The sequence below is a fragment of the Mesorhizobium sp. M1403 genome, from assembly GCF_040317695.1.
GTDB lineage: Bacteria > Pseudomonadota > Alphaproteobacteria > Rhizobiales > Rhizobiaceae > Mesorhizobium.
This window is the reverse complement of sequence record NZ_JAMYKY010000001.1, coordinates 731,605-844,006: the sequence shown is the minus strand read 5'-3', so window position 1 is coordinate 844,006 and position 112,402 is coordinate 731,605. Positions and strand designations below refer to the sequence as shown.

The following is a 112,402-nucleotide window of genomic DNA, read 5'->3' as shown; positions in this document are numbered from 1 at the left end:
GATGCGGATCGCTTTGGACATTTTCCAGCTCTCTTGGGATCAGGCTTTCTTGTCCGGCTTGGCGCCGAGATTTGGAAAGAACTGCATGATAGCGCCGATGCAAGCTAGGTAAAGCCCGGTGACCGTAATTCCGATCTTGATGAAATCGCTGACCTGCTCGCCCAGCACGCCGATCTTGTCATAGAAGGAGGCAAGCGCGGCCTGCGCCAGCGCCAGCGCGCCGAAAGCACACCAAAGCAGCGTCATGCCGAGATTGACTGGCCGCAGCCGCTTCACCCGCACCGGATGGATGAAATGGATCGGCACGAAGGTGAGAATGCCGGCCACCACGACCACGGCGAAGGAAACCCATTGTCCGGGTTCGATGACGAACAGCGTGAACACCACCATGTTCCAGACGACTGGAAAGCCCTTGAAGAAATTCTCCTTCGTCTTCATGCCGGTATCGGCATAGTAGATTGCGCTCGACACCACGATGATCGCCGCCGACAGGAACGACAGGCGCTCGCCCATGAAGCCGCGCTGATAGAGCGCGAAGGCTGGAATCAGCACGTAGGTCACGTAGTCGATGATGTTGTCGAGGAGTTCGCCCGACCATGTCGGCAGGATTTCCTTGACGTCGAGCTTCCTGGCGATCGGCCCGTCGATGCCGTCGACGAACAGCGCCAGCCCTAGCCACCAGAACATCGCCGTCCAGCGCTGCTCGCTTGCTGCGACCAGCGACAGAAACGCCAGGAATGAGCCCGACGCGGTCAAGAGATGGACCGAGAACGCCCGCGCCTGCGGCCATGTGACTTTCTTCTTCGGCCGCGGAATCCGGTCGGCGATTTTCCTGGCCGTCGTCTTCTTGCTCACGGTCCCCGCCAGTCCAGCTTGCAGATTTCGGCCGAGCGGCCGGCAAAGTTCCAGTTGCGGCCAAAGGCCCGCATTTTGCTCCTGTCGGATTTGGCGACGATGATCTCCGGCGCGATCCAGTATTCCGAATTGGTGATGACCGTATCCTTGTCGCGATCCTTGCCGGTGATCGGCGTCACCGCGCCATCGATGATCTTCGGTATCTGAAAGATGCGCGTTTTCTCACGCGTCTCGTAGGTGATCGGCACCTGCTCGGCGCCGAGGAACTGTCCGACCAGGATCGAGAGCAGCGATGTGGTTCCGCCAGCCTTGCCGGTGAATATCTTCGTCAGTGCCTTCACAGCGTAGACCGAGGCGCGCTTGTCGATGAACAGGCCGGCAGTCCAATTGCCGCGGCTCATATAGCAGGGGATTTCCATGACCAGCCCAAGATTGAGACCAGACAGGTCGACCTCGCCGAAATGGCCGGCATCGATGCGGAATCCGGCCCAGGTCTGGCAATAGCCTTCTGTCGGCGGATGATTGCCGAGCGACAGCACGCAAGGGCAAAAAACCGTGCAATTGCAGGAGAGGACGAGCTCTCCCTTCATTGCCCAGTTTTGGTCTGTCATCGAATTCTCCCCCTCATGTCGAGACTACTAGCAGCGTGGCTGCCCAGACAAGCAGTATCGCGCCGGCCAGCCGCGTCGGCAGATTGCCTGCCGTCTGTTTTTCGACCAGGCTAAACAGGCCGATGAGCGCCATCCAGAACACGTTCATCACGCCGACGGCAAACATTACCAGCATCAGCGCCCAGCAGCATCCAAGGCACCACAGGCCCTGCTCCATGCCGAGCCGGAAAATGCGAATGGGCCTGGCGCTCCAGTTGGCGAACAGGACCGAGAACGGATTTCTGCACTTCTCCAGACAGGCTTCCTTCAGCCAGCTGAACTGATAGAGACCAGCGATCGACAGCGCGGCTGCTCCGGCAATTCCAACCGCCGGATCGAGCATCTGCCCGGGTGACGCGAATGCATCGACTGCTAGCGTCAGGGCTGCGAACATTGCCGAGACGGCAAGCCAGACGCTTAAATATCCAGCGACGAGGACCAACGGATGGGCGACCGGCTCCCTCTTGATCCTGGCGGTATCTGCGATCTCGCAATAGGTCCGGATCATCGGCGCCGCGGAGGGCAGCATGGTCGCGATGGCCATCAACAGCCACATCGCGGTGAGTGCCCCGCCTTGCGCGCCTAGGCTTGCGTGAAGCGGCGCCGGCGCAAGGCAGAGGGCGAAGAAACGCGCAAGGAAATCCGGCAGCGGCAGTTGCGGCAGATATCTCAGCATAGTGTCACCGGGTGCATCGGTGCCCGGGAGCCGGCTTTACGGCACCACGAACTGCAATTGCGCCGAGAAGGAGCCATGCAAGGGCGATGCCCATGCCAGCAACAACGCTCACCGTCAGTCGAGGGCTGCGCGCAACGCTCGCCATCGCACGGCCGATACCGTCCAGGTGGCTGGAATCGTCTTGTTGGCCGGTCATGGCAACCGAATGGGCCGAATCGCCGCGTTGATCAAGCGACATCACCTGACCTATATGGACCGGCAGGTCGGATAGGCCTCACCTCGCAATCGGGAAGCCGAATTTGGATCATCGGGAAACAGCACGGATACTCGTTGCCGGCAGCGGCCCCGCAGGGCTGATCGCGGCGCTTGGCTTTGCCGAGACCGGCTTTCCGGTGACGCTCGTCGGACCCGAGGCAGCCGGCCCCGATGCCCGGACGACAGCCTTGATGAACCCTGCCCTGAAGATGTTAGAACGGCTCGGGATCCTGGATAGAATCAGGCCGCACGCAGCGCCGCTCAAGGTGATGCGCATCGTCGATGCAACAAGCCGGCTGATCCGCGGCCCGACAGTGACCTTTCGCGCCAGCGAGATCGACGAAGAGCAATTCGGACTGAACGTGCCCAACAGCGTTCTCAACCGCGCGCTAGCCGAGGCTGTCGGCGCGCATGCGGGCATCGAGTGGCGAAAGTCGATGGTGGAGGCATGGCGCCTCGATGCCGACCATGCCCATGCCGTTCTCGCCGACGGCAGCGAGATTGAGGCGTCGTTGGCGGTTGCCGCCGATGGCCGTCAGTCGCCGGCCCGCGAGGCAGCCGGCATCCGGACATCGGTCCGATCCTATCCGCAGGCGGCGCTGGTGCTCAATTTCGGTCACCGCAGCGACCATGCCTTTACTTCGACCGAATTCCACACCGAGACCGGTCCGTTCACACAGGTTCCCCTGCCCGGCAACCGGTCCAGCCTTGTCTGGGTGCTCGAGCCCGATACCGCCAGGGACCTTGCAGCACTTGACGACGCCGAGCTTTCGACGCGGGTCGAACAGCGGATGCAATCGATGCTGGGCCGCGTGTCGGTTGAGCCCGGCCGACAGGTCTACCCCCTTTCAGCGGTGAGCCCGTGGCGGTTTGCGCAGCACCGCGTGGCGCTTGTCGGCGAAGCCGCCCATGTGTTTCCCCCAATCGGCGCGCAAGGCCTTAATCTCGGCATCAGGGACATCGACGACCTGATTGGTACCGCAAGCAGAAATCGCTCGGACCCGGGCGCCGCCAAGGCGCTTGCGACCTATGATTTCAAGCGGCGGCCGGACATCCTGGCGCGCAGCAGCGCGGTCAACCTGCTCAACATGTCGTTGCTTTCCGACATGCTGCCGGCCCAGTTGGCGCGCAGCGCTGGTCTTGGCGTGCTTGAAGGGTTTGCGCCGTTGCGGGCGTTTTTTATGCGCGAGGGTCTGCGACCCGGCAGCGGTTTTGCGGCATTTTTTGGTGGATTGCGAAAACCGGCTGAGCGATAGCGATGTGGGCACCGCCCTTGCTCCGCATCTTGCGAACTCAACCCGGCATCACGCGCATCGGGATTGAATTGACGCAGAGTCTGCGCCAAATAACGAACATGTCGACGGCAAGGTCTGGGCCAATCTTTGCCGGACCGATGCGTAAGAGTCTAAAGTCTTGGAGCGTTCCTTGCGTGTTCCAGGATGCGTGGCGTCCAAGAAGTTCAAGTGGTGAGTGCGATGAAGACAGCCAAATTCTCGATCGGACAGGTGGTTCGCCACCGGCTGTTTCCGTTCCGTGGCGTCATTTTCGATGTCGACCCGCAATTCGCCAATACCGATGAATGGTACGAGGCGATCCCCGCTGACGTGCGGCCGCGCAAGGACCAGCCCTTTTATCATCTGCTCGCCGAGAATTCGGAAACGGAATACATCGCCTACGTGTCCGAGCAGAATTTGCTCGAGGACCGGTCGGGCGAACCGGTCCGGCATCCACAGATAGGTGAGATGTTCGAGAAGAGGCCGGACGGGCGCTACGAACCGAAGCACCAATCGAGACATTGATGACTTAGCTAGGACTTGGCCGGCTTGAGACATGGCTGGACCCGACAATCAGCCGGTTCAGCAAAAAAAAGCGGGGCATGAACCCCGCTTTTTGTTTGTTCGAAAACCCGTCGATCAGTTGGCGGCAGTCGATCAGTTGGCGGCCTTCGCCTTTTCCTGCTCTTCCTTGAGCTTCTTGGCAAAATCCTGGTTGTTCTTGGCGACGAACTCCTGGAGCTTCTTCTGCCGGTCCTCGATGTCCGACTGCTGCAGCGGCGGGCCGTCGAAGGCGCCGCTGAAGCCGGTCAGCGCAATCTTGATCGGATTCGGCTGGTTCTGGAAATTGATCGAGGTCAGTGTCAGCGCCGATCCCTTCTTGAAGGATGCGACGAGCTGATCGGTCAGCGGCACTTCCGCCACGCAGCGGTCCGGGAAGCAGATCACATAGTCGAGCTTCTGCGCCTTGCCGCCGTCGATCTGGAGGCCGATGCCGGGAGGAACCAGCCGGCCGGTCGGAACCGTCACCTGGAACACCTTGCGGTTCACCTTGCCCTTCAATTCGATCAGGCTGACGCCGGTGATGAGCTGGCCGTTGCCGGCGGTGGTGATGTTCTGGACATTGCAGATGTCGACGTCTTCCTGCTTGGTGCAGGCCTTGAACCAGCCTTGCGGAATCTGCTGTTGCTGCTGCGCGGAAGCAGCGGGAATCCCGGCGCCGAGAATGCCGACCACGCCAGCGGCCATGACCGACAGGCGGTACGCGTTGCTGTTCAGGCTGGTCATGTCGTGCATTCCTCTCAAATGATCCCGGAACCGGCTTTTTCGCGCCGTGTGGTCCAGCTACCTGTTGCCGAAATGAGGCAACAGAATGACTTCGGACGGCGTGTTACACTGCAAGCGATGCCGAATCCAGCCCGAGCCTCGCGAATCTTGGCCGAAGGATTGGCTCAGGGGGTTGGCCGGTGCACGACCGGCTCATGTATGCTGCGCATCGAATCGGGAAGGAGACGGTCATGGGCCGCGTTGTCATTTGGCTGATCGCCACAATGTTGTTTGTCGGCCTTTCCCTGCAACCGACCCTGTCGGAACCGAAGCACGCGCTTGCCATGCAGGGCGAGCCGGCGCTGCCGGCCGACTACAAGCATTTCAACTACGTCAACCCCGACGCGCCGAAGGGCGGCAGCATTACCTTTTGCGTCGTCGGCAGCTTCGACAATCTGAATCCATTCATCCTGAAAAGCCTGCGCACGACGGCGCGCGGCATGATGGATCAAGCCTTTGGCAATCTCGTCTTCGAGCCGTTGATGCAGCGCAACTACGACGAGGCCTTCAGTCTCTACGGCCTGCTAGCCGATACCGCCGACATGGATCCCGAGCGCAAGGGCATCGAATTCCACCTCGATCCCAGGGCCAAATGGTCGGACGGCGAACCGGTGACGCCGGAAGACGTGTTGTTCACCTATGACGTCTTCACCGAGAAGGGCCGGCCACCTTACAGCCAGCGGATGAAAGCGATTGCCAAGCTCGAAAAGACCGGCGACCGCAGCGTGCGCTTCACCTTCAACGACAAGGCCGACCGCGAATTTCCGCTGATCATTGCGCTGACGCCGATCATCCCGAAACACGCTTTCAACAAGGACACATTCGACAGGACCACGCTGAAGCCGGTGGTCGGCAGCGGCCCTTACACGGTGGCGCAAGTCGTGCCTGGCCAGCGCATCGTGTTCAAGCGCAATCCGAACTATTGGGGCAAGGACGTTTCGTCCAAGCGCGGCTTCGACAATTACGACCAGATCACCATCGAATATTTCCTCAACGCCAACGCCAAGCAGGAAGCGTTCAAGAAAGGCATCTGCGCCATCGACGACGACAGCGACCCGGTCAAACGCGAGCGCGATCTCGACTTTCCGGCCTTCCACCGGGGCGAGGTCATCGCCGAAACTTTCGACACCGGCATTCCGCCGGTGGTCAACGGTTTTCTGTTCAACACGCGGCTGCCGAAATTTTCCAATCCGGTCGTGCGGCGTGCGCTCGGCATGCTCTACGATTTCGAATGGGCCAACAAGAATCTATTCGGCGGCAAATACACGCGAACGATGAGCTTTTGGCAGAATTCCGAACTCTCCGCGCTCGGCCACCCGGCCAGCGAAAAGGAAAAGGCCCTGCTGGCCCCCTACCCCGGCCGCGTGCCTGCAGATGTCATGGACGGCACCTACAGGCCGTCTGTCACCGACGGCTCTGGCCAGGACCGCAAGGTGCTGAAGGCCGCATTCGAGCTGCTGAAGAGCGCAGGCTATACGGTGCAGGACGGCGCGATGCTCGATCCCGAGGGAAAGCCGTTCGGTTTCGAGATCCTGACCGCCTCGCAGGACGAAGAGCGACTTGCCGCTATCTATCAGCGCACGCTTGAGAAGCTCGGCATCGATGTCGGTATCCGCAGCCTCGACGGTGATCAGATCCAGTCGCGCAAGCAGCGTTTCGATTTCGAGGTGCTGGTCGGCTCGACCGGTTTCAACAACTCGCTGTCGCCCGGTATCGAGCAAACCGGGCGCTGGGGATCCGCTGCCGCCAAGGCCGAAGGCTCGTTCAACCTCGCCGGCGTCGCCGATCCGGCGGTGGACGCGGCGATCGAGGCGATGTTGAGAGCTCGCTCGAAGGAGGACTATGTCGCCGCCGTCCGCGTCCTCGACCGGCTGTTGATCTCCGGTAACTACATGGTGCCGACGCAGCACAACAACCGGCAATGGCTCGCTTATTGGAACTATCTGGAACATCCGCAAAAGACGCCCATATACGGTTATCAGTTGCCGACCTGGTGGCGCAAACCGAAGTGACCTCTTCAGAACAGGAGATCAAGATGAACGACGAGAACTCGATTACCGTCGATGTGGTCTCCGACGTCGTCTGCCCCTGGTGCTTTATCGGCCAGAAACGGCTCGACAAGGCGATTGCCGCCGTCGATATCGACGTTCACATACGCTGGCGGCCCTTCCAGCTCGACCCGACGATTCCGCCCGAAGGCAAGAACCGCCGCGACTACATGGTGGCGAAATTCGGCAGCGAGCAACGCATCCGCGAAATCCATGCCCGGATCGAGCCGTTGGGCGAGGCTGAAGGGATTTCCTTTGCCTTCGACGCCATCAAGGTCGCGCCCAATACGCTGGATGCGCACCGGCTCATTCGCTGGGCTGGGACTGCCGGCGAGGCCGTTCAGAACCGGCTGGTGCGCCGGCTGTTCCAGCTGAATTTCGAGGAAGGCGCCAATCTCGGCGATCATGCCGTGCTGATCGAAGCCGCCCGCGAGGCCGGCATGGATGCCTCCGTGGTCGAAACGCTGCTGCCGACCGACGCTGATGTCGAGGCGGTGCGCACCGAAATCGCCACCGCTTCGCGCATGGGCATATCGGGCGTGCCGTGCTTTCTGCTTGAGGGCAAATATGCCGTAATGGGAGCCCAGGACGCCGATACGCTTGCCGATGCGATCCGCCAGGTTGCAGCGGCCAAGGCACGCGGCGAGCTGGAAACGGCCAACTGAGCCGGACTATTTCACCGTCACCTTGGCCTTGCTGACGAAAAAGCCATGGCCATGCTTGCCGGTGCAGGTCAATCCCTTGGTGGATGACTGGCAGGAAAACGGCCCCTTGCTCCAGCTATTGCCGTAGGCCAGCTTGGTGACGTCGCCGCAGCAGCCTTGCTCGCCCGGATACTTGATCAGCGTCGCCGGGCCTTTCGGCCCGAGGATGATGGTGACGTAGCTGGGCTCGACACGCGAACAGCTCAGCTCCGGTCCGCCATCCTGCGGCTCGTAGGTGCTGGTGCCGCCCTTCGGCGTATAGATGCAGCCGATATTGCCGGACGGAGTGTTGAACTCGACCTGCCCCTCGGCGTTTGCAGGAACGGTCTGGCTGCCGGCATATGTTTGCGGCAGCCAGGCAAATGTTGCGAGCATCGCGGCAAAAAAAGTCCGTGCAAGCATGAAGTACTCCCCCCGGTTCAAACGTGGATGCGCCCCGGCAGGTTCGATCCGTAGCGCATCATTGTCAAACGCAGTTTTGTTCGCGCTCTAAAAAAGCATGGTCTAATGGATGTTGGTCCGCATCCTAGACTGTGCCGGAGAAGTCATTGCTTGGCTGATTACGGGTTCGTGACAAGGCGGCTTCAACCACGAATCATACGGTCACGTTCTGGCCACCGACGAGGTCGGACCTGACCGTAAAGGCGGGCTGAAGATCGGTTCAGCTTGTGAAAATCGACTGCTGGACGGCGCTTCTATGTTCACAAAGCTGTGTGAAGACCTTCCCTAGGGGAAGGTGTCTACCTGCTCTGGGGCGGGCAAGTAACTGTTTGAAATTGCGTTGATATTCCGCCCCTCGAAACGTGACAGCTTAGCGCCGTGAGCATTCATTCTGTTGCTCCACTGCAACGGCCGGCCAGCCAATCCACCTGCGGTTGGAGAAAAGCTAATGGAAAATGATCAATTGGTGTTACTGTCCGTAACAAAAGAAAAACCGTTTGGGCGGGATTAGTGATTCGGGTCGATAGACCAACGCGACATTCAATATCGGAAAAATGGCTCCGCGGTGCCGCAAGGCAGTCGCCCCTGACGCCCGTATCGTCGATGCGCAGCTTCTGGGGACTGATGCGGGCCTACTGGTTCTCAGACCGCTGGGTGGAGGCCTGGACGCTGACACTGGTGATCGCCCTGCTCACCGCGCTCTCCAGCAAGGCAGGCGTATGGTTTGCCGTGGCATCCGGAGAGCTGGTCAACTCGATCGCCTTTTTCCACGATGCCGCAAACACCACTCCGCTTCAGACACTGCTGACCAATGCCGGGATACTTGTCCTCCTGGTCGTGCTCAAAGATGCGGGTTTTACCGGTATCCGCAGCCTGGTATCCGCAACGTTGCATCGCAAATGGCGAGGCTGGCTCGACAGCCAGTTCAACGAAGCCCTGCTTGATTCCAATCACACGCATTTCCACGCTCAGCATGGTTCGTCAGGCGCCGCCGCTCCCGACAATATCGACCAGCGCATCCAGGAATCGATCAAGGATATGACGGGCGGAGCCATCGGCCTCGCCATGGGGGTCCTGGCCGTTGCTACTTCATTGTATTTCGTCGGCCAGCAACTGCTTGCACACTCGGCGGAGGTCAAAGGGTTGGAGTTCCTCGGCAGCTATGGCAGCGCCGTCCTCGCGTTTCTGGCAGTCGCCACCTACGTGCCGTTGAACACCTGGATCGCGGTCAAGCTGGGCAGGCTGCTGGAACGGCTCAATGTCAGAATGCAGCAGGCCGAAGGCAGCTATCGCGGCGAGCTGATCACGTTCCTACGCCGCAGTTTTCATGTCGCCGCATCGCAAGGCGAGAACGTGCAGAAGACGGTGCACAGCCAGCGCTATGTCGACATCGACCGCACCTGGGCGCGGCTGAACATCGTCAACACAGGCTACAATTCGTTCGAGCTGATCTACAATTTCATCGGCGCCCGCATTGTGGCCTACGGGCCTGGGCTAGTGCCGTTCATCCACAACGGGTTCGATCTCAAGGGTTACATAACTGGCTCTGAAATGGTCAATTCACTGATCAGCCAGTGTTCATGGTTCATCCACGTCATGCCTGCCATCGCCGCGGTGCGGGCCAACAGCCAGCGAGTCACCGAACTCGCAAATGCGATCGAAAACGTCCAGCACCCGCAGGAATTCTACGGGCTGACCGGCCGCTCCGATTTTCGTTACGACCGCCAGAACCCGGTGTTCGGCCTGACCATCCAGAAGCTCGAATTGGCGCATCAGGGCGAGGACGCCACCCCGTTCCTGAGCGCTGCAAACTTGCGCTTCCGGCGTGGCGAGTGGACGTTCCTGAAGGGCGAATCCGGATGCGGCAAAACCTCGCTGATCAAGGCGATCAACGGCCTGTGGCCTTATGGCCGCGGCACCATTGTCTTCCCTGAAGGGGTCAGGAGTTTCTACGCCGCCCAGGAGGTGAAGCTGCAGCAGGTCTCGCTGAAGCAGCTTGTCTGCCTGCCCGGTTCCGAGCATGATTACGCCGACCGGCAGGTCGCATCCGCCCTGCACAAGGCCGGCCTCGGCGACTTCATCGAGCATCTGGCCGATGAGAGCCGTGAAGGAAAGATCTGGGATCAGGTTCTTTCGGGTGGGCAGAAACAGAAGCTGGTCGTCGCCCGCATCGTGCTGCAGCAGCCCGGACTGCTGTTCCTCGATGAAGCCACCGGCGCGCTCGATCCTGAAGGACGGATTGCCTTCCATCAGGCGATCAAGGACAATTGCCCCGACGCAACGGTGATCTCGATCATGCATGAGGCGACGCCGCCGAGATCGGTCGCGGGAACCGAATTCTACCACAGCGTGGTTGCGATCGCCGACGGCGTCGCGACCAAGAAGCCGCTGGTTCCGAGCTTGCCGGTCGAGCTCACCACCATCCTCACGCAGCCGACGCGGCCGGCCGAGGACAAATGGCTGCGCTTTCCCCGCCGGCTGAAGCAGAGATAGCCGCGGCACCACTGCCGGCATCCAGCCAGCCTGCCACGCAGCCCGATCACAGTCTCGCGATCCAGTCGGTTTGCCGCCGTTTTGACCCGCTCTCGCGATTGACTCGGCAAGGCGCGCTCCTATGTTGCGCCGGCTCGCAGAGATCCCAACCCGAACCCGCGAGCAGAAAGGTCACCGCGCCATGCCTGGCGACAGTCACAGTCGAACGCAACCGCCGTCCGCTTGACGTGACCTGACCGGCTCACGTCCTGCCGGACGGCAAGGAGTGAGCCATGAACGAGTTTTCCCCTGTCGCGGGCGGCGATGCTATCGCCATCGCCCGCGTGCTTGCCAACGAACACATCGCCGATATCGTCGAGGCCTTGAATCAGGAGCCCCGCGAGACAGCATCGGATCTGCTCTGCGAAGTGCCGTTCGAGCGGCTGGTCGAGATCTTCGACCAGCCTGAACTCGACGGCGCGTCCGAACTGGTCGAGGCGCTGCCCCGCAGCAGGGCAGGCAGGCTGCTTGCGGCCATGTCGGTCGACCGCGCCGCCGACATACTGCGCGATCTGAACGAACCGGCTCGTTCCGAACTGCTCGGCGGCCTGGCGCCGCCGCTGCGCGCGACGCTGCTTGCCATTCTAGGCTACCCCGAGGGCAGCGCCGCCTCGCTCATGACGACCGAATATGTCAGCGTGCCGCCGGACTGGAGCGTGGCCCGCACGCTGGATTACATCCGCAAGGTGGAGCGGACACGCGAAACCGTCTACGCGATCTACATCGTCGATCCGAAAACGCATGTCCTGTTGCGCTCGACCAGCTTGCGCCGGCTGATTGCCGGTGAGCCGGATGAGCTGATCATGGCGGTTGCGCCGGATCGCGCGCCTATTACCGTGTCGCCGCTGACCGATAGCGAGAAGGTCGCACAGCTGATCTCGAAATACGATCTGCTCGCCGTCCCGGTCGTGGACAACGGCAAACTCCTCGGCATTGTCACCATCGACGACATCATCGACACGATGATCGAGGAAACGACCGAGGACGTGCATCGCTTCGGCGGCATGGAAGCTCTGGATGAGCCCTACATGAAGATGAGCTTTCTGGCGATGATCCAGAAGCGCGCCGGTTGGCTATGCGCGCTGTTCGTCAGTGAGATGCTGACAGCCAACGCGATGCAGAGCTACGAGGGCGAGCTGGAAAAGGCGATCGTGCTGACGCTATTCATTCCATTGATCATGAGCTCCGGCGGCAATTCCGGCTCGCAGGCGACCTCGCTGGTCATCCGGGCGCTGGCGCTGCGCGAAATCGGCCTTGGCGACTGGTGGCGGGTGGCCCTGCGCGAGCTGCCGACTGGTCTGGTGCTTGGCTCGATCCTTGGCGTAGTCGGCGTTTGCCGCATCGCGCTCTGGCAGTATCTCGGCTTCTACGACTACGGCCCCCACTGGCCGCTGATCGCAATGACGATCGGCGCCACGCTGGTTGGCATCGTCACCTTCGGCTCGCTGTCTGGATCGATGCTGCCGTTCGCCCTGAAGCGCATCGGCTTCGATCCGGCCAGCGCATCGGCTCCGTTCGTCGCCACGCTGGTCGACGTCACCGGGTTGGTGATTTATTTTTCTGTGGCGCTGGTGATCCTGCGCGGAACGCTGCTGTAAAAAAACTCACGCACTTCCATCGCGGCAATCCCGTTGCCGCGATGGGTTCTTGTCGCGTCAGACGCGCTCACCATCTCTCACCCGGTAAGTCGGCTTGTACATGGTGACGAGTTCTTCCGCCGCGGTCGGATGCACCGCCATGGTACGATCGAAATCATCCTTGGTCAGCCCGGCCTTCAGCGGTATGCCGAGAAGCTGCGCCATTTCGCCGGCATCCGGCCCGAGGATGTGGGCGCCGAGGACTCTTTTCGAGGCGCCGTCGACGACCAGCTTCATCAGCATCTTTTCATCGCGGCCGGAAAGCGTGTGCCGCATTGGCCGGAAGGTGGCGCGGTAGATTTCGAGATCCGAAAAGCGTTTTGCCGCCTCATCCTCCGACAGGCCGACCGTGCCGATCTCGGGCTGGGAAAAGACCGCGGTCGCGATCGTGTCGTGGTCGGGCGCCGTCGGCTTGTCCTTGAAGGCGGTCTCGACGAAGCACATCGCCTCGTGGATTGCCACCGGCGTCAATTGCACGCGGTGGGTGACGTCACCGATCGCCCAGATGTTGTCGATATTGGTGCGGGAGTATCCGTCGACCTGGATTGCCCCGGTCTTGGTCATCTCGATGCCGACGCCTTCCAGGCCCATGTTCTCGGTATTGGGAATGCGGCCGATGGCGAGCATGACCTGATCGACCGTCAGCACCGTGCCGCCGGTGACAAGCGCGTCGAGCCGGCCGTCAGGCCGCTTCCTGACCCACTCTGACACGGCGTGGCAGAGAATTCTTACCCCCTTCTTTTCCATCGTCTCGTGCAGCATGCGTCGGAGGTCCATGTCGAAACGGCTGAGGATCTCCTTGCCGCGGTAGACCAGCGTCGTGTCGACGCCAAGGCCGTGAAAGATATTGGCGAATTCGACGGCGATATAGCCGCCGCCCTCGATCATGATTGCCTTCGGCAGCTCCTTGAGGTCGAAGGCCTCGTTGGAGAAGATGCAGTGCTCATGGCCGGGCAATGCCGGGTGCGGTGCCGGACGCCCGCCGGTAGCGATCAGGATCTGGTCGGCGGTAACGGTGCGATCCTCACCGAGAAGATGCACCACATGCGGATCGACCAGCACGGCGCGTGAGTGAAAGACTTCGCCGCCGGCACCCTGCACATTGTTCTGGTAGATGGCCTCCAGCCGGCTGATTTCGCGGTCCTTGTTGGCGACCAGCGTCGGCCAGTCGAAATGCGCCTCAGGCACCGTCCAGCCATAGCCGGCGGCGTCGGCGAAATGTTCGGGGAACTGCGAGGCATAGACATAGAGCTTTTTCGGCACACAGCCGCGGATCACGCAGGTGCCGCCATAGCGGTATTCCTCGGCGATGCCGACCCGCTTGCCGAGTGCTGCCGCGACGCGCGCCGCCCTCACCCCGCCGGAGCCGCCGCCGATGACGAAAAGATCGTAGTCGTAACCGGCCATGGCTGAACTCCTTGCCCCTCAAACACCGAGACAGGTAGGCTGCCGACCATCAAAAGAAAAGCCCGGACTTGCCGGGCTTTCTGGTCCAGTGGCGGTCAGGCCGCTCGGAAGTCCGCGATCAATTCGGTGTGGCGTCCGCGGGAGCAGCGCCATCGGCCGGGGCGGCACCGTCGGCAGGTGCGGCACCGTCGGCAGGTGCGGCCGGCGCCTTGGCATTCGCCGCTGCACCCAGGGTCTCGCCTACCTGCTGGGCGAGATCGCGAGCCAGGCCGTTCTGCCAGATGTCGGCAGCCTTCACCAGCTCGCGCGTCACGATCGAGCCGTTGTCGAGCAGCTTCTTGCCGGTATCGGAATTGTAGAAGGCGGCGATTTCAGTGAGTTCCTTTTCCGAGAACACTTTTGCATAGGCAAGCGCTGCTTCCTTTTCCAGGTCGGCGCGGCGCGATGCCAGGGCCATCGCCTTCTCGTTGATCGTCTTGGCGATCAGTTCCTGCATGTCCGGGTTCTTCTGGATCAGCTGCTGCTCGAGCGCCGCGGCAGCTTGCGGCAGGATGTTGTCGAACGTATCCGTCGCATGGATCGCCGCGACCGCGGCGCGCGCCGCCTTCAAATGCGCATCAGTGACATCCTGCGAAAACGCCGGCGACGAAAACGCGAAAACGGCCGAGGCCGCCAGAATGGCAAAAAAGCGGCCAACCCGGTTATGCAACATCATGATCGGTAAAACTCCCTGGTTTTCGGGCGGCATGGACGGTTTGGATGCCGTCGCCACCGGCTATGATGGCCGTTGATGCCAGCCCGATGAAAAGACCATGCTCGACCACGCCCGGAATGGCGTGGAGAGCATTCGAAAGCGCTCTTGTATCCGGAATGCGGCCAAAAGATGCATCGAGGATAAAATGGCCGCCGTCCGTAACAAATGGCTGGCTCCCCGTCATCCTCAGTGTAACAGGGCCGGAAAGGCCAAGGTTTGCAGCCACTGCGCCAACTGCAATTTCGGTGGCGCGCAGGCCAAATCGGTTGACTTCGATGGGCAGCGGAAAACGGCCGATCATCTCGACCATCTTGGAGCTGTCGGCGATGACGATCATGCGGGCGGAGGCCGCCGCGACGATCTTTTCGCGCAGCAGCGCGCCGCCGCCGCCCTTGACCAGTGTCAGCGCCGGATCGATCTCGTCGGCGCCGTCGATGGTGAGGTCGAGCTCGGGCGTTTCCTCGAGGGTCGACAGCGGCACACCAAGCTCGGTGCAAAGGACGGCGGTGCGCTCCGAGGTCGGCACGCCGATGACAGTCAGGCCGGTGGCGACCTTGTCGGCGAGCAGCCGCACGAACTCATCCGCTGTCGTGCCGGTGCCGATGCCGAGCCGCATGCCGTCCGTGACATGGGCAAGCGCTGCCCGCGCAGCCTCAACCTTCAATTGCCTCGCATCCATGCCGGGTCCCGAGATTTGTTTCGGCGCTCGTAGCATTTTTGCCGGGCTGGTCAAAGGACCTTGCCCGCGATGCATAAGCCGGCTTGCCTGAACGGGCCGCAGCGGTTATCGCCTGCCGGCAATCAAATCGTCACAGGACAGGCCATGACCCGACCGATCATCGTGTTCGACCTCGACGGGACGCTGATCGACACGGCGCCGGATCTGCTCGACAGCCTCAACCACAGCCTTGCCGCCAGCCAGCTCACGGCCGTCGACGAAGCCGGCTTCAAGCGCTTCGTCGGCCATGGCGGCCGGGTGATGATAGAGCGCGCCCATGCAGCGCAGCACAGGTCGCTGGCAGTGGAGGAGCACGACCGCCTGCTAAAGCTGTTTCTGGACCATTACACCGTTAACATTCCCGGCAAATCGCGCCCCTACCCGGGCGTACCGGAGGCGATCGCGCGGTTCGAGGCGGCCGGGTACCTGCTGGCCATCTGCACCAACAAATACGAGGCCAATTCGGTGGCACTGATCGAGGCGCTCGGCATGACCAGGCATTTCGCGGCGATCTGCGGCCAGGACAGTTTTCCGTTCCGCAAGCCAGACCCGCGCCATCTCACGCAGACCATCGCGCGTGCCGGCGGCGACCCGCACCGTGCACTGATGGTCGGTGATTCGCAGACCGACATCGACACGGCAAAGGCCGCCGGCATTCCGGTGGTGGCAGTCGATTTCGGCTACACCGACCGTCATGTGCGGGAGTTTGAACCGTCGGCGGTGATCTCGCATTTCGATTCGCTGACGCTCGATATGGTACAAGGGCTGATGGCCGCGGCAGAGGGCTGAAGCCGGCCATAGTCCGGACCGCCAGATGCCGACCGACAAGTGGTTGACTTCGCGGGCCGGCCTCCCTTATATCGCGGCGCGCTTGGCCTTCGGGCAACGAGCGGGCGATTAGCTCAGCGGGAGAGCACACCCTTCACACGGGTGGGGTCGCAGGTTCAATCCCTGCATCGCCCACCATCTGCTTTCCTGAATCAATTCCAAGTCAGAGCGGCTAGTTGTCAAAATCTGACGCTTGGTGCCGAAGCAGTAGGCCCGCTCTGGGTAAACCTGCCTTTCGCTCCGGCTGCTGAAGCGGCTTTATCGCGCCCACTGCAAGCATATCGCCCATTCGGCAAACTCGCGCGTCGAGGCCTTTTTCAGCGGCGCGAAGCAATCCCCGCCGCCTGGGAGCGGCTGGAGCGCCCGTCGCGGTCATCAAGCGGGTCGCTCGCTACGCTCCCGCTACGGACTCGATGTCACCCATTGTGAGGCCGCAGCCCGATCACGGTCCGCGCTAAACCCAACCCGAACCAAAGTGTCCACAGGGACATCACCAGTGATGCCACGACCCAGACGAAGCTGCCCAGGGTGACTCCGAGCCACATGCCCAGGGGCCAACCGAGGAAGGCTCCAATTCCGGCCACGACTGCGATGTACGATGCCCAGACCGGCGTGGCTCGGTGAGTGGTCTGCGCCTCGTTGCCAGCGATCACGGCAACGGCCAACGCCAAAAACATGAAGCCGTTGGCCTTTCCTTCGGAAAATGCCCACCAGGCCTCGAAAGTTGCCGTGTCCCCGGCGGCAGCAGCGGCGGAGACCACGGTGGCCTCGGCCACCGCGGTCGTCATGGTCCAGAGGGCGCCGACAGTCAGCACACCCCAGGCAGACAACGTCCACCACGCCTCGGTGAGGCGCGATCTGGCCGCCAGCACGATCAGACCTGTCAGGACGAACAGTGATAGCGCTACCGTGGAAACCCAATGGATGATCGCCCATCGGACAGGGTCGTCGGTGATGACTCCCATCTGGCGACCCATATCGGGATCGATCGGCCCATGGCCGACCAGCGCGCCTGCCAGCAGGATAGAGGCGATCGCAAGCCAAACTCCTGCTACGCGCGTTCCTTCTTCTGTGTTTGCCATAGAGACCTCGCGCAGTAATGGTCCCATGTCCCATCTAGCGCCAGATTTCAAAGGGTTGCAAGATGGCCAATGATCGGAACGGGTCAACTGACGCCGTAACATTGCCACATCTGTACGACCGGAAAGGGTCGGAACAGATAATCCGCATTGGGCACCAAGCGTCAGATTTTTACCACTAGCAGCTGCAGGTCGCCCCCTCGCCCCCAAAATTCTTTTGGGCGAAATTCAAGGCGCTGCTGTAGCTCGTGTAGCTCTGGAACTGGCAAACGTTGGAGCCGGCCCGCACCTTCATCTGCTCGATATCCCAGAACGAAACTTCGATACGGTCGTCGGCGCAATAGACCGTATAGCGTTCAGGTTCCAGCGCCTCGGCTTTCTGCACAGGCATCGAAACGGACGGGATGGAAAGTATGGAAAGTACAAATATGATGGCATGACGCATTTGCATGTAGACCCCCGAGTGACCGTCGGCACTGTTATGGCCGCGATGTTGAGGCGACGCATCATGATTTTAAGCAGTCGCCTTGTTCTTTCGGCGGCCATAGATCAGGTACGGACGGCGCCTCGTTGTAGCGCAACGCTCCGCGATCCCGGAACAAACCTGTATGGAAACGAGTTTCTGCTGATCGAGATGTGAGGGAAAGCCATGTCCAGACTTGTTTTGGCGGCCGCCGTGCTGCTTGTCGGCGGATCGGCCTTTGCCGCTGACGAAAATCCGGTGCCGGCGCAGAATGCCAAGAAGCTGTCGGAAATCATTGCCAAAGTCGAGCAGCGCGACGACTTCCGCTACATCAAGGAAATCGATTGGGACAGCGGCGCCTACACCGTCATTTATTACACGAACGACAAGGCCAAAGTCGAAATCACCTATGATCCGGTGACAGCCGCGCCGAAATGAAGCTGTCCGCCAACGGTCCAGATTCCAAAAAATAGCGCGCCTCGAAGGTCCCGGGCCTTCGGCACACCCTTGCGCAGATATGACTTTGATGGCTGACTGGGTGCTATCATTGCGCGCGGGGGTGGGCATGGCGACGGTAAAGCACGTATTGAAACGCTTTCTGATGATGCTCGCGGGTTATTTCATAGCGGTACTGGTTGGGCTGATCGCGGTGGCGGCGATCTATGGCGGGCTGAGCTCGCTGCCAAATGCGCCGAATTATTTCGACGTCATGGGTGTCAGCCCCGTTGCGGTGCTGCTGTTGCCGCCGCTCGGCATGTTCATCTATTTTCTGACGATCGTGCTGACTGCCCTGCAGACGCTGATCTTCGCACTGATTGCCGAGTTTTTCTCGCTGCGCAGTTTTTGGCTGCATATGATCTTCGGCGCCGCGGCTGCGGTTGGCGGCTTCGCCCTGATCTGGCCCAGTGTACCAGACGATACGAACCCGGAGCGCTGGGCCGATGTCGGTATTATTGCAGCCGCAGGCGTTGTCGCCGGCCTGGTTTATTGGCTGATCGCCGGGCGCGAGGCCGGCTTCCGGCGTCCGCTCTTTCAGCGCTAGACCCGCATTCCTCAGCTTGCCGGCGAACGCACCGCTTCCGTGCTGTCGAGCGCCTGCTGCAGCCTTGTGTCGCGGCCGTAGACGTCGTTGAAATATTCGACCTTGCCGGACAGGTCCGGCCATGCGGTGAAATAGGCGACATAGACCGGGATCTTGCGTGTCACGTCTTCGGTCGAATGTCCGTGCTTCAGTCTGTCCTCGATATAGTCGACCGAGGTGCCGAGCACAGCAGCCGCCATGCCGCGCGGATCCTGCAAGCGCACGCAGCCATGGCTGAGCGCGCGCATGTCGCGCTGGAAAAACGACTTCTGCGGCGTGTCGTGCATGTAGATGGCGTGCTTGTTGGGGAACAATATCTTCAACTCGCCCAGCGCATTGGCCTCGCTCGGCAGCTGGCGCACGCCGTAGGGTATCTTCGCGCCATAGGCGCCCCAATTGACCGAGGAGGAGGGAATGCGCTTGCCGCGCGCATTGACCACCTCATAGCCGGCGCGGTCGAGATAGCCCGGATCCCGGCGCAGCCGCGGCAGCATCTCATTGACCAGGATCGACTGCGGCACGCCCCAATAAGGGTGGAAGTCGACCTGCTCGATCTGGTCATAGAAGAAAGCAGTCTGGTTGGTGGGCCTGCCGACGACGGCGCGGGTCTTCAGCTTCTCCTCGCCATCGTCGATATAACTCGCGGTGAAAGCCGGCTGGTTGATGAAGACGCGCGGGCTGCCGAGGTCGGAAGGCAGCCAGCGCAACTCTTCGAGCGCAACCCGAACCTTCTGAACCTTATCGGCCTTGGACGTTCCGGCCAACGACGCAACGGTACGTGGGCCGATGACGCCGTCGCCTTTCATGCCGGCCCGTTTCTGCACCGCCTTGATCACCGGCACCAGCTCCGGATCGTAGACCTCGCTGGTGGCGAGCCTCGCCAGGACCTCGCCATAGGCGCCACCCATCTCGTCATCGAGATTGCGCGCGATCTTTGTCAAAAGCTTCGGCAGCTCGGGGCTGCTCTGCCCCGGCTTCAACAGCAGATTGGGATCGACGGTGATTTCGTCTTCGGCGCTGGCCTGGAGCGCTTCCAGTTCGACGCGCAGCGCCTGATACTCGGCGTTCTGTGGATGCCGCGATTCGAGATAGGTGCGCACTTGCTGGGTATGGGCCAGCGTCTTCAGCACCCCTTCCATGTCGAGTGGCTTCGGCGGAAAATCGTAGTAGCCGGTCATGCGGTTGGGATCGACGCGGCCGCTTTGTGCGTCACGTGCGTAGCGCAGGACGCGGGCCGACAGCGCCATCTCGAAGCGGACCAGCTCTTTCAGGCGTTCATCGGCATTCCCCGCCGATGTGCCTGCTGTCGGAATTTCGACGCTGTAGTCGGCGGGCGTCAGGCCGTAGCTCGCGGCCTCGCCCAGCACCCGCACCGCATCCTCGGCACGGCTGTTGGGACTGGTTCCCGTCACCCAGATGAAATCCGGATTGGCCGAGTAATAGGCGATCAGCGCCTTGGCGATGTCCTTCTCGGCGTAGAGGTCATAGCCGTCGAGCCCGGCAATGGCTTCGCGGAATGCAGCCCCGGTGGCCGCCGGCTCGAACGCAGCATCCTGCGGCATTGCCGGTTCAGGCGCTGCCGACAGTGCCGAAAAATCGACGCGCACCAGCGGATCGCTCTTGTAGGTGTAATAGGACGGGCTGCTGATTTGCGCACCACCGCCGCCCCCACCACCGGAAGCGGCCGGCGCCTTGGGCCTCGGCTTGTATTTTGACGGTGGCGGCGGAAAGTTACCTTTCGGCGGTGCGTGTTTGACGCCGCCGCCGAAAAGCATGTCGAAGAACCCTTGTGCTTCAGCCTGCGGCGCGCCGAAGGCCAGCATTGCCGCGGCCACCGCAAACGGCAGCACCGTGGCCTTGTTTCCAAGGAGTTTCATGGATCACCCGCTCCGGTTGAACCCGGATCCCGTTCCGCACCGCTTTCACGGTCTCGCCCACCGCATGGCGGATGTAAGGCGTGACTATACTGATTCATACTGATTTCGTTAAGCTTCGATAAATTTCGGAACGTCTGTTGCAGAACGGTTTCACAACATCGTGACGGGTCAAGCCAATCCGCCTTCGCCCCCGACCAATGGTAGTGCCCGCGAGCCAAGCCTCAAGCGTTGGCGCCGCCGTCGATGGTCAATGCCGCGCCTGTCACGAAGCGCCCTTCGGGGCCGGCAAGCCAGGCGACCATGCCGGCGATCTCGTCGGCCGTGCCGAAGCGAGGCGTCGCCATCTTCTGGCGCTGATGCTCGGCGTGCGGGCCGCCTGCTGGATTCATGTCGGTATCCGTCGACCCCGGATGGACGACATTGGCGGTGATGCCGCGCGGACCGAGATCGCGTGCAAAGGCCTTGGTCAGGCCAACCAAGGCAGCCTTGCTGGCCGAATAGGCGCTCAGGCCGGCATCGGTGGCACGCTCGGCCAGGTTGCTGCCGATCGAGATGATCCGGCCACCCTCGCCCATATGCGCTGCTGCCGCCTTGGCGGCGACGAACGGGGCTCTGAGGTTGACCTCCATTGTCTCATCGAAGTCGGCAAGCGACAGGGCATGGATCGGCGCAGCGCGCCAGATGCCGGCACTGTTGACGAGGATGTCGAGCCGTCCGAAGGCTTTTACCGCCTCATCGACTGCCGCCTCGATCGCGGCAGCATCGCGATTGTCGGCCTTGATGGCGAAGGCCCGACCGCCGGCCGCCTCGATTGCCCCGACCACCGAACGCGCCCGTTCCTCGCCATTCACATAGGTGATCGCCACGCCCGCGCCGTCGGCCGCGAGCCTTCGTGCGATCGCCGCACCGATGCCGCGGCTGCCGCCGGTGACGAGGGCGGCCTTGCCGTGCAAGCTCCTGGATGACATTTGCTTCTCCATTTTGTAGTGATTGATACATAAGTATCTGCCAGCCTTGCTGAACCGCGTCAACTGAATTATGTATCGATCAACACAGAAAGCGCACCATGCCGGAACGAGGCCGCCCCCGCACCTTCGATCGAACCGCCGCCTTGCGGCGGGCAATGGAGGTGTTTTGGGCCAAGGGTTATGCGGGCGCGTCGATAAGCGACCTGACGGCTGCAATGGGCATCAACTCACCCAGCCTCTACGCAGCCTTCGGCAGCAAGGAAGCGCTGTTTCTCGAGGCGACCGAGCTTTACACGCAGGTGGAAGGCACCGAGATCTGGTCTGCGCTGGAAAAGGCGCCGACCGCACGCCAGGCGGTCGAGCGATTCCTGCGCCAGACGGCCAGGGCCTATTCGCAGACCGGCCGTCCGCAAGGCTGCCTTATCGCGCTCGGCGCATTGCACCAGGACTCGAGCCGCGGCGCCATCTGCGATGATCTGCGCCGTCGCCGTGCCGAAAACCGCGAAGCCTTGCTGAGACGCCTCGAGCGTGGCGTGGCCGAGGGGGAGTTGCCGGCCGATTTCGACTGCGGTACGGCCGCGACCTTCTATGCGACCGTACAGCACGGCATGTCGATCCAGGCGCGCGACGGCGCGTCGCGCTCGGCTCTTCTGGAGACGGTGGCCGGGGCAATGGCGGCTTGGATAGCGATGGCCAGCACCGGGGCGGCGTGACGGTCGAACCCGGCAGACAAGAACAGACATTCAGGTCACTGCAGAGACGGCTCCAGCCTGCCGGCAACGAAGCCAACGGCGCGCTCCACCACACCCTTGTCCGCGAGAATGCGGCGGTGGCCGAGCCCGTCGGCCCAGTACAGCCGCACATGGTCGCCGGCACGCGCGTAGAGCCTTGCATGATCGGCGGACACTTCGGGGTCGTCCGGCGCGTGGATCACCAGCGTCGGCAGCGGCGCGCTTGCCAGTTGGCGGTCACCGGTGAATTCGTGCAGCGGCCGGCCGGCGATGCGCTCGACCCGGTCGGCCATGGCGACCTGCGAGCGCGAGCCGACATTCAGCATGCGGCTGAAATCGGCAAAGATCGCAGGAAGCGAGCTCGGCGCAGCGATTAGCACCAGCCGCCCGGCCGTCAACGGCGGGATATTTCTGATTGAACCGGCGACGGCATTGGCGGCGACGGCACCACCAAAGGAATGGCCGGCGATGGCGGCAAATGGGCCGAACCATTCGCCGGCAACCCGTGCTGCATCGACCGCACTGACTAGGGTCAGCCGGCGGCCCTGCGACTGGCCGTGGCCCGGCAAATCGAGCGAGACCACCTTGTAGCCGGCATCGCGATAGGCTTCGATCAATGTGCGCATGTACTCGGTGCGCGAACGCCAACCATGGATGATGAGCACGGTGCCGGCAGCCGCCCTGCCCGGCTCGGGCCGGAATTCATGCACCATGACGCAGCCGGTTCTGGTCTTCAGCCAGTGATGGCGTGCTTCGGTCATGAAATCGGCGGCGCGATCGATTGCGCGGCGCTCACCATGGCTCAAGCTCTTTTCGTGCGGCGTGCGGCAGAACAGCTCGAATGCAGCGCGCCCGGTGAGTCGCGGCGCCACATGCTCGGCCACGCCGAACGTGCCGCGGATGACCTTCAGTCCAAATGATGCCATAGTGGCGATCCATCCATTGGTTCAAGCATGAACATAATAGTTCAAACATGAACATTAAGCAAGACCTGCCCTGGGACAACCCGCGTTTTCGCAACTGGGTTGCGGTGGCGCGCGCCTGCCACGTGGTGGAACGCACCTTGGCGGTGAAGCTGGCGCCGCTCGACCTGAAGCCGGCGCAGCTGGACGTGCTGATGAACCTCTACCGCCATCCCGGCATGTCGCAGCACGACCTCGCTCGCCGCCTGCTGGTCGGCCGCTCCAACATCACCATGCTTTTGCCGCAGTTGGAGACCCGCGGCCTACTGCGCCGCGAGGGCGACGAGAAGGACAAGCGCGTGCTGCGGCTGACGTTGACTGAGGCAGGCGAGGCACTGCTTATGCAGGCGCTGAAGGTCCACATGACGCTGATCGAAAAGGCGATGAGCCAGTCGACGCCGGAACAATGCGACATGATCGGCGAACAGATGCGCAAGGTTGCCGAGGTGTTGAAGACCGCCTGACGGCCCAGTGCCTCACCACCAAATTCCCTCACCACCAAATTTCTTCACCACATGGATTTTTTCGCGCGCTCCGGCCATTCCCTGTCGTAGACCTCGCCGTCGATGTTCTAGCGGCTGGTGATCTCCAGGATCTGTCCGGGGGTCGGCAGCGATCTTGGGTCGACATGCCTTGCCGGATTCCACAGATCCGACCGGTGGATGGCGCGGGCGCACTGGAAATAGACCGCATCGACCTCGACGACCGTCACCGAGCGCGCCGGCTTGCCCTCGACTGCGAACGAGGCGCAGAGCGCGGGATCGGTGGTGATGTGGGCGCGTCCATTGACGCGCAGCGTCGTGCCGGAACCCGGCACCAGGAACAGAAGCGCGACGCGCGGATCGCGAAGGATGTTCCTTAGCGAATCGGCACGGTTGTTACCGCGCCGGTCCGGCATCATCAGCGTTTTCGGATCGTGGATGCGGACGAAGCCGGCGAGATCGCCGCGCGGCGAGCAGTCCAGCCCTTCAGGCCCGCAGGTTGCGAGCGCAGCAAACGGCGAAGCTTCGATGAAAGCAGCGTATTCAGGAATCAGCTGGTCGAGTTCCTTGACCACCGACGCCTCGCCGGGCAGGCCATAGAGCGCTTCGAGCTGTTCGACGCTGGTGATCATGGACATGTTTTCGTCTCCAACCTTTGCCGGCGCTACTCCAGACGCATGACATTTTCACGACACGATGCCCGTTTGTCCGTCATCAGGAAACGGGTGTCGAGGGACCGCGAACAAGCGCAAACCGCTTTCGTGCTGACAGAAACGGAGGTCAAAAATGGAGAAACCGCTCGGCCGGCGACGCACCGCCATGGAACTTATTGAAAACATGTTCAATGTTGAAATGCGTTTCCTGCAATCAGGCTCGGAGAGCCTCGATATGCTTGCCAGCGCATTTCATGTCGAGATTGTCGTGCATGAGCCTCGCTCCCTGCCCTATGCCGGTGACTGGAACGGCCTCGACGGCGTTGGCGCCCTTTTCCGCAAGATGCGGGAAATCTGGAGCGACGTGGCGGTGGAGGACCTCCAGGTCGCCCAAAACGATGACATGGTGTTCATGAGCTGCACGCTTTCGCTGACATCGCGGGCCAATGGTGCAACCATCAAGCAGCCGTTTGCCGAAGTCTTGCGCTTCAAGGATGACCGGCTGATCGAAGGCACGCCGTTTTATCACGACACCAGCGAGATACTGGCGATGCTGCGTTGACCGGAGCGTCCCGCGAAATCAGTCAGCGGTCGCGGCTCAGCCCCTTCTCTTCCAGCTCGGCGAGATAGGCGGCCCAGCGTGCATCCTTCTCATGACCCAGCGTATGCAGGTAATTCCAGGTGAAGATGCCGGTGTCGTGGAAATCGTCGAAGGTGATGCGCACGGCATAGTTGCCGACCGGCTCGATCTTAAGGATCGCTACATTGCGCTTGCCGGGAACGGTGACGCGCTGTTCGGGCGAATGGCCCTGCACCTCGGCCGACGGCGAGGCAACACGCAGCAGCTCGGCTGGCAATTCGAACGGCTGATGGCCCGGAAAGGTGACGGAAAGCAGCTTGCGGTCCTTCGAGACCCTGAGTTCCTTTGGCGCTGTCATGCTGGTGGATCCTGCGGAAGACAGCCTTCCCTACGCCGCTTCGCGTTGAGGGAAAAGGCCGTTTCAGAACTTCCGACATGATCTGTCGGCGTCGGGATGTTACCGCAGATCGCGAGCTTCTATCTTGAATGGCAAGTTGGCTCGCATCACATAGCCATATATAACGAAGCCGTTCACGGCCACGGGAAGCGCATAAGCATGGATATGATCGATCCTTTCGGTCGCACGATCACCTACCTGCGCGTGTCGGTCACCGACCGCTGCGATTTCCGCTGCACCTATTGCATGGCCGAGGACATGACGTTCCTGCCCAAGAAGGACCTGCTGTCGCTGGAAGAGCTCGACCGGCTTTGCACGGTCTTCATCGAAAAGGGCGTGCGCAAGCTCCGCCTCACCGGCGGTGAGCCGCTGGTGCGCAAGAACATCATGCATCTGGTGCGCCAGCTTTCGCGGCATCTCGAGAGCGGTGCGCTGGAAGAGCTGACGCTGACCACCAACGGATCGCAGCTTTCACGCTTTGCCGCCGAGCTCGCCGACTGCGGCGTCAAACGCATCAACGTCTCGCTCGACACCCTCGATGCCGACAAATTCCGCCAGATCACCCGCTGGGGCAATCTGGATAAGGTCATGGACGGCATCGACGCGGCGCAGGCGGCGGGGCTGAAGGTAAAACTCAATGCGGTGGCCTTGAAGGACTTCAATGATGCCGAATTGCCGGAAATGCTGCGCTGGGCGCATGGCCGCGGCATGGATCTGACGGTCATCGAAACAATGCCGATGGGCGAGATCGACGCCGACCGCACCGACCAGTATTTGCCGCTGTCGCTGCTGCGCGCAGCACTCGAGCGCCAGTTCACGCTGAGCGATATTCCCTATAAGACCGGTGGCCCGGCCCGCTATGTCCACGTCGCCGAGACCGGCGGGCGGCTCGGCTTCATCACGCCGATGACGCATAATTTCTGCGAAAGCTGCAACCGGGTCCGGCTGACCTGCACCGGCACGCTTTACATGTGCCTCGGCCAGGAAGATGCAGCCGACCTGCGCGCACCACTGCGTGCGTCCGAAGGCAACGAGCTGGTCGCCGACGCCATCGACGAAGCAATCGGCCGCAAGCCGAAAGGCCACGACTTCATCATTGATCGCCGCACCAACCGCCCATCGGTGTCGCGGCATATGAGCGTCACCGGCGGCTGATTTTTCACCGATTTCGTGCAAGAATAATCGCCTTGGCATCGGCTTCGAGGCAAGGCTCATGCAGCGGCTTTTTGCAATCCCGACGTTTTTCGGAGTGATGGCGGGGACCATGGCAGTTGCCGCGCCACTCACCTATACGAACGAGCGCTTCGGTACCGTCTGCACCTTTCCGGATGAGATCTTCACTCTTCGCCAGCCTGAGCCGGACAATGGCGATGGACAACAATGGCTCACCGCTGATGGCGCCAGCCTGATCTGTTCAGGCATCCTCAATATCGATGATGAAACTCCGACAGCCTTCGTCTCCGCCCAGAGGGGCAGCAAGGAACCTGGCTACAAGATTACCTACAGCAAGACCGGCAAGGACTGGGCGGTGCTGTCGGGCATCAAAGGCGAGAACATCTTCTACGAACGCCGCCTGTTCGGAAAAGACGGTGTCATCCGTACGGTCTGGATCGACTATCCGCCAGCCTTGAAATCGAAATACGACCCGCTTATCGGAGCGATCGCCGGCAGCCTCAGGGGACCGTGAGCATCCGGCGACCTCGGAACATATTCGCAACCCGTTGTTTTTGCTAACGAGTCACGGTTGACGCGTGTAGTCGTATCGTACGGCAAGCCATTTCTTGCCGCTGCCATTGGCCTGGAGGAAACGCTGCTCGGCCACTTCGTGATTGTCGCCGTCCCTGGAAATGACGAAATCGGAGGCAGTGAATCGCCCTTCGACCTCGGGCCCGAAGCCGACGAAACCAAGCGGCTCGAAAAGCAGCGAAATCTTGCCGTCCTCCTCGCCACCAAAACTCCAGGCGGGCATGATCCCTGCCGGGAAACGGGTATCCATCGAGACATACTTCCAGCGGCCCTCCACCCGGTCATAGCTCAAATAGGCTATCCGCTGGAAGTCTGGGATTTTCGACCCGGGCGCCGGTCGCATCACCTCCTGCATGAAGGGGCCGATCATCGTACGCTCGGCCACCAGCCCGGTCATCACAATCGGCTGGGCGCCGGGCGTTGGCCAGATCGTGTTGACGACGGACCATTTCCCGACGCGGCGAGCGAGTTCATCCGCTTCGTGACCCGGCGTGGACATCCGTTCGACTGCCGACGCCGAAGCGCCGTTCTCGGCGAAGGCAGGCGCCATCGCCATGAGGATAACCGCCAGTGCAGAAGAGAACCGGGAAGCCGACGAAACGTGCCGCCTGCTGCCTGTGCCAAGCATGTCCGCATTGCCTCGTGCATTCATCATGGACCACCTCCCCAGACAAGATCAGAAGCCTACAATGACCAATTTGGTGAATCTTGCCGAGCAAATTTGATCTCGTCGAAAAATTTTCCTCGAGCCGCAGTGTGATCGATTTGCCCTCCGAACCCATCCTTTGGAACGGCACATTTCGGGATCACACCCAGAAAAGGTCTTGTCCGCAAACGGTTACCGGATTTACCGCAAGCCCGTTCGGGCCTAGCCTCTGCTCTGGAGCGGTTCTTCGCCCAGTGGGGGAATACGATATGCACAAACTCATTCTTTCTGTTGCATTGCTCAGCTTCGCGGCCCTGCCCGCGGCGGCCCAGTCGATCGGCGGCACCTATGCCGTGGCCGGCACCAACTTCGATGGATCGTCCTATGGTGGCGACGCGACGATCACGCTGACCAGCGAGACTACCTGCACGATCCATTGGGAGACAGGCGGCTCGTCCTCGGACGGCATCTGCATGCGCAACGACGATGCCTTCTCCGCCGGCTATGTCATGGGCAAGGCGGTTGGCCTTGTCGTCTACAAGGTGCAGGAAGACGGCTCGCTGCATGGCCTGTGGACGATTGCCGGCAAGGAAGGCAACGGCACCGAGGTGCTGACGCGCAAATAAGCCTGCCGCTCTTGCGAGGTAGATGTCACGGGCCACAGAAAGGCTGTGGCCCAGCCCTTTGACGTTGCTGTTTTGCGGGTGCCTGCTAGACGCTTGCTGCAGGACTCACCCGGTAATCGCCTTGCCTCTTTCGCCAAATCTGCGCGGCGCGTTGTTCATGATGGTGGCCATGATTGGTTTCACCCTCAACGATGCAATCACCAAATTCTCGTCGGAATCGATGAACATGGCGCAGGTCATGCTGATCCGCGGCGCCTTCGCTTCGCTTTTCGTTGCCCTGCTTGCGTGGCAACGCGGCGCGCTTGCCCGGCCTGGCTCGATGCTGCAGCCGACAGTTGCGCTGCGCGTCGCCAGCGAGGCCGGCGCCACGGTGTCGTTCCTGGTTGCTCTGGCACATCTTCCGATCGCCAATGTGTCCGCCGTGCTGCAGGCGCTGCCGCTGGCTGTGACGATGGGCGCCGCGCTTGTGTTCAACGAGGGCGTCGGCTGGCGGCGCTGGCTGGCCATTGCCGTCGGTTTTGCCGGCGTGCTGATCATTGTGCGGCCGGGCTTCGAAGGGTTCAGCATGTTTTCTCTGCTGGCACTGGCTAGCGTGGCATGCTGCGCGGTGCGCGACCTCGCCACCAAGCGGATTCCGCAGGCAATTCCGACATTGCTGGTGTCGACCGCCACCGCTCTTGCCATGACCGTTCTGGGCGCAGCATTGCTTTCGCCGATGGGCGGTTGGACGCCGATGACGGGAAAAAGCACGGCATTCCTGGCGCTGGCGGCGGTGCTCGTGCTCATTGGCTACCAGTTCATCATCATGGCGATGCGGGTGGGCGATATCTCCTTCATCGCGCCGTTCCGCTACACCGCCCTGCTCTGGTCGATCCTGCTTGGCTTCACGATCTTCGGCGATGTCCCCGATCTGCCGATGATCGTCGGTGCCACGATCATCATCGCCTCAGGCCTCTATGCGCTCTACCGCGAACGGATCGTCGGCCGGCGAAAGACAGCTGCCGAAAGCGCTGGACCGGACATGGCGCCGGACGGCATATAGGCGCGACCGTTGACGACCGTCTGATTTGAAAACTTGATTTTGGTCATAGGGTCTAGCAGCAAACGATGGGCCGAGATATCGCAGGGATCATTCTGGCCGGCGGCCGGTCGAGCCGGATGGGCGGCGGCGACAAGACGCTGCTTGCGCTTGGCGATGGGACCCTGCTCGACCGTGTCGTTTCGCGCCTTGGCCCGCAGGTCGGCCCGCTGGCGCTCAACGCCAATGGCGATCCGGCACGGTTTGCCGCGACGGGGCTTCCCGTGCTTGCCGACACCGTCAAGGGTTATGCCGGGCCGCTTGCCGGGATCCTGACCGGCCTCGAATGGGCTTCCGACACCACTTGCCAGGCGCTGGTCACGGCTGCAGGCGATACGCCTTTCCTGCCCAAGGATATGGTCGAGCGGCTGCTCGCGGCAGCCTATGCACGCCCGGGCTCGATCGCCGTTGCCTGTTCCGGCGGCAAACGGCATCCGACGTTTGCGCTCTGGCCGCTGGGGCTCGACCAGGCCTTGCGCCAATTTCTCGTCGAGGAAGACAACCGGCGCGTTTCGGCGTTCATCGACCGGCACGGTTTTGTCGAGGTGGATTTTCCCATCCTGAAATCCAGAGGGGCCGAGATCGATCCCTTCTTCAACATCAACACTCCCGACGACCTTGCCCGGGCCGCGCATCTGTTGCAGAGCATCGAGCCATGAACAGACGTATCTTCGGCATCACTGGCTGGAAGAACTCCGGCAAGACGACATTGACCGAAAAGCTGGTAGCCGAACTCGTCCGGCGCAGCTGGAAAGTGTCGACTGTAAAACACGCCCATCATGATTTCGACATCGACAAACCTGGAGCGGATAGCTTTCGCCACCGCCAGGCGGGAGCGATGGAGGTGGCGATCGTGTCGGGCAGGCGCTGGGCGCTGATGCACGAATTGCGTGGCGAGGACGAGCCGACGCTGGAGGCGATCCTGTCACGGCTGGCACCCTCCGACATCGTGCTGGTCGAGGGCTACAAGCGCGAGGCGCACAAGAAAATCGAGACGCGACGGCTCGAGGCCAAGGACCGGACACCGCTCTCGGCAGGCGATCCACACATTATCGCCGTCGCCTCCGACTTTCCCATTGTCGGCGAAGACTTGCCGGTCTTCGATCTCGACGACACGAATTCGATAGCCGACTTCATCGAACGCGCCACCGGCCTGACGCGCTGAGATTGCGGCCGCGGGGAGCTTCCCGCCACTTTCTCTCCATTTAGGCGTTTGACCCAGCGTCACCGTTTTCTGAACATGACCTTCCCTCAAGCGGCGGTTTTGCAGTTGCTTTTTCTTGGGAAAGAATGGGAGTATCGCGCCAGCGGGCGGTCAAAAGCACCGCCCACAGAGCCCTTCGGGAACGACGGCCGGGACCAACAGAGAGGACCATTATGCGTATTGCACTGCGTATCGCGCTCGCCGCATCGGCTGCGCTGCTGACGCTTGGCGTTGCCCAGGCCCAGGAAAAAACCTTGAGGATCGGCACCGAAGGAGCGTATCCGCCATTCAACAACCTCACCGCCGACGGCCAGCTCGTGGGCTTCGATATCGATATCGCCAAGGCACTGTGCGACGAGATGAAGGTGAAGTGCACTTTTGTCGCGCAGGACTGGGACGGCATCATTCCAGCCCTTCAGGCAGGCAAGTTCGACGCCATTGTCGCGTCTATGTCGATCACCCCGGAACGCGCCGAGAAGGTCGACTTCACCCACAAATATTACAATACGCCGCCGGCAATCGCCGCGCCTAAGGACACTGATATCAAGGGTGTCACCAAGGAAGATTTGGCCGGCAAGACGATCGGCGTGCAGGCATCCACCACGCATTTCAACTATTCGACCAAGACTTACACCGACAGCACCGTCAAGCCGTATCCGACCGCGCAGGAATACCAGCTCGATCTGGCCAATGGCCGGCTCGATGCCGCCAATGACGACATCGTCGTGCTGCAGCAATGGCTGGATTCGCCGGACGGCGCCTGCTGCAAGCTGGTCGGCACAATCAAGCCCGTCATCGAAATCCACGGTCCGGGCGCCGGCATTGCCGTGCGCAAAGGCGAGACCGACCTGGTCGACCAGTTCAATGCGGCGATCGACGCGATCCGCGCAAACGGAAAGTACAAGGAAATCAACGACAAATACTTCAAATATGACGTTTACGGCGGCGAGTCCTGATCGACCGACATAGGACAACGTGAACGGCGGGAGATTCCCGCCGTTCTTATAAGGATGCCGCGCACGAGGGGTGATGCGGTACGGGTCTCAACGAGCCTTAAGGAGAACAGGCAGGCGGATGCAGAGCGCACTGACGCTTCTCAGTTGGGGACCCGAAGGCTGGCTCGACGACATCGCCGCGGGTGTGTTTGTCACAGTATGTCTTGCGCTGGCCACGCTGCCCTTCGGGCTGACGCTCGGCTTTTTCGTGGCGCTGGCCAAACAGTCGGAAGAGCCGTCGCTGAGACTGGCCGGGAACATCTACACCACGATCTTTCGCGGAATACCCGAACTGCTCACGCTGTTTCTGATCTTCTTCGGCATCCCATTAATCCTGCAATACATTGTCCGGCTGGTGAGCCCCGGGACATCGGCCGACGTCAACAGCTTCGTCGCCGGGATGATCGCGCTGTGCTTCATCTTCTCCTCTTATTCCAGCGAGGTGTTTTTATCCGCCTTCCGCGCGATTCCAAAAGGGCAATATGAGGGAGGCTATTCGGTTGGCCTGTCCAGCGGCCAGACGATGCGGCTGATCGTACTGCCGCAGTTAATCCGCATCGCATTGCCCGGACTTGCCAATCTTTGGCTGATCCTGCTCAAGGACACCGCGCTCGTCTCGGCCGTCGGCCTCAACGAGATCCTCCGGCAGAGCGGGGTTGCCGCTCGCGTCACCAAGCACGCCTTCCTGTTTTACGGTTTTGCCGGCCTGATCTATCTCCTGCTAGCGATCGTCTCCTCCTTCGGCATCAATGCGATCGAACGAGCGGTTGGCGGCAGCGAGGTCAAGAGATGAGCCTGGCCACCGACACGCTGAAGGTTGACCGGCCGCCGCCGCCCGCACGCGGCTGGTCGCGCCAACGCATCCTCGGCCATGTCCTGGTCGGCCTGTGGATCGCTCTCGGCATTGGCGTGGTCGTCTACCTGGTCACTGCGTGGAACCCGGAGTTCTTCCAGAAATATGCACCCGGCTACATATCCGGCCTTGGCATCACCCTGCTGCTGGTTGCCATCTCGATTGTGCTTGGTGCGATCCTGTCGGTGCCGATCGCCTATGCACGTATGTCGAACAATCCGATCCTTTCGGGGTTCGCCTATGCCTATGTCTATTTCTTTCGCGGCACGCCGCTGTTGGCGCAGACCTTCCTGGTCTACTACGGGGTCGGCTCCTTCCGACCGGAGCTCGAGATGGTCGGCCTGTGGGGCTTCTTCCGCGAAGCGTTCAACTGCGCGATCTTCGCCTTTTCGCTGAATACGGCCGCCTACCAGGCCGAGATTTTGCGTGGCGCGATCGAGAGCGTGCCAAGGGGCCAATGGGAAGGTGCCGCCTCGCTCGGCCTGCACAAACTGCAGACGATGTGGAAAATCATCCTGCCGCAGGCGCTGATTGTGGCGCTGCGCCCTTATGGCAACGAGATCATCCTGATGATCAAGGGCTCGGCAATCGTCGCCATCATCACGGTCTACGATTTGATGGGCATCACCCGGCTCACTTATGCGCGCACCTTCGACTTTCAGTCGTATATCTGGGCGGCGATCATCTATCTGGTCATCGTCGAAACATTGCGCCACGGCGTCGAGTGGATCGAACGGCGTATCACCATCCATCTGCACCGCTGACTCCCATCCCCTTGCCTGATCCGATAAGAAGGCCGCAAAGCAGGTTTCTAAGGGATTCGAAAACATGGCTTCGGTGGCATTTCTCGGTCTTGGCGTCATGGGTTATCCGATGGCCGGGCATCTCAAGAACAAGGGCGGTCACGACGTCACTGTCTACAACCGCACCAGGGCCAAGGCCGAGCAGTGGGTTGCCCAGCATGGCGGCAGCTTCGCCGTGACGCCGGCAGAGGCGGCCGAGGGCAAGGACTTCGTTTTTTCCTGCGTCGGCAATGACGACGATCTGCGCTCGGTGACGACCGGCGCCGGAGGCGCCTTCAATTCAGTGAAGAAGGGCGCCATCTTCGTCGACAACACCACGGCATCGGCCGAGGTCGCGCGCGAACTGGCGCAGCAGGCGCAAGCGCTCGGGTTTTCGTCCCTCGACGCTCCGGTCTCCGGCGGTCAGGCAGGCGCTGAGAACGGCGTGCTGACCGTGATGGTCGGCGGCGAGCCAGACGCCTTCGACAGGGCCAAGCCGGTCATAGATGCTTATGCCCGCATGGTCGGGTTGATGGGACCGGCAGGGGCTGGCCAGCTCACCAAGATGATCAACCAGATCTGCATCGCCGGCCTCGTTCAGGGACTGGCCGAAGGTATCCATTTCGGCAAGCAGGCCGGGCTGGACATCGAAAAGGTGATCGAGGTGATTTCCAAGGGCGCGGCCGGTTCCTGACAGATGGAGAACCGCCACAAGACGATGAATGCCGGCAAATATGATTTCGGCTTCGCCGTCGACTGGATGCGCAAGGATCTTGGCATCTGCCTCGCCGAGGCCGACCGCAACGGCGCCAAACTGCCGGTGACGGCACTTGTCGACCAGTTTTACAAGGACGTGCAGGCGATGGGCGGCAAGCGCTGGGACACGTCCTCGCTGCTGGCGCGGCTGGAGAAATAGGATTTCACCGTGGCCGAGCTTTCGCCTCAATCCAGCGCCGACGAAATCGTCGCTCATCTGCGCTCGATCGCCTCGGAGGAAAATCGACTTGGCATGCTGCGCTACGGCATCAAGATCGAACGTGCGCTCGGTATCTCGCATGGCGTGCAGCGGCAGATTGCCAAGAAGATCAAGCGCAACCATGACCGTGCCTTCGAGCTTTGGCAGACAGGCATCATGGAGGCGCAGTTCATCGCCTCCGTGACCGCCGATCCAGAGCGGTTCTCCGCCGCGGATGCAAGACGATGGGCGGCGACTTTCGACTCGTGGGATATCGTCGACGGGGTCTCCGATCTCTTTGTCGATACGGATTGCTGGAGGGAACTGATCGCCGAATTCGCGGTCGACGAACGGGAATTCGTTCGGCGCACGGCGTTTGCGATGATGGCTTGGTCGGTGGTCCACCGGAAGAAGGAACCCGAGGCGACCTTCCTCGAATTCCTGTCGATCATCGAAGCGCATGCGACCGACGGCCGCAATTTTGTGAAGAAGGCGGTGAACTGGGCGCTTCGTTCGATCGGCAAACGATCGATGAATTTGCACGGCCCTGCCCTTGCCCTGGCGCAAAAACTAGCGGCCTCGACAGACAGGACTGCGCGCTGGATCGGCAAGGACGCTGTGAAGGAACTTTCCGATGCCAAGACGCTCGAACGGCTCGCCGCCAGAAAAGCTTGACCTGAGCAAAGTGCGCTTCACGGAGGTGACGCAATCGACGCGCGCTGATTTCGAAAACCTGTTCGAGCAACCCGGCGGGCCGAAATATTGCTGGTGCATGGCCTGGCGCAACCTCGACCGCCGCGAGCATGTCGAGAACGACGAGAAGAAACGCGCGATGATGGCGCTGATCGAGGCTGGCACGCCGGTCGGCATTGTCGCCCAGATCGATGGCCGGACCGTCGGCTGGTGCTCGGTCGCGCCGCGCGAGACCTACCGCAGGCTGTCGCGGCAGCAGGACGATAGCGAGATGGGCATCTGGTCGATCGTCTGCTTCTATGTACCGAGAGCGCTGCGCGGTGGCGGGCTGGCAAGCGCATTGCTCGACGCGGCCATCGATCACGCCGTTGCCAAAGGCGCCAGGATGATCGAAGCCTATCCGGTCGACGATGCTTCGCCGAGCTACAGCTTCATGGGGTTTCGCGGCATGTTCGTCGCCCGTGGCTTTCGCGAGATTGGCATAGCCGGCTCGCGCCGGCATGTGATGCGGCTTGAGCGTTGACCAGTGGACAGCGGCAGCTTTACTTGATGTCCGCAGATCAAGGCTCAACAGCGGAGCAGCGATGAGCAACCGTTTTAAATCAGGCGCGGTCTTGGCGACTGCCTTGTTGGCGTCCGCCATCGCGGCAAGCGCTTCCGCTGGGACCATGCACATTTTCTGGAAGGATCTGCGCCCAGCGACCCAGGCAGCCGCCGAAAGCGTCGGACTGCCAATGATCGCGGCCAAAATGCCGGATCATGGCGAAACGCTCTCTCACGATTTGCAGGACCAGACCGTGCAGCTCGCGGGCTACGCACTGCCGGTCGATCGCGACGGTGATCTCGTCTATCAATTCCTGCTGGTGCCCTGGACAGGGGCCTGCAGCCATATGCCGACGCCGCCGCCCAACCAGATCGTCCTCGTTACGCCTGCGCAACCCTACCGGATGTCCGAGGCCTACCAGCCGGTTTCGATAACTGGCGCACTAGAGCCAGGCATGGAGAAGAGCCAGCTTTTCATCCTTGACGGCGTCAGTGTCATCCAGTCGGGCTACACTGTGCGCAAGGCCGAGGTGGTCAACGTCGACACCGTGCCGGACACGATCACGCTGCCGGTCAACTCGCCCTGGACTTTCCTCAACAAAAAGAAGAACTAAGCAGAAGAATCTCAAGCGGCGTTGGCGCCGGACTCCTTGTCGAGCACCATGTAATCCAGCGGCATCTCGGTGGTGTATTTGATCTGCTCCATGGCGAAGGAAGACGACACGTCGCGGATCTCGATCTTGGCGATCAGCCGCTTGTAGAAGGCGTCGTAGGCGGCGATGTCGGGCACCACGACGCGCAAGAGATAGTCGACATCGCCGCTCATGCGGTAGAATTCGACCACTTCGGGAAATTCCTGGATGACCTCCGAAAAGCGCCGCAGCCATTCATGGCTGTGCGAATTGGTGCGGATCGACACAAACACCGTGACCCGCACATTGACCTTTTCATGGTCGAGGATGGCGACGCGCCGCTTGATGACGCCCTCTTCCTCGAGCTTCTGGATGCGCCGCCAGCACGGCGTCGTCGACAGGCCGACCTTCTTGGCGACGTCGGCGACCGCAAGCGTCGCATCCTCCTGCAGGAGGCGGAGGATTTTTCTATCGAGGCGGTCCATTGGGTGCTCCCCCTGATGCAAGTCATCCAAAGTGCGCAGCGGCTTTGGCACAACGATATGCATAAAAACAAGAATTTAAAGCGCGTCCCCTCATGCGCTGCGCGCTTCGAGGAATAGATTACCATATTCCCTCTTGTCATGGCCTTTTACAAGAAAGAAATTCTGTCGGATAGCGCGAAAGCGAGTGATTTCTTGCTGAATGCCTAGCCGATGCGATAGCGGATTTCCGATCTTAGAAATGGCAGCAAATCCATTTCAAACCATGGATTGCGCTTCAGCCAGCCGGTGTTGCGCCAGGACGGGTGCGGCAGCGGCAGGACTTTCGGGTCAGTCGGTGCCGCCCAGATGGCGCGCCAGTCCAAGACCGTTTCTGTCAGCGAGGGACGGCGCGCCGCGCCCATATGCCAGCTTTGCGCGTAGATGCCGATCGTCAGCACCAGATCGACTTGCGGCATCAGCGCCATCAGCGATACGCGCCAGGCCGGCGCACATTCGCGGCGCGGCGGCAGGTCGGCGCCCTTGGCGTCCTGACCCGGAAAGCAAAAGCCCATCGGCACAATGGCAAACTTGTCCGTGTCATAGAATTCCTCGCTGCCGACGCCGAGCCAGCTTCGCAGCCGGTCGCCGGAGGCGTCGGTGAACGGCATGCCTGACACGTGGACCTTGGTACCCGGCGCCTGGCTGGCGATCAGGATGCGGGCGCTCGAAGATGGCCTGAGCACCGGACGCGGCTGGTGCGGCAATGGCCTGCCGGCCGGCTTATCGACGCAGATGCGGCAGGCGCGTACCCTCGCTGCCAAGGCTTCCAACTCTTCGCTCATTCGGAACTCATTGTCAGGCGGCGGCACTCGGCCGGCTTGAGATTGCCCGATACCAGCGCAGCACGTTGGTGCACTCTTCGGGTACCTTGATGCGAGCCGGCTTCATGAAGTCGATGGCGACCAGCCCGGTGATGTCGGCGATCGAATAGGTATCGCCGGCGACGAATTCCCTGCCGGCGAGCTCAGTGTCCAGAAATCTCAGGAATTCGATCGCCTTCGGCTTGTTGGCCTCGCCCCATTCGGGGATTTGCGGGATCTCCCATTCCCTCATTGCGGGATGGATATGCCGGAACGCCGCGGAGACGCAGCCGAACAGATTGAACTCCACGCGCCTTTGCCACATCTCGACGATTGCCTTGCCCAGCGCACCACGCCCGAACAAAGCCGGCTCGGGGTGCAGTTCCTCGAAGTAACGGCAGATTGCGACGGACTCGGTGATGATGGTGCCATCGTCGAGTTCGAGCACCGGCAGACGCTTCAGCGGATTGCGCGAGCTGACCGGCTGCTCTTTGTGCTCCAGCGCACCCATGTCGACCGGCACCAGCGGAACTTCAACTCCCTTTTCAGCCAGGAAAATCCGAACCCGACGTGGATTGGGCGCGCGCCCGCCGTCGAACAGCTTCATCTCTATCCTCCTCGTCCGTACGACGAATTATAGGCGCAGCTCACCAGAAGCGAAAAATCTCCCGCAGGGCGTCGCCGATCGACGCCAAGGTCCCGTGTTTTCTTTCGACCAGCTCGTGCCCGTGGCTCTCGCGCCAGTTCTTCGGCTCGTCGAAAGTTCCGGCCCAGATGCCGGCCTTGCCTGCGCGCGCAGCGGCTTCCTCGGTCTCGAAGTCGCCAAAGGCGACCGCCCAGCCGGCCTCGACCTGAGCGCGGTTGAGATCCTTGCCGCCAGCCTTGCAATCGCCGAGCAGCCTGCCGTAGCGGTCGCGCTGCCAGCCGCTGCAGGAAACCGCTTTGCCGGCAATCAACCGCACCAGGGACTGCCGCGCGAGCTTGCCGCAGGGATAGTCGGCACCGTCCTTGCGACAGATCTGCGAATATTCCGGCGCATCGATGCCACGCATGCGGACACGCTCGCTGCCGAGGGTGATGCTATTGCCGTCATTGACAATCGCCGCGCCCTCCGTCTTGCGCGTCTCCACCCGGTCGAGGCGCGCCGCCAGGAGCATCAGCAGCCCAAGCACGATGAGCGTCAGCCCATAGTCCATCAGCCTGCGCCACGGGCTTCGCGGACGCGGCGCATAGTATCGCTGGCGCGGCCATCGCGACCACGAACGGCTCATATGGCAAACCGTTGGTTAATCATTCGAACGTAGCTTAACGATTTGAAATTGCTGCCCGCGTAAATTGAAGACTTCATGCCCCTGCAACGCTCGACCACGGCGGACAAGTTTATTGTGGACCGCAGGAAACGCCATCGCAACAGCGATGTCGCGCGCGCGGTGCGCAAGACGCGCGACCGTCTTTCGCAGCAAGCCGGAAATCCCGACTTCGACCGCGAGCTGTTGAAGCTCCACGCGCTGTCGATGACCGGCGGCGTGGTCGTCATCCCGCTGCTCGTTCTGGCAACTGCCGCCGCAGGCTTGTTCGCGGGCATCGGCAAGGAGATCGGCGTCTGGGCGCTGTTCACATTCATCTGCTACACCATCGTGGCGTTCATGGCGAGACGCGTCACGCAAGCGTCCGAGCTCAACCCGCTGGAAACGCATAGGGATTTCCTGATCGGCCATTTTCTTTGCGGGCTTGGCTGGGCCTGGTTCGCATGGCTCGGCTGCGAAACTTGCCAAATCGATCAGTTCCAGGTCGCCAAGGCGGTGGTGCTGCTGCTCGCCATGTCGGCAACCGCGATCCTGGCATCGTCCCTGCGCGGTGCGCTGTTGGCGACCTTCGCCCTCCCGGTCGCCATCTATGCCTATGCCAGTGCAAAATTATGGCTGCCCGTCGAGGTGATCATGGCAGGTTTGCTGATCGCCTCGCTACCTTTCTTCGCCTATGTGGCGCGCCAGCTCAACCGTTCCTCGCTGATGCTGCTGTCGTTCCGCTCCGAAAAGGATGCGCTGATCGCCGAACTGGAGACGGCGAAATCGATGTCGGACGAGGCACGGCGGCGGGCGGAAGACGCAAATCTGGCGAAATCACGTTTCCTGGCCTCGATGAGCCACGAACTGCGCACACCGCTCAACGCCATTCTCGGCTTTTCCGAAGTGATGGCCAACGAGGTGCTCGGCCCGATGAGCAACCCGACCTATCGCGACTATGCCCGTGACGTGCATGACTCCGGACAGCATCTGCTCGACCTGATCAACGAAATCCTCGACTTGTCGCGCATCGAAGCGGGTCGCTACCAGCTCAATGAGGAGCCGATGATGCTGCTCTCGGTCGTCGAGGATTGCTGCCACATGATGGAGCTGAAGGCGCGCAACAAGGACATCCGCATCGTCCAGGATTTCGAAAACGCCTTGCCGCGCCTGTTCGCCGACGAACGCGCGGTGCGGCAGATTGCGCTCAACCTCTTGTCCAATGCCATCAAGTTCACCGCCACCGGCGGCGAAATCCGCGTGCGCGTCGGCTGGACGGCGGGCGGCGGGCAATATCTCTCCGTCAAGGACAATGGGCCGGGCATACCGGAAGACGAGATCCCGATCGTACTCTCGGCCTTCGGCCAGGGCTCGATCGCCATCAAGAGCGCCGAACAGGGCACCGGGCTTGGCCTGCCGATCGTGCAGGGCCTGCTGGCCATGCATGGCGGCGAATTCCAGCTCCATTCCAGGCTACGCGAAGGCACCGAGGCGATCGCCATCTTCCCGCTGAGCCGGGTGATGGAGGAACTGCCGGCGCTGCCGACCAAGGCGGTTGCTTCGCGCCGGCGCTGAATGCTTAACCGCGGACCGCGGCTGCCATGCCGGAGCTGGTCAGCGCGGCCGCCTTGACCAGTCCAGCGGCAAGAGCCGCCCCTACCCCCTCGCCCTGGCTGACGCCCAGATCGAGCAGCGCGCGAAGGCCGAGGCGCTCGGTGGCCTTGGCATGGCCCGGCTCCGGCGATAGGCTTGCGAGGAGACAATGATCGAGCGCGGCGGGGTTGGCGGCATATAGGGCGGCAGCGGCCGCGGTCACCGCAAACCCATCGAGCAGCACCGGGATCTTCTGCATCCGCGCCGCCAGAATGGCGCCGCAGATCGCTGCGAATTCCCGTCCACCGACCCGGCGAAGCGCTTCCAGCGGATCCTTGAGGCTCGCGCCGTGAAACGCCATCGCGGCATCGACCACCTCCGCCTTGCGCCTCTGCATCGCTGCGTTGGCCCCCGATCCAGGGCCGACCCAGTCGGCGCCGGTGCCGCCGAACAGGGCCGCGCAAAGAGCCGCGGCGACAGTCGAATTGCCGACGCCGAGGTCGCCAAGGCAAAGCAGGTCGGTGCCGCCGGCAATCGCTTCCATGCCGAAGGCCATGGTGGCGGCGCAACCGCGCTCGTCCAGTGCCGCGTCCTCGGTGATGTCGGCTGTTGGAATGTGCAGAGCCAGATCGAACACCTTCAAGCCGAGATCGTTGGCGATGCAGATCTGGTTGATCGCTGCACCGCCGGCGGCGCAGAGCTCGACCGCATTTGCCGTGGCGGCGGCGGGGCGCGGCGAAATGCCGTGGCGGGTGACGCCATGATTGCCGGCAAAGATCGCCACCAATGGCCGCGTCACCGCCGGCGGCGCGCGGCCGCTCCAGCCGGCGAGCCAGGCGGCGACGTCCTCGATGCGGCCGAGCGAGCCTTCGGGCTTGTCTGCCTTGGCAAACAACTGGCGCACGTGGGCCTCGGCCGCCATATCTGCCGGTGGCAGGCTCATCAGGAGTTCGCGAAAATCGTCGAAAGGCAGCGCGCTGGTCATGTCGATGGCGATCGTCCCTGTGAATTGGTGAGCGGCATAGCCGCCTTGGCCAGCCGGCACAACCTCGGCACAACTTCGAGGTATTGACGCGAAAGCACTTGTTGGCGGCGCACGCCGGAGGGCTTGCATTGACTTTGTCGTTGCACCATGTGGAGGCTAGCCAAGGAAATCCTCATGACGGCCATTGAATCCCCGTGCATCCTGGTCTGCTCGATCGACATGAAAACCGGTTTCTGTTTCGGTTGCGGGCGCACGCGCGAGGAAATCGCCGCCTGGATCGACATGACCCCACAAACCCGCCGCGGCGTCATGGCCGAGCTGCCGGCAAGGCTGGAAACGGTCGAGCGACGCCCCCGCCGGGAAACCCGTCGCAGCCGCATGGCACGCGAACGCGACGCCCTCTCGTGAAGCGGCCACAGAGATGAACCGACTGTTGTGGATTCTGATCGTCGCGATCGGGGCGGGTGTGCTCCTGCTCATGCTCAACGATTCCGCCGGCAGCACATTCGGCATTGAGAATTACGATTTCAGCCAGCTGATCTGGCTTGGCGCTTTAGCGGCGCTCGTCGGCGCCGGCCTGCTCAGATCGGGCAGGCCGTTGGGCACTATGGCCCGCAGCCTCGGCGCCTGGGGTGCCATCGTGCTGGCGCTGATCGCCGGCTATCAGTACCGCTATGAGTTGCAGGATTTCGCCAGCCGCGTCACCGCCGGCCTCGTTCCCGGCAGTCCGCTGGCGCTGGGCGTGGACGAAGGCCATGCCACCGTCACCCTGGACAAGGCCGGCAACGGCCATTTCGAAGCGCGTGTCACGATCAACGGCACGCCGATCCTGACGGTTGTCGATACCGGCGCGACCAGCACCGTGCTGACCGCCGAGGACGCACTGGCGGTCGGGTTCAATTCGGCGGCTCTCCGCTTCACCATTCCGATCTCTACCGCCAACGGCATGACACGCGCCGCCGCCGTAAAAACCGATGAGCTGTCGATCGGCGGCATCGTGCGCAAGGACATGCCCATCATGATCGCCGCACCCGGCACGCTCGGCCAGAGCCTGCTCGGCATGAATTTCATCGGCTCGCTATCGGGCTTCGACGTCCGTGGCGATCGCATGATTTTGCGGGATTAACTTCTTTCCTCAGGCCGCCTCTGCCGTCCTGCCGAAATCGACTTCTGCGAAAGCCGCCTTGAGCACCTGCGGTCCGGCACCCTGCTTTGTCGCCTCGGTGGAAAGGATCTGCCGGTAGTGGCGTGCACCGGGCAGGCCGTGAAACAGCCCGACCATGTGCCGGGTGACATGCCCCAGCCGGCCGCCCTGCTCGATATGGCGTGCCGCGTAGTCTGCCATCGCATCGATCAGCGCGGCAAAATCGAACGGCTCAGCTGTGCCGCCGTAAAACGCGGCATCGATGCCAGTCAGTGTCCCGGGCGTGTGATAGGCGGCGCGGCCGAGCATGGCGCCATCGACATGGTCGAGATGCCTCAGCGCCTCTGCGAGAGATTGAATTCCGCCGTTGATGCCGATGAATTTGTTTTGTTTTCTGGCTTTCAGCCGATAGACGCGGCCATAGTCGAGCGGCGGGATGTCGCGATTTTCCTTTGGGCTCAGACCTTCCAGCCAGGCCTTGCGGGCGTGCACCCACAGCGCGTCGGCGCCGGCCGCGAAAACACCGTCGGCCAAGGCATCGAGTGCCGGTTCCGGATCCTGCTCATCGACGCCGATGCGGCACTTGACGGTAACCGGTATTTTCACCGCCGCCTTCATCGCAGCGGCGCAAGCTGCGACGAGCACCGGCGTCTTCATCAGGCAGGCGCCGAACGTGCCCGACTGGACGCGGTCGGACGGACAGCCGACATTGAGGTTGATTTCATCATAGCCGAAGGCTTCGCCGATGCGCGCCGCCTCGGCCAGCTTTCCCGGATCGGCGCCGCCGAGCTGCAGCGCCACCGGATGTTCGCTGTCGTCGAAGCCGAGCAGCCGCTCGCGCGCGCCGTGGATGACCGCATCTGCCACCACCATCTCGGTGTAGAGCAGCGCCTCGCGCGTCAATTGGCGATGGAAGAACCGGCAGTGCCGGTCCGTCCAGTCCATCATGGGGGCAATGGCGAATTTCATATATTTGTCAAACATTTATGTACAGTTTTTAAACCACACTGAGACTGGACAGACTGACATTGCCGGCCTCTATGGTATGTGACTCATTTCACTCTATTCAAAGCTAACATCAATGTCACTCAACACCGCTTTTCTGCTCATGGCACAATACAATGGCAAGGCCATCATTCCGCTCGATGAGGTCCGTCGCGATTTCTTTTCGCACCTGACGCTCCCGAAATTTCTTCGCAAGCTCAGTTCAGGCGACATTGCCCTGCCGCTCATGCGAATAGAAGCAAGTCAGAAATGTGCCAAGGGTGTGCATTTGCAGGATTTGGCAGACTACCTTGATAAGCGCAGACAGGTGGCCCAGAGGGAGTTTTCCCAGATGAGCGGTTGGAAAATGCAGATGTAGTGCTGACGAAGCGTCCGCTTCGCGCCGCATCGCGGCCGTTGAGGGCTCCTTTTCCGCTCCTGAAAGCCGACATCCAAGCGACCCCGCTGGCCGACGCGGTTGCGCCAGATTTTGCCATCGGCATTCATGCAACGGGCGTCGCGAACCGACCCTTGCGGATTGCTCGGACGATCTGCTTGAGTTTGATCGCCACCATGTTGAGCAGAACCAAATCATCGGCAAGCCGGACCGATGACGGTGTTGACGGCATCCCCGATCCAACCAGGCCTGCTCTGGAGTTCCCAGCACTGGCGTGGGAAAATCTCCGAGCCGAGTTCATTAGCAGCCGCCGTCGACGAGCGAATCCCGGCGGCCGTACTTAGCCGGTCGCCGAGATCCAATTTGTATGACGCAGGATAAAGGATCGTCGTGGCGAACTAGCGCGCTGTCGGACACGTCACATTTGTGCCCTTATGCCTATAGTGACAGACGCGTCGCCGTTCGAAGCAGTCCACACTATGCTGCCGGGCGAGCCGCCAGCCACTTGGGCAGATAGCTGCGCCCAACTAATTCCGTTTTGCCAGCCGGAACAACGCCAGCCGCGCGCAGCAGCGGCTCGAGTTCGCCGCTGTCGTGTTTTGCCAGGACATCGACGGCACCTCCGACATGTACGCCTCCGACGAAGATCTGCGGGATCGTTGGTTGGCCGGTGCGAGCCAGTAGCTCCTTGCGGATTTCGCCACCAAGGCCGCTCTTTTGCATGGCAACTGCATCGAGATCCACCGAGCGGAACGGGACACCCATGTCTTTGAAAAACCGGCGAACCGCCCAGCAGAATTCGCACCACTCAAGTGCGAACATCACCACCGGCTGCTTCGGGTCGGCGATCGTTTCTGCTACGAAGTCACGAGCCCGGGCAGGCGCTGGTTCGACACGCGCAAGCGTTGCCGCTACCGGCTTTGCCGGCTGAGGGCCGAAACGACCCAGCGGCGTGGAGTTTGAAATCGCCAGTTCCTCGGGGTCCATCTCTTGCCCGATCGCCTCGAATAGCGGGGTCGAGAGATAGCGCTCGCCTGTATCGGGAACCATGAACAGAATCCGGCTACCCTTCTGAGCGATCTTGGTGATCTCGAGCGCCGCAGCCAGAGTCGCACCACCGGAGATGCCGCAGAAGATGCCCTCCTGCCGCGCGAGCTCGCGAGCGAGGCGCAATGATTCCGCGCCACTCACGGGCTGGATAGCGTTGATAAATCCACCTTCGATCGCATCGCCGGTCAGGCGGGGAATGAAGTCGGGAGACCAGCCCTGCACCGGATGCGGGCGAAATAGCGGATGGCTTTCGGCAGGTGTCCCGTCATCCAGGTGGTTCTGAGCGACGCCGCTAGCCAGCATCGGTGCATTCTCGGGTTCCGCGACGACGATTCGGGTGGCAGGGCTTTCTGACCGCAGCACACGCGCCACGCCCTTCAACGTGCCGCCGGTGCCGGCGCCGGTCACGAAGTAGTCCGGTCCGCTGCCGCCGAAATCACGCAGGATCTCCTGCGCAGTGGTTCGGCTGTGGACGTCCGCGTTTGCCTCGTTCTCGAACTGGCGGGTCCAGAACCAGCCATTCGCTGCCGCGAGTTCGCGTGCCCTTCTCGGAGGCCGGCGTCAGGATCACGCGCGCGCCAAGGAAGCGCATCAGCCTTCGGCGCTCCACGGAGAAGCTTTCGGCCATCACGATAACCAGAGGATAGCCCTTGCGGGCGCAGACCATCGCGAGGCCGATCCCCGTATTGCCGCTTGTCGCCTCGATCACTGTCTGGCCGGGCTTGAGAAGCCCGTCGCGCTCGGCGGCTTCGATCACACCCAGCGCCAACCGGTCTTTGACCGAGCCGAGCGGGTTGAATGCCTCGAGTTTGGCGAACAGTTCGAAGCCTTCCGGCGACAGGCGGTGGAGCCGTACAATCGGAGTGTTGCCGATGGTGTCGAGTATCGAGTCATGGATGGACATCATAAGATCCTTTCAAGAGGGGATGTTCAGCATGTCAGCCTTTGGGGGGACGACTGCGCGCCGCAGCGACCGCTCCGATTGAAAGCAGCGCCGAACCGATGATCTCGATGGTGCTCGGAGACTCCCCGAGCAGCACGACGGCAATCACCATTGAAAACGCCGGAACGATCGCGGCAAAAACAGAGGCACGCGTCGCGCCGAGGCGCTCGACGGCCCGGCCGAAGCAGAAGAGCGCACCGATCGCCGAAAGCAGCGATTGGTAGAGCACCTGGAACAGCAGGTCGCCAGGAACAGCCGCTAGCAGTCGCTCAGGGCCGCCTGTGAAGCTCCAGACCGGGACATAGAACACAAGCGATGCGACGCAGACCACCGAAGCGGCCGTCTGCGGCAGCAAGCCAGCCCGCCGCATCGACATCGTATAGCCCGCCCACATCAGGGCGCCGGCGACAAAGAAGAGCAGGCCCCATCGGTTTCCGCCAGCGTCCCATGCCCCAGCCGCGACGCATGCCGCCCCGACGAGGATGCATCCGATGCCGGCAGCCATCCGCTTGTTCGCCCGCTCGCGCAGAATCAGCATGGACAAGATCAAGGTGAAGACCGGCAGCAGTCCGACGGTGATCGCACCACCCACTCCGGCTGAACTCAGCATGACGCCGGTGCCGGCGACCAGCGCATAGGGAGCACCAGCGCCGATCGCCATGAAGAGCAATAACGATGGCGCAACACGAGTGACCGCCTGTCGGGAGCGCCAGGCCAGCGGGAGCAGCACGAGGCCAGCGATGCCGAACCGAACCGCCGCCAGATCAGCTGCAGAAAGTCCGTCGGCCACACCGGAGCGGGTGACGGTCCACCAGCCGCTCCAGATGGCGGCGGCGCCGAGCCCCGACAGGTAGCCACCCAGGTCAGACGCCGTAGCCTGCCGCAATGAAGTCTGGCCGGCATCTCCGCCACCAGTCAAAGCTGCGACGTCTACGACAGCAACGGTGGACAGGAGGCTTGGGTCGCGTGAGGACATGACGGCTCGGATCCGGTGCACTCGGTTCGTTGAAATGACTGTTGAGGGATAGCCGCGGTTGGCGGAGCAAGTCCTTACCGCTGGCTGATCTTTAGCTTACCATTCGTGGCTGCACGCCGGTCAGCGTCATCGACACGAGCCGATATGATCTTGGCAACCTGCTTGGGATGAGTGGCGATCATGAAGTGCGCGGCACCCTCGATCTCCCACATAACAGCGCCTGGAATGCGGTGCATCACCGCCTCGTTTGCCCGCTGCACGGCTCGACGGCTCATTGCGCCCACGATGATCTCAGTATGTACGGCAAGGGCTAACAGAGCGGCGTTGGAAGGCGTGAATGCATAGGCGCCAGTCCAGTCAAGCATGTTGACCTCAGTCGTTTCAATGGCATGCGACTGAACCCGGTGGGGCCACGAATCGAATGTGCCGGGACCTCCGTAGAAATCGATCATGGCTGCGATCGCTTCCCGGTTGCCGTTCCGATATGAGCGGAAGTAGCTGTCGGTGAGATTAATGAAATCGCGATAATGGTTCTCGTCGCCTTCGCCGCGCAGGAAGCCGACTGCCGGCGCTTCGAGGATGGTTAGGCTCGCCAGTGCAGCGTGACCTCGAAGAGCGACCGCGAGGGCCACCAGCCCTCCAAATGAGTGGCCAACCAGGTGGACGCGGCCGCCAGCCCGTTTGATAACCTGTTCGACGACATGGCATTCATGATCGATCGACGCGTCGGCCATCGTCCGGCGTTCGTCCGTTTCACCATAGCCGAGCAGGCTGGTCGTCACTCAGCGGAAGCCATCGCCCAGATGCGAAACCACCGAACGCTAGGCGGCTCCAGTGCTGCATGAGCCGGGCACGAGCACCACAGTAGGGCCGCTGCCGCACTCCTTATACTCAATCGAGGCTGCTTCGACTTTCAGGAAGCCCCGACCCGCAGCATTGGGATGCATTCCCAAGCCGGAACCGATCTCCGCTACCTGAGGATTCTGGAATGACTCGCCATACATGGTCTGAACCGTTTCGCCGTTATTGTCGGACGCACGGTAAAACCGGCCCGGTTTCGGCCGAATGTCAGAGAGATGGCTCAAGTATTTCTGTTTCGAGCGTTTTGTATCGGGTAACTGACACACAAGCGACGAGCGATAGGCATTGGCGGCCCACGGGCTAGACAAGTCTCCGCTGGAGTTCCCGGCCCTGCCGCCGCAGCATCTCCGAGCCGAGTTCATCGGCTGCGGCAATCGCTGCTCGTATTTCGGCGCCAGCGTTTCGTTGATCGCCGAGTTCCAGTTGGACGTCAGCGATCTGCAACCGCAAGCGCGCAGCATGCAGGCGCGATTCAACGCTCGTCCATAGCTGGCGCGCCAGATACAAATGACGAAGCGCCTCGCTGGCATTGCCGCGCGTCCGAGCAAGCAGCGACGCAGCTTCGTTGGTCAACGCACGGATGGAGGGCATCGGCCAGCGCTCGTCCTGGCCCGACAGATCGTCGATCAGCGCCTGTGCATCGTCCAATCGGCCGGCATGCACCGCGACCACAGCCAGATGGGCGAGCAGGATGCCTTGCCGCTGCAGGGTCCACCAGCTTTGCCCGATGAGACCGCGCTCGAGGCTGGCATAGGCGGCGTTGGCATCCCCCTGTTCCAGAAGCAGCATGGCCTGTCCGGGCTCCGGGCTCCACCCCATCGCATAGCATTTCTCGTAGGCGGCCTGAGCCGCATCGATATCGCCGATGGCGTGGTGGATATCGCCAAGCACGCGAAAGGCGTCGGCAAGCGCCCACGGCGCATCGTCGCCGAGGCGCGCCAAGGCATCGTTGATGTGAACCAGGGCATCGTGCAGCGACCCGCGAATGCCCAATACCTCGGCTCGATGCAGCTGGCACGAACCCGAGAACCCCATGCTGTTGTCGTTGCAGAATTGCTGATAGCCGATCGTCCACTGGTTCGCCCGTGCCCAGTCTCCAAAAGTGCGGCAGCCCACAGAATATTGCAGTAGAGAACACCGCCGGTGATCGGATCCACCTTGCTCGACAGGGCGATCGCCGCTGCATGATCCTGATCGGCCAGACCGCCGCGTGTGTCGCCCAGGCTGAGGCGATAGAAGCCGCGGTACATCAGGCCCAGGACCTTTGACGTCACATCACCCAGCCGCTGGCCGAATTCGTAGGCGGCCTCAGCCAATCCGAGAGCCTGCCGCTGGTCGCCGTCGAAAGCGGCAATACGCGACTCCAGCCAAAGCACGCGGCCGGTAGCGAGGGAGTCTGGATCGCCCGAGATAAGGCTCCTTGCACGCGCGGCCCAACCCTTGCAGACGGCAACCTCACCACGCTCGAAGTGAATCACCGATAGCGTTACGGCGGCGGCAGCGGCCGGATCGTCGGCACCGGCCTCGGTATGCGCGGCGACGGCGCGAACCAGCAGCGGAATCGCGTCGGCCGGCCTGCCCAGGGACTGCAGCGCTGCGGCCCAGCGATCAAGGTCTTCGGCCGCCAGAGACGCGTCAGCGCCGGTGTCGGCATACAAAGCGACGACATCGTCCCAGCGTTGCGCGGCCGCGGCTTGCCTCGCGGCATGGATTGGATGGCGTGAGCGAACGGCGCCGACAGCCGCTGCCTGGTCTGCGCTTTCGTCGTTCGCAACGACGCAGAAGCGATAACCGGCGCGAGGATAATTCCGGACCGCATCTTCCATGCCGCCTTCGCGCAGCGCGCTACGCAGCAAGCTGACCGCCCGTTGCAGCGAATTGTCGGTCACCGTCACTCCGGGCCAGAGCGCATCGAGCAATTCATCCTTCGAGACGACCCGCTCGCGGCCGCGGATCAGGTAGGCGAGCAGATCGAACACCCGTGGCTGCAGCGGGACTTCGCGCTCGGCCAGCCACAAGATGCGACCCGGCTCGTCGAGCCGGAACGGACCAAATTCAAACCCCACGGAGATCTCCGGTCGCTCGCTCAATCAGGTCAAGATCAGCAAATGCTCAGGTCGGCGTAAGGACGCAAACCCGACTCCCTCCTATACCACAGAAATCGCTGCGGAAACGCCGCTGTGACGGGCAGCCGAGCTGCCGGACAAGTACCCAATCACGGAGAACCACAATGGATATGTATGCCATCCGCCGCCCCAGCGCCTGGGCAAACCTCGGCGAACTCGAAAAGGCCGGAGCGAAGTCGGCGCGCATCGGCAACGAGGAAATGCCCGATCGCATCCGCTGGATCCGCAGCTACGTCGTGCACGAAGCCGACGGTCGTGTCGGCACCGTCTGCATCTACCAGGCAAGCGATCCCGAATCGATCAAAGAGCACGCCGCCCGCGTCGGCATGCCGGCCGCCGAGATCCTGCCGATCATCGACACGGTCGTCATCCGCGCCGACCCCGAGAAGACGGCCGCCTGACGGCGCCCGTTAATCGCGTACGGACACCTAGCAACGGCTCCGCGCTCACCCCTAGCGCGGAGACCGCCCTTGGCACCTGAACGAAGCAACGGAGAATGGACCATGCAGATACGTATGCCGCTGGGCGCACATCTCAGAACCGAATGAAAGCCGCTCCTTCCATTGCCCCGGGCCTACAGGCCGGGCGCTTCCTTCACGTATCGCGTCACCGATCTCGATACGCCGGAGGACTGGGCCGGCGTCGCCCGGAAACATGGCCTCGACCCCAGTCGGTTAATCCGCTTCAATTTCGAAACCGACAATCCCGATGAAGTGAACTGGTATCTGCGCCACTACGTGGGTTGCGATGTCGCCACCGACGACCGTCAGAACTGGATGTTCAGCTCAAGCGCGAATTGGCGGCAGTGGCCGGCCTGCGCTGGGTGATCGAGGAGTGCTTTGAGCGCGCCAAGGATGATCTCGGACTTGATCATTGCGAGGCTCGGTCCTGGCATGGATGGCATCGCCACATGAGCCTGTGCATGGCCGCCCTGGCATTCCTCTCGAAGCTATCGGCTGATCTTCGCCGCAGCGCATGGAGCAAACCGAACGAAACGACGACATCAGGCTGCGGCCACCATCTGTCACTACAAACGGCATCGACACCCGCAACTGTAGTACTAGGCCATTCGTGTTTCGGCCGTTTTTCTGGAGCATGGATAGAGTTTCGTTTTCACGTCAGCGCCGGCGAAGACTCCCACGCGCCGAAACAGTTGAAACAAATCACGCAGCGTCTGAATGTGTGCTGAAACAAAGAGGGTCTAGTATCCTCCCTCGGGATCACGCCAACAAAGGAACGACTATGCGGCCTGATAATCCGGTCACATCCACACACACAGGGTATGCCCTCTTTGACGCCAACAATCTCCTCGTTGGTAGCAATCCGGAAATATTCGGAAGCCAGTGGCTCGACCGCGGCGAGATGCAGCCGATGCATGCCATTGCCGCAGTCGCCAAAGCCCTCTCGTATCTGAAAAGTTTCGACGGCCGCCCCGTCGAGCCCGGCAACGCGTTCGCTGAAAGCGCCGCAACGCGATGGATGCAAATCGACAAGGGTCCAGTTGAAGCTGAGACATTGGATGGGCGGTGGAAGTTGCTCACGGCACATCTTCGGTTGGATGGCGGCATGGCCCTGGTAAGCGTCGACATTACCGAGATGAAGCGAGCGCAGATCGCGCACCAGGAAAAAGCGGAGATATTCCGCTGCATCACCGACAGTCACCCGTTGCCCGTTTGGGTGGTGGACGCGGGAAGCGGGCAGATCCTCTACGAAAGCCTCGATGCGTCGAACCTGCTTGGCCGAAAATGGACGCCAAACGAACCGCAATTCCTGACGGATCATTTCGTGAATACTGGCGAATTCGATGAAATCAGTGCTCTCGCCAGCAACAGCGAGATCGTGCGGGATCACGAAATCCCGCTTAGAAACACAAGCGGATCGACCGTCTGGTGCTCGACCAACTGCCGTCGCGGCGTTTATGGCGGGCGCCCCTCGCTCATCATCGGGGTATTGGACATCACGGCACGGAAGCAGCGCGAGGACCTGTTCGGTTTCCTGATCAAGCATCATCCATTGCCGGTATGGATGAACGACGCGAGTTCGGGGGAACTCATCTACCAGAGCAATGCTGCCGAACGGCTGCTTGGATGGAGCAAAAAAGCGCGACGCGAGACAGTGCGGCTCGGCGACTACTTTGTCGACCCCGAGAAACACCGCGAAATCAATCGAGAGCTCATGCAAAAGGGCGTCGTCGAAAATTGCGAGGTGCTTCTTAAAAGACCTGACGGGCAAGAGTTCTGGGCCACCGGCAATCTCAGGATCGGCGAGTTTCAGGGCCGGCGAGTGGTTCTCGCCGGCATCGCCGATGTGACCAAGCAGAAGAAGCGTGATGGCGAAGTCGCTGCGGCGCGCGAGATGCTCGCAGACGCCGTTGAATCACTCTCCGAGGGATTCGCACTTTATGACGAAGATCACCGGCTGGTCATGTGCAACAGTCTTTACCGCGAGTTGAACCATCCGGTGCGGGATCTCTGTGAACCGGGCGTGGAATGGAACGAACTCCTTCGCGAATCCGCCGAGCGCGGCGTGTACCGCAATGCGGTTGGGCGCGAGGATGAGTGGCTCGACGAGCGGACCCAAGGCCGGATCGAGTTCCATTCCCATTTCGAGGTACCTCTCTCCGACGGCAAATGGCACTCGGTCTCGATACATCGCACCGATCTTGGCGGTTTCGTGGTAACGCGCGCCGACATCAGCGAGCGCAAGAAGGCCGAGGCTGTCGAGCGCGACGCCACGGCACTGCTGCAAAAGGTGCTCGATGCCTGCCCTTCGCCGATACGGATGACCACTTTCGAGGGAGAAACGCTCTACCGCAATCCTGCTACCAGAGAGCTCTACGCCGACCGCCCGCAAATAACCGACCACTATGTCGATCCCAACTATAGCGCAATATTGGAGCGCACCCTGATCGAAAAGGGCAGGATCGATGATTTTCGGGTCCAGCAGTACGACACCGAGGACAAGGCCTTCTGGGCTTCCGTTTCCGCTCGCCTGATCGATTTCCAGGGAAGGCAGGTGATAGTCTCGAACACGACGAATATCACCGACATGATCACCGCCCAGGAAGAAACGCGCAAAGCAAACGAGCGGCTGATCGACGCGATCGAATCCCTGGCCGAAGGGTTTGCCCTGTACGACAAGAACGATTGCCTTGTGCTGGCCAACAGCAGGTACCGCCAGATGCACGCGATAAGCGCGGATGTGCTCGTTCCCGGAGTGAACTGGTTCGAGTTCCTCCGCGTGACCGCAGAGCGCAACCAGTTTCCGGTTCCACGGGATAAGATCGACGACTGGCTTGCCGAGAGGGCAAGGGACCGCCGCGAGTTCCGGCAACAGGAATTCCGTCATACAGACGGGGGTTGGTTTTTCGTCTCGAACTGTCCGACCCGCGAAGGCGGGTTCGTGGTCACCCGTGTCGACATTACAGAGCGCAAGCGAGCCGAGGAGGCCGCCAAGGAAGCGGATGAACTGGTCCGTAAAGTCCTGCAAGCATGCCCCGTTAACATCCAGATGACCCGCGCGCATGACGGGAAGCTGCTCTACCGCAGTCCCGCCACCGTTGAGTTGCTCGGCGACATCACCAGCGCCGTCGACTACTATGTCGATCCTTCAGAGCGGATGCGATACGTTGAGCGGCTGCTCGCGACGGGGTCGGTCGACGATTTCGAAACCCAGCTCAAACGCAAGGACGGTGGAACTTGCTGGTGCTCGATCTCGTCACGACTGATCGATTACCGCGGTGAGAAGGTGATTGTTTCCCACACCTACGATCTCACCGACCGTCTCGAAATGCAGCAGGAATTAGAGCGACAGCGCGAGACGCTGCATCAGAACGAAAAAATGTCGGCCCTCGGTGGACTGCTGGCGGGGGTAGCGCATGAGCTGAATAATCCGCTCTCGGTGGTGCTTGGCCTGTCGTCGCTGTTGAAGGAGACCGCAACCGACGCCAAGGTCGTGGAACGCGCCGACAAGATGAGCAAGGCAGCCGAACGCTGCGCCAGGATCGTCAAGACTTTCCTGGCGATGGCCAGACAGCAGCCGACGCGAACCTCAAACGTTGCGATCGATGACATTATTTCCGAAGCGGTTGAAGTGGCGAGCTATTCGATTCGATCGTCGGACATCGGGCTTTCAGTTCATCTTGAACCTGGTCTTCCCCCGATCTGGGCGGATCCCGACCAGCTTGGCCAGGTACTGATCAATTTGCTTATCAATGCAGAACAAGCGCTGCACGGCTGGGAAGGGCGACGGGCAATCACGGTTTCAACGCGGCTCCATCCCAAAACCGGCAACATAATGGTCCGCGTTGCCGACACGGGTCCGGGAATTCCCAAAGAGATACTTCCCCGCATTTTCGAGCCGTTCTTCACGACGAAAGAGATTGGGGCCGGGACTGGGATCGGGCTGTCCTTCTGCCATCGGATCGTTCATTCCCATGGAGGAACCATCGAGGCCGAATCCCCCGAGGGGGGTGGCTCGACCTTCATACTTTCGCTGCCTGCTTCGGACCGTCTCGACGAACGAGCCGAAACGGCCGAAGACGAAGTCCCGAATTCAACTGGCATTGCCTGTCTGGTGGTGGAGGACGAAGAGGAAGTAGGTGAGCTGGTTGCTGAGGTGCTCAGGCGAGATGGTTTCAAGGTCACCATTGCCAGATCCGGCGAAGAAGCGCTGCTGCACCTCCAGAACCGCACTTTCGCGCTGATCCTGAGCGATCTGAAAATGCCGAACATGGATGGACGGGGATTGTTCAACCAGATTGCCAAGCTCCATCCGGCCGAGCTCGACAGGTTAGCCTTCCTGACGGGGGACACGATTAGCCCGGACGCGCAGATGTTCCTGCGCGCCGCGAAACGGCCCTATCTTGAGAAACCGATCAAACCTAACGAGCTCCGTTCGTTTGTCTCGAATCTGGTCAACAACAATACTTGACAGATGCGTTGATTTGCACGTCACTTTAGGGGCAACTTATCCATTAGGCTAGTTGCTCGGTGGTCGATTTTGACGACGCACGCACATATAGTTGTCTGCGATGACGAACCGGATATCCGCGACACGGTAGCGGAATATCTGGAGCATCATGGCTACGCCGTGACGCCGGCCAACGCGGGGCCTGCTCTGCGTGAACTTGTCGATAGCCAGCACGTCGATGTGGTCATATTGGATATCCGAATGCCAGGTGAGGATGGCCTCTCCCTGGCGCGATATCTACGAGAGCACTCAGACGTTGCCATTATCATGCTGACCGGATCGGCGGAAATCGTCGACCGTGTTGTCGGATTGGAGATTGGCGCCGACGACTATGTCGCGAAGCCGGTCGACCTGCGGGAGCTGCTGGCGCGGGTGAAGGCCGTGCTGCGCAGAACGTCGGCGAGCGAAAGGGCTACGGAGAAAGCGAGCACTCCGGGCCACCAGGTCCAGTTCGGCAAGTGCCGCTTCGACCCGGGCGCACACAAATTGTACAACGCCGAGGGGTTCGAGATAGCGATCACCCCGATGGAGTTCCGGCTTCTGAAAGTATTCAGCGAACATCGCGGACGAGTACTCAACCGCGATCAACTGCTCGAACTCGCCCATGACCGCGGATGGGATCCTTTCGATCGTAGCATCGACATTCGCGTTTCGCGCCTGCGGAAGAAAATCGAGGTCGATCCCTCCAAGCCGGAGGTGATCAGGACGATCCGCGGCATGGGTTACCTCTACTCTTGAGCGCGCCGCCGCCTGGGTGGACCAGCGCCTCAGCCCTTGCGGCTGACGTATTGCGACTTGGTGGTTCCAAGGGATAGCCCCGCTCAAACTCTGAGTTTCGGGATTCAGCTGCGTTGCGCTGAGCTTCCACTATCACGTTTGGGCGCTGAAAGGCGGGCGTGCAGGCCAAGCCTGCCTGCTCGACACCTGGGATCTGGGATTGGTACGCAGCCGCCACAATTAATAGGCCTGCGCCAGCGGGCTGGTGGTGGTGAGAGGATAGGAATGGCTACCGAGGTTTTCGAACAGCTCGACGCTTGTCGTATCGTCTCCAACCGCTGCCGCCGCCTTGGCTTGGCGGTGCGGAAGACCCGAGCCGTGGGCATTGGCGGCGGGAGCCGCCAGAAGGGCGGCCACGCTCGCACAGGCCAGTAGCGGGAGCGTAAATGAAAGCTTCATGATTTCAGCCCGCCTTGTCTTCTTGGCCGCGCTTCAAGCCGCGGACCACCAAGCCAATCTCGGACCGGCTGATCCCGATGTCCCTCAGGAGGGCATCGTCCATTGCCGAAAGGGCCCGTTCCGCCATACGGTGAACCCGGTAATTCCGAAAAGAGTCGTAAGCTGCTCGCATTCTCGACATTGCAACACTCCATGATTGGCGCCGCGGGATGCAGCGGTGCCATTGGATTTAAACCATCCCTGTTTCAGGCGTTTTTCCACACAGAACGCGATGTGTTTCGTTTGTTTCAGCGCCGAGAAGCGCTTCCCGTGCGGTGTCAATTTCGAGCTGCCAGAGTCGCGCGGGAAACCGCCTTGTTTCTTGGCGCTGGATGGTGAAACCGGCGTCAGAGATCAGCCACGCTGGCCCGCGCGTCAGATGGCAGCACTGGGAGCCACAATCCGACAAGACGCCGTTGCAGCGTGCTCGGGAGCGGAGTTTCTCCGCCGCCATGCTCCATGAACATCAGCCGCCCGCCGAGCTTCGGGACGCGGCGGACTCAGCCAGCGCGCCTCAGGGTGCGGGACGGTACAAGCGAGTAGATGACGGCATCGGCGATCGGATTAGCCAGAACGTCTAAGGCAGGTTGTAGCTGGAGGAAGGCATCTCCGGCGCCCGTCCTTTGAAGTCGATGATTTGTCTTCCAGGCAATCCGCCGAACTTCTGCTTCGGCAAAAATTCTGCGAATCAGTTCCGTGCTGTCAACCCGGAGGAATCAAGGCTCGCCGCTCAATCTGTCCACAAGAAGGTCCGGATCGGGTCAGCAACGATAGTTGAGCAAAGGACTACTGTCGGACATGAGCTCCGCCCACAAAGCTCCGGTCAGATCAGCCCGAGACCTCGGTTCCACCGAGTCGAATGTCCACTATCGATTTTTTTGGACGCCATAAGCTGTCGGTCTGCTAGCGTGAACAACCGGCCTTCGGAAGGACGGCAGCGATAGCGGCCGGTAACCGGCCTTCACGAGCAGTCCCTCGCCCCCGCGGCACACGTCCGATCGACGCCCTCCACGAAGGCCGGATTGGCGAGGTCATCGAAGCGGCGCGATCCTATGGCGAAGTCGGCGCGGCCTGAATGTCAGGCCGCCTTCAACGCAGCGGCTCGATACCGCCCATAGCCGAGCTTTACGAGCAGCCCTTCCTCGCACATCCGGGAGAGATAGCACCGTGGGATGCTGATGTCGGTGAAATCGCGGGTCCGCACTTCGCCGCGCTGCAGGCGGCTTCGTCCGTCAATGCAGCTAGAGACGCATGTCGACGAAGGGACGCCGGCGAAGCGTATGGTCCCGGCAAATGCAACAGCAGCATGGATCAGCGCCGTCGTGGCAAGGGCCGCCAGATGCGTCTCGCTGCCCATGACCCCCGTCGCCAGCCGCTTCGAGCTTTCGCACGGTGGGTTCACCGACGCTTGGCTGTCGGTTCCCGCCGCGACCGTGAATGCTGTCCCCGACCTGGACAGGCCGATATCCTTCAACTGATGTCGGATAGCACAGCGAGCGTGCACCCGCGCCGGTGCCCGGGGGCTCCGGTGAAATCCCTTCACCGGAATTCTCTTGGTTGAGCTTGAGTTGGAGACGCCGGTCACCGCGCGGCGCCATCGCGATTGCGCCGCGCGACATGCGCTGCTCCGGCCGCTACAGACGATCAAGATCGAGCAATGCTTCGTTGCCCAGCCAGGCCTTCTTGAACCCGGCTTCCGTCGCGGACACATCCTCGTTGCCGGCTGCAGCCTTGGCCTTGAGCAGACCCCAAAGCGCCCAGCCGTTACGCGGCGTTTCCGCAAGCGCCTTTTCGAACGCCGCGACGGCTTCATCGGCGCGACCCTGCTGCAGCAGCACGGCGCCGAGCGTCTGCCGGACGGGATAGTACCAGTAGGGCGGCTCCGTGTAGGAGAGGCTGTCCTGCAGGCGGATCGCCTCTGCGAGCTGCTGCTCGGCGGCGATGTAGTCGTGCCGCGCCTGGGCGATACGGGCCTGTACCACCTGTCTGGCAATGCCGAGCACGTCCCTGGCGGGCAGGAATTGTCCCTCCAGCCCGCTCAGATCGGCCCCGTCGATCAACCGACCGATGGCGTCGGCCTCGGCAGATGCCGCCTCGGGGTCACCCCGGAAGGCATGGGCGACGCCGCGGGCGTAATGCCAATAGCCTTTCACGAAGGGGAAACGGTCGCCGGGGTCGGCCAGCGCGAGGATCGTGTCCGGGTCGCTAAACTGGGCATGGGCGCTGAAGGCAGCCGTCTTGATCGCCTGCACCCAGGCCAGTTCCTGCGAGACTTCGTCGGAGGTGATTTCCGCCAGCTTTTCCGCCGCGCCGATCACATCCTCCTTCACGCCGGCCATCTGGGCAGAAACCATGAGGAAGTGAACGTTATGCGGATAATAGCCGAAGCGGTAGAGCGGGCTCGCCGCGTCGCCGGCCTGCGCGAGGAAGGCCTCATCCGCCGCGATGGCGTCATGGTTGACGGCGATGGAGTCGCCGTGGCGTCCGATCCGCATATAGAGGTGTGCCGGCATATGCGTGAGGTGCCCCGCCGCCGGTGCCGCGCCGCGCAGGCGGTCAGCGACGGCCTCCGCCCGGCCCGGATCGGCCGAGGCCTCGACGGCATGGATGTATAGGTGCGCCGCTCCGAGATGGTCCGGATCCAGCTCGAGCGCACGCTCCAGCGCCGCGACAATCTCGCCGCCGCGGCCCTTGGGCGTCACCCTGTCGGCCTCCCAATAGTCCCAGGGCTGCAGGTTCATCAGCGCCTCGGCATAGAGCACCAGCACGTCCGCGTCGTCGGGATGGGCCGTGGCCACCTCGCCCAACGCCCCGGCCCAGGCTTGATCCAGCGGCAGTCGGCTCGCCGTCAGACTCGTGCCGTAGCGCCTGGAAAGGGCCTCGATCAGCGCCCTCTCCTTAGGGGTGGCCTTCTCCTTGAGCGCCAAGGCGCGATCGATTGCCTGGCGCGCAGGGGCCACTGCCTCGTCGCGCATGGCGTCGTTGATGTTGGGGCCTAGTGCAAATGCTTCGCCCCAGAAACACATGGGGCAATTCGGGTCCAGTCTCTGGGCCTCCTGGAAGGAACGCCGGGCCTCGGCGTGGTTAAAGCCCCATGTCAGCCGGAGGCCCTGATCGAAGTAACTCTGCGCATCGATGCTATGCGTGGTGACGGGCATGGTCATGTCGCCCAGACCTTCATAGAGCGGCGGCCGAACGCTCGCGGTGCGGCTCTCGGCGTTCCCGGCGTAGGCGACGCCTGGCCTGTAGAGTTCGGTTTTCGGCGGCGAGGCCTCGTGCGCCGAAGCTGCGACAGCGAAGACGGAGGCGGTCAGTATCAGTCCCCCGGCGATGGCGTACAGGGAAGTGTTCGATTTGAATTTCATTGTTCTGGTCCTTTTGAATGAAGTCCCGCTCGCGGAAGCATGCCGATGGCGGGTCGTTGACATTGAAGGGTGGCTTCGCTCAGGCGAGGCTGGCGGCGAATTCGGCTACGTTCCGAGCGAAACGGGCAGGCTCTTCCCAGTGGAGCGCATGGCCGGCGCCCGCCGCGGCGGTTCTGACAAATTTCATGGCATTTTCCTTTCGTTTCGACTTGCTTTGATGGCAGGGACGGGAAGGCCCGGACCGCCTCGTGTCCGTGCCGTGGGCTGCGTTCTCCGTTCGGGGAACCGAGTCTGTTGATCGACGGATGCTTGCCTGACGGCGCCCGTCCGCCTCGCCCGGCTAGAATGCCCCGGGAAATCTTCCCGGATGCGCTATAGTCTGGGGATCGCGGGCGGCTCCTGGACGCCGAAGGCCCACGTCCCTCAGGAGATGGTCGTTAAGGTCGAAGAGCGCGTCGCGCAGGTCGCGTTCGGCGCGATGACGCCTGCGCATGGCCCGCCAGCGTCCGAAGAGGGGTTGCAGGAACATAGACATCGCTCAGGCCGCCTTCTGTTCAGGCACCGGGTTCTCGCGGGCACGACGCAGGAAGGACTTGTTGACCGGGCTGTGGGGCTTCAACGCCAGGCGCTCGCTGGCGAGTGCTTCAGCCATGCCGGTGAGGCCGCCCCGTATCGTCGCTTCGGTCAGGGTCCAGTCGATGATGTCGCGCTGGGCGTGGCTGCCGCCAAAGGAATTGGCGATGGAACGTGCGCTATGGAGGAACCCCGCCGCCGCTTCATAGTCGCCGCGCCAGAATGCCGAGAAACCTTCGACCAGCGGCAGGGCGGTTTTGCGGCCCCATTCGCCGATTTCCGCCACACCGCCTGCCGTGCGGAAGCCCGAGGCGATCCGCTCGACCTCCCTTGTGCGGCCAGCGCCGAGATAGGCCATCACAGCGTGCCAGTCGTTGAACGGATAGGTGCGACCGTCGGCATGGCTGTCCCAGGCTGCCGCCAGTTCCTGCCAGCGGTCACCGACGTCGTGGCCCGACAGATAAAGCCGCCACAGCAGCGCCGAGGCGTCGATCATGTCGAGCGCGACCATGCTGCGGTCCTGCCGGATCGGTCGTCGTAGAGCGCGAGAACTTCATCAGCCTGGCCAAGATCGAGATGGCAGAGCGAACGGTGCCACCAGTTGTGGACCCGGAAGAAATTGTCGTCGCCCGACCAGTGCGGCTCCCGCGCGATCATCCAGCCGATGCCGTCTTCGGCACGGCCTTGCATCTCCATGACATGTGCGACGGCATGATGAGCCCAGCAGTCGAGCGGCTGAAGGTCGAGTGCGCGGCGACCGGCCTCTTCGGCCCGGCCGAAGTCACCGGTCTCCTCGAGACCGAACGCATGCATCCCGAGCAGGATCGAATAGCCGGGCGTTTCCGCCGACCATTTCGGCAGCACGCGCGCGATCCGGTCGCGCAAGCCGCGCGAACTGGCGCGGTAAAAATCCATCAGGTGACCCGACTGTAACGCCACGATGTCACGCGGGTGGTCGGCATTGTGCCGGTCGAGCGCGATTGCTGCGGAGGTCCACTCGCCCTTGAGGAGAATGTCGAGCGCCGCGACGTGAGACGCCTCGCGGTCCGAGAGCAGCATGGTCTTCGCCTTGCCGAGGATCGCTTTCGCCTCATTGGTTGCCTCCGGCTCGGTCGCGAGGCCGAAGAGATGCGCCTTCATGATGTGCGCCATGGCAAAATCGGGCGCGGTCTCGATCGCGCTGTCAAGCAAACCAACCGGATCGCCGCGATAGGTATTAAAGGCTTCGACGGCCTGACAGAAGAATTCGGCTGCCTCCGAGCTCGCGCCGGAGAGCGCGTTTCCTTGTGAATCGGTGATCATTTCGGGTCTCCTTGTAAATGGTTCGACGCCAGGACGAATGCAGCGAGCTTGCGCCAGCATCTGTCCGGAGGCCGGCTCTGTTGTTCGCTGTCAGATCGTGCCCTTGGGACATCGGGCGGGAAAATAGTCGTGGCGCGGCGCGCGCGAGAGAGGCAGAATAGCCGGAACCATGCGAGATGGGCCAAGCCGGAGGACAATCGGTGCCGAAGCGCGTTAGCATCGTTGTCTTTCGGGAATGCGATCCCTCGATCATCTACGGCGTCTTCGACACGCTCTGGGCGGCGGGGAGGTTTTCCAAGCTTCCGCCCGGCGAGCCGCTCTTCGAGCCGCGCATTGTCGCGGCCGAGCACGGACCGCTCGAGCTAATCACCGGTGTGAGCATTATTCCGCAGGACTCGATCGACGACATCGAGCAGACGGATATCGTCTTCGTGCCAAACCCGGTGGTGTTCACGCCCGAGGAGCTTCACGCCCTCGATCGCCGGATCATCGATTGGGTCGCGAAGATGCACGAAAAGGGCGCTTTAATTTGTTCCGCCTGTGGCGGCTCTCTCGTCCTGGCCGCGGCCGGGCTGCTCTCCGGCCGCGAGACGACGACGCATTGGAGCCATGTACCAGTGTTCCGCCAGGAGTTCCCTGAAGTGCTGCTGCACGAGGACCGCATCCTGGTTCAGACCGGCGACGGCCACAACATCATCTCCTGCGGCGGCGCTTCGTCCTGGCAGGACCTCGCACTCCTCCTCATCGCCCGCTACGGCAGCGGCGAGGAAGCGATCCGCATTTCCAGGTTCTTCCTCTATCAGTGGCACCGCGACGGACAGCTCCCCTACGCGTCCATGGCCGTCAATGTCATCCATGCCGACGCACTCGTTCTCAAGTGCCAACACTGGCTTGCGGAGAATTACGAGTGCACGGATGTCGTCACCGAGGTGGCGCGCGTTTCGGGCTTGCCCAAGCGCACGTTCGACCGCCGGTTCAAGGCGGCCACCGGTTACTCGCCGCTTACCTATGTCCAGGCGCTGCGCATCGAGGAGGCGAAGCAGATGCTCGAGACCGGCTCCGCCCCCGTGGATGCGATCGGTCGCGAGGTGGGCTACGAGGACGCCTCCTCGTTCAGTCGCCTGTTCCGGCGCCTGACAGGCATCTCGCCCGGTGACTACCGCCGTCGGTTCAGAATTCCCGACTATATTCGGTCGAGTTCGCAGGATGCGCGACCTGGAGGTCGAATGTTGAAGGGATCAGCGGCGGGCTGATCGCACAGGTGTTCCCCGTTCTTTGCCGTACATAAACTGCGCTACCTACGCCCGCATACCGCGGACGATCTGACGCTCACGAGCAGGTCCGGACTAAGTCAGGAAAGCCAGTTGCGTTGGATTCAGCTCTGGGGAAGCCGGACAACGTGAACAGGGCTAACTTATAGACGCGGACAAAACGGGGAGCACGTCACCTACAAATTTGGTGAGGCCGCTACTTAACTATTTCGCCGTGCTACAATCAGCTTCCTTTGATTTCCAGGGGGTCCTGCGACTATCGGCGAATCTACGCGACATGGATGCGATATGGCCTATGAACTCCCAGAGCTGCTTGACGAGCCTCGAAACGTTTTGGCGCCTTCTGGCCCAAGCGGACGTGAAGAGGTAGGCGCACCCCAGCCTGCCATTTGGATGGCCAACTTAAGAGCCAAGTCGTCATCAAACGCTCTCCGGGCTGTACATATCGAATGGAAACGTGATCCTAAATACCCCGTTATCGGGACCTGCGTTCTTCGCTTTCACCAGAGTTGCAATAGTCTCTGATGCAAAACGCTCTATGGGGTGTGACAGGATCAGCGAAATCGTACCGTCTATCAAAGCAGCCCGCGTATCTTCAAAGAGTTCATAGCCTACGGTAACGAAGTCTTCCCGTTTTGGAGTAGCCCTGAGTGCGGCTATCGCACCTGTAACACCACCCCCTGAGATGAATAGTCCGCACATATCCGGATGGTCTGTCAGCAGCTTTTCGACATGTTCCCGGGCAACCACGGCTGACTCGTAAGTTGGCAACGGTTCGAGCAGCGTGAATCCCGAATTATGTTCACGGAAGTAAGAACGAAACCCGCTTTCGTTCATTTCCTGGTTTCGCAATCGGTGGCTGCCCAGAAGAATGCCTATTTTCCCCGGCTGTCTCACCATGCGGTCAAACGCCCAGGCAGCGGTGCGTCCTACTTTCCAATTATCGAGCCCCACAAAGCTGATGCCTCCCTTGGCCGTGAGGGGGCCGATAAGTGAAACGACCGGCACGCCGCTTTCAAGAACTGCGTCAATCGCGTCAGCAACGGCAGGATGCTGCGGCGCTACAATCGCAAGTGCTTCGCACCGCCCGCCGAGCGACTGAATATGTGCCGCGACTTTCTCCGGCGTGAGGTCTTCCATGTACTCGACCGTTAGATCGATATTGCAGGCAGGATAAGCTTCCGCAGCTTGCGCAATTGAATCGCCGAGTAGGCGATAGAAGCGTCTCTCCCGTCGCTGCAGCAAAACGCCGACACGGTGGATCACCTCTTTTGCCTTCGCCGCCTGCTTGATGGTGCCAAGTCCGTAGAAGCCGATTTCCTCAGCGGCTGCCAAAACGCGTGTGCGCGTATTGCTCCGGACCGATTCAGGCTCGGACAGTACACGATTGACCGTTGACACGGATACACTTGCAGCTTTTGCCAAGTCTGGAATGGTTGGTCTCTTCATGTCAAAAATTCCATTACTCTGGTTTCGGCATCTCAAAAAATATCATTCATACAAATTTTCGAACTGATTTGAGACGAATTTCTGAAGCGATAGTAATCCAGATTGACCTGAAAGATGTCAACGTAGCATTCATTACGCGTTGACAGTGCTCAGCGATCTAGGAGCCGTCAGCGCTTTGGGGGAGGCCCAGCGCACAATTCGGACGAGGAGACTCAACGTCGTTGTGTTGAGATCGCGGACCTGCGCGTGCCTACCGGGACCGGCCGCACGGCCAAAAGGCAAAAAAGTATGTCGAGCCGCAGCCATGCGGCTTTAACCTGAGGAGGAATTTCGACATGTCGTTCACCAAGAAAATCGCCACCGCAGCCATGGCATTCATGCTGGCATCCAGCGCTCATGCGGGTGACACGGATATCGCCGTCATCGTGGGTTCGGCCCAAGATGGCTTCTGGAACATGGTCAAGAAGGGCGTCGATGATGCTTCGCTGATGGTCAAGGCTAATGGCGGCACCGTCAATTTCATGCAGACCCAAAACTATGACAACTTCGGCCCGGACCTCGCTTCGCTAATCGAACAGGCTGTAGCCCAGGGTGCTAAAGGTATTGCTATCCCGAACTGGCTGCCAGAATCCGAAACCCCTGCCCTCAAGGCTGCGCGGGACAAGGGCGTGGTGATCATCTCCTTCAACGCTGGCCAGAGTGAGATGGATAATTACGGCTCGCTAAACTATTTCGGGTCGGACGAATATCTGGCAGGTATTGAGGGTGGCAAGTATCTCGCTTCTCATGGCGCAAAGAAAATCCTCTGCCACATCCAGAACCCAGGTGCCGTAAATCTCGAGACCCGCTGCAAGGGCGTTCAAGACGGTGCGAAGAAGGCTGGCGCAGACACCTTCATCCTCCGTGTTCCTGCTAACCTTGACCAGGACATGAATGGTACCTCTGAAGCAATCAAATCCGAGCTGATCGCCGATCCGTCCATTGACGCCGTCATCACGCTCGCTGCATGGGCTGCAGATGCTGCCGCTAGCTCCATCGATCAGCAGAGCAAGACCGGCAAGATTCAGCTTGGCACCTTCGATATGTCCGCCTCGGTTCTGGATCGCATTTCGAAGGGCACCCAGACCTTCGCAATCGACCAGCAGCCTTATCTGCAGGGGTTCCTCGCAACCTCCATGCTGTTTGCAAACCTGAAGTTCGGCACTGCGATTGCAACGAAGCCGGTTCTGACTGGTCCGGCGATTGTCGACAAGACCAATGTTGCTTCGGCAATCGAAGGCGTCAAACTCGGCGCACGTTGAGGCTGGCCCGAGGCTGAGACCTGGCCGCTAACCTGGCCGGGTCCCATCCATGCACCCTCTATGCAACTTCGTCTGCGGTAACTGAGGATTTTGGTTCCATGACCGCCACAAACCTAAGAACCAACACCGTTGAAACACCCGCCATCGAGAGTGAATCGGCCATTTCATCCGTTAAGGCCTTTTTCCGCACCCCTGCCGCTGGTGCTTTCATGGGTTTCGTGGCTGTATTCATCCTTTTTGCGATGTTCGGATATAGCCGCAACTTTTTGTCCGTAGCTGGTGTAACTACGTGGGTGAACTTCGCGTCACTCATAGGAATGATTGCAATTCCGGTCGGGTTCCTGATGATTGCCGGTGAGCTCGACATTTCAACCGGTGCTGTACTTCCCGCGTCCACGATGACAGTTGCGATTGTCTGCGAGCACTATCAGATGCCTGTGCTTGTCGGTGTAGCTGCAGCGCTTGCCATCGGTGCACTGATCGGCTTCATCAATGGATACATCGTAACTCACACGCGCGTGCCGTCGTTCATCGTGACATTGGCGACGCTCTTTGCAGTGGCAGGCATCACGCTCTACCTGTCGATCTTCTTCATCAACAACACCAATTCCTTCTATCACGCGCCAGATTGGGCAAAATCGCTCTTCGGCGGGAAGGTGTATGGCTTCAATTCTTCCGTCTTCTGGTGGGGTGGGCTTATCGCAGCATTCGTCTTCTTTCTGCATTACTCTCCCAAGGGAAGCTGGGTCTTCGCTCTTGGTGGAGACCAAGAAAGCGCGAGAAACGCAGGTATTCCTGTAACCAGGATGAAGATTGCACTCTTCATGCTGTGTTCCACATCGGCGGCCTTTGCTGGTGTCCTTCAGGTGATGACATTCAGCTCCGCAACGTCTCAGGCCAATTTTGGCCTAATCTTCAACACCATTATCGCCGTGGTCGTAGGTGGCGTTCTCCTCACGGGTGGTTTTGGTACTGTAATGGGCATTGTTTTCGGGGTGCTCACCCTTTCGATTGTTACCCAAGCTATTGGTTTCACAGAGATCGACAGAAACCTGTCCTTCCTAATTATCGGTGTCATGCTTTTGATCGCTGTCCTGCTCAACGACACGTTTCGTCATTTGGCCACCAGCTGGTCGACGTTCAAGAAGAAATGAGGAGAGCGACAATGTCCGATAAGAAACCCGTTCTCGAATTTCGAAACGTCGACAAATCGTTTGGCCATATTGATGTTCTGAACGATATCAGCCTCAAGGTCGGTGAAGGTGAAGTGCTCTGCCTGCTTGGCGACAACGGCGCGGGTAAGTCGACGCTCATCAAAACGCTGTCTGGTGTCTATCAGCCGACGCGTGGCGAAATTCTGATGGATGGTCAGCCCGCACTTTTCTCCAGTCCCCGTGAGGCTCAGGAACGCGGGATAGCTACGGTTCACCAATTCGGTGGGACATATCCTTTGATGTCCATAGGACGTAACTTTTTCATGGGTTCGGAGCCGACAAAGGGTTGGGGACCGTTCAAATATTTCGACCGCAAAACCGCCACCCGAGTGGCAGTTGCAGAGGTTCAGAAAATGGGGATCACACGCATCACCGACGGGGACCGCTTGGTCGGTGGCCTTTCCGGAGGGGAACGCCAGTCGCTCGCGATTGCCCGTGCTGTCTATTTCGGAGCCCGTGTTCTCATCCTTGACGAGCCGACGGCAGCCCTCGGCGTCAAGCAGGCTGCTCACGTACTGCGTATCATCAATGAAGCCAAGCGTCGTGGCCTCGCGGTCATTTTCATCACCCATCAGGTGATGCATGCCATGGCAGTGGGCGATCACTTCGCAGTGCTCATTCGTGGTGCAATTGCGGCTGACTTCCGCAAGGGGGAAAAGACACGCGAGCAGATCGCTGATCTGATGGCCGGTGGTGAATCCATGGCCAGTCTCGAAGCCTCAATTGAAGGATATATGGAGACCCATGACGGTCTTCCGCCACCGCCCGCTCACTGACTGAATATTGGCATAGCAGCCAAGTAGTGGAATTTGTTGAATGGAAGCGGTTGAGCTCTTGTGCCAACCGAATGGAAGGAGTTTGTCCAATGGTGCGTGTAGCAGTCATTGGTGCAGGGCTGATGGGCGCTGACCACGCCAAGATCGTCGTGGAGGAAATGCCGGGCGCGACCCTTCAGGTGGTCTGCGACATGGATAAAGTCCGCGCTCGCAAGGTGGCCGATGCCCATGGTGCGGCAGACGTTGCAAGTAATCCGGAAGCCGTGATTGCCCGTGCCGATGTGGATGCGGTGATCGTCGCGAGCCCGGACTTCACTCATGCGCCGCTGTCACTCGCCTGCATCAACGCGGGCAAGAAGGTGCTCTGCGAAAAGCCCCTATCGCAGTCCTCGGCCGAATGCCTCTCGATCATGCAGGCCGAACAGGAAGTTGGTCAAAAGTTCGTCCAGCTCGGCTTCATGCGGCGCTACGACCAGTCCTATGTCGAGATGAAAGAGGCAATTGAAAATGGCACGCTTGGCCGAGTCCTGATGATGCACAACTTCCACCGCAATGTGGAAACGCCAGCCTCCGACTTCACCGGTGCCATGGCAATCACCAATTCCGCCCCGCATGAGTTCGACGTCGTGCGCCATGTACTTGGCACCGAATATGCCTGGATCTCTGCCTTCCAGCCGAAGCGCTCTGATCGACGCGTCGCGCCCGTCTTCATGGTCCTCGAAACCGTCGATGGCCAGCTCGTCAACATCGAGATCAACAACAACGCTGCGTACGGCTACGACATTCGTGCCGAACTCGTGGGCGAGCAGGCGAGCATTTCCATGAGCCATGTCGCTTATACCCATCTCGAACGCTCGCTTGGCGTCCACACCGGCTACGATGCCGATTGGCGCACCCGCTATTTCGATGCCTATCGCCGCCAGAACCGCGCCTTCCTACGCTTCGTCGACACAGACGTGTTTCCCGAGATCGCATCAAGCTGCTGGGATGGCTATGCCGCAGCAGTTGCCGCCGAGGCAGGCGTAACGGCACTCGCTTCCGGGCAGAAGCAGCTCGTCACCATGATTTCCAAGCCGGAGTTCTACGCATGAAACTGGGTTTTGTATCTGACAGCCTCGGCGGCATGCCGCTCGACGACCTTCTCGACAACGCTGCACGCATGGGCGTCTCCGGTATTGAGGTCAACACCTGCGGCTGGTCTACCGCACCGCATTTCGATCTCAAATCCATGCTGGGAAACACGGTCGCGCAGAAGGACTTCCTCAAGGGCTTTTCAGATCGTGGGCTTGATGTGATCAGCCTCAATGCCAATGGCAATCCGCTTCACCCGACCGATCCGGCTCAGGGCGAAGGTCTGAAGAACACCATCCGGGTCGCAGGCGAGATGGGCATCAAGACGGTCTGCACCATGTCTGGCCTGCCTGCGGGCAATCCGTCCGATACCATGCCAAACTGGGTCGTCTCTTCCTGGCCGCCGGAAACGCAGGCGATCCTCAAATACCAGTGGGAAGAAAAACTCTTCCCGTTCTGGACCGAGATCGTGGCGCTGGCAAATGAATGCGGTGTGGAAAAGATTGCGCTCGAACTGCATGGCAACCAGTGCGTCTACAACGTGCCGTCGCTCCTGAAACTCCGTCAAGAAGTCGGCCCTATCGTTGGCGCGAACCTCGATCCCTCGCACCTCTTCTGGATGGGAGCCGATCCGCTGATCGCGGCGGAAGCGCTGGGCAATGCAGTCTATCACGTCCATGCCAAGGATGCCTTCCTCAACGCCCCGAAGCAGGCGGTGGCAAGCCTCCTCGAAAACGGCAGTCTTACCGACATTTCGGCCCGCTCCTGGTCTTATATCACGCTCGGCTTCGGCCATGGTGAGGAGTGGTGGCGACAGTTTTGCTATCGCCTGAAGATGGCAGGCTATGACGGATGGCTTTCCATCGAGCATGAAGATGTACTTCTCAACTCACTTGAGGGTCTCGAAAAATCCGTGGTCCTGCTCAAGGGCGTCATGCCGGTCGCTGCGGCCGATTTCAAGTTGCAGGATATCTGATATGAGCTTTCAACTGGCAGCCTGTGCGGAAATGCTTTGGCAGGATAAGCCGATCCACTGGCGAGCGTCGCGCTTGCATGAAATGGGTTTTGGCGTCGGCCTCTGGAATTGGCCCGCTTGGGACCTCGATGCGCTGGAAAAGACCGGTGCGACCTTTACCATCATGAACGGCTATCTGGAGGGGCGACTGGCCGATGCGGAGGGTTCCGACATGCTCCTCAAGTCTGCTCGCGAGACTGCAAAGGTGGGCAAGCGCCTTGGCGTTCATCGGCTTAACCTTCACGGTACAGGTCTAGGCGATCAGGGGCTTCCCATCCAGCAAATGGCGCATGTGGCACCGGGCATGTGGCTGAAAGCCCGCGACACTCTTCATCGTATCTGCGATCTGGCGGAGGAGGAAGGCCTAACCTTCACGTTGGAAAACCTGAACCTCCGCGAACATCCAGGCTGCCCGTTCAATTCGACGTCAGATGTGCTTTCGCTGGTCGCCGCTGTCGACAGACCTCAACTGAGGATCAACCTCGATCTCTATCATACCCAGATTGGTGAAGGGGACGTGATCCGTCATGCAGAAGCGTGCCTTCCATGGATCGGAGAAATCCAGGTCGCCGACAATCCGGGGCGATGTGAACCTGGCACGGGTGAAATGAACTGGGCGATGATTGCAAGAGCCTTGAACGCCATTGGGTATGGGGGGCCTGTGGGGATGGAAGCCTTTGCGAAAGGCAACCCGGAAGATGCCCTAGAGGCATTCCGTAATGCGTTCACGATTTGAAACAGCAAGGAAATTGATATGCTGAAACTAGGTCTCCTCGGGGCAGGCCGCATCGCAGGCGTCCACGCAACGGCCATCTCCACGAATCCGGGCAGCCAGCTGATTGCAGTCTCCGACATCAATCAAGCCGCCGCTGAAAAGATTGCGGGCCAATATGGGGCGGAAGCCCGTTCCACAGATGCGATCCTCAATGATCCCTCGATCAAATGCCGTGCTGATCTCCACCTCAACAGACACGCATTCTGATCTGGTAGAGCGCGCTACTCCAGCAGGGAAGGCTGTCCCTTGCGAAAAGCCGGTCGATCTCAGCCTTGCCAGGGCTCAGGCTTGCCAGAAAGTGGCCGCCGCTAACGGCAAGCCGGTGATGGGCACCAGCACAACAAGCACCCGGCGCCGTTGGCGGGATCGACCTGCGCGCCACGCCATTGATCTTATTATGTTTCGAAGCGGGCCAGCGAGTGGCATCCTGCTTCATTCCGTTGCGCCAGACGAGCTTCACTCAGCAAGAAATTGGTAGGCCCGGAGGATGTTTGGAAAAGAAGCTAAATCAAGCAGTTAGGAACTAGTGGGACAGCAAAGCACACAAATCTGCTCCAATGTTTTTCGATGTTCTTGTCCCACCTACAACGCTGCATTTCGCCCGATGAACGCCTCACTCGCCCTATCTCGCGAAGAAGGATCGTGACGGTGTTTCAGTCTCTCATTGGAAAGTCGCGGTAGCACCATTAACGACGTTCTTCGACGAGCAAGGAGCGTCTCGATTGGGGCCGGTAGCGGATGGTCTTATTCGGATACGAGAGGATAAAAAGCTGCAATACCGCCGCGATCACGCCATCGCGAAACGACGTCGCCGGCCGTTGCCATTAGGTAGATGGCGAGGGTCACCACCTGGCCGTCCCCGCCGGATCGGAAGAACAGCGATCGGGTCGTCCGATTACCCTACGTTCCTGAGCTGGAATCCTTTTGTAGGCACGCGGTTGCTGGTTCGGTCGGTCTCAGGTTCTTCACCACCGGAATCGACCACTCTGTGCCGGTGCGATGTACACGTTCATCCTAACACATGATGCTGGCCGGGAACCATTTCAGCCGGACCGCCCGGTCCCTCGCTGATCCGAGCGCCCGGATAACGGCGTCGCGTTCCACCGTGCCAGCCTCTTTGACGGCAGCTTCCCACATCTTGATTGCCCTGTAGGTGGCCGGTGCGGCCACTTCCCGCCGTTGACATGGCGCTGCCCGGGAACGGTCGCTGTAACGCCGCAAGAGCTCGCGCCCAAAGGTGCTTCAGCGATTGAGCACAATGTAGATAGGTATATATATATATATAATCTGTTTCATTGCCGAGGTTCTATGAGCGAGCAAAATCGCTATTCCTGGCGAGAGCGCATGACGATCCTCGGCGATGTCGAGGCGGCATCCTTCCTTCCGTGGATCGAGCGTCACGCCGCCAAGCTCGGGCTCGCGCAGGCAATATGCGTTGCCGGTCCCGACCGCATCGAACTCGACATTGCCGGTCCGGCCGAGCTCATCGACATGATGGAGATGGGGTGCTCTCTTGGACCAATCGATGTCTGGGTCGAAGCCATCCGCCGGGCGCCGATCGAGAGCGAATCGGCCTAGTTTCCGGCCTGCGGCCTCTGCCCGCCAAAGGCACCATGCACCTTTTTTGGGCATTGTTGCCAGTGAGGAAATGTTGTGCAAACGTAACCCGGTCTATTAGCATATCCTTGACCGCGAAGCTGCGCTCGGGAAGATGCTGGTGTTGTTTGAAAGTTGATGTATGCCGCCTTATCCGACCGGCTCATGGATGCCTATTGCCCTCTCTGCGGACTTGCCGGCGGGAACCGTAATGCCGGCGCAATCGCCAGCCGGACCAGTTGCCCTTTGGCGAAGCCGCTCCGGCCGTGCGGCAGCCTTTGCCGACAGATGCCCCCATCGCGGCATGCGTCTTTCCCACGGCTTCGTGCGCGGTGAGACCCTGTCCTGCATTTATCACGGCTGGAGCTATGCCCAGGAGGGAAACTGCCTGCGCATCCCGGCCCATCCGGCACTGACGCCGCCGGACACGATTCGTGTCGCGATGCAGCCCGTTGAGGACGGCGACGGTATCATATGGATTTCCGCTGGCGAACCCGCCGCCGGGCCGCCGCGGTTCGACGGCCTTGCCCCCCTGCGCTCCATGATGGTGGAAACGGACATCGCGGCGCTGGAGGCGGCCGCGGGCACGAAGTCCGGCGCAGGCCTGCTCGACTACACGCACAATGCCCAGACCGTCCAGCTGCTGCTAGCCCCCGAAGGGCAAGCGCGGACGCTGATGCATGTTCTGGTGGACGAAGACAGCAATCCGACCCAGCGTATCGCCGCGTCGAGGGCCGCCGAGGCGCTGCGACGGGCGGCCGAGCATATTTCGCGCAGCGGGATCGCCGAATGACCCGTAACGCGATGATCGACGAATGGTATCCGGTCGGCCTCGCCAGCCAGCTTGATGTGCATGGACGCAAGACGGCCCTGATGGGCGAGCCGATCGTGGTGAGGCGCGGCGAAGACGGAAACGCGAAGGTCACGGGCGGCAACGAACGCGCGCTGCCGGCCTGCATCCGCTATGGTCATGTCTGGTCATCGCTCGGTGATCCGCAAAAGCCGCTGTTTGCGATCCCCGAGGCCGATCAGCCCGGCCGCCGGCTCGTCGATGTCGGGGTGGTTCGCGTGCGCTGCTCGCCATTGCGCGCCGTGGAGAACTTCCTGGACATTGCTCATTTTCCGTTCGTCCATACCGATATATTGGGCTCCGAACCGCACACAGAGGTCCAGAACTACAAGGTCGAGATCCGGGAGGACGAAGACGAGGTTTGGGCGACCCAGGTGAAGTTCTACCAGCCGCAGGCCGCCAAATCGGCGGAAGGCGGCATAACGACGGAATATATGTATCGCGTGCCCGCGCCGACCTGCTCAATCCTCTACAAGACCTGCCCGCCGCGCCCGGGCGAATGGGACGTCATTACGCTTTTCGTGCAGCCGCTTGCCGAAGACCTGTGTAACGTGTGGCCATGGATGGCGCTGTTCGACGACGAGACGCCGATGACAGACCTGATCCATTTCCAGCAGACGATCTTTGTCCAGGACCGGTCGATCCTCGAAAACCAGATACCGGGGCTGCTGCCGCTCGACCCCGGCATGGAGATACCCACGCGAGCCGACCTGACTTCGGTTGCCTACCGGCGCTGGCTGAAGCGCCATGGCTACACCTACGGCGCGCAACTGGTGGCGCAATGAAGCTCTACGATTACGTGCTGTCGCCAAGCTGCTACAAGGTGCGCCTGATGGCCGCGCTGGCAGGAGTGAAGCTCAGCATCCGGCCCGTCGATTTTCATCCCGGCGCCGAGCATCGCGGTCCGGAACTCATGACACTAAATCCGGCGGGTTCGATCCCGATCCTCGAGGACGGCGACCTCGTCCTGACCGAATCTTCGGCCATGCTTGTCTACCTTGCCGCGACGGCGGCACCGCAATGGTTGGGCAACGATACTGCCATGCATGCGGCGCGCGTCCAGCAGTGGATTTCCTTCTCGCATCGGCTGACCGCAAGCCTGGGGGCGGCGCGCCTGCACGAGATGCTGCTGCGCCCGGGCAACATCGATACCCTTCAGGGACAGGGAACGGCGGCCCTGCGCGAATTGGAAGCTGGTCTCGTCGAACAGAGTATCCGCGGCCAGCGCTTCCTCGCATTGGACCGGCCGACGGTCGCGGACATCGCCTGTTTTCCCTATGTGGCGCTGGCGCCCGACGGGGGCGTTTCGCTCGATCCCTATCCCGCGATCCGGCTCTGGTCGCGGGCGATCCGCGCCATCGAGGGTTTCATCGAGATGCCCGGCATCCATCGGCTGCACGAGCTCAAGCCCGAGCCCGTCCCTGAAGTAGGCGAGGCCTGACGTGGCGGGCTATTTGTTGAAGAACTGCGCCGCGGTGATCGTGGACGATGGCAACGGTCCGCGCATCCGCCGCAACGTCGACGTGTTGACCGACGGCGCGGCTGTACGGGCCATCGGCGAGGGCCTGGACAAGGGGGAACTGCCTGTCGGGACCGTCGCCCACGACGCCACCGGTTGGTTCGTCTATCCTGGCCTCGTCAACACCCATCACCACTTCTTCCAGTGTTTCGTGCGCAACCGCGCCGACCTGGACTGGACGAAGCTGTCGGTCATCGAATGGCTCGACCGCATCTATCCCATCTTTTCTCGGCTGAACGAGGAGTGCTTCTACCACGCATCGGTCACGGCCATGGCGGAGTTGATAAAGCACGGCTGCACCACGGCCTTCGACCATCAGTACTGCTTTCCGCGGCATGCCGGCAAAAGGCTCATCGACCGGCAGTTCGAGGCGGCCGAACTGCTTGGCATGCGCTTCCATGCCGGACGTGGCGGCAACACGCTGCCGAAGTCGGAAGGCTCGACCATTCCCCACGCCATGCTGGAAACGACGGACGAGTTCATCGCCGACTGTGCCCGGCTGATCGATACCTATCACGATGACGGTAGGTTCAGCATGCGCCAGGTCGTCGTCGCGCCGTGCCAGCCGGTCAACTGCTATCGCGAGACATTCGTGGAATCGGTGACACTGGCGCGCGACCGCAAGGTGCGCATGCACACCCATGTCGGCGAAGGCGAAAGCCCGGTGATGCAAGCCCGCCACGGCCTGCGCACGGTGGACTATTGCGCGGAGATAGGTTTCTGCGGGTCGGATGCCTTCTATGCCCATTGCTGGGAGCTGACCCATGACGAACTGCGCAAGTTGGCTGCCACCGGCACCGGCGTCGCGCACTGCCCGGAGCCGGTCTATCTCGTCGGCGCCGAAATCACCGACATACCGGCGATGTCGGCCCTCGGGCTCAGAGTGGGGCTGGGTTGCGACGGTGCAGCCTCGAATGACAATTCCAACGTGATGCACTGCATCCATTCCGCCTACATGCTGCAATGCCTGTCGGCGTCGACACGTGACCACCCGGTTCCGCCGCCTGGCGATTTTCTCGGCTATGCAACGACCGGGGGCGCGGCGCTGCTCGGGCGCAGCGACATCGGCAGGCTGTCGCTTGGCATGGCCGCCGACCTGTTCGCCATCGACACGCGGCGCATGGACTATGTCGGCACGCGGCACGATCCGCTGAGCCTGCTGGCCAAGGTAGGCATCGGCGCGCCGACCGACATGACGATGATCAACGGCCGCATCGTCTGGGCACGGGGAGAGTTCCCGGGGCTCGACGAGGCAAGGCTGTTCGCGCAAGCCGAGGCGGCGCTCGCCACCGTGGAATTCTAGCAACCAAAACCAAAAGCAAGGGGAACCGACATGCTGACAAATCTTACCCGCAGAACATTGATGAAGGGCGCTGCCGCTACCGGGCTTGTCGCCGCGGTGGGCAGCCGCGTGCTCGCCGCCGACGGACCACTGGGCATCGTGCTGGTGGTCCCCTCGCCGGTTGGCGACGTTGGCTGGGGCCGTGCGCTGGCCGACGGGCTCGAGCCGGTCAAGGCGGCCTACGGCGACAAGGTGAAGGTCACCATCCTCGAAAACATTCAGGAAGGTCCCGACGCCGACCGCATCATGAACAAGGCGGTCGCGGACGGTAACAAGGTCCTCATCGCCGGCTCCTTCGGCTATCAGAACGGCGCCCTGCAGATCGCGCGCCGCAATCCCGACGTCACCGTGTTGCATGCTTCCGGTTTCGAGGTGGCGCCGAACTTCTCGCCCTTCGCGGCACAATACTCCCAGGGCACCTATCTGATGGGGATGGCGGCAGCCGCGCTTTCGAAGACCGGCAAGCTCGGCTCCGTTTCCGCCTTCGCCATTCCCGAACTGATCACATCAATCAACGCGTTCACACTGGGTGCGCAAGCCGTGAAGCCCGATGTCGAGGTTTCGATCGTATGGGTGAACTCCTGGTTCGACCCGGCCAAGGAGCAGGAAGCCGCCAAGGCGCTGCTGGCGCAGAAATGCGACGTCATCTTCTCCAACGCGCAGGACACGCCTTCGGTCGTTGCGGCTTGCGAGGAGGCCGGCATCCCCGCCTTCAACCTCAACTCGTCAATGAAGAAATACGCGCCCAAGACCTATCTCGGCTGCGTGGCGACCGATTGGTCGCCCTTCTTCAAAGCCTCGGTCGACGCCCACCTTGCCGGTACCTTCAAGGGCGCCAGCGCCTTCTTGGGTGTCGGCGACAAGGTCGTCGAAGTCGTCGACTGGAACCCGGGCATCCCGGCAGACATCATGACCAAGATCAAGGAAGTCGAAGCCAAGATCGCCGACGGCAGTTTCTCGCCCTTTGTCGGTCCGATCGCCAAGGCCGATGGCAGCGAAGGCGTCCCCGCCGGTAAGACGATGACCGTGGCCGAGATCGTCGCCATGGACTGGCATGTCAAGGGTGTCACCACGCCGCTGCCGAAGTGACAATGACCGTCCCGCTGCTGTCGCTGCGCGGCATCTCCAAGAGCTACGGCCAGATCCATGCAAATCGAGACATCGATCTGGATGTGGCTCCGCGCTCGATCCATGCGATCCTCGGGGAAAACGGAGCGGGCAAGTCGACGCTGATGAAGCTGATCTACGGCGTCGAGCAGCCAGACGCGGGAACAGCGATCTGGAAAGGAGAGTCCCTTGCGCTCGCGTCCCCGGCGGATGCGAGGCGCAAGGGGATCGGCATGGTCTTCCAGCATTTCTCGTTGTTCGAGACGCTGACGGTTGTGGAGAACGTCCGGCTGGTCGTGCCCGGGAGGAAATCGGACCTTGCGCAAGGCATCCGCAAGCTCGGTCGCGACTTCGGCCTGGAGGTCGATCCGCTCGCTCACGTGCACGCGCTCTCGGTTGGAGAGCGGCAGCGGGTGGAAATCATCCGCTGCCTGATGACCGAACCGCAGCTCCTGATCCTCGACGAACCGACCTCCGTCCTGCCACCGCAATCGGTGGAGAAGCTTTTCGAGACATTGCGGCGGCTGCGCGACGGCGGCGTGTCCATTCTTTTCATCTCGCACAAGCTGGAGGAAATCCGCGCGGTATGCGACCGCGCGACCATCCTGCGCGGCGGTCGCATCACAGGAAATGTGGATCCCCGCGGCCACGACGCACACGACCTCGCCCGCATGATGATCGGCCGCGACATGCCGAAGCCCATGCCGGCTATTGCACATTCCGGCGGGGAAAAGCGCCTTGAAATCGTCGGCCTCGACCATCGGCCCGACGATCCCTTCGCCGCCGAGCTTTCCGACGTCAGCCTGACGGTCCGGGCGGGCGAGATTCTCGGAATCGCTGGCATCTCGGGCAACGGGCAGAGCGAGCTCGCCGCGCTAATCTCAGGCGAGACGATGCTGCCGCGCGAGAAGTCCGATCGCATCTACATGATGGGAAAGGATGTTGGCGCGCTCAATGCGGCGGCCCGCCGCCGGCTGGGCTTCGCTTTCGTTCCGGAGGAAAGGCTCGGCCGCGGCGCGGTGCCGGAGATGTCTCTCGTCCTCAACAGCCTCCTGACCGCCCATCCGTTCGGCTTGTTGAAACGCGGCCTTGTCGACACTGCCCGTGCCAAAGCCTTCACCGAGGACTGCATCCGGCAAAACGACGTGCGCACGCCCGGTTGCGAAGCGGAGGCCGGCGCGCTTTCGGGAGGCAATCTGCAGAAGTTCATCGTCGGACGCGAGATCATGCTGTCCCCTAAATTGCTGTTTGTCGCACAGCCCACCTGGGGCGTGGACGTCGGCGCCGCATCCGCCGTCCGCCAGCGCCTTGTCGCCCTGCGCAACGAAGGCATGGGCATCCTGGTCATCTCGGAGGAACTGGAGGAACTGTTCGAGCTTTGCGATGCGATCCAGGTGATCCATCAGGGCCGGCTGAGCCAGCCGCTGGTGACCCGCGACACCAGACCCGAGGAGATCGGCCGATACATGATCGGCGCCCATTCAACCGCCGAAAAGGTTCCTGCATGAGCGCCCTGTCCCGGCCGTTCCTTCCCGTTCTGGTACGCCGGGAACACGCCTCGCTTGCAATCAAGCTGGTCGCCCCGCCAGCCGCGCTCGGCGTGGCGACGCTGCTCAATCTCGGGCTCTACCTCCTGATGGGCCGCGATCCGGTCGCCGTTTTCCAAGCGATGCTTCTGGAGCCCTTCCTGTCCTGGGCCTCGTTCTCGGAAGTCCTGCTCAAGATGGGGCCGCTGCTGCTGATTGCGCAGGGGCTTGCCATCGGCTTTCGCGCAAAGATCTTCAACATCGGCGCCGAGGGCCAGTTCATTCTCGGCGCAATCTTCGCGTCGGCCATTCCCATTTGGCTCCCGCAGGCAACCGGCCAGTGGATTTGGCCTGCGATGCTCGTCCTCGGCGCACTGGGCGGCGCGCTTTGGGCCTCGCTCACGGCGTTCTGGCGCGTGCGGCTCAACGCAAACGAGATTCTCGTATCACTCATGCTGGCGCTCGTTGCCGCGCAACTTCTCAACTATCTGCTTCTAGGCCCCTGGAAGGATCCGGCCGGCTTCAACTTCCCACAGTCGGTGATGTTCCAGTACGACGCGACGGTGCCGATCCTGATCCCCGGCACCCGCGTCAACGTCTCGCTGCTCATCGCCTTCGCGTTCTCCCTCGCGGCCTGGGTCTTCATGCAGAGGAGTTTCGCTGGCTACAAGCTGCAGGTCGGCGGCCTTGCTCCGCGCGCGGCCGCATACGCCGGCTTCAACGAAGGACGCGCGATCTGGCTTTCCCTCCTCATCGGTGGCTTCGCGGCGGGCCTCGCCGGGGCGGCGGAGGTGGCCGGGCCACTCGGCCAATTGCAGCGGTCCATCTCGACCGGTTACGGCTATGCCGCCATAATCGTTGCGTATCTCGGCGGCCTTCACCCGATAGGCATCATTTTTTCCGCGCTGCTCATGGCGGCCCTCTATATTGGCGGCGACAACGCCATGGTCTCGGCAAATCTGCCGGTCGCCGCGGTCCGGGTCTTTCAGGGCAGCCTGTTGCTCGCCTATCTCGTCGCGATTGCCTTCGTCCGATACCGGCTCGAATGGCGCCATGCTGCTCACGGAAGCACTCCATGAATGCCCTCGAGTTCATCGTCGCCGGAACGCTGGCGGCGGCCACGCCATTCCTTTTGGCCGCGCTGGGCGAAATGGTGGCCGAGCGGGCCGGCGTCCTCAATCTCGGCGTAGAGGGAATGATGGCCATGGGGGCGGTCGTCGCCTTCATCATCGTCTATCACGGCGGCGGTCACCTCCTGGGTTTCCTCGCCGCGGGCCTCGCCAGCGCGGCTCTTTCCCTTGTCTTTGCCGTCATCGCGCTGGGGTTCCGCGCGAACCAGGTCGCAGTGGGACTCGCCATAGGCATACTCGGCCAAGGCCTCTCGGCACTGTTCGGCAAGAGCTATGAGAGCCTCACGGTCAAAGGCCTACCGAAGCTTTCATTGCCCTGGCTTTCAGATATCCCGGTCATCGGCGGCCTGTTCGCCCAGGACGTCATCGTGTGGCTCTCGCTGGCCGCGACCGTCGCCATCTGGGCGGTATTCGTCTACAGCAAGACCGGCCTTGTCGTGCGCGCCGTCGGCGAAAATCCCAAGGCGGCCTATGCGCTCGGCTATCCGGTAATCGCCGTGCGTTTCGCCGCCGTCGCTTTCGGCGGCGCGTTTGCAGGGTTCGCCGGTGCCTACGCGGCCGTGGTCTACACGCCGCTGTGGGCCGATGGCATGATTGCCGGGCGCGGTTGGATCGCGATCGCGCTCGTCGTCTTCGGCACCTGGCTCACCAGCCGTATCTTCCTCGGCGCCTGCCTCTTCGGCGCCGTCTCCCTGGCAAGCCTGGCGGCCCAGGCGACCGGACTGGACGTTTCCTCGCAACTTCTATCGAGCCTGCCTTATCTCGTGACAATCGTCGTGCTGGGTATCATTTCTTCGAACCGACGTCTGCTCAAGCTCAACGGCGTGGCATCGCTGGGAGAGCCTTTCGAACAATAGTGTCGCACGCCGCCCGGGCGGCAATAACCCGACATCTGAGCGCAGGCCGCACCGTCCCTGGGGCATGAAGGGCTGCACGCAATCCTCAAGACCATGCCTCGAAGCGGTTGGCAGCTAGGATATGGCAATCGTAAGCGTTGGGCGTTCGCAATCGAGCCAGGTTGTTGAGCGTTGTCAGATCAGCAATGACAACGTCAGCGGCAATCCATGTCGGCTTTCGGGTAATGAGGATTTCGAGTTCAGCGTCCGAAATGAGGCGCAAAGCTGCCATTCGGTAAGAGATAAATGCGGTCAGCGAGTGGCTGGATCGGCTTCTTGAATCAATTTGGGCGAACCGCTTCGTAACCCATTGACAAATAACGATTATGTTAGTCTCTGAGGGTCAGGGTTTTCTACACAAAATCAATATGTTAGTGGATGGTTCGCCAAACCGTTTCCCTCGTATTCTCTCGTATGGTCTGGCGAACCAAGGGTACCAAGAACACGACTAGTTTCTGTCGGGCGGTGCCTCATTTTCTTTCCCAAAGAAGGTCAATCAATGCATTTTGACCATAACGCTACGAGCACGGCGGCATTTGGGCCGTTTTGCTGACGGATAGGTTTGCGCTCGAACGGCCGGGAAGCTGCCCTTTAAAAGGTGACCCCTTCCAAGACGTTCATTGGGCTTGATCACACGATCACAAAACCGGACATTCTACTCCGAAGAAAACCACGAGAGGCGCTCCGAGGAGTAGTAAAGCAACAGCCGAATCATGGCTGGTCCCGTGGTAGAATGATAAAGCTCGTCATCTCCAAATGTCGTGGTTGATGCGGCGAGAAACGCTCCAGTAGCGCGCCAACTATGGCACCTGAAGCGATTACGCCCCAGCCAACTATGGCTCCGCCACCACTAGCGCCAGCAGCTGGGATTGCTATACCTACATTGCTCCACAACGTAGAATTGCCCATCGGATCGGTGCCACTGACGGGACTGTTTGCAGCATAAGCATAGAGGTTGATGTTGTCCTTTGTCCCGATGGGATCGGTCTGCAGGAAGCGGCCCAGCGTTGGCGAATAGGCCCGCGCGCGGTTGTGGTAGAGGCCGGTTTCGGCGTCGAAGCGGCGCCCGGCGAAGCGATAGGCGGCGCTGCCGGAGCCGGTGACGGTGTTGATGCCATAGGCGGTGTAGGCATATTTCTCGGTCACTAGTACGGCGAATTTCGTAGACCTTCAAACTTTTGACGCGCATACCTGAGGAACAAACGGCTGAGTTCACCGCGAAGCGGAGCGCTACGATGCCCGATTGAAAGTGGTCATCGGGTGTTCCCAGCCACCCTCGCCTGTTTTTCGACGAACTGGCGATCCAACGGTCTTTTTGGAGAACACCAGTCCTGCAACCCTGCCGTCCATGGCAGCTATCGCGCTGATCGCCCGCCCGCTTCGCTGATCGCCCGCCCGCTTCGCTGATCGCCTCGAGCTAGCACAACGGAATTGCGATCTCGTTGCTACTCTGCTCACTCTTGCGCGATCATGGGGCGGCTGTACCGCCGCGGATCATTGCTGACTATGCGTTCTTGCAGGGCTATCCGCACACGACCCCGTCTTGCTCTGACCCACTTTCGATCATGTGGCCGTCCGGATCGCGAATTACTCCCACGCTTTTCCGACCTCCGGCTTGCTCGAGAGGCGTCGCTGTCCGGCACCGACGCTGATGAGCGTGTGAAGCAAGCGGACTCATTACTAACCGCTGCACACAGGCTGGTTCATAATTGACTTGAAATCGCGGCGGGTAGGCTCAGGTGAAAGGTTGCGCCGTTCCCGTGGGAACCGATCGCCCACATGCGCCCACCATGCGACTCGATGATTGAACGGGCGACGCGAAGGCCCATGCCCGTTCCGTCTGGTTTCGTTGTAAAGAACGGGTCGAATATCTGTTCCGCGAGTTCCTGCGGGAACCCTGGGCCGGTATCGCTGACAGAAATAAGAATATCGTTTTCGACTCGCTGCGACTTGACGACGACCTCTCGTATTCCTTCGACGTTCTTCATCGCTTCGATGCTGTTGACGATCAGGTTCACCGCGACCTGCTGCAATTGCACGCGATCTCCAGCGATCTGAGGAAGATCGGTCGCCAGCTCCGTTCGTACCGATACGTTGTATCGCGCTGCCTGGTCGCGCAAGAGGGCCACGGTTCCTCGATTGATCTCATTTACATCGAGAACCTCCCGATCCAGGTTGCCCCTTTCGAACTGTGAGCGTATCCGTCTCAGAATGTCGGCGGCACGTTGTGCATCTCTTACGATTCTGGTGACAGCCGTGCGCAGTTGGTCGAGATCGGGTTGGTCGTGATCGAGTCCTCGCAGGCAGACGTTGGCATTGGTGAGGGCACCGGTGATCGGTTGACTGACTTCATGCGCAAGGGATGCTGCCATCTCTCCCATGGTTGTCACCCGATTAATGCGAGCAAAATCGCTCTGCGCTTGGCGCAAGGCTTCTTCGGCCCGCTTCAGGTCGTCGATGTCGGTTGTCGTACCGACGAATCTGAGGAGTTTCCCCTCGGAATCGCGCAAGACCACGGCTTGTTGGAGATGCCAACGATATGTCCCGTCCCGAGCGCGGAGAGACCGGGTTTCCATTGCGAAATCCTGCCCCGAATGTACCCCATCCCAAAAGCTCTTGACCGCCATCTCCCGATCATCGGGGTGGATCGCAGTCATCCAGGCCTCGGGATGCGACCGGACGAAGTCAAGGGTCTGACCCGCAAATTCGAGCCAGACTTGGTTCACGAAATCCGGCGTCCCATCGGGCTTGAGCGTCCAAGCGGATACCGGAAGCCGCTGGAGCAATCCAACCTGGAGCTGCAGGTCGTCATACGCTTGTTGCAGCCCTGTCCACATCTGGTTGAATGCCCCGACGAGAACGTCAAGCTCGTCGCTTGGCCGAGGCGGACGCCGCTCGAGTCGAAGCGGTGCCCGCGAACCGCGAAGATCGTACCCCCTGAGCGACGTTCCTATCGCTGTGAGGTGACGTGTGATCAGCCGGTGGACAGTAAGGAGGATGAAAAAGGAAACCATGAACGTCTTTATCGCCTGACTGACCATGATTGTCGCCGCGGTGTTGAGAAGCTGGCGATAGATCTCGTCGTACGTGGCTTCGATCACGAGAATGCCAAGCAACTGCTTGGCGTCGCGTTTGGAATAATAAATTCTGAGTTCGTGCCGCTCGGGTGGATTGGCCTGGTGGGAGCCGGCGGTTATGACGAGGGGGGCAGCTTGATCGGTGGCCTCACGCAGTTCGACGTAGCGGATATTAGGCAAGCGAAGAATCCCCTCGACCTGCAATTGAAGCTGGCGCCCGTCCATCTCCCAGAGCCCTTCGCTAAGACTTTGCCGATAGCTGCTGTCAATCTCGGACATCTTTTGATCTATTGCTTGGACGTCGCTGCGATAGTCGAGGTAAAGCTGCGCCAATGTCAGAAGCAGCGTGATCACCGAGCTGAAGAAGAAGACGCGGACAAGCAGGCGCCCCCCTATGCCGCGGAGAAGGTCTGGCAACAAGCGCCAGGCAGACGCGCTGCGCCTCAGCTTCGGCGATTCGCGATCGGATTTGCCGCCGTCCGTGCTCGCGTATGTCGATTCAGATTGCAAAACTCATCCTTGCGGCGACAAGCTCGCACAATTCATGTTAGTAGGACTGCTAGGCTCGGCTCGCGCGAGATGGAAACCTGTACCATCGCATAGATCGCGTTCCTACACTATCGTGCGAATGTGGAATGCAAGGGATGCCCGCAAATGGCGACATCGGCCGGCTTCAGGCGCTTGCTATGCGGGACTATCGTTGTTGCCTGGGCGCTCAGCGGACGACCGTTGTTGGCGGACCCGCTGCGGCTCGTCAACGATGATTATTTGACTCTTTACGAGAATGACAAGATGTCGGGATTAGGGGTCGAAGTCCTCAGGCAGGTCTTCGCCGGCCTGGGACGGGAAGTCTCCTTCGAGCGCTTCCCCACGAAGCGTGCTTGGATGATGGTGGTCCGCGGCGAGCGCGACGGAATGGTCGCCACATTTCGAACCATCGAGGGAAAGCGGTTCTGCTCCTACTCTGACGAGCCGTTAATCCAAGATAGGTGGGTGTTGTTCGTGCGCACGGCCGACATCGGGAAGCTGAAGTTCTCGTCTTTCGACGATCTGATTGGACACGACGTCGCTATCCGGGAAGCAGTCCCTGAGGTATCGGAACAAGTGTCGCCCGAGTTGTGGAGCTTCTTGCGCCAGCATCACAACATGGTCGCAACCAACGGCACCCCCGTCGGCCTCCGCATGCTGGCAGCCGGCCGCGTCGATTATGCGGTCGCGAGCCTCACCTACGGGATGAGTGAGATCACGAAGATGGGATTATCCGGAAAGATCGAGCCGCTATTGTCCCGCAGCGTGAAAGAAGAAGGTGTTTATGTCTGCTTCACCAAGGCGCGCGTTTCGCCCGCTTTGGTCGACGCCTTTTCGCGCGCCTTGAAGCAATTCAAGCAGACCGAGGCGTTTCAGGCGATCTACCGAAAATATTTCCCGTAACGTCCTCCCGCCCGATTTTCCGCGATAAGCGACTCAGCATCTTAGCCGAGGCCGAGGCCTGGCTCGAGGAGAAGGCCTGCCGGCTCTATCCCGAAAGCGCCTTCGCGTAGGAAGAGCCGACTCGTGGGCTTTATTGTGCTCTACGTTGACGTGGCAATCCATGTGCGCCAATTCGCGGGTTCCCGAGGATCTCAAGGCTCCGCGGAAGAAAGTCGCCAGTCGACTCCTCAACCGTGCCTGCGCTCGGAGCCACTGCCCGAAACGCGCTCCGCCGCCTCTTTGATCTCGGGCTTGATCGCCCTCCCCCTCTTTTACAGTGAAAAGCGGATCGTTGCGGACCGTGCGTCCTTCTAGGGCTAACCGTAAACGACAGCCGGCTTACTCTGACCCACTTCGATGATGTAGCCGTCTGGATCGCGAATGTAGCAGCGAGTCTCGCCGTACTTTTCCATCGGCTCCGTGATGAATTCAGCGCCACGGGCTTGCCAGCGTTCATAGCAGCCGTGGATGTCAGCAACGCGGATATTCATGAAGCTGCTGAGTGAATCGGGATCGGGGGGAACACCGAGCGTCACCGACGGTTTGTCAGGTGTGGGACCACCCCCGATGTTGACGATGAGCCACGTGTTGGCGATCTGGACGTATCCCGGCGCGCCACTGCTATCGCCCAGGCTCAGGATGCGGCCTCCGAAGACCGTCTCATAGAATCGTGCCGAGCGTTCGATGTCGGCGACTGTCAGAAAATGCGCGATGGTAAAGCCATGCTGCGGGGGCATTGCATAGATTTCATCCTCAACTCGTACTTGGGGCATCCGCGACTCCTATTGAGAGAGTTGTCGAAGTCTTCGCGGGCCGCCATGGCGCGCGCCGACAGGTTTTAATGTGGCTTCGCTGACACGGGTTTTAAGTTGGCCTTTGGTATCGATCCGTCTCTGAGCCGGCGCGGGCGACGCCTATGCAGCCCGCTCACCTGACATTCAAGACGAACAGTGGCCGGGTCCTTATGGCCGTCATAGTGGCCGGGAACTGCTCGAACGCGGTCATGTCATGCTCCCTGTTCGAACTGACGATCGAGAAAGTCGCGGACCAATGTCGCGATTTCGTCGAGTTTTTCATCGAGCGCAAAGTGTCCGGCGTCGAGAATGTGGATCTCGGCGTCTGGCACGTCGCGGGCATAGGCATACGCGCCAGCGACGGTGAAGGACGGATCGTAGCGTCCCCAGGCCACCAGCATCGGCGGCCGATGCACGCGCAGCCACGCCTGCCAGACTGGATAGGCAGCGACATTGCTTTGATAGTCGTAGAACAGGTCGGACTGGATGCGGCCCTGTCCCGGACGCGAGAGCATCGCGGCCTCGTCGGTCCAGCTGTCCGGATTGTATCGTTCAGGCCTGGGGCTGCAGCCGAGATGGCGCTGCCGCGCGCTCTCGATTGAGGTAAAAGTGGTCATCACTTTTTCCTCGTGCGCGGCCCGGTCCAGCCAGAAGGCCCTGCGCGCATCCCACAATGATCCGAGGCCTTCTTCATGCGACACGGCATTCTGGATAATAATCGCCCGCACGCGTTCGGGATGGCGGATCGCCAGCCGCATCCCGATGGGGCCGCCATAATCCTGCTGGAGGAGGACGTAGCGCTGAAGGCCCAGCGCCTCAACAAATCCCTCGATTACCTCGGCGAGATGGTCGAAGGTGTAAGCGAAACTGTCCGGCGAGGGCGCATCGCTATGGCCGAAACCAGGATAGTCGGGCGCAACCAGATGATAGCGGTCGGCCAGCAGCGGCAGCAGCGTATCGTACATGCGCGATGACGACGGGAACCCGTGGAGCAGCAGGAGGGTCGGCGCATCGCGCGGGCCTGCTTCACGGTAAAATAATCCCAACCCATCCACCTCGACGGTGCGATACGTCAAGGTCGCCGACGTCGAAGACGAAACCATGTGAGCTGAAGCTCCAGTATGCTTTTCGGGGAGACGCAATGGGGCTCAAACCCCCTTTGCAGCCAGCAGCTTGCGGTATTCGGCGACGGGCATCCCGCCCCAACCCCAATTCTCCATCTCCACTTCCTCAAACACCACCCAGGTCCAGTCCAGCGGCTTCCCAAGGACGTCGAGCAGCACCTCGCTCACGCCCTTGTAAATGGCTGCTTTCTGCTCCGCTGTAACATGGTCCACACCGGGCTCGGTGCCCTCGCGCGTGAGCTGGACGGTAACAATAGGCATGAAGGTCTCTCCCTTGAACGGTGAATCAGTGGCCGGCGCTCTGGCCGCCGTCGACATGAAGCGTTTCCCCCGTCACGAAAGAGGCATCCTCCAGGTAGAGGACCGCGCCGACGATGTCGGAAATCTCGCCCAGGCGGCCCAGCGGATGCAAGGCCGCCAGCGCCTCGTACGTCTCCGGCGCATGCATCGGTGTCCTGATGACGCCCGGCGACACGGCGTTCACCCGGATTCCGCTGCGGGCATATTCGATCGCCAGACTACGGGTCGCGGCGTCAACCCCGCCCTTTGTCAGCGAAGCGAGCACCGATGGCACCTTCGAACTGGCCTGCTTCACCAAGCTGGTGGTGACGTTGACGACATGGCCGCTGCCCTGACGTTCCATTGCGGCGATCACGGCCTGGGTGGCGAAGAAGAAACCGGTCAGGTTGGTCGCGACCGCGCGGGCGTAATCCTCTGCCGAGTATTGCGTGAAACTGCTAGCAAGGAAGACGCCGGCGTTGTTTATCAGCGTGTCGACCCGTCCGAAACGCTGCAATGTTTCCTCGACTACCCTCGGCCCTGTGGCGGGGTTGCCGATATCGCCCGCGATCGCGAGCAAGTCGGATCTGTCGGAAGGTTTGATAGAGCGAGAGGTGGCGACGACGCGGTAATTCCGGCCGAGATAGGCCTCAACCAACGCTGCGCCAATGCCTTGCGACCCGCCGGTGATGACAACCACTTTTTGTTCAGTTTCCATGACAGACCTCGGTGATATTGGGGGCCTAACGACCCGGCTGCGTCCCATCTTTTCCCGGTTTGTATTTATGGATAATTAGGGCCGGGAACCATCGTCCAATGGTGTCGCATATACTTTGGTATCGGCGATTATAACGCGACCTGTCCCCACATTGTCGGTAATCGAGTGGCGCCTCCACAGTGCCGACCAATATTTGACGGAGATTGTTGATCATTTATCCGCACAGGCTCTGCCCGCCAATACTCAGGGCGCCAATCCACACGGCGTATCTCCGTCTTAAGTATTGGCGACACCTTGGCGCAATAGAATATTTCGGCGGGGTCTGCTGTGGTCTTTCCAGAACATCGCGAACGGCGCTCTCGTGGCGGGGCGGCGTTACCGGAGGATCTGGCCATGCTAACAGGATGTGCGAATCCATCAACCGCATCGTGCCAGCCGCTGGCATCGCATCTGGTCGAAGAGATCAGCCACCGGGTGATAAACGAATATAGCGAAGCGATAGCGATCCTGTCGCTGGCCGCGTCCCGGGGAGAGGTGAGGGCTGCGCCGGCGTTGAGGCGCGCAGCGGACCGTCTGCAGGCGATGGCGGAGGCGCATCGATCCCTTCTCGTACCGATCGCTGAGGAAGACATCGACCTGGGTCATCATGTCGGGAAGTTGTGTTCTAGCCTGTCGCGCGCGTCCCTCGGCGAGCGGGGTATTCAGCTGACCGTTGCAACGGACGAAATCCGGCTCGACGCCGAGCGGTCCTGGCGCGTCGGTCTGATCGTCTCCGAATTGGTCCGGGACGCAGCACGCCATGGCCTGAAGGATCGCCATGGTTCCATCCGTGTCTCACTGAACAGGAGTGGCAGCAGCGTCTCGTGCGTTGTCTGCGACGACGGATGCGCGGCCTCCCATCCGCCTGAGGGACGTGGGCGGCGGTTGATACGCGCGCTGACGGCGGAACTTGGCGGCTCTGTGCAGTGGAAATTCACCCCGTGTGGATCGGTTGCTGGTGTGTGTTTCCCGCTGATCACGCCTTAGCTTCTGCACGCGAAAGCTTCTGCACCCAAAACTGCCAGCAACGCGGTCTGCGCTCCTATCAGAACGCGCGCGCGGTACCAATGTGCTTGAGCCAACTTCGGGCAGGAAAGTCGATGCGGATCAATGCCACCCGACCAGCGGTCAGCATACTGCCCCCGTGCGACCGGCTTGCACCCCAACTGGAGGACGTTGCATCAGCACCGAATGCGCGATCCTTGCCGGCGGTTCTTCCGGGCGTGCAGAATCTCGTCCGCCGCCTTGTCCGCTTTTTCGCTCAGGCGCGGCAAATCTCGTAGAGAAACCAGCTGCGCCGTTCGCTTTCGTCGATCCATCCTTCGATCAGGCTCGCGGTGGCAATATCCGAATAGCTATCGCACAGCTCATGGACGCGACGCAGCTCGGCCACCAACTGCTTGTTGTCGCCGTGAAGCTCGGCGAGCATGTCCTGCGGATCAACATAGTCGGCATTGTTGTCGAGGATGCGCTGGCGTCCCGCGATATCGGAGATCGAACGGATCGTGGTGCCGCCGATCTTGCGCGCGCGCTCGGCGATCACGTCGGTCATCGCGAAGATTTGGTCGCCATGGTCGTCGAGCAAGAGGTGATAGTCCCGGAAATTCGGACCACTCATGTGCCAGTGAAAATTCTTGGTCTTAAGATACAAGGTGAAGACGTCAGCGAGCAGGCCGGCGAGGCCGGCAGCGATGTCGCGGGTCGCGTCGGAACCAAGATCTGTCGGAGTGCGCAGGAAGCGATCCGAACCGGCTGTCTTGCTTAACTGTTGCGTCATGATCCCAGGTCCCTCTACAGGCGGCGCACCGGCGTCTTTTCGATACGTCAGAATACGAAATGCCGTGTTCTGATCCAATCAGACGAAGGTATAGGCGCGCTCGCAGGGACGCGATTGCATCTTAGTGAGGCCTTCACGAGCGAATTGACGCAAGCCGGATTTGACCGCAATCACCGTCAAACCATGCGCCTGAAAACTTACCGCATTGGGATGGCGGCGCTCAACCTGCCACCGACACCAAGGTGCTATGGACCGTGTCGGGCAGTACGGGCATCGTGTATCGATGGCTGAACCGACATCCAAGTGACCGAAGTCCCTGTCGCCGACGGCGCTCGGCCGCCGGGTCGAGGCCGGAGGCGCGGCAGCATCGTCTCGCCAGGTGAAACCTTCGTGATCAAGCTGGAAACTTGCCTTGCCCGGAATTTACCCGACGTGTCTGTCCTTCTGGGCTGGCGGACTGGTTGGGGAGCGGCGGCCGTCGGCTCTCTTCATTTGGTACAGCATCGCACATGAACGCAAGGATCTCGGTAAGACTGATCAAATGGACAATCAGGCCACCGTTCAGCCGATTACCGTGGCCATCGAGGCCAGCAGCCTGCGCGATCAGGTGTCGGCGATCAAACGGGCGCTGGTCGGGTCGCCGGTGCGCAAATGGCTGGTATGGACGTCGGTCGGCATCATCGCCGTCATCGTCGCGACGTCGATCGGCCAGGTTCTGCTCAACCGCTGGAACCAGCCCTTCTACGATGCGCTGGCGCGCCGCGACATGGCGGCCTTCCTGCATCAGCTGATGATCTTTGCCATGATCGCCGGCGGGCTGCTGGTGCTCAATGTCGGCCAGACCTGGCTCAACCAGATGATCCGGCTGAAGCTGCGCGAGGCGCTGACGCTGGACCTGATCGACCAGTGGATGCGCCCCGCGCGGGCCTTTCGGCTGGCCAATGCCGGCATTATCGGCGTCAATCCCGACCAGCGAATGCAGCAGGACGCCGCGCATCTGTCCGATCTCTCGACGGACCTCGGCGTCGGACTGCTGCAATCCTTCATCCTGCTCGCGTCCTTCGTCGGCGTGCTGTGGCAATTGTCGTCGGGCTTCGTCTTCCACATCAACGGCTGGTCGCTGGCGATACCGGGCTACATGGTCTGGGCCGCGTTCCTCTATGCCGGCATCGCCTCCTGGCTGAGCTGGCTGGTCGGACGGCCGCTGATCCGCCTCAACAGCGACCGCTACACGCGCGAAGCCGAGCTGCGCTCCTCGATGGTGCGCGTCAACGAGAATGTCGATGCCATGGCGGTCTACCATGGTGAAGCCGATGCCAAACGGCGGCTCGAACTCGACCTTGGCACGGTGCTGGGCGCGATGCGGCGCATCTATACCGCCCAGATCAGCCTGTCCTGGGTCACGGATACCTATGGCTGGATCACCGTCGTGGCGCCCATACTGGTTGCTTCGCCGGTCTATTTCTCAGGCGATATCAGCTTTGGCGGACTGATGATGGCGGTGGGCGCCTTCAACCAGGTTCACTCGTCCTTGCGCTGGTTCATCAACAACATCGGCAGCATCGCCGATTGGCGCGCCACGCTTATGCGCGTCGCCGACTTCCGGATCGCGCTCGATGAAACCGATGTGCTGCATGACACGGAAGGCGCATCGCCTTCGGCGAAAACGTCAATGGCAGCCTGACTTTCGAGAAGCTCGAAGTGGCCTCCCCGGAGGGCTGCACCAGGCTCGCCGACCAGCATGTCGAAATCCATCCCGGCGAGCGCGTCATGATCACTGGCGAGCCGGGTGCCGGCAAGACGCTGTTCTTCCGCGCCATTGCCGGGCTTTGGCCTTGGGGCAGCGGAAAGATCGGCCTGCCGGCTGGAGAAACACTCATCTTCGTGCCGCGCGTCCCGTATTTGCCGGCCGGCACATTGCGCGAGGTGCTCAATCACGCGAACGGGCATGCGCCCGCAAGTGATACCGATATTGCGGCGGTGCTGGCCGAGGTCGGGCTTGAACGGCTGTCGTCGTCACTCGACCGCGTCGGGCGCTGGGACCATGAATTGGGCGATGACGAACAGCGCTTGCTGGGCGTGGCCAGGCTTGCCTTGCGGCAGCCGAAATGGGTGATCATCGACGAAGCGATGGATGCGTTCGATGGCTCGTCGCTCAAGGGGGTGCTGTCGCTGCTGGAAAAGCATCTGAAGGGTGCCACGATCATCAACATCGGGCGCGGCCAGCACAACAATCAGTTCTTTCCGCGCGCGTTGACGATCGTCAAGGATTCCGGCGCACCGGCGCTGAAACCTGCTCGCGTCAGGGCCGGCGCCATCGATCCGCCGCCGGCTGCTGTCCGCCGCAAGCAATAGACCGATATTCAGAATCGCGCCGGGCGTCGCCATCGTCTGTTCGGTTCGTCACCGCCCCTTACATCCCTATGTTGCGCGACGACCACGCAGTTCGCCTGAGGCAGCGCTTATCCCGGGGGAGGGTCTGTTAGACCAGAAGTTTGCGCGCGATTGGGGGCGGCACGGCCACTGTTTAGACGGGTCGGTAGCCCGTTTGATCACCGAGCGGTCGGCCCTGCCCTGCCAGACCGACACCATGGTCTTGGCGATACGTTCGTCCAATCGCGGGCCAGAAGCCAATGCCTCATGTTCGAGGCATCGAGCATGTAAACATCGAAGGAGTTTCCAGTGGACGCCAAGACAACTACCTCGCAGATTCGCCTGACACGCCGGACGCCCACTTATTGGCGAGTCACGTTCGACAATGCCCCGCTCAATGTCATGGGTCCACAGATGGTGCAAGAATTCACACATCTGATTGACGCCATTGAGGCTGACGAAGACGTTCGGGTCGTGGTGTTCGACAGTAGCGTCGACGGATACTTCCTCAACCATTCAGACTTCAAGGCGCGGATCGAGGATATGCTCGCGCTGCCGCCCGGGCCGACGGGCCTGCCGCCCTGGCCGGATTTTCTTGTGCGGCTGACGCGCGCGCCGGTGGCCTCGATCGCCCTCATCCGAGGTCGCGCTACGGGTAACGGGAGCGAGATCACCCTTGCCTGCGATATGGCTTTCGTTAGCAAGGAAAAGGCCATCATTTCCCAGTGGGAGGTTGGTGTGGGTATGGTCGCCGGCGGTGGACCGATGGCCCGCCTGCCCCACCTCATCGGTCGCAATCGCGCCATGGAGATTCTGTTGTCCTCTGAGGACATCCGTGGAGAACAGGCGGAGGCGTATGGGTACGTGAACAAGGCTCTGCCCGACGCAGAACTCGACGCTTACGTCGATGCGCTCGCTACTCGGATTTCCAGGTTCGACAAGTGGGCGATCGCGCAGACCAAGCGCTTGGTCAACACGAGCCTGACGCCGGATGTCGAGCTAGGCGCCGGCTGGGAAGCCTGCATAGCTTCGCTGAGCCGACCCGCCGCCCAGGAGGGAATCAAAGCGCTGACCGCCAAGGGCTTCCAGGCACCGGGAGATGTCGAGAATCGACTGGCTTTCCATTTGGGCGAATTGCCACCGCGGTAGACCGCTGTCGATGTAGATGGCACCCCCTCAAAGAAGGAACAATCCCATGGATCTGCTCACGAAAGCGAAGACACTGGCCGAACGTGTGGAGGCAGAGGCGACAAAGGCCGACGTCCCTGTCGCAGTATGCATCATCGACGTTCACGGCAATCTGGTGCTCCAACACCGGATGAACGGCGCGCCTGTCTTTGCGCTCGAGATTTCCGAGCGCAAGGCGTATACCTCGGCCCTCGTGCGCCTGCGCACGGCTGACATCCTGCCGCTCGTACAGCCGGGGCAATCGCTGTATGCGTTGCCCACGGTCGGCGGCGGGCGCTTTTGCCCCATGGGTGGAGGTATTCCTCTGGTCGACGAAGACGGCAAGGTGTATGCGGGTGTCGGCGTCAGCGGCGGCACCGCAGAAGAGGATGTTGCCATCGTCGAGGCTGCTGTCCGCTAACCACGCTTCGGGCAAATTCGCCAGAGCCTCGGCCAAGGGCGACCGGATCATCTTCGAGCCCGACGGAATATCGGTTTTGCGAAAGACAGCAGCCCCGAAGCTTTCCACGACGGCGGCGAACCTCTGTATGCATCCAAGAGGGTGGCTCCACCGCATCGATGTTCGTTACATGCATGCAGCCGGCTACTGCCTCTCTTTCCCGTCTGGAGGAGTCGGCAATAACGAGCCGGTCATGGCCAGAATGATTGTTCTCGCGGCTAGCCACATGATGAGCACGTTTGCGGCCGCAAAAATTGGGAGAGCCAAGACGCCAGCCAAGCCCGTGTCGCCTCGGACGGCCAGTTTTTCAATCGTTGTCGCCAATGCCGTGGCGCCGAAGCTGACGCTCCATAGACCGGCGGAAAAACGGCGAACGATCCGTGGAAGCACGCCGCCAAGGACAACTGCCTGCAGGATTGCGTAACCGATGAGACAGTGAACAAAAACGTCTCCGGAGGTGCCCGACGAGTTAACATAGGCTAGCGAGCAAACCGCCGGAGGGGCGAGCTGGACCCCAAGGGTCGGCCGGATCTGGTCTCTAAGCGGCTCACCAAAATAGAGCCGATAGAACAAGACGGAATCGATTGTAAGCCACGAGAAGAGCCCGGCACCCAAAGCCAGTTGGGCCCACTCAGAATGCCCGAATGTCGACAGCCCAATGCTAAGGACGAACGACGCCGCGGCGACAGGCAGGTACAGGGCCGGCGTCGCGTCCGATAGAGCGATTGTCGCTTTCCAGATCATTTGCGAGTGCCAAAGCCCAAATCCAACCGCGAGCACCCCACCGATGCATAGGAGGATGGTGGCCGCTGTCGCGGTGAACGGCAGCACGCTCACCGCGGTTAGCATAATCCCGACACCCGCCAGACCAGGAAAGCAATTCTGAACGGGATCCGCGAGTTCGGCTCGCACGGCCAATGGTGCTAACCACAACTTCAAAGCGTAGAGCTGCCCATATGCACATGGCCAATATCACGACCGCTACAGCAATTCCTTGCGGAGCTGCCCACAGTTGATGCGCAACCTGCCACATGACGGCAAAAGAACTTGTCCCGAGGCCGATGGCAAAGAACGAGGCCGGAAACCGGGCTATTAGAGATCGCTCTGTCGGCAGATGGATCACGGGCTGACGCTCTAATGCCACCATTCCTTCGGGACGCAGTCCACTCACTTGCGCGACGCTGTCAGATTCGGACCACTCTTTCATAATTGCACCTCGCGAATCTGCCCGAAATCGCAGAGCCTTCAACCAACGTCTAACGGATATGGGCGACTGATCGCACGCCCTATGCCCATCGAGCCCCTAACGCATCGCGGGCAATTTCAACGTCACGACTGTGCCTGACCCAAGGATGCTTTCAAGATCGATGCTCCCTCCCGACTCTTCAACGAAACGTTTCACCATCGGCAATCCAACGCCGCCTAGACCGTCACCTTTCGTCGTGAAGAAGAGATCAAATGCCCGGACCATCGTCTCGCTGGTCATTCCAATTCCATGGTCTTCAACACGAAGATCCACCTGGTTGGAATTTTCCGATACAGAGGCGTGAACTGAGATCAAACCGCCGTCAGGCATGGCATCGCGCGCATTAAACAGAAGGTTGAGGACTGCATTTTGCAAGCCAACCCGATCGCACCTTACCAAAGGAAGGTCGGAGCCGACGCAAACCTCGAGATGGATGTTCTCATTCCAGGCGCTTCGAACCAGAGAATGGACGTCGGCCAAGCAAATGGCCACGTTTGCGTGCGCAATTACGCCTTCGATCTCTCTAGCTGTCCTGATGGTTTGCCTGACAAGGCAACCAGCTCTTTCCAGAGCGGTTTTGGCACCAGCAATTACGGTCCCCGCCCCCGGAGCCGTCGCGATATTCGGGTCTCGACCCAGGTGGTTCAACGCCGACGAGGCGACCTGAATGAGATTCCCCAGGTCATGAACGATGCCGGCGGTCGACATCTGCAAGGCCAGACGATCCTGGGGAAAATTCCTCCGGGCGGCAAATACACTTTCATCTATCTCTGTACCCGACATTCCATTCCTCCGTTTGCTCGGTCGACAGTTCTCGCGTTACGAAGTACACACACCGTCGCGCCCGTCGTGGTTGAGGGCAGTCTAACTGGATGCCAGAAGCACTCTTCTCAAGGTCGGGTTCAAAGAACTCCCGCGCACAGTCCGGCGCCGATAGCCACGCAGATCGCGCCAGCAATGCGATTGACCGGACCTGGCGCCACGCGTTGCAAAGTGAGCCCCAAACCGATGCCGACCGCATGCAAGATGGCCGTTGCGAGCAAAAAACCCGCGACGTATTCCAGCCCATTCACGTTATGGACGACCTCGGCTCCGTGAGCATGTCCATGCAGCAGCGCAAAAACACCAACGATCGCGGCGCCGACCCATACCGGCGGATTGACCACCAATGCCACCATAAGCCCCAGCACGACGACTGAGGCCAGAATGCCGGCCTCAACAAAGGGTAAGGCAATCTGCGCCAGGCCAAGCGAGCCGCCGACCAACATGATTGCGACGAAGGTCAATGGCCACACCCAGAGAGCGCGACCCCCTTTGACAGCTGCCCATAGGCCGACTGCCGTCATGGCGGCGATATGATCGAGCCCGCTTAGCGGGTGTGCGACGCCGGCTGCAAAGGAGACGGCCAAACCGATGCTCGGATGCGCCGAGGCCGGCACCACGAAGGCTAAGGTTAGAACTATCCAAATCGAGATCAATCTCATCGTAGTCTCCTTCGGTTCAACAGATATAAAGTCGTAACGCGTCTGCTTGCAGAAAGGGGCACGTCGGCATCACAAGGGATAGCTGCCCTTAATCGTGAGCATCGTGGGGGGGCCCTAAATAAGGGAACTCAGCAAGCAGGTCGCCATGCGGCCCAACCCCGTCCCCCGCCAACTTGCCGTTCGTAAGGATGGCCATAAAAGCATCCGCGGCATCGTCTGTAAGTGTCCGGCCATTTTCCGGAAAGGACGCAGGCCGTCTCGGGTCATAGGGCATGATATCTGGCAGCAATGTCCTTGCCACCCGCTCGGCTTCATCCGGTCGATATCCACCCGTGTGCTCAAGCGCGTGCGCGAATGTTGCAACAAACCGGGCGTCATCTGCAGGTTGCCCGGCGAGATAAGCCTCTTGCTGCTCACCGGGCAGAAATACGGCCTGCTGAGGGCGCGCACCCCGTTCGACCTGCACCCAGCCCTCACTCTGCTTGTGCAGTGTGCGTGCCCACAGGCCAACCGGTTTGGTCCCCAACGCGGAGTTGGGCAATTCCAGAACGATGCTGCAGACGTCTTTGTCAGAAAAGAAATCAGTACCGGTGAAATGCAGATCATTCACGGCACCCAAGGTGTCAAAGAAAAATGCCTCGCTTCGCCAGCCCGCGAAAAAGCGGTAGTCGCCGGCCTCGGTCACCTGCGCACCCCGGCCTGTCGACACTGGAGCCTCCAGAAAGACAACCTCTCCACCGTCGTCTGTCCCAGCGGCCAGTGCACCCTCAACCCGGCGTACCGTGGCGATCTGCATCGCCCCTGGTAACGACGAAACGCGTACACGATACGCAATGTCGGCGACCGCATCGCCATTTGTGTCGATCTTGATCTCGTAGAGGCCGTCAGGCGAGAACGGTTCGTCAGTGGTGGGCTCCGGATCGATTACCGTAGAGGACGGATGCACATTCATGATCAGGATCGACTTCTCCACGTCCCCCGGCTTCGGAAAGGCATAGAGATCGGTGAGATCCAGACGCGCATCTGCCCGCGGGAACCCAAAGTTGGGACCTGAATAATGATGTGACATCGTCATATGCTCCTGAGCGGGAAATTGATTGACCCGGTCCAAACCCGGCGTGATGGGCGCTTGCATCGTCCAAAATCAGACGCGCCGATGCCGATCAACAGCGTCCAACTAATTAAGTACTGACAGCGGTCAGAGCCAGAATATATTAAACGATGGTATTCCCGATACTTTGGTGTCGATCGCATCGATGCCTCGACGTGCTAGTTTCCACTGGTAAGCGCTGACGCTGAGCATCCCTCAGTGACGGCTCGCTGAGTGGAACTGGCTGGCAGTGGCTGGCCGAAAGGACGCAGTGATGGCTCGCTTGCTGTCGGTCAATGTGGGCTTGCCGCGTGGCATTCCATGGCAAGGGAAGACCGTCGACACCGCGGTTTGGAAAGCGCCAGTTCAAGGCCCACGTCAGGTCCGCCGGCTCAACGTCGATGGCGACAGGCAGGGAGACGTGGCGGGGCACGGCGGCGAGCAACGGGCGGTTTTGGTCTATCAGATGGATTCCTATCGCTTTTGGCGAAGCGAGCTAGACCGCAACGATTTTACCTACGGACAGTTTGGGGAAAATTTCACGGTCGATGGGCTGCCGGATCATGAGGTCTGTATCGGCGATCGTTACCGGATCGGGAGCGCCCTGTTCGAAGTGACGCAACCGCGCGTCACTTGCTACCGAGTCGGTATTCGCATGAACGAGCCGCAAATGGCAGCGCTGCTGGTTGCGCGTGGGAGGCCCGGCTTCTATCTGCGCGTCCTGGAAGAAGGCCAGGTCGAGGCTGGAGATGAGATAGTCCAGGTTGGGATGGGCCCCGAGCACATGACAGTGTCAGAGGTCAATGCGCTGCTATACTTGCCCGGTCACGCTCGCAGCCAGCTGGAGCGGGCGTTGCGAATCCCAGCTCTGAGCCCTGGCTGGCGGGGATCGTTCCAAGCGCTACTCTCGCAGAACGAAAGTGGCGGTGCGACAACCGGAAATGCCGGGCTTGACCCCGCGTCCGGACCGCCTGCTGCGTGGGCGGGATTTCGCCCGCTGCGCGTGGTGCGCAAGATCAGCGAGAGCAGCAGTGTGATGTCGCTGGTGCTAGAGCCCTTTGATGAGTCTCACCTCACCGCAGCTCTTCCAGGCCAGTTTGTCGTGCTGCGCTTACGAGTGATGCCCGATGCGCCGGCGCTGATGCGCAGTTATTCTTTGTCGAGTGAACCTGGTGAACGCCACTACCGAATAAGCGTAAAGCGGGAACCGCATGGTGTGGCGAGTGCCTACATTGACGACCGGGTCGCGATCGGCGACGTGCTGGACGTCAGCGCACCACGCGGCAGCTTCACTCTTCGGTCAGACAATGGTCCAATCGTGCTTCTAAGTGCCGGGGTTGGCGCGACTCCCGTGATTGCGATGCTCCACGCATTGGCGGTGAAGGGTTCGACAAGGGAAGTCTGGTGGCTCCACGGAGCTCGGTGTGGCCATGAGCATGCTTTTGCCCAAGAGGTTCGAGACTTGCTCAAAGCCCTGCCCCACAGCCACAGCCATATAAGCTACAGCGCGCCCGATCGCGAGGATAGGCAAGGTGTCGATTTCGATGCCGCCGGACACTTGGACATCGAGGTGCTTCGAAAACTGGACGTTCCGCGCGATGCCAATTTCTATCTCTGCGGGCCATCTGCCTTTATGGGCAACCTGAGCGCAGCGCTTGCAGCCTGGGGTGTCGCCGCCGACCAAGTCCATACGGAGCTGTTCGGCCCAGGTCCCTCGAGTACACCGGGCATTGCCACCACTCCAAGCCGGCCGCCGCATCTACCTGCCGAACCCAATGGCAAGGGACCTCTGGTTTCGTTCGCACGGAGTGGCTTGACCGTCCATTGGGGCTCGGCGTTCCAGAGCCTGCTTGAACTTGCTGAGGCGTGCGACGTCCCGACGCGATGGTCGTGCCGCACCGGTGTCTGCCACACTTGCGAAACCGGGCTTGTGGCTGGAACTGTCGCCTACCAGCCCGATCCAATCGATCCACCCGCGACGGGCACCACATTGATCTGCTGCTCCCAGCCCACGGGGGACGTCGTTCTTGATCTCTGATCTGGCAAGATGTGACGTCTTGACGGTGGATGTGGCATTCGATTTCACCGCTCGGCAATTACCTAGCCGCACCGACGTCCATCACTGCTTCGGCGAAAGCCTGCGGCGCTTCCTGAGGTAGATTGTGCCCTATGCCGCCGGTGATCAGACGATGGGAGTATCTCCCCGAGAACATCTTCGCATATGCGCTCGCCTCCAAATGAGGGGCACCATTGGCGTCACCTTCCAGCGTGATCGTGGGGACGGCGATGACCGGCGCCTGCGCGAGCCGCTTCTCCAGGTCCTCATACCGAGGCTCGCCTTCGGCCAGGCCAAGACGCCAGCGGTAATTGTGGATCACGATCGCCACGTGATCAGGATTGTCAAAGGCGGCTGCGCTACGCTCGAAAGTAGCATCGTCGAAATTCCAGCGCGGCGAAGCGAGACGCCAGATCAGCTTCGCGAAGTCACGCGTGTATTTCTCATAGCCGGCGCGACCACGATCGGTCGCAAAATAGTACTGGTACCACCATTGCAATTCCGCGCTCGGCGGCAGCGGCACTCTGCCTGCCTCTTGGTTGCCGATTAGATAGCCGCTCACCGAAACCATCGCCTTGCAGCGCTCCGGCCAAAGCGCAGCGACTATGTTGGCCGTTCGGGCACCCCAGTCGCAGCCAGCGATCGTAGCCTGTTCGATGCTCAGAGCATCCATCAGTGCAATAACGTCCGCCGCGACCGCCGACTGCTGCCCGTTGCGCATTGTCTTGTCGGCAAGAAAGCGAGTCGTGCCGTAGCCGCGCAAATACGGCACGATCACGCGGTAGCCCTTTGAGGCCAGGAGAGGCGCGACGTCGCCATAAGTGTGTATGTCGTAAGGCCAGCCATGGAGCAGGATTACGGCCTCGCCAGTGGTAGGGCCGGTCTCGGCGTATCCGATACTGAGCAATCCGGCGTCAATCTGCTTCAACGGATCGAATGTCTGACGACCCGCTTTGCTGAAAAGGTCTCTTCCCTGAGTGTTCACAGACGAACCCGCCTGCGCCGGCTTGTCTATTCCCAACTCAAAGGCGGAGATAGCCACCAGCGCGGTACCGAGTAAGCGGCGGCGATCGTGATCAATCTTTTGTGACGCACACTCCATTTTTAGTCTCCTCGAATGGGAACTGATCCGTTGGTTCTTTGCTCGATTTCAAAGTGCCGCGCGGAAACCCAAATGCGCGGCCGGGTGGAGGGGCGACCCGGCCGCGCTACTGGGCGGAGGCGATGGGGGAGAATCGCCTCGCTCGCCTCAGATTGACTGGCGCAGCGGTCTGAACGCTTCTCTGAGTTCGGCACAAAAGATTTGTGGCTGCTCCCACGCCGCGAAATGGCCACCCCTGTCCACTTCATTCCAGTGAATGAGATTGCCGAAGCTTTTCTCGCCCCAACTCCGCGGCGCGCGGTAAATCTCAGCCGGGTACACTGTGACCGCGACGGGAAGTTTCGGGATGTCAAACGCGTCGAAGGGGCCACCGCCGGCTTGCGCACCCTCCCAGTACGACCGCGACGATGATGCGCCGGTATTGGTGAACCAGTAGAAGGAGATGGCGTCGAGCATCTCGTCGTATGTAAAGACCTTCTCGGGCTCTCCACCGCTATCCGTCCACTCCGCGAACTTATCGTAGAAATACGCTGCCATAGCGACGGGCGAATCGGAGAGGGCATAACCGATCGTTTGTGGGCTCTCGTTCATCATCGCCGCGTAGCCAAAACCATCGCGGTAGAAGTGCAGCAGCCGATCGTAGGCACTTTTCTCCTGATCCGACAGTTCAACGGGCGCCGGATCAAAATTGCGGAGGTGCCGAAGAACGTTCGGCGGTACGGTTCCAGGCATATTGATGTGGATACCGAGAAGCCCCTTCGGAGCCTGAACCGCCAGCAGCTCCGAGATGATCGCGCCCCAGTCGCCTCCCTGGGAGACGTACTGCGTATATTCCAGCCTGATCATCAACTCATGGAACGCGCTAGCTATCCGTGCCGGGCCCCATCCAGTCGTCGTCGGCTTTCCCGAGAACCCGTAGCCGGGCATTGTTGGAAGGACGAGGTGGAAGGCATCTTCCGCCCGCCCCCCATGCGCCGTCGGATTAGTGAGCGGGTCGATCACCTCCAAAAGCTCAATGAGTGAACCCGGCCAACCATGCGTCATGAGCAAGGGCATCGCCCCGTCATGCGGCGAGCGAATATGCGCGAATTGAATATCCAACCCGTCTACGCTGGTGATGAACTGGGGCAGCTTGTTTAGTTTCGTCTCGACCTTGCGCCAGTTGTAGCGCGTACCCCAGTACTCAACGAGCGGCTGGAGCTTAGCGAGTTGAACACCTTGGGAGCGATCGTTGACGGTCTCCCTATCCGGCCATCGTACGGCTTTGATACGCGTGCGAAGATCTGCAAACGCCCATGTCGGAACATGGATATGGAAAGGACGGATAGATTCATCTCCAGCCCCCGCGCGCAGCGCCCCGGGCCCCAAGCTGACGACCCCAACGGAGGCCGCCGCAACAATGACATGGCGCCGTATTGGCGATAGGGATATTGCTGACATTGCTTCCTCCTCGATCAACCTGATCTATCCGGATACGGCTTTGAGAATCTACATCCGAACCGCGTAAATCTATTACACGATGGTATCGGCAATACTTTCTGGTTGGCGAGTAGAAGGCGGTCGGGGCTGGTCATGAACATTTCCACTGCGGACTGCACCACGCCGGCACGGTCGCAGCCGACCGGATGAGATATTGCCCCGTACGCACCCGATAGCGATACCGCCGCTCAGGTCGGCAACGGCTTGCCGGCCTGCTCGGCTACCATGTACTCGGCGTACCAGTCGGGCCAGTTCTCATCGCGTTGTCCGCCTGTCCGCTTCTCGTGCTCGCCATGCGCGGCCGCGGCGCGCCGGAGTGCAGCTGCAAGCTCGCTCAACGAGGTGAATGTCGTGTCGCCGGCCTCCAGGCGTCCCGGCAGCCGCGCAGTGATTTCCTGCAACAACCACCCGTTGCCGTCCGGGTCCTTGAACGAGGCGAACGAGGAGTAACTGCGCCCCTCTGGATCCTTGCCGCTGATTGCCGGCTGTCCAGGACCAGCACGGTGGAACACTTCGCTGGCGTCGGCCCCGCGCGCCACAAGCTGGGCGCGCGCTGCTTCGATATCGGACACAATGAGATAAAGTCCCTGTGCCGAGCCGGGCGCAGCTGACGTCAGGCCGGTGCCGAAGTGGATCGAGCTCGGTGACCCAGGAGGCGTGAATTGCACGACCCGAAACGTGTCGCCGACGGGGAAGTCGGCGTCGAGCCGCCAACCCAGGCCGCCGTAGAAACGCTTGGCGCGATCGACGTCCGAAACGGGGATAACCACGGCCTCGAGCTTCAGGTCGATCATCGGCGTTCTCGCAGTTTCGCTACGCACTACATCATCTCTCATGTCGAGCTCCTTAGTTTGACGGCAGGGCATGCCCAGGTACATGTGCGTGAGCAGTGCCACGCGACCGCGTCAATTACTCGATGCTATCGTCGGATGACTTTCCATTGATCACTGCGACGGCTTCGGCTTTTATCGACATGCGGGGCGCCACCTCTGTGGAGCCCTCCCGACGCCATGCTTCAACCGTGCCCGGAAGCGCGCCGATGATCCCGACAATCGCCGTCGCGGCGAGCAACTCACGTTGTGTGGCCGTTAGTGATCTTGCTGGCATCACGCTGCGCGCTCCATTCGTACGAACGGACCATCCAGTTTCGGTGGAGATTAGTCTATTGCACGTTGGTATCGGCAGGGTTGGCAGTGTTCCCTGCGCATCGCCGACCAGCGATTGGAAAGCTGAGTCAGATCGGTCGATCGGACCGAATTACTCCTCGGCATTCGGCAACCGCAATACTTCGGATCGGCATTTCCCACCGACCTATGCCAGAGTGTCGACCATACCATCGCACAATAGATTCATTCCCACCCGCAGATAGATAACAATGCTCCCGGGGTAGTACCGGCCCGTGGGGGTTATCAATAGATCATCGTCGCGATCGTCGAGTAGGCGATTGTCTCATAGAGGAAAAGGAATTCGTCATGAACATTAAATCTACCTGCCTGGGCGCAGCGTTTGCTCTTTCACTATTCAGTGGAGATGCGTTTGCCGGCGCGCTCGATGTTATCGACCCCATCAACACGCAGTCGTTTTACACCGGTTCTATCAAGGAACACGTTCAAACGAATCCCATTATGAGAGCCAGATTCAGGGCACCCTCAAAACTCTGCCGCACGCGAAGCGCATGGCGATGGTGAGAGAATGCCAGGACGCGGCAATGACAAAGCCCTATGCGGAATTCTGTGCCGATCTGAATGCCCTTGCCGGCTCATGATCCTTCAAGCCAGGGTGAACTCTGTTGAGCCGGACAATGCCGGGCCTAGTGCCCGCCATTGTTGTTTCCGTGCTTGCTGTGGCAGGAAATCCTGCCGTCTCTCCCCATGGCCCTGCGCCTTGGAAACCGGCCTAGTGACATCAGTCGACGTCTCGCTGTGAGGCCGCGCAATGCGAAGTTGGCTCCAACGCACTGCCCCGCATCGAGCGATATCCAGGGGCCGCACCCGCCGATTTTGTCTCACTGATCGATGCCAGTGGCGTGGCTTTTGCCGGCGCACTGGACGCGATGGAAAACATTCGGCCCTTCTACACCGATGCCAGCATGAAAACGCTTAAACCGATGTCTGAATTCAAGGTAGCGTTCATGGCAATGCCGCAGACCAAGCGCGAGATGATGATGCGAGAATGTCAGGACGCTACCATGAGCAAACCCTACGCCGAGTTCTGCGCTGACACCTCCCAGTGGCTCTCCGCTAGCGTGCCTCCGGAGAGGGATCAGGCCGCGTGGTCATCACAAAATCGCACCCGCGGCGGCGAACGCAATCCACAACCCAAATAGCGGCACCAGGATCCACCGTGCTTGGCTCACACTGTTCTCTGTCGCGCACTCTGTTGGTTCCGATTTTGCTGTGGCGTCGCGCAAGATCTTCTGCCATTGGCTCAAACTTGGCAGAATCGTAGGAAAACTGTCCCGCCCGGTATCTGTGTGTCCCGAATATTTTGCCGTTATGCCGCGCAAATCCTCCGACCCTGCAATGTCGGTGACATGACTTCCTCCCAAGTGCCCGCAATGGGCGGTTCGCGGCCCGGTCAGGCTCGCGGTGGGGAGAATTTCCCGCCGGTCGGTCAAGAAATCGGTGGCATCCAATCGCCTGCTCCTTGTCGATCTTGCCCTATCAGGTAGAGCCCAGATCGACCCGCAGTAGCGGCAAATCTATTGTACGATAGTCTCGGCAATACTTTGGGCCACTCGACGACGAGGCAGGTCGGCAGATCAGAACGATCATTGAAACCCTGGCGGCTTTGGGGCCCAAGGTTAACCCGCCGGTGAAGAGGCCAAGCCATCTGACGTCAAGCCAGAGCACATTTTGGGCCATACGAAAGACACCCATAAGGAGGCGACAGAGGTGAGATTTCTCGCGCCGCATCCGCCCCGACACACTCAAGACCATACCAGGGCGATTGCTCGAAGGCGTGGCTGGTGGCGAGGGCCGCAGGGTAATTCTAATACCATGGTATCCGCGACACCTAAGGATAATAACCAATCTTCGAATTATCGACAAATGTCCCTGCAGACATCAGTCAAACCAGGAGGTTTGTTATGTTTCTCTTCCGCTCGAATCTTTTGGCGGCAGCGGCGAAGGTCGGTTCTGTCGCGATCACCATCGGACTCGGGTCGGCGCCTAACCAGAGCGCCCGCGCCGAGACCTTGCCAGGACAGCCTGGCGCCCCTTACCAGAGTATGCCATCGCTGGCGCCGATAGGTACGCGCGTTGACCACTATCTTCCGATTCCCAAGGAAGACGTAACCCCGGCCATCGACCCGAAGAAGGGATACCGGAGCCAACAGTTGGGCCGTGGCCTCTACATGGTCACCGACAACGGCTACCAGTCGATGTTCCTGGTGTACGAAACCGGCGTCGTCGTGGTCGACGCACCTCCGGGATACTCGGCCCACATACGCCAGGCTATCGCCGAGGTGACCGACAGACCGATCACACATGTCGTCTACAGCCATGCGCACGTAGATCATATTGGCGGCGTAATCGACCTCGGCGGTCATCCAATCATCATCGCCCAAGAAGAGACCCTACGGCTGCTCGAACGGGCCAAGGATCCGAGGCGCCCTGTGCCTACGGTCACGTTCAAGGATCACTACACCCTGAAGGTCGGCAGTCAGGTTCTCGACCTGAGCTATCCCGGCAGCAGCCCCCATGAGCCAGGAAACATCTTCATCTATGCTCCCGAGCAGAAGGTCCTGATGGTGGTCGACGTGATCTTCCTTGGCTGGATGCCCTGGCGTCGCTTTGCGCTTGCCAAGGACATCCCCGGTTACTTCGACCAGGTGGCGTACATCGACACATTGCCGTTCGAAACGCTCGTCGGAGGCCATGTCAATCGCGTGGGCACTCATTCCGATGTACGTACGCAGCTCGAATTCATGAATGACCTGAAGACAGCTGCCGCTGCTGCCCTCAAATCAACGCCCCCAGGCGAGGAAATGGAAGCCGAGGACAAGCCCAACCTCTGGGCCGTCTACGACAACTACATCGACCGCGTCGTTGTGAAATGCGTCAATGCCGTCACGCCCAAGTGGCAGTCCCGACTGGCCGGTTATGACGTGTTCATCTGGGACCAGTGCTACGCGATGGAGCTGAGCCTTCGTATCGACTGAAGGCCTGGTACCCGAGAGTTCAGACGGGATCGTCGTTATGCGACGGTCCCGCTCAGAGGCGGCGCGAAGTGTGGTCCAAAGGGTCTTCTGGGAGCAGTCGACCAACCCTGCGCCTAGCCGGCAACCCTCAGACATGGCCAAACAATTCGCAAGATTGACTACCCCCGCATGTTGGAGATTGGATCGTTGAGATGCTCCGAGTTGAAGGCTTTGAAGGACCCACGCAATCGGCGTTGAGGAGCGAGGAGGAATCGCAACCGGCGGCGTCTCCCGTGTTCGGCCTGGTGGCTTCGCCAAAATCAACGGAAGCACCAATAAGCTGGGGTCGAAAGACCGCTATTCTAGTGGTGGCGACTGTAACGATGTCGCTGTCGGCAGCCTGGGCCTGGCAATGGTATTTCCACGGTCGTTCCGAAGAGACTACCGACAACGCTTATGTCCGCGGCGATATAACGAGTATCGCGCCCAAGCTCTCCGGCTATGTGGTGGAAGTTGCAGTTGGCGACAACGCCGACGTTAGCAAAGGGAGCTTTCTGTTTCGCATCGACGACAGTGATTACCGGGCGAAACTCGACGAAGCCATTGCCACTCTGTCCACCCGACAGGCCGAGATCGCAAACATTGAAGCAACGCAGAAACTGCAAGATGCCTTGATCGAACAAGCGGTGGCACAGCAGCGCTCGGTCTCAGCGGATTTGCTGTTGGCGAGAGCCAATCTTGACCGCTACACCGCTCTCCGAAAGAGCGGGACGGCCAGCGAACAGAAACTCCAGGATGCGCAGACCGCGTTCGCAAAAGCCGAGGCGGGGGACAAAGCCGAGGCGGCCAATACTCTGGCGCAGAGGCTGAAGCTTGGGGTGTTCGACGCCCAACTCGCCGGTGCCCAAGCAGCGATGGCTCTGGCGAAAGCATCTGTCAGCCTGGCCAGGATGGATCTCGCCAATACCGTCATCCAGTCGCCGATCGACGGCGTCATCGGAAACCGGCAAGTTCGCGTCGGACGCTACGTCACGCCTGGCACCCCGGCGATGGACGTTGTTCCGGTCAAGGATATATGGGTCGTCGCCAATTTCAAGGAGACCCAGCTTGGTCGAATGGAGGTTGGACAGCCTGTTCAGGTGGTCATCGACGAGTACCCTGACGTTCATATCGATGGTGTCGTCGACAGCTTCGCCCCGGGTAGCGGGGCTGCCTTCAGCGTGCTGCCACCGGACAATGCGACGGGTAACTTCATCCGCGTCGTCCAGCGCGTTCCAGTCAAGATAAGACTTACACACAATCCGTTGCCTGGTCGGCTGGTTCCTGGACTTTCAGCCCGCATTGCCGTCCGGGTGGGCAGGGAAACCGATCCCGCGACCACCACTTCGAACCCGGTCGGCGACCTTGCGGAAAATCGGCCCGGTACGGCACAATGAGCCGTCAGATCGAACCGCGACCGTTACTGACGAAGCCCGAGGTACTCGGCGCCGCATTGGTCTTGACCGGAGTTGTACTGACCGCCGTCATGGATTCGATCGCCAGCACGGCGCTCTCTATTGGGCGCCTGGATATGCTGGGCGACATACATGCCACGACTGACGAATTTGCGACTTTCGACATCGCATTTCTCGCGGCCAAGCTGACCGGCTTTTTGGTCGCGCCGCTGCTTGTTGCAGCGCTAAAGCCTACGTCCTGTTTGCGCGCCGGCACGGTCGCGCTTCTCTTGGCGTCTGCCGCAATGATCTCTTCCGTCGATATTGCCTGGATTGACGTCTGCCGCATCGTTCAGGGTTTTGCCGGCGCGACCGTGCTCGTGGCAGGCCAGACGCTGCTGTTCCTTCGTTTCCCGAGCCGTCAGCAACCGATTGTGCAAGCTCTCTTGGCCCTCGGCTCCGTCATGGCCCCAACGACAGTGACACCAGCGCTCCAAGGTTGGCTTGTCGACCACTTGTCGTGGGACTGGATATTCCTGAGCAACGTGCCGGTGGGCATCGTCGCCCTCGTCATGCTCGCGGCGGACCGCGGACAAACGGTCCGCCACAGAATCCGCATCCCCTACATCCAGATCGCGCTGGCTGGAATCGCCGCAGCCTCTTTGACCTACGTGTCGCAGCAAGGCAGCAGGTTCAATTGGTTCGACGACGGGCACATCATCCTTCTCACCCTGACCGGCCTGCTGGCGGTCATCCTCCTGCTGCTATGGGAGTTCCGATTTGCATCGGATCGTCTGATACTTCCCGCGTCGCCTTTGGGTAATCCCGACTATTGCTTCGCTATTGTTGCCAGCCTGGTAGCCGGATTTGCCCTGTCCGGCAGCGCCTTTCTTATCCCGGCCTTCGCCCTGAACGTCCTAAACTTCACCGCGACGGATGCTGGAACTCTTCTTCTGCCGAGTGGAGCGATGTTGGGGTGTTCGCTGCTGATTGCGGGAATCGGCATAAAAAAAAGCGGAATAAATCCGTTTGCTCTGGCTCCTGTCGGTATCGTGTTTTTCGCCTCGTCAATGTGGCTCATGTCGGGTTCGACAAGCGACAGCGGAGCTGTGGATTTGGAGTTTCCACTGCTCTTGCGCGGCTTTGGGCTGGGTTTCCTGTTCGTGAGCTTGACGCTGGTTGCGTTCATGCGACTTCCTGCCAAAGCGCTGCCCTTCGGCATCGGTCTTTTCGATCTTGGCAAGCAGGTTGGTGGTCTGGCTGGCACGGCTCTCCTGCAGACTTATCTCGATCGACAACTTGCCTATAATCGGACGGTACTGGCATCGCACCTGGATGTTGGCGATGTTGTCCTCGAAGAGCGCCTGAAGGCAGTGGCGGGCCAACTTGGAACTAGGGGGCTCGACAGTGTTGCTGCTGGTAAAGGCGCACTGTTGGTTCTGCGGCAGGCCGTGGACAGGCAAGCCGTCACCATTTCCTTCAACGAGGCCTTCTTGGCGATTGTGCTGTTGTTCTTGTTCGCGGCGCCTTGCCTTATCCTCTCCAGGAGGTTGCTTGGCCTTCGATCCTCAGTCCGGGTAGGTGTATCGAGGGTCTGATGCATGTCGCGCAAAAGCGCGCAGCGGTTTTGTGATGACGACATGTATAAAAACAAGAACCTAAAGCGCGTCGCCTGAATCCGTTCAAACGCGACGGCTTAGGCCGCTATCGCTGCCAAGCGTCGGGTCAATAGCTCCTACGCCTCGAGGAGGTTTCGCACTTAGAAGTGGCCTGTGAGACCGCCTTGGTGCCGTTCACGGCGCGCTCCAGGCTACCGGCCGATCGGCCAAATCCACGAAAGCGAATTCAATGTCCGGTTTCGTGGTCGGAGTAATCCCGATTGCGGTCCACCGGCGACGACGAACGGCAGGGCGCCTCGAGGCCAGAAAGGTCCGTTTTTGCCGAGTTATGCTCCCGCTCGAGAACGCGCTCCGCGACCAACATCACCCAGTCCGCAAAGGAGCTATTCATCTTAGCGAAGACGTCAAGGGATCCAGATCTGCTCAAAGACCCCTACGGGTTATGACATCCTATCGTCGACGGGTGGCGAAGGTTAAATCCACCGAGTGCTCAAGCCTCACCCCGCGGCGTTCCCATTGCTGCCTGGGCCTCCTGAGCCTTGGCCGGCCCGCGGAGCACGTTGGCAACCAGAACGGCAACAATCGTGCCGGTCACCGGTCCCAAAACATAGACCCACCAAGTGGACAGATCGCCCCGGGCCAGGTCGGGCCCGAAGGCGCGGGCGGGATTCATCGCGCCTCCTTCGTAGGGGCCGCCCAACGTCCCGAGCGACATCACGTAGGCACCCACCGCAATGGGGATGAACTGGCCATTAAGCTTTGGGCCATTTGCCATCGAAAGCACCATCAAAACCATGCCGAATGTAAGGATGGCCTCGAAGAAAACCGCCTGCATGGCCTGCCCAGCTTGCGGGACGGTGGCTGCCAGGTTGCCTTCGATGCCAAAGAACGAGCGGGCAAGAAATGACCCGGCTGCGGCGGCGAGTAACTGCACAACGACATAGGCCGCGCACATCGGCCAACCCATGTCGCCGCGCAATGCAAAGGCAAATGTCATGACAGGATTGAAGTGCGAACTGATATCGCCGAGGAAATAGATGGCCACGACCAGCCAAAGCGCGGAAATCGCCGATAGGATGAATGCAGCGATGATGGGCTCAACCTTTATTCCGCCGTACAGTACGAGGATGGCCGCGCCGGCCGACAATACAAAGGTCAATCCTGCCGTACCGATGAACTCGGACAGCAGGCGCCGAAATCGATGCTCGGGACTTTTCCAGTTGGCGTTGAATCGAGGCTGGCCAATCTGCAACGCGAGTGCCGCCTCGCCGAACACGACAGGGGGGATGCTCATGGGTCCTCCTAGAAATCCTGGGTTGAAGTGATGACCGCCTCTGCCGAGGCCGGCAGCGGATCCAAATCCCCGCGTCGGACGAACTGACGCGCTCCTAGGCGCAGGTTGCGACGAAAGGTTTGACCATTTTCTCCGGGTCAACCACGCGGTCGAACACCGCATCGGAAACAATGCCGAGCTTCAGCGCGGCCGCCTTGAGCGTGACATCGTTGTCCATCGCATAGTGCGCGATCTTCGAAGCCTTGTCATAGCCGACAACAGGCGAGAGCGCGGTCACGAGCATCAGGGACTCGCTCACATATTGGGCGATCTTCTCCTTGTTGGGCTGCGTGCCCTCGACCAGGAACTTGCGGAAATTCGTGCAGCTGTCCGTCATGATCGTGATCGAATGGATGATGTTGTGGATGATCAGGGGCTTATAGACGTTCATCTCGAGATAGCCGCTCGCCCCGCCAAATCCGACCGCGACGTCATTGGCCATCACTTGCACAGCCACCATGGTTAGCGCTTCGGCCTGGGTGGGATTCACCTTGCCGGGCATGATGGACGAGCCCGGCTCGTTCGCCGGTATTATGAGTTCGGCGAAGCCGGCCCGTGGCCCGCACGACATGAGGCGGACGTCGTTGCCGATCTTGTACAGGGAAATTGCCAGCGTGCGCATCGTGCCAGAAAACTGCACAAGCGCATCGTGCGCGCCCTGAACGGCGAACTTGTTCGGCGCCGTTACAAAGGGAAGCTCGGTCAGCCTGGCGATTTCGGCCGCGGCGGCTTCTGCGAAACCTGGCGCCGAATTGATCCCGGTGCCCACCGCCGTACCGCCAAGGGCGAGGCGATAGACGCCATCCAGCGAAGCCTCGAGGCGATCCAGATCGTCGGCGAGCATTTCGGCATATCCCGACCATTCCTGGCCCAAGGTCAGCGGCGTCGCATCCTGCATGTGGGTGCGGCCGATCTTGACGATGTCCTTCCATTCCTCCGATTTGGAAAGAAGAGCTTCGTAGAGCTGCTTGACCGCCGGCATCAGTCGCTGTTTGGCATTGATCGACGTAGCGATGTACATCGCGGAAGGGAATGAATCGTTCGACGACTGCGCCATGTTGACATGGTCGTTCGGATGTACCGGTGTCTTACTGCCAAGGACCGTCCCGACCAACTGGCAGCACCGGTTGGAAATCACTTCATTGACATTCATATTGAACTGGGTGCCGCTGCCCGTCATCCAGACATGCAGGGGAAACATGTCTTGATGTCGCCCGGCAAGGATCTCGTCACATGTCTGGACGATCAGTCGATGGACCTGATCGTCGAGTCGCCCACCTGTGTGGTTTGCATTGGCAGCGCCTTTCTTCAGGACGGCATAAGCCGCGATCATCTCGCGTGGGATCAAATCCTTCCCTATGGAAAAATGATCAAGAGACCTTTGCGTCTGGGCTCCCCAGAGCCTATCGACTGGGACATCTACCTCGCCCAGACTATCGGTCTCCTTGCGCATTTGCATCATGATCAGTCCTTCCACAACGCCTCAAGTCGCTCCATCGAATTCCACGCTTCGCAAACTACTCCTGATACTTGGCGGTATATTGCTCCAGGTTCTTCTCGACGTCCCCAGGCTGCTGCAGCCCTTCATCGACAAGGACCTTCACACGTGCCTGAGCCGCAGGTCGTTGTACAGAAGTGATGAATGCGTCCCAGCCCGGCTGCATTTCGGAGTCCGGGGGCAAACTAGCCTGGTTGATCAGGTTCTTGGTGTCGGCAATCGCCTGCCCATCGAACGAAGCAATGCGCGTCGCCAAGGCGTCGACAAAACCGTCCAATTCTGAATCGGGCAGCGCCCGGTTCACATAACCGTAGCGCTCGGCAAGTTCGCCATCAAAGCCCTCGGCACCGATCAACATCTCCATAGCGCGGCCGCGGCCGACCAGCCGAGGCAGTCGCGCCATAGGGCCGCCCCCAGGGACGAAGCCGGCGCCAACTTCAAACTGCGACACGACCGCCTTCTCCCGACTTGCAAAGCGCATGTCTGCCGCTAGCGCAAGCTCGCTGCCGATGCCACTCGCCCGTCCACGAATTGAAAGAATCGTCACTGCCCTCAGGCGGCTGAGGCGCACCATGATGT

General features: G+C 60.8%; 108 protein-coding genes, 1 tRNA gene and 7 pseudogenes (2 of these 116 running past the window's edge). 63 read left to right on the top strand and 53 right to left on the bottom strand.

Annotated elements, in window-relative coordinates; translation table 11 throughout:
• The 4 genes in view from NKH01_RS04245 to NKH01_RS04230 are tightly spaced (at most 18 nt apart) and all read right to left on the bottom strand, a layout consistent with a single transcriptional unit that may run on beyond the window.
• Positions 1 to 21: the start of a quinone oxidoreductase family protein gene (locus NKH01_RS04245; RefSeq protein ID WP_353019104.1), read on the bottom strand. 957 nt of this gene lie to the left of the window's left edge; only the first 21 of its 978 coding nucleotides appear in the window; it begins with the start codon at positions 19 to 21; the stop codon falls past the left edge of the window.
• Positions 22 to 39: 18 nt separating this feature from the next.
• Positions 40 to 855 (bottom strand): phosphatidylcholine synthase, encoded by an 816-nt coding sequence (gene pcsA / locus NKH01_RS04240; RefSeq protein ID WP_352716674.1) that lies wholly within the window; start codon positions 853 to 855, stop codon positions 40 to 42.
• On the bottom strand, positions 852 to 1,466 hold the full coding sequence (locus NKH01_RS04235; RefSeq protein WP_353019101.1) for a DUF1326 domain-containing protein: 615 nt from the start codon (positions 1,464 to 1,466) through the stop codon (positions 852 to 854). The genes pcsA and NKH01_RS04235 overlap by 4 nt, the downstream gene beginning before the upstream one ends.
• A gap of 13 nt (positions 1,467 to 1,479) precedes the next feature.
• Entirely contained in the window at positions 1,480 to 2,181 is a 702-nt protein-coding gene (locus NKH01_RS04230; RefSeq protein ID WP_353019100.1) for a DUF2182 domain-containing protein, read from the bottom strand.
• Positions 2,182 to 2,480: 299 nt separating this feature from the next.
• On the opposite strand from NKH01_RS04230, the gene NKH01_RS04225 reads away from it, so the two are divergent.
• Both NKH01_RS04225 and hspQ read left to right on the top strand, forming a co-directional pair.
• The gene (locus NKH01_RS04225) at positions 2,481 to 3,692 is read left to right on the top strand and encodes a UbiH/UbiF family hydroxylase (protein WP_352716667.1); all 1,212 of its coding nucleotides are present in this window, start codon (positions 2,481 to 2,483) and stop codon (positions 3,690 to 3,692) included.
• A 219-nt stretch (positions 3,693 to 3,911) separates the two neighbouring features.
• Positions 3,912 to 4,235 (top strand): heat shock protein HspQ, encoded by a 324-nt coding sequence (gene hspQ, locus NKH01_RS04220; protein WP_352482577.1) that lies wholly within the window; start codon positions 3,912 to 3,914, stop codon positions 4,233 to 4,235.
• A gap of 132 nt (positions 4,236 to 4,367) precedes the next feature.
• On the opposite strand, the gene NKH01_RS04215 is transcribed toward hspQ, so the two are convergent.
• Positions 4,368 to 4,997, bottom strand: coding sequence for an invasion associated locus B family protein (locus tag NKH01_RS04215; RefSeq protein WP_023717607.1), 630 nt, complete (start codon positions 4,995 to 4,997; stop codon positions 4,368 to 4,370).
• A 230-nt stretch (positions 4,998 to 5,227) separates the two neighbouring features.
• Between NKH01_RS04215 and NKH01_RS04210 the strand changes: the two genes are divergently transcribed.
• On the top strand, positions 5,228 to 7,048 hold the full coding sequence (locus tag NKH01_RS04210; protein ID WP_353019097.1) for an extracellular solute-binding protein: 1,821 nt from the start codon (positions 5,228 to 5,230) through the stop codon (positions 7,046 to 7,048).
• 23 nt (positions 7,049 to 7,071) lie between these two features.
• Positions 7,072 to 7,749: a DsbA family oxidoreductase gene (locus tag NKH01_RS04205; protein WP_023717609.1), complete on the top strand. Its 678-nt coding sequence runs from the start codon at positions 7,072 to 7,074 to the stop codon at positions 7,747 to 7,749.
• Between the two features lie 6 nt (positions 7,750 to 7,755).
• Here NKH01_RS04205 and NKH01_RS04200 read toward each other — a convergent pair whose 3' ends face one another.
• Positions 7,756 to 8,190 carry a hypothetical protein gene (locus NKH01_RS04200; RefSeq protein WP_352858509.1) on the bottom strand — a complete coding sequence of 145 codons (435 nt, stop codon included), beginning with the start codon at positions 8,188 to 8,190 and terminating at the stop codon, positions 7,756 to 7,758.
• A gap of 642 nt (positions 8,191 to 8,832) precedes the next feature.
• On the opposite strand from NKH01_RS04200, the gene NKH01_RS04195 reads away from it, so the two are divergent.
• Together NKH01_RS04195 and mgtE are read left to right on the top strand one after the other, a co-directional pair.
• On the top strand, positions 8,833 to 10,722 hold the full coding sequence (locus NKH01_RS04195; protein WP_023717611.1) for an ABC transporter ATP-binding protein/permease: 1,890 nt from the start codon (positions 8,833 to 8,835) through the stop codon (positions 10,720 to 10,722).
• A gap of 272 nt (positions 10,723 to 10,994) precedes the next feature.
• Complete coding sequence (gene mgtE / locus NKH01_RS04190; RefSeq protein WP_023717612.1) at positions 10,995 to 12,359, top strand: magnesium transporter; 1,365 nt, start codon at positions 10,995 to 10,997, stop codon at positions 12,357 to 12,359.
• A 57-nt stretch (positions 12,360 to 12,416) separates the two neighbouring features.
• On the opposite strand, the gene gor is transcribed toward mgtE, so the two are convergent.
• The 3 genes from gor to rpiA all read right to left on the bottom strand — a co-directional run bounded on the left by gor (position 12,417) and on the right by rpiA (position 15,238).
• A complete protein-coding gene (gene gor / locus NKH01_RS04185) occupies positions 12,417 to 13,805 on the bottom strand; it encodes a glutathione-disulfide reductase (protein WP_023717613.1) in 1,389 nt (462 codons plus the stop codon).
• 118 nt (positions 13,806 to 13,923) lie between these two features.
• Entirely contained in the window at positions 13,924 to 14,520 is a 597-nt protein-coding gene (locus NKH01_RS04180) for a DUF2059 domain-containing protein (protein ID WP_023717614.1), read from the bottom strand.
• A complete protein-coding gene (rpiA, locus tag NKH01_RS04175; protein WP_023717615.1) occupies positions 14,507 to 15,238 on the bottom strand; it encodes a ribose-5-phosphate isomerase RpiA in 732 nt (243 codons plus the stop codon). The genes NKH01_RS04180 and rpiA overlap by 14 nt, the downstream gene beginning before the upstream one ends.
• 144 nt (positions 15,239 to 15,382) lie before the next feature.
• Between rpiA and NKH01_RS04170 the strand changes: the two genes are divergently transcribed.
• Positions 15,383 to 16,066: a phosphoglycolate phosphatase gene (locus NKH01_RS04170; protein WP_352482587.1), complete on the top strand. Its 684-nt coding sequence runs from the start codon at positions 15,383 to 15,385 to the stop codon at positions 16,064 to 16,066.
• Between the two features lie 102 nt (positions 16,067 to 16,168).
• Positions 16,169 to 16,243 (top strand) — tRNA-Val (locus NKH01_RS04165).
• Positions 16,244 to 16,521: 278 nt separating this feature from the next.
• Here NKH01_RS04165 and NKH01_RS04160 read toward each other — a convergent pair.
• Both NKH01_RS04160 and NKH01_RS04155 read right to left on the bottom strand, forming a co-directional pair.
• A complete protein-coding gene (locus NKH01_RS04160) occupies positions 16,522 to 17,187 on the bottom strand; it encodes a hypothetical protein (RefSeq protein ID WP_353019093.1) in 666 nt (221 codons plus the stop codon).
• 175 nt (positions 17,188 to 17,362) lie between these two features.
• Positions 17,363 to 17,635: a hypothetical protein gene (locus NKH01_RS04155; protein WP_051409612.1), complete on the bottom strand. Its 273-nt coding sequence runs from the start codon at positions 17,633 to 17,635 to the stop codon at positions 17,363 to 17,365.
• Positions 17,636 to 17,833: 198 nt separating this feature from the next.
• Between NKH01_RS04155 and NKH01_RS04150 the strand changes: the two genes are divergently transcribed.
• Positions 17,834 to 18,085 carry a PepSY domain-containing protein gene (locus NKH01_RS04150; RefSeq protein ID WP_023717619.1) on the top strand — a complete coding sequence of 84 codons (252 nt, stop codon included), beginning with the start codon at positions 17,834 to 17,836 and terminating at the stop codon, positions 18,083 to 18,085.
• 127 nt (positions 18,086 to 18,212) lie between these two features.
• Positions 18,213 to 18,689, top strand: coding sequence for a hypothetical protein (locus NKH01_RS04145; RefSeq protein ID WP_023717620.1), 477 nt, complete (start codon positions 18,213 to 18,215; stop codon positions 18,687 to 18,689).
• 11 nt (positions 18,690 to 18,700) lie between these two features.
• Here the strand turns inward: NKH01_RS04145 and NKH01_RS04140 are convergent, their stop codons facing one another.
• The gene (locus tag NKH01_RS04140; RefSeq protein WP_353019090.1) at positions 18,701 to 20,605 is read right to left on the bottom strand and encodes a L,D-transpeptidase family protein; all 1,905 of its coding nucleotides are present in this window, start codon (positions 20,603 to 20,605) and stop codon (positions 18,701 to 18,703) included.
• Positions 20,606 to 20,826: 221 nt separating this feature from the next.
• Positions 20,827 to 21,573, bottom strand: coding sequence for a 3-oxoacyl-ACP reductase family protein (locus NKH01_RS04135; RefSeq protein WP_352640836.1), 747 nt, complete (start codon positions 21,571 to 21,573; stop codon positions 20,827 to 20,829).
• A gap of 98 nt (positions 21,574 to 21,671) precedes the next feature.
• On the opposite strand from NKH01_RS04135, the gene NKH01_RS04130 reads away from it, so the two are divergent.
• Positions 21,672 to 22,286 carry a TetR/AcrR family transcriptional regulator gene (locus NKH01_RS04130; RefSeq protein ID WP_352640837.1) on the top strand — a complete coding sequence of 205 codons (615 nt, stop codon included), beginning with the start codon at positions 21,672 to 21,674 and terminating at the stop codon, positions 22,284 to 22,286.
• A gap of 35 nt (positions 22,287 to 22,321) precedes the next feature.
• On the opposite strand, the gene NKH01_RS04125 is transcribed toward NKH01_RS04130, so the two are convergent.
• Positions 22,322 to 23,230: an alpha/beta hydrolase gene (locus NKH01_RS04125; RefSeq protein ID WP_353019087.1), complete on the bottom strand. Its 909-nt coding sequence runs from the start codon at positions 23,228 to 23,230 to the stop codon at positions 22,322 to 22,324.
• Positions 23,231 to 23,277: 47 nt separating this feature from the next.
• On the opposite strand from NKH01_RS04125, the gene NKH01_RS04120 reads away from it, so the two are divergent.
• Positions 23,278 to 23,730, top strand: a complete 453-nt coding sequence (locus tag NKH01_RS04120) for a MarR family winged helix-turn-helix transcriptional regulator (RefSeq protein ID WP_352466212.1) — start codon at positions 23,278 to 23,280, stop codon at positions 23,728 to 23,730.
• A gap of 44 nt (positions 23,731 to 23,774) precedes the next feature.
• Here NKH01_RS04120 and NKH01_RS04115 read toward each other — a convergent pair.
• Positions 23,775 to 24,386, bottom strand: a pseudogene (locus tag NKH01_RS04115) (pyridoxamine 5'-phosphate oxidase family protein).
• Between the two features lie 148 nt (positions 24,387 to 24,534).
• On the opposite strand from NKH01_RS04115, the gene NKH01_RS04110 reads away from it, so the two are divergent.
• Positions 24,535 to 24,963, top strand: coding sequence for a nuclear transport factor 2 family protein (locus NKH01_RS04110; protein ID WP_352494640.1), 429 nt, complete (start codon positions 24,535 to 24,537; stop codon positions 24,961 to 24,963).
• A 22-nt stretch (positions 24,964 to 24,985) separates the two neighbouring features.
• Here NKH01_RS04110 and NKH01_RS04105 read toward each other — a convergent pair whose 3' ends face one another.
• Positions 24,986 to 25,339: a gamma-butyrobetaine hydroxylase family protein gene (locus NKH01_RS04105; RefSeq protein WP_023717628.1), complete on the bottom strand. Its 354-nt coding sequence runs from the start codon at positions 25,337 to 25,339 to the stop codon at positions 24,986 to 24,988.
• A gap of 198 nt (positions 25,340 to 25,537) precedes the next feature.
• Between NKH01_RS04105 and moaA the strand changes: the two genes are divergently transcribed.
• Together moaA and NKH01_RS04095 are read left to right on the top strand one after the other, a co-directional pair.
• Positions 25,538 to 26,533, top strand: coding sequence for a GTP 3',8-cyclase MoaA (gene moaA / locus NKH01_RS04100; RefSeq protein WP_352482597.1), 996 nt, complete (start codon positions 25,538 to 25,540; stop codon positions 26,531 to 26,533).
• A gap of 58 nt (positions 26,534 to 26,591) precedes the next feature.
• Positions 26,592 to 27,065, top strand: a complete 474-nt coding sequence (locus NKH01_RS04095; RefSeq protein WP_023717630.1) for a hypothetical protein — start codon at positions 26,592 to 26,594, stop codon at positions 27,063 to 27,065.
• Positions 27,066 to 27,116: 51 nt separating this feature from the next.
• Here NKH01_RS04095 and NKH01_RS04090 read toward each other — a convergent pair whose 3' ends face one another.
• Complete coding sequence (locus NKH01_RS04090; protein WP_353019083.1) at positions 27,117 to 27,779, bottom strand: DUF1579 family protein; 663 nt, start codon at positions 27,777 to 27,779, stop codon at positions 27,117 to 27,119.
• 260 nt (positions 27,780 to 28,039) lie between these two features.
• On the opposite strand from NKH01_RS04090, the gene NKH01_RS04085 reads away from it, so the two are divergent.
• The 11 genes and pseudogenes from NKH01_RS04085 (at position 28,040) to NKH01_RS04035 (ending at position 36,113) form a co-directional block, all read left to right on the top strand.
• A complete protein-coding gene (locus NKH01_RS04085) occupies positions 28,040 to 28,396 on the top strand; it encodes a hypothetical protein (protein WP_023717633.1) in 357 nt (118 codons plus the stop codon).
• Between the two features lie 121 nt (positions 28,397 to 28,517).
• A complete protein-coding gene (locus NKH01_RS04080; RefSeq protein ID WP_023717634.1) occupies positions 28,518 to 29,438 on the top strand; it encodes a DMT family transporter in 921 nt (306 codons plus the stop codon).
• Between the two features lie 65 nt (positions 29,439 to 29,503).
• The gene (mobA, locus tag NKH01_RS04075; RefSeq protein WP_352482600.1) at positions 29,504 to 30,133 is read left to right on the top strand and encodes a molybdenum cofactor guanylyltransferase MobA; all 630 of its coding nucleotides are present in this window, start codon (positions 29,504 to 29,506) and stop codon (positions 30,131 to 30,133) included.
• Positions 30,130 to 30,639 (top strand): molybdopterin-guanine dinucleotide biosynthesis protein B, encoded by a 510-nt coding sequence (gene mobB, locus NKH01_RS04070; protein ID WP_023717636.1) that lies wholly within the window; start codon positions 30,130 to 30,132, stop codon positions 30,637 to 30,639. Before mobA ends, mobB begins: the two co-directional genes overlap by 4 nt.
• 212 nt (positions 30,640 to 30,851) lie before the next feature.
• A complete protein-coding gene (locus tag NKH01_RS04065; RefSeq protein WP_353019081.1) occupies positions 30,852 to 31,634 on the top strand; it encodes an ABC transporter substrate-binding protein in 783 nt (260 codons plus the stop codon).
• Positions 31,635 to 31,752: 118 nt separating this feature from the next.
• Entirely contained in the window at positions 31,753 to 32,466 is a 714-nt protein-coding gene (locus NKH01_RS04060) for an ABC transporter permease (RefSeq protein WP_023675013.1), read from the top strand.
• Positions 32,463 to 33,290 (top strand): ABC transporter permease, encoded by an 828-nt coding sequence (locus tag NKH01_RS04055; protein ID WP_023717639.1) that lies wholly within the window; start codon positions 32,463 to 32,465, stop codon positions 33,288 to 33,290. The genes NKH01_RS04060 and NKH01_RS04055 overlap by 4 nt, the downstream gene beginning before the upstream one ends.
• Before the next feature lie 64 nt (positions 33,291 to 33,354).
• Positions 33,355 to 34,224: pseudogene (locus NKH01_RS04050) on the top strand (NAD(P)-dependent oxidoreductase).
• Positions 34,225 to 34,233: 9 nt separating this feature from the next.
• Complete coding sequence (locus NKH01_RS04045) at positions 34,234 to 34,938, top strand: DNA alkylation repair protein (RefSeq protein WP_023717641.1); 705 nt, start codon at positions 34,234 to 34,236, stop codon at positions 34,936 to 34,938.
• Positions 34,898 to 35,479 (top strand): GNAT family N-acetyltransferase, encoded by a 582-nt coding sequence (locus NKH01_RS04040; RefSeq protein ID WP_352482601.1) that lies wholly within the window; start codon positions 34,898 to 34,900, stop codon positions 35,477 to 35,479. Before NKH01_RS04045 ends, NKH01_RS04040 begins: the two co-directional genes overlap by 41 nt.
• Before the next feature lie 61 nt (positions 35,480 to 35,540).
• Positions 35,541 to 36,113: a DUF3299 domain-containing protein gene (locus NKH01_RS04035; RefSeq protein ID WP_023717643.1), complete on the top strand. Its 573-nt coding sequence runs from the start codon at positions 35,541 to 35,543 to the stop codon at positions 36,111 to 36,113.
• Between the two features lie 11 nt (positions 36,114 to 36,124).
• On the opposite strand, the gene NKH01_RS04030 is transcribed toward NKH01_RS04035, so the two are convergent.
• From NKH01_RS04030 to NKH01_RS04015, 4 genes and pseudogenes are all read right to left on the bottom strand, one after another.
• On the bottom strand, positions 36,125 to 36,616 hold the full coding sequence (locus tag NKH01_RS04030; RefSeq protein ID WP_006333679.1) for an Lrp/AsnC family transcriptional regulator: 492 nt from the start codon (positions 36,614 to 36,616) through the stop codon (positions 36,125 to 36,127).
• A gap of 203 nt (positions 36,617 to 36,819) precedes the next feature.
• Positions 36,820 to 37,511 (bottom strand): annotated as a pseudogene (locus tag NKH01_RS04025) (uracil-DNA glycosylase family protein).
• The gene (locus NKH01_RS04020) at positions 37,451 to 38,062 is read right to left on the bottom strand and encodes a glutathione S-transferase (RefSeq protein WP_023717645.1); all 612 of its coding nucleotides are present in this window, start codon (positions 38,060 to 38,062) and stop codon (positions 37,451 to 37,453) included. The pseudogene NKH01_RS04025 and the gene NKH01_RS04020 overlap by 61 nt, the downstream one beginning before the upstream one ends.
• Positions 38,063 to 38,102: 40 nt before the next feature.
• Positions 38,103 to 38,726 carry a thermonuclease family protein gene (locus tag NKH01_RS04015; protein WP_353019078.1) on the bottom strand — a complete coding sequence of 208 codons (624 nt, stop codon included), beginning with the start codon at positions 38,724 to 38,726 and terminating at the stop codon, positions 38,103 to 38,105.
• A gap of 75 nt (positions 38,727 to 38,801) precedes the next feature.
• Here NKH01_RS04015 and NKH01_RS04010 point away from each other — a divergent pair, with 75 nt between their 5' ends.
• Entirely contained in the window at positions 38,802 to 40,316 is a 1,515-nt protein-coding gene (locus tag NKH01_RS04010) for a sensor histidine kinase (protein ID WP_353019076.1), read from the top strand.
• Positions 40,317 to 40,320: 4 nt separating this feature from the next.
• Here the strand turns inward: NKH01_RS04010 and NKH01_RS04005 are convergent, their stop codons facing one another.
• Positions 40,321 to 41,319: a nicotinate-nucleotide--dimethylbenzimidazole phosphoribosyltransferase gene (locus NKH01_RS04005; RefSeq protein WP_353019191.1), complete on the bottom strand. Its 999-nt coding sequence runs from the start codon at positions 41,317 to 41,319 to the stop codon at positions 40,321 to 40,323.
• Positions 41,320 to 41,493: 174 nt separating this feature from the next.
• Here NKH01_RS04005 and NKH01_RS04000 point away from each other — a divergent pair, with 174 nt between their 5' ends.
• The gene (locus NKH01_RS04000) at positions 41,494 to 41,727 is read left to right on the top strand and encodes a DUF1289 domain-containing protein (RefSeq protein WP_352640857.1); all 234 of its coding nucleotides are present in this window, start codon (positions 41,494 to 41,496) and stop codon (positions 41,725 to 41,727) included.
• A 13-nt stretch (positions 41,728 to 41,740) separates the two neighbouring features.
• Positions 41,741 to 42,445: a TIGR02281 family clan AA aspartic protease gene (locus NKH01_RS03995; protein WP_352640859.1), complete on the top strand. Its 705-nt coding sequence runs from the start codon at positions 41,741 to 41,743 to the stop codon at positions 42,443 to 42,445.
• 9 nt (positions 42,446 to 42,454) lie between these two features.
• Here the strand turns inward: NKH01_RS03995 and dusA are convergent, their stop codons facing one another.
• Entirely contained in the window at positions 42,455 to 43,432 is a 978-nt protein-coding gene (dusA, locus tag NKH01_RS03990) for a tRNA dihydrouridine(20/20a) synthase DusA (protein ID WP_353019074.1), read from the bottom strand.
• A gap of 112 nt (positions 43,433 to 43,544) precedes the next feature.
• Between dusA and NKH01_RS03985 the strand changes: the two genes are divergently transcribed.
• Positions 43,545 to 43,826 (top strand): pyocin activator PrtN family protein, encoded by a 282-nt coding sequence (locus NKH01_RS03985; protein WP_353019072.1) that lies wholly within the window; start codon positions 43,545 to 43,547, stop codon positions 43,824 to 43,826.
• Between the two features lie 495 nt (positions 43,827 to 44,321).
• Here the strand turns inward: NKH01_RS03985 and NKH01_RS03980 are convergent, their stop codons facing one another.
• From NKH01_RS03980 to NKH01_RS03955, 6 genes and pseudogenes are all read right to left on the bottom strand, one after another.
• Positions 44,322 to 44,666: a glutaredoxin gene (locus NKH01_RS03980; protein WP_353019189.1), complete on the bottom strand. Its 345-nt coding sequence runs from the start codon at positions 44,664 to 44,666 to the stop codon at positions 44,322 to 44,324.
• Positions 44,667 to 44,942: 276 nt separating this feature from the next.
• A pseudogene (locus tag NKH01_RS03975) lies at positions 44,943 to 45,798 on the bottom strand (PLP-dependent cysteine synthase family protein); the annotation flags it as partial.
• 34 nt (positions 45,799 to 45,832) lie between these two features.
• Entirely contained in the window at positions 45,833 to 46,813 is a 981-nt protein-coding gene (locus NKH01_RS03970) for a DMT family transporter (RefSeq protein WP_353019070.1), read from the bottom strand.
• Between the two features lie 74 nt (positions 46,814 to 46,887).
• Positions 46,888 to 47,595, bottom strand: a complete 708-nt coding sequence (locus tag NKH01_RS03965; RefSeq protein ID WP_353019069.1) for an alpha/beta fold hydrolase — start codon at positions 47,593 to 47,595, stop codon at positions 46,888 to 46,890.
• A 379-nt stretch (positions 47,596 to 47,974) separates the two neighbouring features.
• On the bottom strand, positions 47,975 to 48,667 hold the full coding sequence (locus tag NKH01_RS03960) for a hypothetical protein (RefSeq protein WP_353019068.1): 693 nt from the start codon (positions 48,665 to 48,667) through the stop codon (positions 47,975 to 47,977).
• A gap of 848 nt (positions 48,668 to 49,515) precedes the next feature.
• Positions 49,516 to 49,653: pseudogene (locus NKH01_RS03955) on the bottom strand (winged helix-turn-helix domain-containing protein); the annotation flags it as partial.
• A 251-nt stretch (positions 49,654 to 49,904) separates the two neighbouring features.
• Between NKH01_RS03955 and NKH01_RS03950 the strand changes: the two are divergent.
• The 5 genes and pseudogenes from NKH01_RS03950 to NKH01_RS03930 all read left to right on the top strand — a co-directional run bounded on the left by NKH01_RS03950 (position 49,905) and on the right by NKH01_RS03930 (position 55,509).
• Complete coding sequence (locus tag NKH01_RS03950; protein WP_353019066.1) at positions 49,905 to 50,201, top strand: nickel-binding protein; 297 nt, start codon at positions 49,905 to 49,907, stop codon at positions 50,199 to 50,201.
• A gap of 162 nt (positions 50,202 to 50,363) precedes the next feature.
• Positions 50,364 to 50,627, top strand: a complete 264-nt coding sequence (locus tag NKH01_RS03945; RefSeq protein ID WP_353019065.1) for a hypothetical protein — start codon at positions 50,364 to 50,366, stop codon at positions 50,625 to 50,627.
• Positions 50,597 to 50,746: pseudogene (locus NKH01_RS35260) on the top strand (transposase); the annotation flags it as partial. The gene NKH01_RS03945 and the pseudogene NKH01_RS35260, both read left to right, overlap by 31 nt.
• A 296-nt stretch (positions 50,747 to 51,042) precedes the next feature.
• Positions 51,043 to 54,732 carry a PAS-domain containing protein gene (locus NKH01_RS03935; protein ID WP_353019062.1) on the top strand — a complete coding sequence of 1,230 codons (3,690 nt, stop codon included), beginning with the start codon at positions 51,043 to 51,045 and terminating at the stop codon, positions 54,730 to 54,732.
• Positions 54,733 to 54,801: 69 nt separating this feature from the next.
• Entirely contained in the window at positions 54,802 to 55,509 is a 708-nt protein-coding gene (locus tag NKH01_RS03930; protein WP_353019060.1) for a response regulator, read from the top strand.
• Between the two features lie 219 nt (positions 55,510 to 55,728).
• On the opposite strand, the gene NKH01_RS03925 is transcribed toward NKH01_RS03930, so the two are convergent.
• From NKH01_RS03925 to NKH01_RS03900, 6 genes are all read right to left on the bottom strand, one after another.
• Complete coding sequence (locus NKH01_RS03925; protein WP_353019059.1) at positions 55,729 to 55,947, bottom strand: hypothetical protein; 219 nt, start codon at positions 55,945 to 55,947, stop codon at positions 55,729 to 55,731.
• 4 nt (positions 55,948 to 55,951) lie between these two features.
• Positions 55,952 to 56,119 (bottom strand): DUF1127 domain-containing protein, encoded by a 168-nt coding sequence (locus NKH01_RS03920; protein ID WP_502905926.1) that lies wholly within the window; start codon positions 56,117 to 56,119, stop codon positions 55,952 to 55,954.
• 945 nt (positions 56,120 to 57,064) lie between these two features.
• On the bottom strand, positions 57,065 to 57,343 hold the full coding sequence (locus NKH01_RS03915; protein WP_353019057.1) for a type IV toxin-antitoxin system AbiEi family antitoxin domain-containing protein: 279 nt from the start codon (positions 57,341 to 57,343) through the stop codon (positions 57,065 to 57,067).
• A 277-nt stretch (positions 57,344 to 57,620) separates the two neighbouring features.
• The gene (locus NKH01_RS03910; RefSeq protein WP_353019055.1) at positions 57,621 to 59,351 is read right to left on the bottom strand and encodes a tetratricopeptide repeat protein; all 1,731 of its coding nucleotides are present in this window, start codon (positions 59,349 to 59,351) and stop codon (positions 57,621 to 57,623) included.
• Between the two features lie 538 nt (positions 59,352 to 59,889).
• The gene (locus tag NKH01_RS03905; protein ID WP_353019053.1) at positions 59,890 to 60,435 is read right to left on the bottom strand and encodes a tetratricopeptide repeat protein; all 546 of its coding nucleotides are present in this window, start codon (positions 60,433 to 60,435) and stop codon (positions 59,890 to 59,892) included.
• Complete coding sequence (locus tag NKH01_RS03900; RefSeq protein ID WP_353019051.1) at positions 60,417 to 61,226, bottom strand: tetratricopeptide repeat protein; 810 nt, start codon at positions 61,224 to 61,226, stop codon at positions 60,417 to 60,419. Before NKH01_RS03900 ends, NKH01_RS03905 begins: the two co-directional genes overlap by 19 nt.
• Before the next feature lie 200 nt (positions 61,227 to 61,426).
• On the opposite strand from NKH01_RS03900, the gene NKH01_RS03895 reads away from it, so the two are divergent.
• A complete protein-coding gene (locus NKH01_RS03895; RefSeq protein WP_353019049.1) occupies positions 61,427 to 62,479 on the top strand; it encodes a GlxA family transcriptional regulator in 1,053 nt (350 codons plus the stop codon).
• 438 nt (positions 62,480 to 62,917) lie between these two features.
• On the opposite strand, the gene NKH01_RS03890 is transcribed toward NKH01_RS03895, so the two are convergent.
• Positions 62,918 to 63,946 carry a LacI family DNA-binding transcriptional regulator gene (locus NKH01_RS03890; protein WP_353019047.1) on the bottom strand — a complete coding sequence of 343 codons (1,029 nt, stop codon included), beginning with the start codon at positions 63,944 to 63,946 and terminating at the stop codon, positions 62,918 to 62,920.
• A 335-nt stretch (positions 63,947 to 64,281) separates the two neighbouring features.
• On the opposite strand from NKH01_RS03890, the gene NKH01_RS03885 reads away from it, so the two are divergent.
• The 17 genes from NKH01_RS03885 to NKH01_RS03800 all read left to right on the top strand — a co-directional run bounded on the left by NKH01_RS03885 (position 64,282) and on the right by NKH01_RS03800 (position 80,025).
• Positions 64,282 to 65,247 (top strand): substrate-binding domain-containing protein, encoded by a 966-nt coding sequence (locus tag NKH01_RS03885; RefSeq protein ID WP_353019045.1) that lies wholly within the window; start codon positions 64,282 to 64,284, stop codon positions 65,245 to 65,247.
• Positions 65,248 to 65,345: 98 nt separating this feature from the next.
• Positions 65,346 to 66,401 (top strand): ABC transporter permease, encoded by a 1,056-nt coding sequence (locus NKH01_RS03880; RefSeq protein ID WP_353019043.1) that lies wholly within the window; start codon positions 65,346 to 65,348, stop codon positions 66,399 to 66,401.
• 11 nt (positions 66,402 to 66,412) lie between these two features.
• Positions 66,413 to 67,237: an ATP-binding cassette domain-containing protein gene (locus NKH01_RS03875; protein WP_353019042.1), complete on the top strand. Its 825-nt coding sequence runs from the start codon at positions 66,413 to 66,415 to the stop codon at positions 67,235 to 67,237.
• 89 nt (positions 67,238 to 67,326) lie between these two features.
• Entirely contained in the window at positions 67,327 to 68,328 is a 1,002-nt protein-coding gene (locus tag NKH01_RS03870; RefSeq protein WP_353019040.1) for a Gfo/Idh/MocA family protein, read from the top strand.
• Positions 68,325 to 69,284: a sugar phosphate isomerase/epimerase family protein gene (locus NKH01_RS03865; RefSeq protein ID WP_353019038.1), complete on the top strand. Its 960-nt coding sequence runs from the start codon at positions 68,325 to 68,327 to the stop codon at positions 69,282 to 69,284. The genes NKH01_RS03870 and NKH01_RS03865 overlap by 4 nt, the downstream gene beginning before the upstream one ends.
• 1 nt (position 69,285) lies before the next feature.
• Positions 69,286 to 70,059 (top strand): TIM barrel protein, encoded by a 774-nt coding sequence (locus NKH01_RS03860; protein ID WP_353019036.1) that lies wholly within the window; start codon positions 69,286 to 69,288, stop codon positions 70,057 to 70,059.
• 18 nt (positions 70,060 to 70,077) lie between these two features.
• Complete coding sequence (locus tag NKH01_RS03855) at positions 70,078 to 70,305, top strand: Gfo/Idh/MocA family oxidoreductase (RefSeq protein WP_353019034.1); 228 nt, start codon at positions 70,078 to 70,080, stop codon at positions 70,303 to 70,305.
• Positions 70,214 to 70,576 (top strand): Gfo/Idh/MocA family oxidoreductase, encoded by a 363-nt coding sequence (locus NKH01_RS03850; RefSeq protein ID WP_353019032.1) that lies wholly within the window; start codon positions 70,214 to 70,216, stop codon positions 70,574 to 70,576. Before NKH01_RS03855 ends, NKH01_RS03850 begins: the two co-directional genes overlap by 92 nt.
• 830 nt (positions 70,577 to 71,406) lie before the next feature.
• On the top strand, positions 71,407 to 71,676 hold the full coding sequence (locus NKH01_RS03840; RefSeq protein WP_353019029.1) for an acylphosphatase: 270 nt from the start codon (positions 71,407 to 71,409) through the stop codon (positions 71,674 to 71,676).
• A 160-nt stretch (positions 71,677 to 71,836) separates the two neighbouring features.
• Positions 71,837 to 72,487 carry an aromatic ring-hydroxylating oxygenase subunit alpha gene (locus NKH01_RS03835; protein WP_353019027.1) on the top strand — a complete coding sequence of 217 codons (651 nt, stop codon included), beginning with the start codon at positions 71,837 to 71,839 and terminating at the stop codon, positions 72,485 to 72,487.
• A complete protein-coding gene (locus tag NKH01_RS03830) occupies positions 72,484 to 73,329 on the top strand; it encodes an aromatic ring-hydroxylating oxygenase subunit alpha (RefSeq protein WP_353019024.1) in 846 nt (281 codons plus the stop codon). Before NKH01_RS03835 ends, NKH01_RS03830 begins: the two co-directional genes overlap by 4 nt.
• Entirely contained in the window at positions 73,326 to 73,985 is a 660-nt protein-coding gene (locus tag NKH01_RS03825; RefSeq protein ID WP_353019023.1) for a glutathione S-transferase family protein, read from the top strand. The genes NKH01_RS03830 and NKH01_RS03825 overlap by 4 nt, the downstream gene beginning before the upstream one ends.
• A gap of 1 nt (position 73,986) precedes the next feature.
• On the top strand, positions 73,987 to 75,366 hold the full coding sequence (locus NKH01_RS03820) for an amidohydrolase (RefSeq protein ID WP_353019022.1): 1,380 nt from the start codon (positions 73,987 to 73,989) through the stop codon (positions 75,364 to 75,366).
• Positions 75,367 to 75,399: 33 nt separating this feature from the next.
• Positions 75,400 to 76,494, top strand: coding sequence for a BMP family ABC transporter substrate-binding protein (locus tag NKH01_RS03815; protein WP_353019188.1), 1,095 nt, complete (start codon positions 75,400 to 75,402; stop codon positions 76,492 to 76,494).
• Between the two features lie 2 nt (positions 76,495 to 76,496).
• A complete protein-coding gene (locus tag NKH01_RS03810) occupies positions 76,497 to 78,020 on the top strand; it encodes an ABC transporter ATP-binding protein (protein WP_353019020.1) in 1,524 nt (507 codons plus the stop codon).
• Positions 78,017 to 79,117 (top strand): ABC transporter permease, encoded by a 1,101-nt coding sequence (locus NKH01_RS03805; RefSeq protein ID WP_353019018.1) that lies wholly within the window; start codon positions 78,017 to 78,019, stop codon positions 79,115 to 79,117. Before NKH01_RS03810 ends, NKH01_RS03805 begins: the two co-directional genes overlap by 4 nt.
• Complete coding sequence (locus tag NKH01_RS03800) at positions 79,114 to 80,025, top strand: ABC transporter permease (protein ID WP_353019016.1); 912 nt, start codon at positions 79,114 to 79,116, stop codon at positions 80,023 to 80,025. Before NKH01_RS03805 ends, NKH01_RS03800 begins: the two co-directional genes overlap by 4 nt.
• Positions 80,026 to 80,775: 750 nt before the next feature.
• On the opposite strand, the gene NKH01_RS03795 is transcribed toward NKH01_RS03800, so the two are convergent.
• On the bottom strand, positions 80,776 to 81,210 hold the full coding sequence (locus NKH01_RS03795; protein ID WP_353019014.1) for an RHS repeat-associated core domain-containing protein: 435 nt from the start codon (positions 81,208 to 81,210) through the stop codon (positions 80,776 to 80,778).
• A gap of 557 nt (positions 81,211 to 81,767) precedes the next feature.
• On the bottom strand, positions 81,768 to 83,651 hold the full coding sequence (locus NKH01_RS35255; RefSeq protein ID WP_502912592.1) for a sensor histidine kinase: 1,884 nt from the start codon (positions 83,649 to 83,651) through the stop codon (positions 81,768 to 81,770).
• A gap of 144 nt (positions 83,652 to 83,795) precedes the next feature.
• Here NKH01_RS35255 and NKH01_RS03770 point away from each other — a divergent pair, with 144 nt between their 5' ends.
• Complete coding sequence (locus NKH01_RS03770; RefSeq protein ID WP_353019011.1) at positions 83,796 to 84,572, top strand: substrate-binding periplasmic protein; 777 nt, start codon at positions 83,796 to 83,798, stop codon at positions 84,570 to 84,572.
• Between the two features lie 356 nt (positions 84,573 to 84,928).
• Here NKH01_RS03770 and NKH01_RS03765 read toward each other — a convergent pair whose 3' ends face one another.
• From NKH01_RS03765 to NKH01_RS03750, 4 genes are all read right to left on the bottom strand, one after another.
• A complete protein-coding gene (locus NKH01_RS03765) occupies positions 84,929 to 85,384 on the bottom strand; it encodes a VOC family protein (protein WP_353016544.1) in 456 nt (151 codons plus the stop codon).
• 233 nt (positions 85,385 to 85,617) lie between these two features.
• Positions 85,618 to 86,508, bottom strand: coding sequence for an alpha/beta fold hydrolase (locus NKH01_RS03760; protein ID WP_353019009.1), 891 nt, complete (start codon positions 86,506 to 86,508; stop codon positions 85,618 to 85,620).
• 45 nt (positions 86,509 to 86,553) lie between these two features.
• Positions 86,554 to 86,790 (bottom strand): tautomerase family protein, encoded by a 237-nt coding sequence (locus tag NKH01_RS03755; RefSeq protein ID WP_353016579.1) that lies wholly within the window; start codon positions 86,788 to 86,790, stop codon positions 86,554 to 86,556.
• A gap of 25 nt (positions 86,791 to 86,815) precedes the next feature.
• A complete protein-coding gene (locus tag NKH01_RS03750) occupies positions 86,816 to 87,526 on the bottom strand; it encodes an SDR family NAD(P)-dependent oxidoreductase (protein WP_353019008.1) in 711 nt (236 codons plus the stop codon).
• 393 nt (positions 87,527 to 87,919) lie between these two features.
• Between NKH01_RS03750 and NKH01_RS03745 the strand changes: the two genes are divergently transcribed.
• Positions 87,920 to 88,552 (top strand): histidine kinase dimerization/phosphoacceptor domain -containing protein, encoded by a 633-nt coding sequence (locus NKH01_RS03745; RefSeq protein ID WP_353019006.1) that lies wholly within the window; start codon positions 87,920 to 87,922, stop codon positions 88,550 to 88,552.
• Between the two features lie 274 nt (positions 88,553 to 88,826).
• Here NKH01_RS03745 and NKH01_RS03740 read toward each other — a convergent pair whose 3' ends face one another.
• Positions 88,827 to 89,342: a Dps family protein gene (locus NKH01_RS03740; protein WP_353019186.1), complete on the bottom strand. Its 516-nt coding sequence runs from the start codon at positions 89,340 to 89,342 to the stop codon at positions 88,827 to 88,829.
• 541 nt (positions 89,343 to 89,883) lie between these two features.
• On the opposite strand from NKH01_RS03740, the pseudogene NKH01_RS03735 reads away from it, so the two are divergent.
• The 3 genes and pseudogenes from NKH01_RS03735 (at position 89,884) to NKH01_RS03725 (ending at position 93,303) form a co-directional block, all read left to right on the top strand.
• Positions 89,884 to 91,697, top strand: a pseudogene (locus tag NKH01_RS03735) (ABC transporter ATP-binding protein/permease).
• A 327-nt stretch (positions 91,698 to 92,024) separates the two neighbouring features.
• Positions 92,025 to 92,864 carry an enoyl-CoA hydratase/isomerase family protein gene (locus NKH01_RS03730; protein WP_353019003.1) on the top strand — a complete coding sequence of 280 codons (840 nt, stop codon included), beginning with the start codon at positions 92,025 to 92,027 and terminating at the stop codon, positions 92,862 to 92,864.
• A 46-nt stretch (positions 92,865 to 92,910) separates the two neighbouring features.
• Positions 92,911 to 93,303, top strand: a complete 393-nt coding sequence (locus tag NKH01_RS03725; RefSeq protein WP_353016535.1) for a GlcG/HbpS family heme-binding protein — start codon at positions 92,911 to 92,913, stop codon at positions 93,301 to 93,303.
• A 183-nt stretch (positions 93,304 to 93,486) separates the two neighbouring features.
• On the opposite strand, the gene NKH01_RS03720 is transcribed toward NKH01_RS03725, so the two are convergent.
• The 4 genes from NKH01_RS03720 to NKH01_RS03705 form a co-directional block, all read right to left on the bottom strand.
• Positions 93,487 to 94,281, bottom strand: coding sequence for an SLAC1 family transporter (locus NKH01_RS03720; RefSeq protein WP_353019001.1), 795 nt, complete (start codon positions 94,279 to 94,281; stop codon positions 93,487 to 93,489).
• Positions 94,282 to 94,645: 364 nt separating this feature from the next.
• Complete coding sequence (locus NKH01_RS03715; RefSeq protein WP_353019000.1) at positions 94,646 to 95,371, bottom strand: sensor histidine kinase; 726 nt, start codon at positions 95,369 to 95,371, stop codon at positions 94,646 to 94,648.
• Between the two features lie 119 nt (positions 95,372 to 95,490).
• Complete coding sequence (locus NKH01_RS03710; RefSeq protein ID WP_353018998.1) at positions 95,491 to 96,072, bottom strand: HupE/UreJ family protein; 582 nt, start codon at positions 96,070 to 96,072, stop codon at positions 95,491 to 95,493.
• Between the two features lie 88 nt (positions 96,073 to 96,160).
• Positions 96,161 to 97,207 (bottom strand): DUF4331 family protein, encoded by a 1,047-nt coding sequence (locus tag NKH01_RS03705; RefSeq protein WP_353018997.1) that lies wholly within the window; start codon positions 97,205 to 97,207, stop codon positions 96,161 to 96,163.
• A gap of 229 nt (positions 97,208 to 97,436) precedes the next feature.
• On the opposite strand from NKH01_RS03705, the gene NKH01_RS03700 reads away from it, so the two are divergent.
• Entirely contained in the window at positions 97,437 to 99,200 is a 1,764-nt protein-coding gene (locus tag NKH01_RS03700) for an MOSC domain-containing protein (RefSeq protein WP_353018994.1), read from the top strand.
• Between the two features lie 58 nt (positions 99,201 to 99,258).
• Here NKH01_RS03700 and NKH01_RS03695 read toward each other — a convergent pair whose 3' ends face one another.
• The 3 genes from NKH01_RS03695 to NKH01_RS03685 all read right to left on the bottom strand — a co-directional run bounded on the left by NKH01_RS03695 (position 99,259) and on the right by NKH01_RS03685 (position 102,593).
• Positions 99,259 to 100,320: an alpha/beta fold hydrolase gene (locus NKH01_RS03695; RefSeq protein WP_353018993.1), complete on the bottom strand. Its 1,062-nt coding sequence runs from the start codon at positions 100,318 to 100,320 to the stop codon at positions 99,259 to 99,261.
• 147 nt (positions 100,321 to 100,467) lie between these two features.
• Positions 100,468 to 101,760, bottom strand: a complete 1,293-nt coding sequence (locus NKH01_RS03690; RefSeq protein ID WP_353018992.1) for an epoxide hydrolase family protein — start codon at positions 101,758 to 101,760, stop codon at positions 100,468 to 100,470.
• A gap of 227 nt (positions 101,761 to 101,987) precedes the next feature.
• Positions 101,988 to 102,593, bottom strand: coding sequence for a VOC family protein (locus tag NKH01_RS03685; RefSeq protein WP_353018990.1), 606 nt, complete (start codon positions 102,591 to 102,593; stop codon positions 101,988 to 101,990).
• Positions 102,594 to 103,825: 1,232 nt separating this feature from the next.
• Between NKH01_RS03685 and NKH01_RS03680 the strand changes: the two genes are divergently transcribed.
• The 4 genes from NKH01_RS03680 to NKH01_RS03665 all read left to right on the top strand — a co-directional run bounded on the left by NKH01_RS03680 (position 103,826) and on the right by NKH01_RS03665 (position 108,971).
• Entirely contained in the window at positions 103,826 to 104,125 is a 300-nt protein-coding gene (locus NKH01_RS03680) for a hypothetical protein (RefSeq protein ID WP_353018988.1), read from the top strand.
• Between the two features lie 762 nt (positions 104,126 to 104,887).
• Complete coding sequence (locus tag NKH01_RS03675; protein ID WP_353018986.1) at positions 104,888 to 105,961, top strand: MBL fold metallo-hydrolase; 1,074 nt, start codon at positions 104,888 to 104,890, stop codon at positions 105,959 to 105,961.
• A gap of 191 nt (positions 105,962 to 106,152) precedes the next feature.
• Complete coding sequence (locus tag NKH01_RS03670; protein WP_353018984.1) at positions 106,153 to 107,376, top strand: HlyD family secretion protein; 1,224 nt, start codon at positions 106,153 to 106,155, stop codon at positions 107,374 to 107,376.
• Positions 107,373 to 108,971, top strand: a complete 1,599-nt coding sequence (locus NKH01_RS03665) for an MFS transporter (protein WP_353018982.1) — start codon at positions 107,373 to 107,375, stop codon at positions 108,969 to 108,971. The genes NKH01_RS03670 and NKH01_RS03665 overlap by 4 nt, the downstream gene beginning before the upstream one ends.
• Before the next feature lie 511 nt (positions 108,972 to 109,482).
• On the opposite strand, the gene NKH01_RS03660 is transcribed toward NKH01_RS03665, so the two are convergent.
• The 3 genes from NKH01_RS03660 to NKH01_RS03650 all read right to left on the bottom strand — a co-directional run.
• A complete protein-coding gene (locus NKH01_RS03660; protein ID WP_353016496.1) occupies positions 109,483 to 110,286 on the bottom strand; it encodes an MIP/aquaporin family protein in 804 nt (267 codons plus the stop codon).
• A 94-nt stretch (positions 110,287 to 110,380) separates the two neighbouring features.
• Positions 110,381 to 111,787, bottom strand: a complete 1,407-nt coding sequence (gene fumC / locus NKH01_RS03655) for a class II fumarate hydratase (protein WP_353016567.1) — start codon at positions 111,785 to 111,787, stop codon at positions 110,381 to 110,383.
• Positions 111,788 to 111,842: 55 nt separating this feature from the next.
• A protein-coding gene (locus NKH01_RS03650) for an enoyl-CoA hydratase/isomerase family protein (RefSeq protein WP_353019184.1) crosses the window boundary here: on the bottom strand, positions 111,843 to 112,402 show its 3' portion. Its footprint extends 400 nt past the window's final position; only the last 560 of its 960 coding nucleotides appear in the window; its start codon lies beyond the right edge, outside the window; the stop codon is at positions 111,843 to 111,845.

Excerpts from the sequence above, each read along its gene's own strand:
- NKH01_RS04235 (WP_353019101.1), bottom strand. The coding sequence starts at position 1,466 with ATGACAGACCAAAACTGGGCAATGAAGGGAGAGCTCGTCCTCTCCTGC.
- NKH01_RS04230 (WP_353019100.1), bottom strand. The coding sequence starts at position 2,181 with ATGCTGAGATATCTGCCGCAACTGCCGCTGCCGGATTTCCTTGCGCGT.
- hspQ (WP_352482577.1), top strand. The coding sequence starts at position 3,912 with ATGAAGACAGCCAAATTCTCGATCGGACAGGTGGTTCGCCACCGGCTG.
- NKH01_RS04215 (WP_023717607.1), bottom strand. The coding sequence starts at position 4,997 with ATGACCAGCCTGAACAGCAACGCGTACCGCCTGTCGGTCATGGCCGCT.
- NKH01_RS04210 (WP_353019097.1), top strand. The coding sequence starts at position 5,228 with ATGGGCCGCGTTGTCATTTGGCTGATCGCCACAATGTTGTTTGTCGGC.
- NKH01_RS04205 (WP_023717609.1), top strand. The coding sequence starts at position 7,072 with ATGAACGACGAGAACTCGATTACCGTCGATGTGGTCTCCGACGTCGTC.
- NKH01_RS04200 (WP_352858509.1), bottom strand. The coding sequence starts at position 8,190 with ATGCTTGCACGGACTTTTTTTGCCGCGATGCTCGCAACATTTGCCTGG.
- NKH01_RS04195 (WP_023717611.1), top strand. The coding sequence starts at position 8,833 with ATGCGCAGCTTCTGGGGACTGATGCGGGCCTACTGGTTCTCAGACCGC.
- mgtE (WP_023717612.1), top strand. The coding sequence starts at position 10,995 with ATGAACGAGTTTTCCCCTGTCGCGGGCGGCGATGCTATCGCCATCGCC.
- gor (WP_023717613.1), bottom strand. The coding sequence starts at position 13,805 with ATGGCCGGTTACGACTACGATCTTTTCGTCATCGGCGGCGGCTCCGGC.
- NKH01_RS04180 (WP_023717614.1), bottom strand. The coding sequence starts at position 14,520 with ATGATGTTGCATAACCGGGTTGGCCGCTTTTTTGCCATTCTGGCGGCC.
- rpiA (WP_023717615.1), bottom strand. The coding sequence starts at position 15,238 with ATGGATGCGAGGCAATTGAAGGTTGAGGCTGCGCGGGCAGCGCTTGCC.
- NKH01_RS04170 (WP_352482587.1), top strand. The coding sequence starts at position 15,383 with ATGACCCGACCGATCATCGTGTTCGACCTCGACGGGACGCTGATCGAC.
- NKH01_RS04160 (WP_353019093.1), bottom strand. The coding sequence starts at position 17,187 with ATGGCAAACACAGAAGAAGGAACGCGCGTAGCAGGAGTTTGGCTTGCG.
- NKH01_RS04155 (WP_051409612.1), bottom strand. The coding sequence starts at position 17,635 with ATGCAAATGCGTCATGCCATCATATTTGTACTTTCCATACTTTCCATC.
- NKH01_RS04150 (WP_023717619.1), top strand. The coding sequence starts at position 17,834 with ATGTCCAGACTTGTTTTGGCGGCCGCCGTGCTGCTTGTCGGCGGATCG.
- NKH01_RS04145 (WP_023717620.1), top strand. The coding sequence starts at position 18,213 with ATGGCGACGGTAAAGCACGTATTGAAACGCTTTCTGATGATGCTCGCG.
- NKH01_RS04140 (WP_353019090.1), bottom strand. The coding sequence starts at position 20,605 with ATGAAACTCCTTGGAAACAAGGCCACGGTGCTGCCGTTTGCGGTGGCC.
- NKH01_RS04135 (WP_352640836.1), bottom strand. The coding sequence starts at position 21,573 with ATGTCATCCAGGAGCTTGCACGGCAAGGCCGCCCTCGTCACCGGCGGC.
- NKH01_RS04130 (WP_352640837.1), top strand. The coding sequence starts at position 21,672 with ATGCCGGAACGAGGCCGCCCCCGCACCTTCGATCGAACCGCCGCCTTG.
- NKH01_RS04125 (WP_353019087.1), bottom strand. The coding sequence starts at position 23,230 with ATGGCATCATTTGGACTGAAGGTCATCCGCGGCACGTTCGGCGTGGCC.
- NKH01_RS04120 (WP_352466212.1), top strand. The coding sequence starts at position 23,278 with ATGAACATTAAGCAAGACCTGCCCTGGGACAACCCGCGTTTTCGCAAC.
- NKH01_RS04110 (WP_352494640.1), top strand. The coding sequence starts at position 24,535 with ATGGAGAAACCGCTCGGCCGGCGACGCACCGCCATGGAACTTATTGAA.
- NKH01_RS04105 (WP_023717628.1), bottom strand. The coding sequence starts at position 25,339 with ATGACAGCGCCAAAGGAACTCAGGGTCTCGAAGGACCGCAAGCTGCTT.
- moaA (WP_352482597.1), top strand. The coding sequence starts at position 25,538 with ATGGATATGATCGATCCTTTCGGTCGCACGATCACCTACCTGCGCGTG.
- NKH01_RS04095 (WP_023717630.1), top strand. The coding sequence starts at position 26,592 with ATGCAGCGGCTTTTTGCAATCCCGACGTTTTTCGGAGTGATGGCGGGG.
- NKH01_RS04090 (WP_353019083.1), bottom strand. The coding sequence starts at position 27,779 with ATGATGAATGCACGAGGCAATGCGGACATGCTTGGCACAGGCAGCAGG.
- NKH01_RS04085 (WP_023717633.1), top strand. The coding sequence starts at position 28,040 with ATGCACAAACTCATTCTTTCTGTTGCATTGCTCAGCTTCGCGGCCCTG.
- mobA (WP_352482600.1), top strand. The coding sequence starts at position 29,504 with ATGGGCCGAGATATCGCAGGGATCATTCTGGCCGGCGGCCGGTCGAGC.
- mobB (WP_023717636.1), top strand. The coding sequence starts at position 30,130 with ATGAACAGACGTATCTTCGGCATCACTGGCTGGAAGAACTCCGGCAAG.
- NKH01_RS04065 (WP_353019081.1), top strand. The coding sequence starts at position 30,852 with ATGCGTATTGCACTGCGTATCGCGCTCGCCGCATCGGCTGCGCTGCTG.
- NKH01_RS04060 (WP_023675013.1), top strand. The coding sequence starts at position 31,753 with ATGCAGAGCGCACTGACGCTTCTCAGTTGGGGACCCGAAGGCTGGCTC.
- NKH01_RS04055 (WP_023717639.1), top strand. The coding sequence starts at position 32,463 with ATGAGCCTGGCCACCGACACGCTGAAGGTTGACCGGCCGCCGCCGCCC.
- NKH01_RS04040 (WP_352482601.1), top strand. The coding sequence starts at position 34,898 with ATGCCAAGACGCTCGAACGGCTCGCCGCCAGAAAAGCTTGACCTGAGC.
- NKH01_RS04035 (WP_023717643.1), top strand. The coding sequence starts at position 35,541 with ATGAGCAACCGTTTTAAATCAGGCGCGGTCTTGGCGACTGCCTTGTTG.
- NKH01_RS04030 (WP_006333679.1), bottom strand. The coding sequence starts at position 36,616 with ATGGACCGCCTCGATAGAAAAATCCTCCGCCTCCTGCAGGAGGATGCG.
- NKH01_RS04020 (WP_023717645.1), bottom strand. The coding sequence starts at position 38,062 with ATGAAGCTGTTCGACGGCGGGCGCGCGCCCAATCCACGTCGGGTTCGG.
- NKH01_RS04015 (WP_353019078.1), bottom strand. The coding sequence starts at position 38,726 with ATGAGCCGTTCGTGGTCGCGATGGCCGCGCCAGCGATACTATGCGCCG.
- NKH01_RS04010 (WP_353019076.1), top strand. The coding sequence starts at position 38,802 with ATGCCCCTGCAACGCTCGACCACGGCGGACAAGTTTATTGTGGACCGC.
- NKH01_RS04005 (WP_353019191.1), bottom strand. The coding sequence starts at position 41,319 with ATGACCAGCGCGCTGCCTTTCGACGATTTTCGCGAACTCCTGATGAGC.
- NKH01_RS04000 (WP_352640857.1), top strand. The coding sequence starts at position 41,494 with ATGACGGCCATTGAATCCCCGTGCATCCTGGTCTGCTCGATCGACATG.
- NKH01_RS03995 (WP_352640859.1), top strand. The coding sequence starts at position 41,741 with ATGAACCGACTGTTGTGGATTCTGATCGTCGCGATCGGGGCGGGTGTG.
- dusA (WP_353019074.1), bottom strand. The coding sequence starts at position 43,432 with ATGAAATTCGCCATTGCCCCCATGATGGACTGGACGGACCGGCACTGC.
- NKH01_RS03985 (WP_353019072.1), top strand. The coding sequence starts at position 43,545 with ATGTCACTCAACACCGCTTTTCTGCTCATGGCACAATACAATGGCAAG.
- NKH01_RS03980 (WP_353019189.1), bottom strand. The coding sequence starts at position 44,666 with ATGTTCGCACTTGAGTGGTGCGAATTCTGCTGGGCGGTTCGCCGGTTT.
- NKH01_RS03970 (WP_353019070.1), bottom strand. The coding sequence starts at position 46,813 with ATGTCCTCACGCGACCCAAGCCTCCTGTCCACCGTTGCTGTCGTAGAC.
- NKH01_RS03950 (WP_353019066.1), top strand. The coding sequence starts at position 49,905 with ATGGATATGTATGCCATCCGCCGCCCCAGCGCCTGGGCAAACCTCGGC.
- NKH01_RS03935 (WP_353019062.1), top strand. The coding sequence starts at position 51,043 with ATGCGGCCTGATAATCCGGTCACATCCACACACACAGGGTATGCCCTC.
- NKH01_RS03925 (WP_353019059.1), bottom strand. The coding sequence starts at position 55,947 with ATGAAGCTTTCATTTACGCTCCCGCTACTGGCCTGTGCGAGCGTGGCC.
- NKH01_RS03920 (WP_502905926.1), bottom strand. The coding sequence starts at position 56,119 with ATGCGAGCAGCTTACGACTCTTTTCGGAATTACCGGGTTCACCGTATG.
- NKH01_RS03915 (WP_353019057.1), bottom strand. The coding sequence starts at position 57,343 with ATGGGCAGCGAGACGCATCTGGCGGCCCTTGCCACGACGGCGCTGATC.
- NKH01_RS03910 (WP_353019055.1), bottom strand. The coding sequence starts at position 59,351 with ATGAAATTCAAATCGAACACTTCCCTGTACGCCATCGCCGGGGGACTG.
- NKH01_RS03905 (WP_353019053.1), bottom strand. The coding sequence starts at position 60,435 with ATGGTCGCGCTCGACATGATCGACGCCTCGGCGCTGCTGTGGCGGCTT.
- NKH01_RS03900 (WP_353019051.1), bottom strand. The coding sequence starts at position 61,226 with ATGATCACCGATTCACAAGGAAACGCGCTCTCCGGCGCGAGCTCGGAG.
- NKH01_RS03890 (WP_353019047.1), bottom strand. The coding sequence starts at position 63,946 with ATGAAGAGACCAACCATTCCAGACTTGGCAAAAGCTGCAAGTGTATCC.
- NKH01_RS03885 (WP_353019045.1), top strand. The coding sequence starts at position 64,282 with ATGTCGTTCACCAAGAAAATCGCCACCGCAGCCATGGCATTCATGCTG.
- NKH01_RS03880 (WP_353019043.1), top strand. The coding sequence starts at position 65,346 with ATGACCGCCACAAACCTAAGAACCAACACCGTTGAAACACCCGCCATC.
- NKH01_RS03875 (WP_353019042.1), top strand. The coding sequence starts at position 66,413 with ATGTCCGATAAGAAACCCGTTCTCGAATTTCGAAACGTCGACAAATCG.
- NKH01_RS03870 (WP_353019040.1), top strand. The coding sequence starts at position 67,327 with ATGGTGCGTGTAGCAGTCATTGGTGCAGGGCTGATGGGCGCTGACCAC.
- NKH01_RS03865 (WP_353019038.1), top strand. The coding sequence starts at position 68,325 with ATGAAACTGGGTTTTGTATCTGACAGCCTCGGCGGCATGCCGCTCGAC.
- NKH01_RS03860 (WP_353019036.1), top strand. The coding sequence starts at position 69,286 with ATGAGCTTTCAACTGGCAGCCTGTGCGGAAATGCTTTGGCAGGATAAG.
- NKH01_RS03855 (WP_353019034.1), top strand. The coding sequence starts at position 70,078 with ATGCTGAAACTAGGTCTCCTCGGGGCAGGCCGCATCGCAGGCGTCCAC.
- NKH01_RS03850 (WP_353019032.1), top strand. The coding sequence starts at position 70,214 with ATGGGGCGGAAGCCCGTTCCACAGATGCGATCCTCAATGATCCCTCGA.
- NKH01_RS03840 (WP_353019029.1), top strand. The coding sequence starts at position 71,407 with ATGAGCGAGCAAAATCGCTATTCCTGGCGAGAGCGCATGACGATCCTC.
- NKH01_RS03835 (WP_353019027.1), top strand. The coding sequence starts at position 71,837 with ATGCCGCCTTATCCGACCGGCTCATGGATGCCTATTGCCCTCTCTGCG.
- NKH01_RS03830 (WP_353019024.1), top strand. The coding sequence starts at position 72,484 with ATGACCCGTAACGCGATGATCGACGAATGGTATCCGGTCGGCCTCGCC.
- NKH01_RS03825 (WP_353019023.1), top strand. The coding sequence starts at position 73,326 with ATGAAGCTCTACGATTACGTGCTGTCGCCAAGCTGCTACAAGGTGCGC.
- NKH01_RS03810 (WP_353019020.1), top strand. The coding sequence starts at position 76,497 with ATGACCGTCCCGCTGCTGTCGCTGCGCGGCATCTCCAAGAGCTACGGC.
- NKH01_RS03805 (WP_353019018.1), top strand. The coding sequence starts at position 78,017 with ATGAGCGCCCTGTCCCGGCCGTTCCTTCCCGTTCTGGTACGCCGGGAA.
- NKH01_RS03800 (WP_353019016.1), top strand. The coding sequence starts at position 79,114 with ATGAATGCCCTCGAGTTCATCGTCGCCGGAACGCTGGCGGCGGCCACG.
- NKH01_RS03770 (WP_353019011.1), top strand. The coding sequence starts at position 83,796 with ATGGCGACATCGGCCGGCTTCAGGCGCTTGCTATGCGGGACTATCGTT.
- NKH01_RS03765 (WP_353016544.1), bottom strand. The coding sequence starts at position 85,384 with ATGCCCCAAGTACGAGTTGAGGATGAAATCTATGCAATGCCCCCGCAG.
- NKH01_RS03760 (WP_353019009.1), bottom strand. The coding sequence starts at position 86,508 with ATGGTTTCGTCTTCGACGTCGGCGACCTTGACGTATCGCACCGTCGAG.
- NKH01_RS03755 (WP_353016579.1), bottom strand. The coding sequence starts at position 86,790 with ATGCCTATTGTTACCGTCCAGCTCACGCGCGAGGGCACCGAGCCCGGT.
- NKH01_RS03750 (WP_353019008.1), bottom strand. The coding sequence starts at position 87,526 with ATGGAAACTGAACAAAAAGTGGTTGTCATCACCGGCGGGTCGCAAGGC.
- NKH01_RS03745 (WP_353019006.1), top strand. The coding sequence starts at position 87,920 with ATGCTAACAGGATGTGCGAATCCATCAACCGCATCGTGCCAGCCGCTG.
- NKH01_RS03740 (WP_353019186.1), bottom strand. The coding sequence starts at position 89,342 with ATGACGCAACAGTTAAGCAAGACAGCCGGTTCGGATCGCTTCCTGCGC.
- NKH01_RS03725 (WP_353016535.1), top strand. The coding sequence starts at position 92,911 with ATGGATCTGCTCACGAAAGCGAAGACACTGGCCGAACGTGTGGAGGCA.
- NKH01_RS03715 (WP_353019000.1), bottom strand. The coding sequence starts at position 95,371 with ATGTCGGGTACAGAGATAGATGAAAGTGTATTTGCCGCCCGGAGGAAT.
- NKH01_RS03710 (WP_353018998.1), bottom strand. The coding sequence starts at position 96,072 with ATGAGATTGATCTCGATTTGGATAGTTCTAACCTTAGCCTTCGTGGTG.
- NKH01_RS03705 (WP_353018997.1), bottom strand. The coding sequence starts at position 97,207 with ATGCAAGCGCCCATCACGCCGGGTTTGGACCGGGTCAATCAATTTCCC.
- NKH01_RS03700 (WP_353018994.1), top strand. The coding sequence starts at position 97,437 with ATGGCTCGCTTGCTGTCGGTCAATGTGGGCTTGCCGCGTGGCATTCCA.
- NKH01_RS03695 (WP_353018993.1), bottom strand. The coding sequence starts at position 100,320 with ATGGAGTGTGCGTCACAAAAGATTGATCACGATCGCCGCCGCTTACTC.
- NKH01_RS03690 (WP_353018992.1), bottom strand. The coding sequence starts at position 101,760 with ATGTCAGCAATATCCCTATCGCCAATACGGCGCCATGTCATTGTTGCG.
- NKH01_RS03685 (WP_353018990.1), bottom strand. The coding sequence starts at position 102,593 with ATGATCGACCTGAAGCTCGAGGCCGTGGTTATCCCCGTTTCGGACGTC.
- NKH01_RS03675 (WP_353018986.1), top strand. The coding sequence starts at position 104,888 with ATGTTTCTCTTCCGCTCGAATCTTTTGGCGGCAGCGGCGAAGGTCGGT.
- NKH01_RS03670 (WP_353018984.1), top strand. The coding sequence starts at position 106,153 with ATGCTCCGAGTTGAAGGCTTTGAAGGACCCACGCAATCGGCGTTGAGG.
- NKH01_RS03665 (WP_353018982.1), top strand. The coding sequence starts at position 107,373 with ATGAGCCGTCAGATCGAACCGCGACCGTTACTGACGAAGCCCGAGGTA.
- NKH01_RS03660 (WP_353016496.1), bottom strand. The coding sequence starts at position 110,286 with ATGAGCATCCCCCCTGTCGTGTTCGGCGAGGCGGCACTCGCGTTGCAG.
- fumC (WP_353016567.1), bottom strand. The coding sequence starts at position 111,787 with ATGATGCAAATGCGCAAGGAGACCGATAGTCTGGGCGAGGTAGATGTC.